This window comes from Kribbella sancticallisti (assembly GCF_039530625.1).
In the GTDB taxonomy this organism is placed as follows: Bacteria; Actinomycetota; Actinomycetes; order Propionibacteriales; family Kribbellaceae; genus Kribbella; species Kribbella sancticallisti.
Genome location: NZ_BAAAOS010000033.1, coordinates 109,021 through 224,363 on the forward strand (window position 1 = coordinate 109,021; position 115,343 = coordinate 224,363).

Annotated in this window: 99 protein-coding genes and 1 pseudogene (1 of these 100 running past the window's edge); 44 read left to right on the top strand and 56 right to left on the bottom strand. The window is 68.5% G+C overall.

Going from position 1 to position 115,343, the window contains the following annotated elements:
* Nucleotides 1-212: 212 nt before the first annotated feature.
* Nucleotides 213-2,129 (bottom strand): Na+/H+ antiporter NhaA, encoded by a 1,917-nt coding sequence (gene nhaA / locus ABD255_RS24065; RefSeq protein ID WP_344217654.1) that lies wholly within the window; start codon nt 2,127-2,129, stop codon nt 213-215.
* A 1-nt stretch (nt 2,130) separates the two neighbouring features.
* Complete coding sequence (locus ABD255_RS24070; protein ID WP_344217656.1) at nt 2,131-2,757, bottom strand: TetR/AcrR family transcriptional regulator; 627 nt, start codon at nt 2,755-2,757, stop codon at nt 2,131-2,133.
* Between the two features lie 208 nt (nt 2,758-2,965).
* Between ABD255_RS24070 and ABD255_RS24075 the strand changes: the two genes are divergently transcribed.
* The 3 genes and pseudogenes from ABD255_RS24075 to ABD255_RS24085 form a co-directional block, all read left to right on the top strand.
* Nucleotides 2,966-3,670, top strand: a complete 705-nt coding sequence (locus ABD255_RS24075; RefSeq protein WP_344217658.1) for a GAF and ANTAR domain-containing protein — start codon at nt 2,966-2,968, stop codon at nt 3,668-3,670.
* Nucleotides 3,671-3,859: 189 nt separating this feature from the next.
* A complete protein-coding gene (locus ABD255_RS24080) occupies nt 3,860-4,999 on the top strand; it encodes an ROK family protein (protein ID WP_344217660.1) in 1,140 nt (379 codons plus the stop codon).
* A gap of 333 nt (nt 5,000-5,332) precedes the next feature.
* Nucleotides 5,333-5,581: pseudogene (locus ABD255_RS24085) on the top strand (GNAT family N-acetyltransferase); the annotation flags it as partial.
* A 94-nt stretch (nt 5,582-5,675) separates the two neighbouring features.
* Here ABD255_RS24085 and ABD255_RS24090 read toward each other — a convergent pair.
* Nucleotides 5,676-6,239: a CGNR zinc finger domain-containing protein gene (locus tag ABD255_RS24090; protein ID WP_344217662.1), complete on the bottom strand. Its 564-nt coding sequence runs from the start codon at nt 6,237-6,239 to the stop codon at nt 5,676-5,678.
* 248 nt (nt 6,240-6,487) lie between these two features.
* Here ABD255_RS24090 and alr point away from each other — a divergent pair, with 248 nt between their 5' ends.
* The 3 genes from alr to ABD255_RS24105 are packed head-to-tail and all read left to right on the top strand — an operon-like array spanning nt 6,488 to nt 9,356.
* The gene (alr, locus tag ABD255_RS24095; RefSeq protein ID WP_344217664.1) at nt 6,488-7,696 is read left to right on the top strand and encodes an alanine racemase; all 1,209 of its coding nucleotides are present in this window, start codon (nt 6,488-6,490) and stop codon (nt 7,694-7,696) included.
* On the top strand, nt 7,693-8,655 hold the full coding sequence (locus ABD255_RS24100) for a D-alanine--D-alanine ligase family protein (protein ID WP_344217666.1): 963 nt from the start codon (nt 7,693-7,695) through the stop codon (nt 8,653-8,655). Before alr ends, ABD255_RS24100 begins: the two co-directional genes overlap by 4 nt.
* Nucleotides 8,652-9,356: a M15 family metallopeptidase gene (locus ABD255_RS24105; RefSeq protein ID WP_344217668.1), complete on the top strand. Its 705-nt coding sequence runs from the start codon at nt 8,652-8,654 to the stop codon at nt 9,354-9,356. Before ABD255_RS24100 ends, ABD255_RS24105 begins: the two co-directional genes overlap by 4 nt.
* On the opposite strand, the gene ABD255_RS24110 is transcribed toward ABD255_RS24105, so the two are convergent.
* The 4 genes from ABD255_RS24110 to ABD255_RS24125 form a co-directional block, all read right to left on the bottom strand.
* A complete protein-coding gene (locus tag ABD255_RS24110; RefSeq protein WP_344217670.1) occupies nt 9,313-9,561 on the bottom strand; it encodes a response regulator transcription factor in 249 nt (82 codons plus the stop codon). The genes ABD255_RS24105 and ABD255_RS24110 overlap by 44 nt on opposite strands.
* Nucleotides 9,551-9,871, bottom strand: coding sequence for a response regulator (locus tag ABD255_RS24115; protein ID WP_344217672.1), 321 nt, complete (start codon nt 9,869-9,871; stop codon nt 9,551-9,553). The genes ABD255_RS24110 and ABD255_RS24115 overlap by 11 nt, the downstream gene beginning before the upstream one ends.
* A 95-nt stretch (nt 9,872-9,966) precedes the next feature.
* A complete protein-coding gene (locus tag ABD255_RS24120; protein ID WP_344217674.1) occupies nt 9,967-10,410 on the bottom strand; it encodes a MerR family transcriptional regulator in 444 nt (147 codons plus the stop codon).
* A gap of 33 nt (nt 10,411-10,443) precedes the next feature.
* Nucleotides 10,444-11,499, bottom strand: a complete 1,056-nt coding sequence (locus ABD255_RS24125; RefSeq protein ID WP_344217676.1) for an aminotransferase class V-fold PLP-dependent enzyme — start codon at nt 11,497-11,499, stop codon at nt 10,444-10,446.
* A 59-nt stretch (nt 11,500-11,558) separates the two neighbouring features.
* Between ABD255_RS24125 and ABD255_RS24130 the strand changes: the two genes are divergently transcribed.
* Entirely contained in the window at nt 11,559-12,317 is a 759-nt protein-coding gene (locus tag ABD255_RS24130; RefSeq protein ID WP_344217677.1) for an SAM-dependent methyltransferase, read from the top strand.
* Between the two features lie 45 nt (nt 12,318-12,362).
* A complete protein-coding gene (locus ABD255_RS24135) occupies nt 12,363-13,472 on the top strand; it encodes a GNAT family N-acetyltransferase (RefSeq protein ID WP_344217678.1) in 1,110 nt (369 codons plus the stop codon).
* A gap of 103 nt (nt 13,473-13,575) precedes the next feature.
* On the opposite strand, the gene ABD255_RS24140 is transcribed toward ABD255_RS24135, so the two are convergent.
* The 3 genes from ABD255_RS24140 to ABD255_RS24150 are packed head-to-tail and all read right to left on the bottom strand — an operon-like array spanning nt 13,576 to nt 15,203.
* A complete protein-coding gene (locus ABD255_RS24140) occupies nt 13,576-14,118 on the bottom strand; it encodes a COG4315 family predicted lipoprotein (protein ID WP_344217680.1) in 543 nt (180 codons plus the stop codon).
* Nucleotides 14,119-14,128: 10 nt separating this feature from the next.
* Entirely contained in the window at nt 14,129-14,587 is a 459-nt protein-coding gene (locus ABD255_RS24145; RefSeq protein ID WP_344217682.1) for a Rieske (2Fe-2S) protein, read from the bottom strand.
* 19 nt (nt 14,588-14,606) lie between these two features.
* Nucleotides 14,607-15,203 carry a DUF6529 family protein gene (locus ABD255_RS24150; RefSeq protein WP_344217684.1) on the bottom strand — a complete coding sequence of 199 codons (597 nt, stop codon included), beginning with the start codon at nt 15,201-15,203 and terminating at the stop codon, nt 14,607-14,609.
* A gap of 155 nt (nt 15,204-15,358) precedes the next feature.
* On the opposite strand from ABD255_RS24150, the gene ABD255_RS24155 reads away from it, so the two are divergent.
* Nucleotides 15,359-16,408, top strand: coding sequence for an aldo/keto reductase (locus ABD255_RS24155; protein ID WP_344217686.1), 1,050 nt, complete (start codon nt 15,359-15,361; stop codon nt 16,406-16,408).
* Here the strand turns inward: ABD255_RS24155 and ABD255_RS24160 are convergent.
* Entirely contained in the window at nt 16,385-17,095 is a 711-nt protein-coding gene (locus ABD255_RS24160) for a GAF and ANTAR domain-containing protein (protein ID WP_344217687.1), read from the bottom strand. The two genes, ABD255_RS24155 and ABD255_RS24160, sit on opposite strands and share 24 nt — an antisense overlap.
* Before the next feature lie 187 nt (nt 17,096-17,282).
* Between ABD255_RS24160 and ABD255_RS24165 the strand changes: the two genes are divergently transcribed.
* From ABD255_RS24165 to arfA, 6 genes are all read left to right on the top strand, one after another.
* Complete coding sequence (locus ABD255_RS24165; RefSeq protein ID WP_344217689.1) at nt 17,283-17,486, top strand: hypothetical protein; 204 nt, start codon at nt 17,283-17,285, stop codon at nt 17,484-17,486.
* A gap of 338 nt (nt 17,487-17,824) precedes the next feature.
* Nucleotides 17,825-18,823, top strand: coding sequence for a LacI family DNA-binding transcriptional regulator (locus ABD255_RS24170; RefSeq protein WP_344217889.1), 999 nt, complete (start codon nt 17,825-17,827; stop codon nt 18,821-18,823).
* Nucleotides 18,824-18,992: 169 nt separating this feature from the next.
* A complete protein-coding gene (locus ABD255_RS24175; RefSeq protein WP_344217691.1) occupies nt 18,993-20,279 on the top strand; it encodes an extracellular solute-binding protein in 1,287 nt (428 codons plus the stop codon).
* 17 nt (nt 20,280-20,296) lie between these two features.
* Nucleotides 20,297-21,250 carry a carbohydrate ABC transporter permease gene (locus ABD255_RS24180; protein ID WP_344217693.1) on the top strand — a complete coding sequence of 318 codons (954 nt, stop codon included), beginning with the start codon at nt 20,297-20,299 and terminating at the stop codon, nt 21,248-21,250.
* Entirely contained in the window at nt 21,247-22,140 is an 894-nt protein-coding gene (locus tag ABD255_RS24185) for a carbohydrate ABC transporter permease (RefSeq protein WP_344217695.1), read from the top strand. Before ABD255_RS24180 ends, ABD255_RS24185 begins: the two co-directional genes overlap by 4 nt.
* Nucleotides 22,141-22,205: 65 nt before the next feature.
* Entirely contained in the window at nt 22,206-23,705 is a 1,500-nt protein-coding gene (gene arfA, locus ABD255_RS24190; protein ID WP_344217697.1) for an arabinosylfuranosidase ArfA, read from the top strand.
* Here arfA and ABD255_RS24195 read toward each other — a convergent pair.
* Together ABD255_RS24195 and ABD255_RS24200 are read right to left on the bottom strand one after the other, a co-directional pair.
* On the bottom strand, nt 23,702-24,157 hold the full coding sequence (locus ABD255_RS24195; RefSeq protein WP_344217699.1) for a GNAT family N-acetyltransferase: 456 nt from the start codon (nt 24,155-24,157) through the stop codon (nt 23,702-23,704). The two genes, arfA and ABD255_RS24195, sit on opposite strands and share 4 nt — an antisense overlap.
* Nucleotides 24,158-24,181: 24 nt before the next feature.
* Nucleotides 24,182-24,901 carry a siderophore-interacting protein gene (locus ABD255_RS24200; protein ID WP_344217700.1) on the bottom strand — a complete coding sequence of 240 codons (720 nt, stop codon included), beginning with the start codon at nt 24,899-24,901 and terminating at the stop codon, nt 24,182-24,184.
* Nucleotides 24,902-25,000: 99 nt separating this feature from the next.
* Between ABD255_RS24200 and ABD255_RS24205 the strand changes: the two genes are divergently transcribed.
* Nucleotides 25,001-27,601, top strand: a complete 2,601-nt coding sequence (locus ABD255_RS24205) for a GNAT family N-acetyltransferase (RefSeq protein WP_344217702.1) — start codon at nt 25,001-25,003, stop codon at nt 27,599-27,601.
* A 179-nt stretch (nt 27,602-27,780) separates the two neighbouring features.
* Here ABD255_RS24205 and ABD255_RS24210 read toward each other — a convergent pair whose 3' ends face one another.
* From ABD255_RS24210 to ABD255_RS24250, 9 genes are all read right to left on the bottom strand, one after another.
* Nucleotides 27,781-28,122, bottom strand: a complete 342-nt coding sequence (locus tag ABD255_RS24210) for an Hsp20/alpha crystallin family protein (RefSeq protein ID WP_344217704.1) — start codon at nt 28,120-28,122, stop codon at nt 27,781-27,783.
* A 357-nt stretch (nt 28,123-28,479) separates the two neighbouring features.
* Nucleotides 28,480-28,674, bottom strand: coding sequence for a hypothetical protein (locus ABD255_RS24215; RefSeq protein ID WP_344217706.1), 195 nt, complete (start codon nt 28,672-28,674; stop codon nt 28,480-28,482).
* A gap of 207 nt (nt 28,675-28,881) precedes the next feature.
* Nucleotides 28,882-30,609: a malto-oligosyltrehalose trehalohydrolase gene (gene treZ / locus ABD255_RS24220; RefSeq protein ID WP_344217708.1), complete on the bottom strand. Its 1,728-nt coding sequence runs from the start codon at nt 30,607-30,609 to the stop codon at nt 28,882-28,884.
* A gap of 2 nt (nt 30,610-30,611) precedes the next feature.
* Nucleotides 30,612-33,017 (bottom strand): malto-oligosyltrehalose synthase, encoded by a 2,406-nt coding sequence (treY, locus tag ABD255_RS24225; protein WP_344217710.1) that lies wholly within the window; start codon nt 33,015-33,017, stop codon nt 30,612-30,614.
* Nucleotides 33,014-35,131 (bottom strand): glycogen debranching protein GlgX, encoded by a 2,118-nt coding sequence (glgX, locus tag ABD255_RS24230; RefSeq protein ID WP_344217712.1) that lies wholly within the window; start codon nt 35,129-35,131, stop codon nt 33,014-33,016. Before glgX ends, treY begins: the two co-directional genes overlap by 4 nt.
* A gap of 110 nt (nt 35,132-35,241) precedes the next feature.
* Entirely contained in the window at nt 35,242-44,673 is a 9,432-nt protein-coding gene (locus ABD255_RS24235; protein ID WP_344217891.1) for a calcium-binding protein, read from the bottom strand.
* A gap of 353 nt (nt 44,674-45,026) precedes the next feature.
* Nucleotides 45,027-45,629 carry a hypothetical protein gene (locus ABD255_RS24240; RefSeq protein ID WP_344217713.1) on the bottom strand — a complete coding sequence of 201 codons (603 nt, stop codon included), beginning with the start codon at nt 45,627-45,629 and terminating at the stop codon, nt 45,027-45,029.
* Between the two features lie 396 nt (nt 45,630-46,025).
* Nucleotides 46,026-46,463 carry a hypothetical protein gene (locus tag ABD255_RS24245; RefSeq protein ID WP_344217715.1) on the bottom strand — a complete coding sequence of 146 codons (438 nt, stop codon included), beginning with the start codon at nt 46,461-46,463 and terminating at the stop codon, nt 46,026-46,028.
* Nucleotides 46,464-46,515: 52 nt separating this feature from the next.
* On the bottom strand, nt 46,516-55,089 hold the full coding sequence (locus ABD255_RS24250; RefSeq protein WP_344217717.1) for a golvesin C-terminal-like domain-containing protein: 8,574 nt from the start codon (nt 55,087-55,089) through the stop codon (nt 46,516-46,518).
* Nucleotides 55,090-55,442: 353 nt separating this feature from the next.
* On the opposite strand from ABD255_RS24250, the gene ABD255_RS24255 reads away from it, so the two are divergent.
* The 3 genes from ABD255_RS24255 (at nt 55,443) to ABD255_RS24265 (ending at nt 59,137) form a co-directional block, all read left to right on the top strand.
* The gene (locus ABD255_RS24255) at nt 55,443-55,934 is read left to right on the top strand and encodes a hypothetical protein (protein WP_344217719.1); all 492 of its coding nucleotides are present in this window, start codon (nt 55,443-55,445) and stop codon (nt 55,932-55,934) included.
* Entirely contained in the window at nt 55,931-58,060 is a 2,130-nt protein-coding gene (locus ABD255_RS24260; protein ID WP_344217721.1) for a bifunctional polysaccharide deacetylase/glycosyltransferase family 2 protein, read from the top strand. The genes ABD255_RS24255 and ABD255_RS24260 overlap by 4 nt, the downstream gene beginning before the upstream one ends.
* 138 nt (nt 58,061-58,198) lie before the next feature.
* The gene (locus tag ABD255_RS24265) at nt 58,199-59,137 is read left to right on the top strand and encodes a zinc metalloprotease (RefSeq protein WP_344217723.1); all 939 of its coding nucleotides are present in this window, start codon (nt 58,199-58,201) and stop codon (nt 59,135-59,137) included.
* 52 nt (nt 59,138-59,189) lie between these two features.
* Here the strand turns inward: ABD255_RS24265 and ABD255_RS24270 are convergent, their stop codons facing one another.
* Nucleotides 59,190-60,863, bottom strand: a complete 1,674-nt coding sequence (locus ABD255_RS24270) for an alpha-amylase family protein (RefSeq protein WP_344217725.1) — start codon at nt 60,861-60,863, stop codon at nt 59,190-59,192.
* Nucleotides 60,860-61,828 (bottom strand): TIGR03885 family FMN-dependent LLM class oxidoreductase, encoded by a 969-nt coding sequence (locus ABD255_RS24275; protein WP_344217727.1) that lies wholly within the window; start codon nt 61,826-61,828, stop codon nt 60,860-60,862. Before ABD255_RS24275 ends, ABD255_RS24270 begins: the two co-directional genes overlap by 4 nt.
* 89 nt (nt 61,829-61,917) lie before the next feature.
* Here ABD255_RS24275 and ABD255_RS24280 point away from each other — a divergent pair, with 89 nt between their 5' ends.
* Nucleotides 61,918-62,946, top strand: coding sequence for a hypothetical protein (locus ABD255_RS24280; RefSeq protein WP_344217729.1), 1,029 nt, complete (start codon nt 61,918-61,920; stop codon nt 62,944-62,946).
* A gap of 7 nt (nt 62,947-62,953) precedes the next feature.
* Here the strand turns inward: ABD255_RS24280 and ABD255_RS24285 are convergent, their stop codons facing one another.
* Nucleotides 62,954-63,655 carry a GAF and ANTAR domain-containing protein gene (locus ABD255_RS24285; RefSeq protein ID WP_344217731.1) on the bottom strand — a complete coding sequence of 234 codons (702 nt, stop codon included), beginning with the start codon at nt 63,653-63,655 and terminating at the stop codon, nt 62,954-62,956.
* 186 nt (nt 63,656-63,841) lie between these two features.
* A complete protein-coding gene (locus tag ABD255_RS24290; protein WP_344217733.1) occupies nt 63,842-64,054 on the bottom strand; it encodes a CDGSH iron-sulfur domain-containing protein in 213 nt (70 codons plus the stop codon).
* Between the two features lie 80 nt (nt 64,055-64,134).
* On the opposite strand from ABD255_RS24290, the gene ABD255_RS24295 reads away from it, so the two are divergent.
* The 6 genes from ABD255_RS24295 (at nt 64,135) to ABD255_RS24320 (ending at nt 70,635) form a co-directional block, all read left to right on the top strand.
* The gene (locus tag ABD255_RS24295; protein WP_344217735.1) at nt 64,135-65,109 is read left to right on the top strand and encodes an iron-containing redox enzyme family protein; all 975 of its coding nucleotides are present in this window, start codon (nt 64,135-64,137) and stop codon (nt 65,107-65,109) included.
* A gap of 43 nt (nt 65,110-65,152) precedes the next feature.
* Nucleotides 65,153-65,947 (top strand): S1 family peptidase, encoded by a 795-nt coding sequence (locus tag ABD255_RS24300; protein WP_344217737.1) that lies wholly within the window; start codon nt 65,153-65,155, stop codon nt 65,945-65,947.
* Between the two features lie 66 nt (nt 65,948-66,013).
* The gene (locus tag ABD255_RS24305) at nt 66,014-66,916 is read left to right on the top strand and encodes a zinc metalloprotease (RefSeq protein ID WP_344217739.1); all 903 of its coding nucleotides are present in this window, start codon (nt 66,014-66,016) and stop codon (nt 66,914-66,916) included.
* A 160-nt stretch (nt 66,917-67,076) separates the two neighbouring features.
* Nucleotides 67,077-67,748, top strand: a complete 672-nt coding sequence (locus ABD255_RS24310; RefSeq protein WP_344217741.1) for a MerR family transcriptional regulator — start codon at nt 67,077-67,079, stop codon at nt 67,746-67,748.
* Nucleotides 67,745-70,201, top strand: coding sequence for a VIT domain-containing protein (locus ABD255_RS24315; protein WP_344217743.1), 2,457 nt, complete (start codon nt 67,745-67,747; stop codon nt 70,199-70,201). Before ABD255_RS24310 ends, ABD255_RS24315 begins: the two co-directional genes overlap by 4 nt.
* A gap of 56 nt (nt 70,202-70,257) precedes the next feature.
* Nucleotides 70,258-70,635 (top strand): cupin domain-containing protein, encoded by a 378-nt coding sequence (locus ABD255_RS24320; RefSeq protein WP_344217745.1) that lies wholly within the window; start codon nt 70,258-70,260, stop codon nt 70,633-70,635.
* On the opposite strand, the gene aceB is transcribed toward ABD255_RS24320, so the two are convergent.
* Genes aceB through ABD255_RS24335 form a run of 3 tightly spaced genes read right to left on the bottom strand, consistent with a single transcriptional unit; the run spans nt 70,636 to nt 73,666 of the window.
* Nucleotides 70,636-72,207, bottom strand: coding sequence for a malate synthase A (gene aceB, locus ABD255_RS24325; protein ID WP_344217747.1), 1,572 nt, complete (start codon nt 72,205-72,207; stop codon nt 70,636-70,638).
* A 2-nt stretch (nt 72,208-72,209) separates the two neighbouring features.
* The gene (locus tag ABD255_RS24330) at nt 72,210-73,106 is read right to left on the bottom strand and encodes an LLM class F420-dependent oxidoreductase (protein WP_344217750.1); all 897 of its coding nucleotides are present in this window, start codon (nt 73,104-73,106) and stop codon (nt 72,210-72,212) included.
* Nucleotides 73,103-73,666, bottom strand: coding sequence for a TetR/AcrR family transcriptional regulator (locus tag ABD255_RS24335; RefSeq protein ID WP_344217752.1), 564 nt, complete (start codon nt 73,664-73,666; stop codon nt 73,103-73,105). The genes ABD255_RS24330 and ABD255_RS24335 overlap by 4 nt, the downstream gene beginning before the upstream one ends.
* Nucleotides 73,667-73,757: 91 nt before the next feature.
* On the opposite strand from ABD255_RS24335, the gene ABD255_RS24340 reads away from it, so the two are divergent.
* Both ABD255_RS24340 and ABD255_RS24345 read left to right on the top strand, forming a co-directional pair.
* The gene (locus ABD255_RS24340) at nt 73,758-74,807 is read left to right on the top strand and encodes a glycosyltransferase family 2 protein (protein ID WP_344217753.1); all 1,050 of its coding nucleotides are present in this window, start codon (nt 73,758-73,760) and stop codon (nt 74,805-74,807) included.
* Nucleotides 74,791-75,975, top strand: a complete 1,185-nt coding sequence (locus ABD255_RS24345) for a hypothetical protein (RefSeq protein WP_344217893.1) — start codon at nt 74,791-74,793, stop codon at nt 75,973-75,975. The genes ABD255_RS24340 and ABD255_RS24345 overlap by 17 nt, the downstream gene beginning before the upstream one ends.
* Here ABD255_RS24345 and ABD255_RS24350 read toward each other — a convergent pair.
* A complete protein-coding gene (locus tag ABD255_RS24350) occupies nt 75,945-76,556 on the bottom strand; it encodes a TIGR03086 family metal-binding protein (protein ID WP_344217755.1) in 612 nt (203 codons plus the stop codon). The genes ABD255_RS24345 and ABD255_RS24350 overlap by 31 nt on opposite strands.
* A gap of 178 nt (nt 76,557-76,734) precedes the next feature.
* On the opposite strand from ABD255_RS24350, the gene ABD255_RS24355 reads away from it, so the two are divergent.
* Both ABD255_RS24355 and ABD255_RS24360 read left to right on the top strand, forming a co-directional pair.
* Nucleotides 76,735-77,712 (top strand): aldo/keto reductase, encoded by a 978-nt coding sequence (locus tag ABD255_RS24355; RefSeq protein ID WP_344217757.1) that lies wholly within the window; start codon nt 76,735-76,737, stop codon nt 77,710-77,712.
* A gap of 76 nt (nt 77,713-77,788) precedes the next feature.
* Nucleotides 77,789-78,133, top strand: coding sequence for a YciI family protein (locus ABD255_RS24360; RefSeq protein WP_344217759.1), 345 nt, complete (start codon nt 77,789-77,791; stop codon nt 78,131-78,133).
* On the opposite strand, the gene ABD255_RS24365 is transcribed toward ABD255_RS24360, so the two are convergent.
* The 13 genes from ABD255_RS24365 to ABD255_RS24425 all read right to left on the bottom strand — a co-directional run bounded on the left by ABD255_RS24365 (nt 78,114) and on the right by ABD255_RS24425 (nt 91,382).
* Nucleotides 78,114-78,449, bottom strand: coding sequence for a hypothetical protein (locus tag ABD255_RS24365; protein WP_344217761.1), 336 nt, complete (start codon nt 78,447-78,449; stop codon nt 78,114-78,116). The genes ABD255_RS24360 and ABD255_RS24365 overlap by 20 nt on opposite strands.
* Before the next feature lie 103 nt (nt 78,450-78,552).
* Nucleotides 78,553-79,716: a VWA domain-containing protein gene (locus tag ABD255_RS24370; RefSeq protein ID WP_344217763.1), complete on the bottom strand. Its 1,164-nt coding sequence runs from the start codon at nt 79,714-79,716 to the stop codon at nt 78,553-78,555.
* Entirely contained in the window at nt 79,713-81,890 is a 2,178-nt protein-coding gene (locus tag ABD255_RS24375) for a DUF5682 family protein (protein ID WP_344217764.1), read from the bottom strand. Before ABD255_RS24375 ends, ABD255_RS24370 begins: the two co-directional genes overlap by 4 nt.
* Complete coding sequence (locus ABD255_RS24380) at nt 81,887-82,975, bottom strand: ATP-binding protein (protein ID WP_344217766.1); 1,089 nt, start codon at nt 82,973-82,975, stop codon at nt 81,887-81,889. The genes ABD255_RS24375 and ABD255_RS24380 overlap by 4 nt, the downstream gene beginning before the upstream one ends.
* Nucleotides 82,972-84,372, bottom strand: coding sequence for a DUF5691 domain-containing protein (locus ABD255_RS24385; RefSeq protein ID WP_344217767.1), 1,401 nt, complete (start codon nt 84,370-84,372; stop codon nt 82,972-82,974). The genes ABD255_RS24380 and ABD255_RS24385 overlap by 4 nt, the downstream gene beginning before the upstream one ends.
* A 22-nt stretch (nt 84,373-84,394) precedes the next feature.
* Nucleotides 84,395-85,708: an SWIM zinc finger family protein gene (locus ABD255_RS24390; protein WP_344217768.1), complete on the bottom strand. Its 1,314-nt coding sequence runs from the start codon at nt 85,706-85,708 to the stop codon at nt 84,395-84,397.
* Between the two features lie 144 nt (nt 85,709-85,852).
* Entirely contained in the window at nt 85,853-86,071 is a 219-nt protein-coding gene (locus ABD255_RS24395; RefSeq protein WP_344217770.1) for a DUF3072 domain-containing protein, read from the bottom strand.
* Between the two features lie 74 nt (nt 86,072-86,145).
* Nucleotides 86,146-87,054 (bottom strand): amidohydrolase family protein, encoded by a 909-nt coding sequence (locus tag ABD255_RS24400; protein WP_344217772.1) that lies wholly within the window; start codon nt 87,052-87,054, stop codon nt 86,146-86,148.
* A gap of 2 nt (nt 87,055-87,056) precedes the next feature.
* On the bottom strand, nt 87,057-87,947 hold the full coding sequence (locus tag ABD255_RS24405; RefSeq protein ID WP_344217774.1) for an SDR family oxidoreductase: 891 nt from the start codon (nt 87,945-87,947) through the stop codon (nt 87,057-87,059).
* 105 nt (nt 87,948-88,052) lie between these two features.
* Entirely contained in the window at nt 88,053-88,802 is a 750-nt protein-coding gene (locus tag ABD255_RS24410; RefSeq protein WP_344217776.1) for an SDR family oxidoreductase, read from the bottom strand.
* 96 nt (nt 88,803-88,898) lie between these two features.
* Nucleotides 88,899-89,834, bottom strand: coding sequence for a LysR family transcriptional regulator (locus tag ABD255_RS24415; protein WP_344217778.1), 936 nt, complete (start codon nt 89,832-89,834; stop codon nt 88,899-88,901).
* A 16-nt stretch (nt 89,835-89,850) separates the two neighbouring features.
* Nucleotides 89,851-90,471 carry a class I SAM-dependent methyltransferase gene (locus ABD255_RS24420; protein ID WP_344217780.1) on the bottom strand — a complete coding sequence of 207 codons (621 nt, stop codon included), beginning with the start codon at nt 90,469-90,471 and terminating at the stop codon, nt 89,851-89,853.
* Nucleotides 90,472-90,488: 17 nt separating this feature from the next.
* Complete coding sequence (locus ABD255_RS24425) at nt 90,489-91,382, bottom strand: alpha/beta fold hydrolase (RefSeq protein ID WP_344217782.1); 894 nt, start codon at nt 91,380-91,382, stop codon at nt 90,489-90,491.
* 60 nt (nt 91,383-91,442) lie between these two features.
* Here ABD255_RS24425 and ABD255_RS24430 point away from each other — a divergent pair, with 60 nt between their 5' ends.
* The gene (locus ABD255_RS24430; RefSeq protein ID WP_344217784.1) at nt 91,443-93,320 is read left to right on the top strand and encodes an AfsR/SARP family transcriptional regulator; all 1,878 of its coding nucleotides are present in this window, start codon (nt 91,443-91,445) and stop codon (nt 93,318-93,320) included.
* 143 nt (nt 93,321-93,463) lie between these two features.
* On the opposite strand, the gene ABD255_RS24435 is transcribed toward ABD255_RS24430, so the two are convergent.
* Entirely contained in the window at nt 93,464-93,637 is a 174-nt protein-coding gene (locus ABD255_RS24435; RefSeq protein ID WP_344217786.1) for a hypothetical protein, read from the bottom strand.
* A gap of 414 nt (nt 93,638-94,051) precedes the next feature.
* Between ABD255_RS24435 and ABD255_RS24440 the strand changes: the two genes are divergently transcribed.
* A complete protein-coding gene (locus ABD255_RS24440; protein ID WP_344217788.1) occupies nt 94,052-94,255 on the top strand; it encodes a hypothetical protein in 204 nt (67 codons plus the stop codon).
* 81 nt (nt 94,256-94,336) lie between these two features.
* Here ABD255_RS24440 and ABD255_RS24445 read toward each other — a convergent pair whose 3' ends face one another.
* Nucleotides 94,337-94,708, bottom strand: a complete 372-nt coding sequence (locus ABD255_RS24445) for a glyoxalase superfamily protein (protein WP_344217790.1) — start codon at nt 94,706-94,708, stop codon at nt 94,337-94,339.
* A gap of 148 nt (nt 94,709-94,856) precedes the next feature.
* Between ABD255_RS24445 and ABD255_RS24450 the strand changes: the two genes are divergently transcribed.
* From ABD255_RS24450 to ABD255_RS24460, 3 genes are read left to right on the top strand one after another with little or no spacing between them, the layout of a single operon-like run.
* Nucleotides 94,857-95,306: a phage holin family protein gene (locus ABD255_RS24450; protein WP_344217792.1), complete on the top strand. Its 450-nt coding sequence runs from the start codon at nt 94,857-94,859 to the stop codon at nt 95,304-95,306.
* Nucleotides 95,303-95,905 carry a DUF3618 domain-containing protein gene (locus ABD255_RS24455; protein WP_344217794.1) on the top strand — a complete coding sequence of 201 codons (603 nt, stop codon included), beginning with the start codon at nt 95,303-95,305 and terminating at the stop codon, nt 95,903-95,905. Before ABD255_RS24450 ends, ABD255_RS24455 begins: the two co-directional genes overlap by 4 nt.
* Nucleotides 95,902-96,174, top strand: a complete 273-nt coding sequence (locus tag ABD255_RS24460) for a DUF4235 domain-containing protein (RefSeq protein ID WP_344217796.1) — start codon at nt 95,902-95,904, stop codon at nt 96,172-96,174. Before ABD255_RS24455 ends, ABD255_RS24460 begins: the two co-directional genes overlap by 4 nt.
* Nucleotides 96,175-96,389: 215 nt before the next feature.
* On the opposite strand, the gene ABD255_RS24465 is transcribed toward ABD255_RS24460, so the two are convergent.
* Entirely contained in the window at nt 96,390-96,539 is a 150-nt protein-coding gene (locus tag ABD255_RS24465; protein WP_344217797.1) for a hypothetical protein, read from the bottom strand.
* A gap of 166 nt (nt 96,540-96,705) precedes the next feature.
* Between ABD255_RS24465 and ABD255_RS24470 the strand changes: the two genes are divergently transcribed.
* The 3 genes from ABD255_RS24470 to ABD255_RS24480 all read left to right on the top strand — a co-directional run bounded on the left by ABD255_RS24470 (nt 96,706) and on the right by ABD255_RS24480 (nt 99,249).
* Complete coding sequence (locus ABD255_RS24470; protein WP_344217799.1) at nt 96,706-97,593, top strand: LysR family transcriptional regulator; 888 nt, start codon at nt 96,706-96,708, stop codon at nt 97,591-97,593.
* Between the two features lie 263 nt (nt 97,594-97,856).
* Nucleotides 97,857-98,654 (top strand): SigB/SigF/SigG family RNA polymerase sigma factor, encoded by a 798-nt coding sequence (locus ABD255_RS24475; protein ID WP_344217801.1) that lies wholly within the window; start codon nt 97,857-97,859, stop codon nt 98,652-98,654.
* An 88-nt stretch (nt 98,655-98,742) separates the two neighbouring features.
* Nucleotides 98,743-99,249, top strand: coding sequence for a DNA polymerase ligase N-terminal domain-containing protein (locus ABD255_RS24480; RefSeq protein ID WP_344217803.1), 507 nt, complete (start codon nt 98,743-98,745; stop codon nt 99,247-99,249).
* On the opposite strand, the gene ABD255_RS24485 is transcribed toward ABD255_RS24480, so the two are convergent.
* Genes ABD255_RS24485 through ABD255_RS24495 form a run of 3 tightly spaced genes read right to left on the bottom strand, consistent with a single transcriptional unit; the run spans nt 99,236 to nt 100,748 of the window.
* Nucleotides 99,236-99,544 carry an AzlD domain-containing protein gene (locus ABD255_RS24485; protein WP_344217805.1) on the bottom strand — a complete coding sequence of 103 codons (309 nt, stop codon included), beginning with the start codon at nt 99,542-99,544 and terminating at the stop codon, nt 99,236-99,238. The genes ABD255_RS24480 and ABD255_RS24485 overlap by 14 nt on opposite strands.
* Nucleotides 99,541-100,212, bottom strand: a complete 672-nt coding sequence (locus ABD255_RS24490; RefSeq protein WP_344217807.1) for an AzlC family ABC transporter permease — start codon at nt 100,210-100,212, stop codon at nt 99,541-99,543. Before ABD255_RS24490 ends, ABD255_RS24485 begins: the two co-directional genes overlap by 4 nt.
* The gene (locus tag ABD255_RS24495; RefSeq protein ID WP_344217809.1) at nt 100,209-100,748 is read right to left on the bottom strand and encodes a CGNR zinc finger domain-containing protein; all 540 of its coding nucleotides are present in this window, start codon (nt 100,746-100,748) and stop codon (nt 100,209-100,211) included. Before ABD255_RS24495 ends, ABD255_RS24490 begins: the two co-directional genes overlap by 4 nt.
* A 172-nt stretch (nt 100,749-100,920) precedes the next feature.
* Between ABD255_RS24495 and ABD255_RS24500 the strand changes: the two genes are divergently transcribed.
* Complete coding sequence (locus ABD255_RS24500; RefSeq protein ID WP_344217811.1) at nt 100,921-104,088, top strand: discoidin domain-containing protein; 3,168 nt, start codon at nt 100,921-100,923, stop codon at nt 104,086-104,088.
* A 1-nt stretch (nt 104,089) separates the two neighbouring features.
* Here the strand turns inward: ABD255_RS24500 and ABD255_RS24505 are convergent, their stop codons facing one another.
* Together ABD255_RS24505 and ABD255_RS24510 are read right to left on the bottom strand one after the other, a co-directional pair.
* A complete protein-coding gene (locus tag ABD255_RS24505; RefSeq protein WP_344217813.1) occupies nt 104,090-104,734 on the bottom strand; it encodes a nitroreductase family protein in 645 nt (214 codons plus the stop codon).
* 13 nt (nt 104,735-104,747) lie between these two features.
* Nucleotides 104,748-105,719 carry a penicillin-insensitive murein endopeptidase gene (locus ABD255_RS24510; RefSeq protein ID WP_344217815.1) on the bottom strand — a complete coding sequence of 324 codons (972 nt, stop codon included), beginning with the start codon at nt 105,717-105,719 and terminating at the stop codon, nt 104,748-104,750.
* A 256-nt stretch (nt 105,720-105,975) separates the two neighbouring features.
* Between ABD255_RS24510 and ABD255_RS24515 the strand changes: the two genes are divergently transcribed.
* Together ABD255_RS24515 and ABD255_RS24520 are read left to right on the top strand one after the other, a co-directional pair.
* Nucleotides 105,976-106,467 carry a nuclear transport factor 2 family protein gene (locus ABD255_RS24515; protein WP_344217817.1) on the top strand — a complete coding sequence of 164 codons (492 nt, stop codon included), beginning with the start codon at nt 105,976-105,978 and terminating at the stop codon, nt 106,465-106,467.
* 19 nt (nt 106,468-106,486) lie between these two features.
* Entirely contained in the window at nt 106,487-108,520 is a 2,034-nt protein-coding gene (locus ABD255_RS24520; protein WP_344217819.1) for a winged helix-turn-helix domain-containing protein, read from the top strand.
* Between the two features lie 6 nt (nt 108,521-108,526).
* On the opposite strand, the gene ABD255_RS24525 is transcribed toward ABD255_RS24520, so the two are convergent.
* Entirely contained in the window at nt 108,527-109,147 is a 621-nt protein-coding gene (locus tag ABD255_RS24525; protein WP_344217821.1) for an L-threonylcarbamoyladenylate synthase, read from the bottom strand.
* 205 nt (nt 109,148-109,352) lie between these two features.
* Here ABD255_RS24525 and ABD255_RS24530 point away from each other — a divergent pair, with 205 nt between their 5' ends.
* A complete protein-coding gene (locus tag ABD255_RS24530) occupies nt 109,353-109,631 on the top strand; it encodes an SRPBCC family protein (protein ID WP_344217823.1) in 279 nt (92 codons plus the stop codon).
* A gap of 248 nt (nt 109,632-109,879) precedes the next feature.
* Here the strand turns inward: ABD255_RS24530 and ABD255_RS24535 are convergent, their stop codons facing one another.
* The 3 genes from ABD255_RS24535 to ABD255_RS24545 form a co-directional block, all read right to left on the bottom strand.
* Entirely contained in the window at nt 109,880-111,265 is a 1,386-nt protein-coding gene (locus tag ABD255_RS24535; protein ID WP_344217825.1) for a S41 family peptidase, read from the bottom strand.
* Between the two features lie 69 nt (nt 111,266-111,334).
* Complete coding sequence (locus ABD255_RS24540; RefSeq protein ID WP_344217827.1) at nt 111,335-111,910, bottom strand: class F sortase; 576 nt, start codon at nt 111,908-111,910, stop codon at nt 111,335-111,337.
* A 59-nt stretch (nt 111,911-111,969) separates the two neighbouring features.
* Nucleotides 111,970-112,782 carry a DUF4397 domain-containing protein gene (locus ABD255_RS24545; protein WP_344217829.1) on the bottom strand — a complete coding sequence of 271 codons (813 nt, stop codon included), beginning with the start codon at nt 112,780-112,782 and terminating at the stop codon, nt 111,970-111,972.
* A gap of 213 nt (nt 112,783-112,995) precedes the next feature.
* Here ABD255_RS24545 and ABD255_RS24550 point away from each other — a divergent pair, with 213 nt between their 5' ends.
* Together ABD255_RS24550 and ABD255_RS24555 are read left to right on the top strand one after the other, a co-directional pair.
* The gene (locus tag ABD255_RS24550) at nt 112,996-113,724 is read left to right on the top strand and encodes a hypothetical protein (protein WP_344217831.1); all 729 of its coding nucleotides are present in this window, start codon (nt 112,996-112,998) and stop codon (nt 113,722-113,724) included.
* Between the two features lie 80 nt (nt 113,725-113,804).
* A complete protein-coding gene (locus ABD255_RS24555) occupies nt 113,805-115,313 on the top strand; it encodes a DHA2 family efflux MFS transporter permease subunit (RefSeq protein ID WP_344217832.1) in 1,509 nt (502 codons plus the stop codon).
* On the opposite strand, the gene ABD255_RS24560 is transcribed toward ABD255_RS24555, so the two are convergent.
* Nucleotides 115,300-115,343: the 3' portion of a neutral/alkaline ceramidase gene (locus tag ABD255_RS24560; RefSeq protein ID WP_344217834.1), read on the bottom strand. The gene runs 1,990 nt beyond the window's last position; the window shows 44 of its 2,034 coding nt (coding positions 1,991-2,034); its start codon lies beyond the right edge, outside the window; it ends in the stop codon at nt 115,300-115,302. The two genes, ABD255_RS24555 and ABD255_RS24560, sit on opposite strands and share 14 nt — an antisense overlap.

Here is a 115,343-nt window from a genome sequence, read left to right on the forward strand (position 1 = left end):
AGCGTGGCGGAGCCGGCGCGAGCGGAACAGTGGCAGAAATGACCCGCTACAACAAGATTCAGCCAAGGCTGAATCGAACGGGCGGAGCGGGTGAGCCGGAGCGGGACGCGGAGGCGGGAGGCGGAGGCGGGAGGCGGAGGCGGAGGCGGAGGCGGAGGCGGAGGCGGGAGCGGGATGGGTCTGGTGTGTGGGCAGGCGGTAGGGGCAGGGGCTTAGGAGCGAGATCGGCGCTGGACGAGGGGACCTAGGTTCGCGCGGTCTATTTTGGCTCGGGCTCGGGCTGTTTTGATGGCTGTGGTGAGGGTGGCTACGTCGTAGGCGCCGTAGTGGCGTTGGCCGTTGATGAAGAAGGTCGGTGTGCCGGAGACGCCGCTGAGGTCTGCTGATTCGACGTCCTGGGCGACGCGGGCGGCGGCGACGTGGCGTTTCACCTCGTCGTGTAAGCGCGGAACATCCAGGCCTAGCTCCTCCGCATAGCGCATCAGGTCCGTCGGCTGAAGGTTCTCCTGGTTGGCGAGCAGAAGGTCATGCATCTCCCAGAACGAATCCTGTGCGGCCGCCGCTTCGGCGACCTCCGCGGCGATCTGGGCGCGCGGATGCACGTCCGTCAGCGGAAGATGCCGCCACACGTAGCGAAGGTCGTCGTCCTTGAGCAGATCCCGTACTACGGGCTCGGCCAGCCCGCAGTACGGGCATTCGAAGTCGCCGTACTCGACCAGGGTCACCGAGGCTTCGGCTGGTCCGCGGATGTGGTCGCACTCGGGGTCGACGGGATCGGCCAGATCGACGAGTTCCTCCGAGTCGCCGAGCATCGCAATCGCCTTGCGGGCGGGTGAGAGCAGCCGGGCGGCGCGGAAGACGAGCCAGGTCAGCACCGTGGCGGCGATCACCGCCGACAGCAGCCCGAGTTTCGCCTCGACCAGCGCCGGACCCTCGAACGCCAACGTTGCTATCAGCAACGACACGGTGAAGCCCATACCGGCGATCGTGCCGCTGCCGGCCACCGCGGCCCAGCCGACCTGGGGGCGGAACCGCCCGCCGGTGAACCGCGCCAGCGCCCAGGACGCCGTCATCACCGCGACGGGCTTGCCGATGACGTAGCCGAGCAGGATGCCGAGCGTGATCGGAGCGCTGTAGGCCTCGGCCAGGAAGCCCGCGTCGATGGTGATGCCGGCGTTGGCCAGACCGAAGATCGGCACGATCAGGTAGCTGGTCCAGGGGTGGTAGAAGTGCTGCAGGCGCGCGTTCGGCGAGAGGGTCGAGGTCAGCCCCAGCGACGCCGTCCGGGCCAGTTCCGGAGTCGGCTGCTCGCGGAACAACCGGAAGAGCCCGGTCGCCTGCTCGAGCTCGTCACGCCCCGGTGAATAGGCCGTGGCGGTCAGCCCGATCGCCAGGCCCGCGACCACGGGATCGACTCCACTGGTCAGCAGCGCCGCCCAGGTGAGGATGCCGAGGGCAACGTAGACGGCGGCCTGGCGGACTCGCAATATCGCGGCGGCGACCAGCCCACCGAAGGCCACGATCGCCACCGTCAACGGCATGAACTCGATGTTCTCGCTGTAGACGACCGCGATCACGAGCAGCGCGATCACATCGTCGACGACGAAGACCGTCAGCAGGAAGACCCGCACCCGGTCCGGTACGCCGCGGCCGACGAGCGCGAGGAGTCCGAGCGCCAGGGCGGTGTCGGTGGACATCGCGACACCCCAGCCGTGCGCGCCCTCGCCGCCGTAGTTGAAAGCCAGGTAGATCAGCACCGGCGCGGCCATCCCGGCGACTCCGGCCACCACCGGCAGCACGAACCGGCTCCGGTCACGCAGGTCCCCGAGGTCGAACTCGCGCCGCGCCTCCAACCCGACCACCAGGAAGAACAACGTCATCAGCCCGCTGTTGACCCACTCCTGCAGGTCCATGCTGAGCTCACGGTGGCCCAGCCCGATGGACAGGTCGGTGTGCCAGAACCCGGAGTACGAGTCGGGGGCGACGTTCGCCCAGATCAGGGCGAGCACGATCGCGGCCGCGAGCACACCCGAACTGCCCGACTCGGTCCGCAGGAAGTCGCGGATCGGTGCCGCGAACTCGCGGGTCCAGGCGGTCCGGTCGCTCAACCGGCCCGAGAGGTCAGCCATCTCAGGCCCGCGCCACGGACGCCGGGTCGGCCGCGAACGACTCGACGTACTCGATCACCGAGTCCAGCACGGCTTCCAGCGGGTCGGTCGACCGCATCGTCTGGGTGAGCAGCGTCCCGCCTTGCAGCGCCGCCAGCAGCGTCATCGCCAGCTTGTCCGGATCGGCCTCCGGGCGCAGGTCGCCCCGGTCGTACATCAACTGCAGCCCGTCCCGCAGCACGCTCTCCCAGCGATCGAACCCCCTTGCCAACTGCCGACGGGTGTCACGGTCGGCCTCGACCAACTCGCCGGCCAGCGAACCGAACCGGCAACCGCCCTCGCAGTTGCGCTCGCGTTGCTGCTCGACGTTGATCGCGGCCCAGCGCCGGAGATCGGAAAAGGTCTCCAGCCTCGGCGACCGCTGCACTCCCAGCACCAGGTCGGCCTGGTAGTCGACCACCTCCTGCACCAGGTGCCGCTTGTCCTGGAAGTAGTGCGCCATCTGCGACCCGCTCACACTGGCCGCCTTCCGGACGTCCTCGATGCTGGTGCCGGCCACCCCGTGCTCGAAGATCAGGTCGGCCGCCGTGCTGACGATCCGCTCCTTGGTGGCCTGCCCCTTCTTCGTCAGCCGCGCTGTCGGACTCATGCGCTCAGAGTACTCGAAAAACTGGGACGAGCAACCCAGAACCGACCTCAGAGGACTGCCAGGCCGTCACGAATTGTGGTTCTCTGGATACATTCGCGAGTTTCCGCGGGACGGACTAACCAAACTGGGCGGAGAGGCTGCATGATGTGCCTCGAAGGATCACTCCAGCCACGGGGTGCCCTGACGCTGAAACATGTCTGGAGCCCAGATGGCTGACTTCGATGTGGTCGCGCCGACGTCCGCGGACGCGTTCGCGCGGCTGGCCGTCGAACTGCACGACGCACCAAGCGTCGAGGAGACGGTCGACGCCGTCGTCCAGTTCGCGCTGCAGGCTCTCAACTGCACCTACGCCGGGATCGCGCTCTACGCGCGAGGCTCGCAGGCGGAGATCGCGGCGGTCACGGATCCGGTCGTCGCCGACGTCTACAACCTGCAACTCGACTCCGACAGCGGACCGCTGGTGACCGCGCTGCGCGACCGGAGAGCGGTGCTGATCCGCGACACCACCACCGACGACCGCTGGCCGCAGTGGGCCGCCAAGGTGGCGGAGCTCGGCGTCCGCAGCGTTCTGGACGTCCCGCTGGCGACTGGCAGCGACACCCGCTCCACCGTCGGCGTGCTCGGTCTGTACAGCCCCGATCCGGACGCCTTCGCCGTGGACGACGAGGCGATCGCGCACATCCTCGCCCGGCACGCCTCGGTCGCCGTCGCCTCGGCGCGGCACGAGGAGACGATGGCGCAGGCGGTCGACGCCCGCAAGCTGGTCGGGCAGGCGATGGGCATCCTGATGGAGCGCTTCGACGTTGACGACGACCGCGCCTTCGCCATCCTCAAGCGCTACTCCCAAGACACCAACACCAAGCTCCGCGACGTGGCACAGCAGTTGATCGACACCCGCAGACTCCCCCACTAGCCCATACTCCACCCCCGCCCGCAGGACGACCCCAGGAGCCGCAGAGCGCGCCGGTACCGGTCGGTGCGTGAGGAGACGGGGTGAGATGGAGGCAGCGGTGGAGCGACTGATGGGCGGGGCCGGTTAATTGCCGCGAGTGGCTGAGCCGGCGGAGGTAAGCTCGGCGGCGGCTGGTGGAAGGAGATACGGGTGGGCGCAGGTGCCTGGCAGCCTCTGACCGGGCCTTCGCACCAGCTTGCCCTGGAGATACTGCTCGACGGGCCGCTCTCCCGGGCCGAGCTGGCCCGCCGGGTCGACCTGTCGGCCGGCAGCCTGACCCGCCTGACCAAGCCGATGCTTGAATCCGGCCTGCTGGTCGAGGTCTCCGCCGGGCCCAGCGACCCGCGCGTCGGACGTCCCTCGCAGCCGCTCGACATCGTCCCGACCTCGCACTACTTCGTCGGCGTGAAGGTCACCGGCGACGTGGCCCTCGGTGTGCTGACCACGCTGCGGGCCGAGGTGATCGCAACGGAGGAACGCCCGCTCCCCGACCACAAGCCCGAGGCCGTCGCCGACCTGATCGTCGATCTCGCCCGCTCACTGGCCGGCGGGCAGTTCAACATCAGCGGCATCGGCATCAGCCTCGGCGGGCACATCAACCGCGCCGGCGACGTACTCCGGGGCGACTTCCTCGCCTGGACCGACGTACCGTTCCGGCAACTCGTCGCCGACCGCACCGAGGCCCAGGTGGTGGTCGCGAACGACGTCACCGCGGTCACCGAGGCGATCCACTGGTTCGGCACCGGGCGCGGCGTCAGCCGCTTCTGCCTGATCACCATCGGCGCCGGCATCGGCTACGGCCTGGTGATGAACGACAAACTGGTCGACACCACGGACACCGGCCTCGGCCTGGTCGGCCACTTCGAACTCGACCCGGAGGGCCCGCTCTGCCATGCCGGCCACCGGGGCTGCGCCAGCGCCATCCTGACCACCGACGCCATCACCGGCCAAGTCAGTACTGCGCTCGGCCGCCGCGTCGAGTACGACGAATGCCTCGCCCTCGCCGAGCAGGGCGACCCTGAGGCCAGCCGGGTGGTCGGGAAGGCCGGTCACGCCCTGGGCCGGCTGATCGCGGCAGCGTCAGACTTCACCATGCCGGAGGCGGTGATGCTCGGCGGTGAGGGGGTCCGGCTCGCAGAAGTCGCGCAGGCCGATCTACAGACAGCCCTCCGAACTCATCGGCACCCCGACGCCTCACCGCCACCCCTCCTGCTCCAGGACCCCAGCTTCACCCAGTGGGCTCGCGGCGCCGCGGTGATCGCCATTCAGACCTTCGTCCTTGGCAGCTAACAGACCCCGTAACTGATTAAAGCAAGATAAGCAGTTACCATCGTCCGTATGGATGAGTTGGTGAGGCGGTGGGAGCGCGGGTGGGGGCTGTGTCGTGGACTCAAGTCCCCGGCGGATCGCGGGTCAGCGCTGGAGGTCGTACTCGGTCTCCCCGATCGGGACCGGGAGTTGTTCGCGCTCGACGACCGGACCGCCGTCGTCGAGCGCCTGGCGAACGAGGTGGCAACGGCCACGAGGCCGGTCTGGCTGACAGTGACCACGCACCAGCCCGACGAGACGGCCGCGCTGCTGGAGCACGCCGGGCTCGACCTCTTCGCCGAGCGGAAACTGCTGATGTCGATCCCGCTGCGCGATCACCCGAGCGCGACGGTTGCCCCGGAGTACCGGCTGGAAAGCAGCAGCGACGGCCCACTGGAGTACGCGCGGATCCTCGATGCCGACGGCACACTCGCCGCTCGCGGGATGATGGCACTGGTCGGGAGCGATGCGGTCATGCATGACATCCACACCGATCCGGCGCACCGTCGACGCGGGCTCGGCCGTGTCGTGATGGGGATGCTCAGCCGGCGGGGGATCCAGGGTGGAGCGACCACCGGCTTGCTGATGGCGACCGCCGACGGCTCCGCTTTGTACGGCGTACTGGGCTGGGCGGCGGAGGCGACGATGCTGACAGCAACTACTCCTGCGACCCCCGGGCGCGGAACGCGGCGACCTTCGTCCGGTTCTGGCAGGACGTCGAGCAGAACCGCTGAGTGTGGTTGCGAGTGCCGTCCAGGAACAGGTTGTCGCACCGATCAGCGCCGCATCGCCTGAGGAGTTCCAGGTCGTCACTGCCCAGCAGCATCGCGGCAGCGGTGGCGAACTCGGCCAGCCAGCCGGTCGCCGTCGAGACCTCCGGTACGGCGAAGTGCAGGTGCCACGGGGATCCCTTGTGCCGCGATAGCTGCGGCGCGGCTTGGGTGGCTTTGAGCAACTCGTTGAGTTCAGCCGCGCTCGCGTCGACTTCGCCGTCTGCCAGGTGACTCAGCGCGCCGTACAAGTGGACGGCCCCCTCGGTGAACTCCGCCAAACCCCCGGCATCGACGTGCGGCACCTGGTTCGTCGTCAACCGCAGGGCGGCCTCGGCTGCGGTGGAATCACCTGCAGGTTGCGGTCGGCCCTGGCTCCACTCGGCGCCGAAGCTGTTCGCCAACGCGATCGCGGCCTCCAGCGAGGCCTTCAAGTGCTCGGTCGCGTCCATCCGCCCAGTATCTCCGACGCTCGCGTGCGAACCTCTGGCGGCCAATGAACGGTCCGATCGGCGCTGCCCAGCCGTATCCACCGGGTGACATGCGGGCGTGCTCGAAGGGGAGGACGGCAGGTGGTCGGCTCGATCGAAAGGACCAGAGGCGACGACGGCGAGTGCTACCAGAGTCGTAGGCCGAGGTGGGGCAACATCCGACCCCGAACCGATGTGCGCTGTCGTTGCCGGAAACAACAATGACGGACATGAACCTGGTCCAGAGTCCGGCCCGGAGCCGCTGCGTGGGGTTGGCGGAGGCTGTCGTCGATCTGTCCGTTGTCAGGGACAACGTACAAACCTTGCACAAACGGCTGCGGCCGGGCACCGGGATCATGGCCGTGGTCAAGGCCGATGCCTTCGGCCACGGCGCCGTTCAGGTAGCCCGTGCCGCCGTCGAGGCGGGCGCGACCTGGCTGGGTGTCGCCCGGGCCGACGAGGCGCTGCAACTGCGGGCCGCCGGATTGACCACTCCGCTTCTGATCTGGCTGTACGACGCGTCCGAGCTGCTCCTGCTCGCCGACATCGACGTGAGCGTGTCCACCGTCGCGGAGCTGCATCAGGTGGTCTCCGCGCCGAACGTTCGGAACGTTCATCTCAAGCTCGATACCGGGCTGCATCGCGGTGGTAGTGCGCCTGATCAGTGGATCGAGCTCACTCGCGCGGCGGCGCACTATGAGGCGCTCGGGGCGGTGAGGGTGCGTGGTATCTGGTCGCATCTCTCGCATGGCGATGAGCTGGATGCTTCGCACAGCAAGAAGCAGTTGGACGTACTCCGGACTGGGGTGAGGTTGGCGCGCAGGGCCGGGCTGAATCCGGAGGTCGTGCACTTGGCGAACTCCTCCGGCGCAGTCACCCTGGACGCACCGGACTGCAACCTGGTCCGGATCGGGGCGGGGCTGTACGGCATCGACGAGGTGGGCGCCGGTCTGAGGCCGCCGATGCGGCTGGTCAGCAAGGTCGCCCAGGTACGCCGGATCCGCGCCGGCGAAGGCGTCTCGTACGGCCACGACCACGTCGCGTCGAAAGACACCACGATCGCGCTCATCCCCCTCGGCTACGCCGACGGAATCCCCCGCATCGCGGGAACCGCCGCTGGCGCCGAAGGCGCAGCCGGCGCAGCCGGCGCAGCGGGCGCAGGCGGAACAGCCGGCGCAGGAGGAACAAGCGGACCGGCTGTCCTTGTTCGCGGCGTTCGGGTGCCGATCATCGGGCGGATCACGATGGATCAGTTTGTGGTCGACCTCGGTGAGCTGATGGTCGAGCCCGGTGAACCCGTGGTCGTGTTCGGCGACGGTGAGGCCGGTGAGCCGACGGCCGCCGAGTGGGCGGAATGGGCCCAGACCATTCCACACGAGATCTACTGCGGCCTCGGTTCACGGGTGTCGCGTCGTTACGTCGAGGGGACTCTGCGGTGAAGGTGGTCGTGATCAGTGGCGGGGCGAGCCCAGAACACCAAGTCTCCCTGGCCAGCGGGCGCGGGATCGTCAAAGCGGCGGAGCTGAGCGGGCACAGCGTCGTACCGCTCCAACTCGATCCGCGAGGCGACTGGCAGGACGGCAACCACGAGGCGATCGGGATATTGCAGGACGCGGACGTGGTCGTCCCCGCGCTACACGGCGAGGGCGGCGAGGACGGCGTCATCCAGGGCTTCCTCGAGCAACTGAAGATCCCGTACGTCGGAAGCGGGGTGGCGGCGAGTGCCGTCGGGCTGGACAAGCACCTGACCAAGGCGGTCCTGACGGCGCACGGCATCCCGGTCACGCCGGGCATCACCGTGCGCGGCGAGGACCTGAAGGACACCGAGTCCGTGGTACAGCGGCTGAAGGCGGCCGGGATCGAGTTCCCGGTGTTCGTGAAGCCCGGCAACGGTGGTTCGAGCTTCGGCGTCGCCCGGGCCACGGATCTGCCGAGCCTGGCGGCTGCCCTGGCGGTCGCGGCCGGGCTCGATCCACAGGTCCTGGTGGAGCAGGAAATCCAGGGGCGCGAGATCGACCTGGCGGTGATGGAGTTCCCCGACGGCAGAGTCGACGTGGCGCCCGCGCTGGAGATCCACGCCGACCCCGAGCAACCCTTCTTCAACGCGGCTGCCAAGTACGACAGCGGCGCCACCCGCTTCGTCGTACCGGCTCCGCTGAGTTCCGCGCTGGCCGGCCGGCTTCGCAGTACGGCGATCGAGGTGTTCGCGGCGCTCGGGTGTTCCGGGTTGGCCCGGGTGGACTTCTTCGTTCCGGCCGACGGGGTTCCGCTGGTCAACGAGATCAACACGTTCCCCGGCTTCACCCCCGCCTCGCAGTTCCCGCGGATGTGGGCCGCGGCGGGGATGTCGTACGCCGAGGTCGTCGACAATCTTCTCCAGACGGCTGCGGCCAGATGACCGTGCTGCTGAGCGACGAGCGGATCACCCGGATCCCGGCGATCGACAGCGGAGAACCGCTCGTCGAGCTCTACACCCGCGGCATCTCCACCCAGGGCCGGCAGTTCGTCCGCGAGGGTCTGGCGGATCGCCTGGCTGTGGCCGACAGCTTCCTCCCGACCGGAGTACGGCTGCACGTGGTCGAAGGCTTGCGCTCGACCGAGAGCCAGCGGGAGATCTACGACCGCTACAAAGCGGAACTGCTCAACCTGAACCCGGGCATCTCCGACGCTGAGGTGCACATCCTGGCGAGCCGGTTCGTCTCCCCGGTCGAGGTCGCCCCGCACGTCGCGGGCGCCGCGGTCGACGTGACGCTGATCGGCGAGCACGGGCCGTTCGACCTGGGCACGCCGATCGACGCGACCCCCGAGCAGAGCAACGGCGCCTGCTTCTTCGCGGCCGCCAACATCAGCCGCGAAGCGCGGACGAATCGCGCGCTGCTGGCGGACGTCCTGTCTTCCTGCGGGCTGGTGAACTACCCGACGGAATGGTGGCACTGGTCCTTCGGCGACCGGTACTGGGCCTTCGCCGAAGGCCGGGAACAGGCCCTCTACGGCCCGGCCGAAGCACCCGTGCTGTCAAGCATTTCGACGTCGCCGACCGATACGGCTGTTGCTGTCAGCCACTACTCAACCGTGGAAGGCGCCGCCGGGCATCGGTAGGCACTACCTGCATCGATCGTCGGAAACCCCTAAGACGGCGGGGAATCAGCTGCCCAGACCGGTGCTGCGGGCCCGGGACGATGGCTTCGGCGCGGGTGGTCACCTGGAGCTTGGCGAAGATGCTGGTGATGTGGTTGCCGATCGTGGCGGCGGCCAGGTTGAGCCGGCCGGCAATGGCCGCGTTCCCCAGCCCGTCAGCAATCAAAGCCAGTACTTCGCGCTCCCGCGGGGTCAGCTCGGGGAAAGAGTGTCTCGTCGGTGCGCGGGCGGGACAGGTAGGCCAGGGTCCGCCGAGCGATCCCCGGACCGAAGATCGCCTCCCCCTCGGCGACGGCCGCGATCGCCCGGATCACGTTGTCCCCGGCGGCCCCCTTCAGCACATACCCGCGGGCGCCGGCCCGCATCGCGGCGAAGACCGACTCGTCGTCGTCGAACATCGTCAGCATCAGTACGGCGACGTCCGGCGCGACCCGGGTGATTTCCCGGGTCGCCTCGATGCCGCTGAGGTCAGGCATCTGGATGTCCATCACGAGGACGTCGGGATGCAACGTGACCGCCGGTACTACGAGCCAGTACTACGGGTTGGTGCGCGAGGTCCTCGCGCACCAACTCATCCTGCGTCTGCCTGGGCCTGCTGCACTGACGACGGCGCCACCCACAGGCAGTCGGCCGTGCCCTGGTCGAGGTGCTGCTGGTAGATGTCGACCTTGTGGCTGATGACGTTCAGGCACTCGTTGAGCGCCTCGATCTGGGCGGTCACATGGTCCTGGTGGCTCCGAAGCAGCGCCAGCCGGTCCTGCTCGTTGCCCGGGCCCTGGCGGATCAGCTCGGTGTAGCGGCGGATGGTGTCCAGCGGCATCCCGGACGAGCGGAACTTGATGCACATCTCCAGCCAGTCCACGTCGTCCTCGCTGTACACGCGGCGCCCGTTCGACTCCCGGCGCACCTGGTCCGCGAGGATCCCCTCCCGCTCGTAGAAGCGCAGCGCGTGCACGCTCAGCCCGGTCCGCTCCGCGACCTGTCCGATGCTCAATCCCACGTTCAGCTCTGACATGCCGGACACTCTAACCACGACCTAGAGTCAACTCTAGGAATTTTCCACCGCCAGCCCGTCCAAAGCGTCGAGAGCCGACTGGACGTCCGCGCTGGTCGAGTAGACGTGGAACGACGCCCGCAGGTTGCCGCCGCGGACGGCAGCCCGGATCCCCGCCGCCGCGAACGCTTCTTCGGCCCCGGGAATCGCGGCACTGACGATCGCCGAGTCACCCGGTGGAAGCCCGAGCCCGGCCCGGAACTCGTTCGCCAGTGAGAGGTTGTGCTCGTGGATGGCCTCGACGCCGATCTGCTCGATCAACTCGAGCGCAGGTGCCGCGCCGACGAAGCTGAACCAGGCCGGCGACTGGTCGAACCTGCTCGCATCCGAGGCCAGTTCCAGCTGCGTCCCGTAGTACGAGGTGTGGACGTTCTGGCCGGCGTACCAGCCCGCGTGAAGCGGACGGCAGCGCTCCTGCAGGCGGGGGGACAGGTAGCCGAGGGTCGCTCCGCGGGGCGACATCAACCACTTGTACGTGTGCGTGATCAGCGCATCGACCCCCGCCACGTCGAGCGGCAGCCAACCCGCCGCCTGGCTCGCGTCGATCACCACCAGCGCACCGATCTCCTTGCTGGCGGCAACCACCTGGGCAAGGTCGAGCACCGTCCCGGTGAGCGACTGCACCGCGCTGACCGCGACCAGGTCGACCCCGGGCCGGATCGCCTCGATCAACTTGTCCGTGCCCGCCGAGACCACCTCGACGCCGCGATCGGCGTGCACCATCCACGGGTAGACGTTCGAGGTGAACTCGATGTCGTCGACCAGCACCTTGGACCCGCCCGGCAGGGCTGCGGCAATCGGCGCGACCGCAGCCGAGACGGTGCTGCCCACGAACACGTCCGCCAGGTCGGCCCCGACCAGCCGGGCGAACGACGCCCGCGCCCGCGTGGTCGACTCGTCCCACGGCTCCCAACTGGTCGCCCCGACTCGCCAGTCCCCCAGCGCCGCCTGCAGCGCATCCCACCCGGGCCGCGGCGGCAACCCGTACGAGGCAGTGTTCAACCACCCCGGCTGCGGGTCCCACAGGTGAGCGAATTCGGCGACCGTCATCTGATCAGGCTCCTCCGTGCGTACTGTCGGACCCAGCCATTCGATCACGGAGTGCCGCGTTGTCTTTCACCATCTCGTCCACCTGGTACCAGGACTTCTTCACCGAACTACCGAACGAGTTCTGGCGGCAGGCGATGCCGCCGGAAGCCACCGGCGCCGACATCGACTTCACCGAGCGTCACCTCGAACTGCGGCCGGACGCGCGCGTGCTCGACGTGCCGTGCGGGAGCGGGCGGCACGCGCTCGAGCTCGCCGCGCGTGGCCACCGGGTCACGGGACTCGACATCTCGGACGAGGCGGTCGCCCACGGCCGCCGCGCTGCCGAGGCCGCCGGACTCGACGTCGACCTGCGAGTGGCCGACCTGCGCGACCTCCCGCAAGACAGCTCGTACGACGCCGCGGTCTGCCTGGGCAACAGCTTCGGCTACCTGGACCTCGCCGGCACCCGCGCCTTCGTCGAGGCGCTGGCGGGATCCCTGCGGCCCGGAGGCGGTCTCGTGATCGACTCCAGCACCGCCGCCGAGACGATGCTGCCGCACTACCAAGGCGGATCGCAGACGATGTCCGTCGGGGACATCACGATGGAGGCGCGCCGCGAGTACGACGTACTGCGGAGCCGGGCGTTCAGCCACTACCGGTTCAGCCGCGGGGACGAGGCGGTCGACGTGACCGCCGTGCACTACGTCCTCACCTGCGCGCAGATCGCGGCGCTGCTCACCGAAGCGGGATTCGTCGAACTGGAGTTCTTCGGCGGTCCCGACGATACGCAGTACGAGGTCGGGTCGGGTCGTCTGCTCGTCACTGCCCGCCGGAGTTGACGCCGCGGGCCGGATAGCTTGGTCCCGACCGACCTGGGAGGGGCGATGCGGTTTCCGGACGACGTGCCTGTGCTCACCGACGGGGTGGTGCGTTTGCGGGCGCCGCACACCGACGACATCCGGGCGATGCTCGAGATGAACGCCGACCCCGAGACGCAGCGCTGGACCGACTTTCCTCCCGAGCGCGATCCCGAGCGGCAGGTGCTCGAGCGGATCCCGGCCGGTTGGCGCGACGGCGGACTGTGGAGTTGGGCGATCGAGTCCGACGGCCGGTACTGCGGTGCCGTGATGCTGAGCGGCGGGGAGGGCGGCGTCGGCGCGATCGGCTTCACCCTGCACCCCGCCGTCCGCGGCCGCGGACTGACGACCCGGGCCGTGCGGCTGGCCGTCGCCCACGCGTTCGACGTACTCGGCTGGGACCGGGTGACCTGGAGCGCCTTCGTAGGCAACTGGGCGTCCCGCCGGATCGCCTGGCGGACGGGATTCCGGCACCTGACCACGGCGTACGGCGCTGGGCTGGCTCGCGGCGTGCGGTACGACGAGTGGATCGCCTCGATCGGCCGCCAGGACGACCGCGAACCCGAGGACCCGTGGTGGACGGTTCCCGTGATCGAGCACGGCGGGCTCAGGCTCCGGCCGTTCCGCGATGACGACGTGGACCGCCTGGTCGAGACCACTCTCGACGAGCGGACCCTGCACTGGCTCGCGAACATCCCCGTCCCGTTCGGCCGCGAGCAGGCCGAGCAGTATGTGGCCAAGTGCCGCGAAGGACTCGCGGCCGGCGATCGAGTCACGTGGGTGATCGCCGATGCCGGCAGCGACGAGATGCTCGGCGATGTAAGCGTCTTCCGGATGCAGAACGGGTCCAACCCGGTCGGGGAGATCGGCTACAGCGCACATCCCGCGGCGCGTGGTCGCGGGATGATGACGACGGCGGTCGGCCTGGTGGCCAAGCAGGCCTTCCTGCCGATCGAGCAGGGCGGACTCGGCCGGCGCCGGCTCGAAATCGTTGCCGCCAAGGGGAATCGCTCCTCGATCAGGGTCGCCCTGGCCAACGGCTTCACCCAGACCGGGATCAAGCGAGCCGCCGACCGCCGTCGGGACGGCAGCTACGAAGACCTGGTGATGTTCGACCTGCTGAGCGACGAGCACTGAGCTTCGACCCGTCGCTCGAGGTCAGCGGGCTCCTCCGCCCAGACCTCGTCCAGGCGAAGCAACTCCTCGAGGGTCAGCGGTTCGTCCTCGAATCCGTGCCCGCTCATCGCAGGCGGCGGCCTTCAGGGCTGAGCACGTGCCAGGTGCCCTTTAGGCCTTCGCCGAGGACGTCACCGGGCTTCTGGTCCTTGGCATACCGGTACAGCGGCCAGCCGTTCAGCGTGGCCTGGATGTCCTTGTCCGGCCGGACCACACTCCCGACCTTGGCCTGGCTCACCGCGGCTCCGGCGACTACTCCGGCCTTCTTCACGTAGACCGGCTTCCACGCGGCCAAGCAGGTCTTGCTCACGCAGACGGACTTCGACGGGTCGTTGCCGTCTAGGACCGACATGTAGAGGGTGAGACCGTCGGCATCGACGGCGACCGGCCCGAGCTTCGTAGTACCGGCTTTGATCACTACCGGGGCTTCTACAACTGCTGATGGTTTGGCCGCAGGTGGTTTAGCTGCGCTCGGCGCAGCAGGAGGCGGTACTGCGGCGGGCGCCGCCGGCGCGGTCGTCGCGATGTTGCCGACAGCCGGGCTCAGTGCCGCTACCGCAACCGTCGCCCCGATCACCCAGAGCATCGTGGGCAGGCTCTTGAACATGGCCATCGCCCTAGGCCTGGAAGATCGCGCCGTCGCGCTGCTGAACGGACACCGGCGGCAACGGCTTCTTCGCCGGCCCCGCCACCCGCTCACCACTCGCGGCATCGAACTTGCTGCCGTGGCACGGGCAGTTGATCGTGCCGTCGGCGACATCCGTCACCACGCAGCCCTGGTGCGTGCAGATCGCCGAGAACGCAGAGACCTTGCCACTCGCGTCCTTGCAGAGCACGACGTTCTGCTCCTTGAGGATCACCCCGCCACCGGCCGGAATGTCCGCCACCTGGGCGAGCGCGGCCGGGCCGGGCGCAGTACCAGTCGTCCCCTGTGAGACTGGCGCCTTGCTCGTGGGCTGGGTCGTCGCGGGTGGCGGTGCCGCCTGCTGCACGATGCACCCGCTCAGTACTGCGGTCGTGGCCGCGGCGCCTCCCGCAAGGAGGACGGTCCGGCGTTCCACCTCTGATTTGCTCATGGTCATAGCTCCTGTTCGATCAACGCAGCGGAACGCCGGATTGGGTGAAGTACCAAAGAGACGCGGTGGCCCAGGCTCCGACCAGCAGGGCGAACAACAGCCCGCCCGAGATCGGCAGAGCCCAGCCCGGCATCTTGTTGGCCCGCAGCGCGAGCATCTTGGTCGTGAAGGCGCCGTAGAAGGCGCAGCCGAACAGCGAATGCAGCGCGGTCCTGGTGTCGAAGGTGCTGTACCCGAGACTCCACAAGCAGTGGTAGGCCACGGGAAGCGTTGCGACAAAGGCGATCGCGCCACTCCACCGATGCAACTGCGACAACACCGCAGGCGCCTCGCGCTTGACCGGCAGCCGTCCATACATCCACAGCGCCGACACCACCTGAAACACCGCCAGTACTACGGCCGCCGTCCCGAGCCACGCCTTCATCGGAGTAAGCCCGGTGAAGCCCACCAACAGCGCCAGCGGACGCCCGGTCGGCGTATGCACCTTCCCGTAGAACCCCAGCGACACCGCCACCAAGGCCCCCACCACCGCAAACCCCAATAAAACAAAAGCCCCCGGCACACCCCGTCTGGGCTCTGCCGCCACTTCCCCAGGCGATTCCACGTCCGTCTCCATGGCACTCCCACCCTCCCGGCAACACCTCGTATGAGCGCTATACGTGCAGATCCACCGACCGGTTCAGATGGTTCTGCTCGGACACCAGGCTTGACCTAGACAGCGCTCTAGCTCCTAGGTTCGGGTTCACCACGACTTGAACTAGGAGCCAGCACATGCGCTACCGCACTCTCGGCGGGACCGGTATCGAGGTGAGCGTGCACTGCCTCGGCACGATGATGTTCGGCGCGGTCGGCAACCCCGACCACGAGGACAGCGTCCGGATCATCCACGCCGCGCTCGACCAGGGCATCAACTTCGTCGACACCGCCGACATGTACTCCACCGGCGAGTCCGAGGAGATCGTCGGCAAGGCCCTGAAGGGCCGCCGCGACGACGTCGTGCTCGCCACCAAGGTGCACTTCCCGATGGGCGAGGGCCGCAACCGCGGCGGCAACTCGCGGCGCTGGATCACCCACGAGGTCGAGCAGAGCCTGCGCCGGCTCGACACCGACTGGATCGACCTCTACCAGGTGCACCGGCCCGACCCGAGCACGGACATCGAGGAGACCCTCTCGGTCCTCACCGACCTGGTCAGCCAGGGCAAGATCCGCGCCTTCGGCTGCTCGACCTTCCCGGCCGAGGAGATCGTCGAGGCGTACCACGTCTCCGAGCGCCGCGGCTTCGGCAAGTTCCGGACCGAGCAGCCGCCGTACTCGCTGATCGCCCGGGGCATCGAGCGGTCCCTGCTCCCGACCGCCCAGCGACTGAACATGGGCGTACTGACCTGGAGTCCGCTGGCCTCGGGATTCCTGTCCGGCAAGGTGCGCAAGAACCAGCCGGTCGACCTGACCACCGGCCGGGCCGCGCTGACGCCGTTCCGGTTCGACCCGTCGATCCCCTCCAACGCAGCCAAGTTCGATGCCCTCGAACAACTGGTGGAGCTTGCCGACAGCATCGGTTGTACGCTGCCCGAGCTCGCGCTGGCGTTCGTCGTCGCGCACCCGGCGGTCACCTCGGTGATCAGCGGACCGCGCACGATGGAGCACCTGGACGGCCTGCTCAAGGGCACCACCCTCACCCTCGACGACGAGACCCTGGACCGGATCGACGAGATCGTCCCGCCCGGCACCGACCTCTACCCGGCCGACGGTGCCTGGAAGCCCATCTCCCTGACCACCCCGGCGCTGCGCCGCCGCCCGTCAGGCGACCGTTCCGCCGCGTGACTCCGGTGTCCGCCGGCGCCTGCTGAGTTGGTGGGCCACGTCGCGGAGTTGGACGTGGTTCTCGTCGGAGTAGAGCCGCAGGATCTCGGCCGCGCGCGGGGCATCGATACCGAAGCGTTCCATCAAGATGCCCTGCGCCTGGCCGAGCTGTTTGCGGTCAGCGGCCTCCCGCCACAGGGACGCCTCCCGCAAAGCGCTCGCCACCGCGATCGAGGCGTGCCGGGCGAGGACGCTCGCGATCCGCTGGTCCTCCGGCCCGAAGGCGTACGGCCCGAGATCGAACAACTGGAGTACGCCGAGCATCGCGCCTGGCCGTCCGAGTCCGACCACCAGCGCGCTGCGCAGGCCGAGCTCGGCGATCCCGGTCGACCAGGCCGCCCAGCGCTTCTCGGCCAGGCTGTCGGCCACCACCAGCGAATCATGGCCCTTGGCAACGATCGAGAACGCCGGCCCGGTACCGCTCGCCAGCTGCAACTGATCCACCAGCTCGATCATCGGATCCGTCACCGTGACGGTCCACAACGATCTGTTCGAGCCGGTCAGCAGTACGCCGGCCGACTCACACCCGATCACCTGCAGGGCGAACCGCACCACGGCCTCGACCGTCTCGGTGACCCCGTGCTCGCCATGCAGTTCCTGCGCCAGCCGGGCGAACGCCCCGGCCGTCACACCGACCTCGTCCGACAACTCCGATCCGCCTTTCCACCCTCGTGGCCGGCCACCATGATGGGCCGGGAGGCCGGTGAGTGCACAACTTCTGCGAGCCTCGAAACTTATGCATCACGCTCGGTAACGCCTCGGCTGCCGACTTTTCGATCGCGATCGACTGGGCACCGGAAGGGGCGACGAACCGAACCGAGAAGAAGTGAGATCGATGGCCTTACCGCAGTCCATCCGGAACGCCGGCGAACCGTGGACCGATCAGGAGGTGGCACAACTGAAGGCGCTCGCCGCCGACAACATCCCGCCACCGGTGATCAGCGTCCGGCTCGGCCGCCCGGAAACGGCGATCGAGGGTAAGGCCGCCCAGGCGGGGATCACGCTCAACCCGCAGCACAAGCCGCCGTACGGCGGTTGACGCGGGACGCTGGAAGGAGACCGAGATGAGTTTCGACCGACCTGATCTGCCGTACTCCAGCCACAGGTCCGACGGACCGCACGTCAAGGGAGACCTGCGCGAGGAAGGCGTCGAAGTCGACGACGAGGGCAACCTCCAGGGCCTCGACCACCCGGGGGCTCCGGTCCGCAGCCGCCACTGTCCAAGCACCCCGCCGACGAAGAGTCGCCCAGCGACCCTGACACCGGCCCTGACACCGGCCCTGACACCGGCCGCTGAGTTAATCAGGCCCCGGAGCGGCTCCTGTGCACTACCGTGGGCAGACCGGCCCGCGGACGAGAGGTGACACTGGTTTGGCTGTGACGATGCGGGATGTCGCGCTGCACGCCGGGGTGTCGCCGAAGACGGTCTCGAACGTGATGAACGGCTATCCGTACATCCGCGAGGCCACCCGGCTGAAGGTGCTCGCCTCGATCGACGCGCTCGGCTACCAGATGAACCTGTCCGCCCGGAATCTGAAGTCCGGCCGGACCGGGATCATCGGCTTGGCCGTGCCCGAACTCAGCCTGCCGTACTTCGCGGAACTGGCCGACGCCGTCATCGATGCCGCGGAGGAGCACGGGCTGACGGTGATGATCGAGCAGACCGGCGCCGTTCGCGAACGGGAACTCGCCGCCCTCGCCCGGCCCCGCGGTCACCTGGTCGACGGGCTGCTCTTCAGCCCGCTCGGCCTCGGCCACAACGACGCGGAGCACCTAAGGATCTCCACCCCGATGGTGCTGCTCGGCGAGCGGATCTTCCACGGACCGGTGGACCACGTGATGATCGACAACGTCACCGGCACCCGCGCCGCGGTCCAGCACCTGCTCGAGGTCGGCCGCCGCCGGATCGCCGTCATCGGCACCCACCCCGGCGAACTGGTGGGCACCGCCGCCATCCGGTACGACGCCTACGCGGCCACGCTCGACGAAGCGGGCGTGCAACCGGTGCGGCGACTCGCGGTCCAGGCCGGCCCCTGGCACCGGGCGAACGGCGCCGAGGCGATGGAGAATCTGCTCGCCTCGGGAGAGAAGTTCGACGCCGTACTCGGCCTGAACGACACCCTCGCCCTCGGCGCGATCCGGGTGCTGACCAAGCACGGGATCCGAATCCCGGACGATGTCGCGGTGGCCGGATTCGACGACATCGACGAGGCCCGGTACAGCACGCCCACCCTCACCACGGTCGACCCGGGCCGCGGCCGGATCGCGACCACCGCGATCGAACTCCTGGTCGCCCGGATGAACGGCGACGAGTCCGACCACCGCGAGATCGTCGCCCCGTACGCACTCCACCGCCGCGAGTCCACCCTCGGCTGACCGGCCCCGGACACCCCCGACCGCCTGGGTCTTGACGGTCCCGGAGGTGCCGGGCATCATCCTTCTACACCGATGTAGAAACGCACGCCGGAGCTCCTGACCAGGGAGTCGGTGCGGCGCTGAAGCCTGCTCTGATCCGTGCTCCACCCCCGCCAGGAGGAGACGAGAAATGACTCCCTTCACCCCTAGCCGCCGCACCCTGCTGGCCGGCGCGCTGGGCCTGACCGGCGGCCTGGCACTGTCCGGCTGCGGCACCTTCAGCCCGGACGCCCGGGTCCGCGAGTGGAACCTGTTCGGCGGCGGCGACGGCGCCCGGCTGCTGCAGATCCACGACAAGTTCGTTGCCGAGCACAAGGACATCGCCTTCGAGGCGCACACCCTCGCCTGGGGTGCGCCGTTCTACACCAAGCTGGCGATGTCGGCCGCCGGCGGCCGGGCCCCGGAGGTCGCCACCCTGCACCTGTCCCGGCTGAAGGGATTCAGCCCGACCACGATGCTCGACCCGATCCCGGTCGACCTGCTCGCGAAGGCCGGGATCACCGAGCAGGACTTCCTGCCCGAGACCTGGCAGCGCTGCGTCGTCGAGGACCGCCTGTACGCCGTACCGCTGGATCTGCATCCGTTCGTCATGTACTACAACACCGAGATCTGCCAGAAGGCCGGGCTGCTCGGTCCGGACGGCAAGATCAAGCAGATCAAGGGCGTCGACGGGTTCGTCGACGCGCTCACCGCCGTGAAGGACGTCACCGGCAAGTTGGGCGCGTCGGTCGACACAGTCGGGCCGTGGCGCCTGTGGTGGACGCTGTACGGCCAACTCGACGGCCCGTTCCTCGACGAGTCCGGCACCAGGCTGGTGATCGACGACGCCAAGGCCCTGGAAGCCCTGCAGTACCTGGTGAAACTGGCCACGGACGGCCTGATCCCGAAGTCCAGCAACTATCCCGCGGCGGTCGCCCTGTTCAGCAGCGGTGACGCCGGGCTGAGCTTCAACGGCGAGTGGGAGGTGACCACCTACCAGACGGCGAAGATGAAGTTCAGCATGGCGCCGTTCCCGACCGTGTACGACAAGCCGGCCTACGCCGGTGACGCGCACACGTTCGTGATGCCGCACCAGACCGGGCGTCGTCAGGCCGACACCGAGGCGACGATCGAGTACATCGCCTGGATGCTCAAGAACAGCGCCGACTGGGCCGCCGGCGGGCACATCCCGGCGTACCAGCCGGTGGTGAGCAGTCCGGAGTACCTGAACCTGAAGCCGCAGGCGGAGTACCGGTCGGTGGCGCCGGACGTGTTCTTCGATCCGGACGCGTGGTTCAGCGGTTCGGGCGCGCAACTGCAGAGCGAAGCGGCCGCGGCGTTCTCCGGCATCTTCAACGGGCGGTCGGCGCCGAAGCAGGCGCTCGACCAGTTCAAGACCGCCGTCCAGAAGCTTCTCGACACCCCCTCCCCCGTCTAGGTCTCCGGGAGCCCGCCATGGCAGTGAACACTCCCACCCGCCGTGACCCGGTCACGCCGGCACCACCTCCGACGTCGTCCGCCCCGCGCGGCGGTCCACCCCTGTCCGAACGCTGGGGCGGCCTGCTCTTCGTCGCGCCGTTCCTGGTGCTGTTCGCGTTCTTCCTGCTCTGGCCGACGTTCTCCGGCCTGTGGAACAGCTTCTTCAACACCAGCCTGGCCGGGGTGAAGAGCGAGTTCCTCGGCCTGCAGAACTGGCGGGAGATGTTCGGCGATCCCGCCGTCTGGGACTCGCTGAAGAACACCCTGGTCTTCACCGCGATGAGTACGCCGCCGCTGGTGATCATCGCCCTGGTGATGGCGTTACTGGCCAACCGCAAAGGCCTGCTCGGCTGGTTCCTGCGGTTCTCGTACTTCGCACCGTTCGTGCTGCCGGCGACCGTCGTCACCCTGATCTGGGTGTGGATCTACCAGCCCGGCTTCGGCCTGGTGAACGGACTGCTGACCGCGGGCGGTTTCGCCGAGATCGACTGGCTGACCTCCGAGAACCGGGCGATGCTCGCGGTGGTGCTCACCACGGTCTGGTGGACCGTGGGGTTCAACTTCCTGCTCTATCTCGCCGCCCTGCAGGGGATTCCGGACCAGGTCTACGAGGCGGCCGCGATCGACGGCGCCAACGCCCGGCAGCAACTCTTCCGGATCACGCTGCCGCTGCTGAGCCGGACCACCGGGCTGATCGTCGTCCTGCAACTGGTCGCCTCGCTGAAGATCTTCGACCAGATCTACCTGATGACGGTCGGCGGACCGAACTTCGCCACCCGGCCGATCATCCAGTACATCTACGAGACCGGCTTCACCAGTTACCGGATCGGCTACGCCTCGGCCGTCTCCTACATGTTCTTCGTCGTCATCGTGCTCGTCTCGGTGGCGCAGTTCAAGCTGTTCTCCGGCCGGAAGGCGGCGGATCGATGAGCACCCTCACCGAAGCGGAACGGCCGGTCCGCCGGGCGGTCCCGAGCGCCCCGAGCGGGCCGGTCCAGCCGCGCTTCACCTTCGGCAAAGTCGCCGTCATCGTCGGCTCCGTGCTGCTGGCGATCGTCTGGCTGGTCCCGCTGATCTGGGCGATCGACACCTCGCTGAAGCCCGAGGCCGAGACCACCCGGATCCCGATCACCTGGTGGCCGACCGACGCGACCTCCGACGCCTACCGCAGCGTGCTCGACCAGGGATCGATCCTGCGCTGGTTCCTGAACAGCACCATCGTCGCGGTCCTGGTGACCGCGTTGACGCTGATCGTCTCGGTGCTGGCGGCCTACGGCTTCTCCCGTACGACGTTCCCCGGCCGGCGGGTGCTCTTCGGCCTGCTGATCGCCGGCATCCTGGTCCCGCCGCAGGTGCTGATCGTTCCGCTGTTCCAGGAGATGACCAGCCTCGGCCTGGTCGACACCTACTGGGGCGTGGTGCTGCCCCAGGTGGTCGCCCCGGTGATGGTGTTCGTGCTGAAGAAGTTCTTCGACGGCGTCTCCCGCGACTACGAGGACGCCGCCCGGGTCGACGGCGCCAGCCGGTGGCGGATCGTCTGGTCGGTGATGGTGCCGATGTCCCGCCCGATTCTCGTTGCCGTCGGCATCTTCACCTTCATCGGCGCCTGGAACAACTTCCTCTGGCCGTTCATCGTGACCACCGACCCGTCGATGATGACGATCCCGGTCGGCCTGGCCAACGTGCAGGGCTCCTACGGCCTGCGCTACGCCCAGATCATGGCCTCGGCCGTGCTCGGCGGACTCCCCCTGCTGGTCGTCTTCGCCCTCTTCCAGCGGCACGTCGTCCGCGGCGTCGGCGACGCCGGAATCAAGGGCTGAGGCACAGCGTCGTCCTCACCTGACCCGTCCGCTCAGCTTCACACCCTCATGACAGGAGCCACCTCGTGACCTCTGCCTCACTCGTCCTCGATCCCGCCTTCACCGTCGCGCCGGTCAACCGGCGGACCTTCGGCACCTTCGTCGAACACATGGGCCGCTGCGTCTACACCGGGATCTACGAGCCCACCCACGCCACCGCCGACGAGGACGGCTTCCGCAAGGACGTCCTGGAGTTGACGAGGGAACTGGGCGTCTCCCTGGTCCGGTATCCCGGCGGCAACTTCGTCTCCGGCTACCGCTGGGAGGACGGCGTCGGGCCGCGGGAGGAGCGGCCCCGGCGACTGGAACTCGCCTGGCACAGCATCGAGACGAACCAGTTCGGCCTGGACGAGTTCATCCGCTGGTGCGCCAAGGCGGGCGTCGAGCCGATGATGGCGCTCAACCTGGGCACGCGCGGGGTGCAGGAGGCGCTCGACCTGCAGGAGTACACCAACCATCCGGGCGGGACGGCGCTGTCCGACCTTCGCGCGGAGCACGGCGCCGCGTCGCCGTACGGGGTGAAGGTGTGGTGCCTGGGCAACGAACTGGACGGGCCCTGGCAGATCGGGCACAAGACGGCGTCGGAGTACGGGCGGCTCGCGGCGGAGACCGCGCGGGCGATGCGGATGGTCGAGCCCGACCTGGAACTGGTCGCCTGTGGTTCATCCGGCTCCGGGATGCCGACCTTCGGCAGTTGGGAGCGGGAGGTACTGCGGGAGTGCTACGACCTGGTCGACCACATCTCGTGCCACGCGTACTACGGCGACGACGGCGGCGACGTGGCGTCGTTCCTGGCCAGCGCGGTGGACATGGATCGCTTCATCGACTCGGTGGTGGCCAGCGCGGACCACGTCGGCGCGGAACTGAAGAGCCGCAAGCGGATCGACATCTCCTTCGACGAGTGGAACGTCTGGTACGGCGAGCGGTCCCGGCGTACCGACGGCCCCGGCGACCAGTGGGAGGTGGCGCCGCGGCGGATCGAGGACGAGTACAACCTCACCGATGCCGTTGTCGTCGGCAACCTGCTGATCTCGTTGCTCCGGCACAGCGACCGGGTCGCGGTCGCTTGCCTCGCGCAACTGGCGAACGTGATCGCGCCGATCATGACCGAGCCCGACGGACCGGCCTGGCGGCAGCCCACCTTCCACCCGTTCGCGATCACCTCACGCCTGGCGGCAGGCACCGTACTGCGGGTCGAGACGTCCTCGCCGACCGTGGTGACGGAGAAGTTCGGGGAGGTCCCCACGGTCGACGCCGTCGCCACCTACGACGCGGGCAAGCTCGCGGTGTTCCTGGTGAACCGGTCGGTGGACCAGGCGATCGACGTCACGGTGGACACCAGCCGCACGCCGGTCAGCGAAGTACTGGAGGCTCTGACCATGTTCGATGACGACCGGCTCGCTGTGAACTCCGCGACTCAGCCTGATCGAGTTATCCCGAAGCCCGCGGCGGTGCGGCTGAATGACGGCAGCGTCACGATCACGCTGCCGCCGATCTCTTGGACTGCGCTCAGCCTCGGGGCCTAGTTCTTGCGCCGCTGGAAGTGGGTGAGCTGTACTCCGGGGGCGATCGTGATGCGGGTGGTTTCCGTGTAGCCGTGGGAAAGGTAGAGGTTTACCGCGGGGGTGTTCAGGGAGCCGGTGGATACCAGGCTGATCGGGCGTGGTTCGGCGGCGTCCAAGTGGTTCAGGAGGGCTCGGGCGTGGCCGCGGCGGGCGTGGGTGGGGTCGATGACCAGGCGGCTGATCTCGACGGTGTCGGCGTCCGGGAGTTCATAGGCGATCGCCCCGACCAGTACGTCGCCGTCGTACCGGCCGAACCAGTATTCCGTGGACGCCATCAGCCCGGCCAGATCCTCCTGCAGTGGCGGGATGCCGTCGAAGCCGATCAACTCGGCCTCCACCGCGTAGGCAAGGTGCTGAATCACCAGTAGCCGCTTGGCGGTCTCGGGGTCAGCCAGGTCGAGCGCACGGATCATCCCGCCACGCTACCGGCGTACCGGTCAGGCCGCCCGCCAATATCCGAGGGCCCTGACCCGGTGCTTCGGCAAGGACAACTCCTTGAGCAGGTACGACGTCAGCCTGCGGGTGGTCGTCGTGTCGCAGGCGACCCAGACGAACGTGTTGGCCGGGTCGTCGATCAGGTCCGGCAGGCTCGCCTTGACCTCGGCGAACAACTGGTCGCCCTCGCGTGGGACGGTCCGCAGTTCGTGCCGCTCGGGGTCGAGCCGCAGCGGGAGTCCGTGGTCGGAGTCATGGCTGGTCTCGAACCAGATCGTCGCCGGCACCTCCGGCGCCACCTCCAGCAGCGAGTTGATCGCCGGCAGCGAGGCGGGGTCACCGATCACCAGCAGCCGCGGCGGCAGCGGGTCCGGTACCTCGAACTCGGTGCCCTGGAGGGTCGCCTCGATCGTGTCGCCGGGCTCCGCCTTGCGGGACCAGTCACTCGCGCAGCCGTCGTGCAAGGCGAACTCCAGGCTGAAGGTGCCGGTCTCGACGTCCGGATCGACCAGCGTGTACGCCCGCTGGTGCGGCTTGCCCGCGTTGTCGAACCACAGCCGCACCCACATCGTCGGGTGCACCCCGATCGCCTGCAGCAACCCGCCGTCGGTGAAGTGCACCCGCCGGTAGCGCTCGGTGACCTGCTCCGCACCTGTCACGGTGAAGACGAAGTCCTTGCCCCGGAACAGCTTGAGGACGACACCCTCCCAGCCATGTCCCACGACGTTCTCCTCCCGATCAAGGTCAGAATGGCCGTTGCGGCCAGAGGAAGCTGACTTGTAAGTTAGCGCAGCCTAACCTAACTGAAGCGAGGATGACGAGTGAACGCCAAGGTCTACCGGGATGCCCTGGGAGTACCGCACCTGCAGGCCGGTGATCCGCTGGCACTCGCTTACCTCCAAGGGCTCAACGCGGCGACCGATCGGGCTTGGCAGATCGAACTCGAACGGCGCCGGTTCCTCGGCACCAGCGCCGCGTTCCTCGGGTCCGAGGCGCTCGGCTGGGACGTGTTCGCCCGCCAGGCCCGCCTCGACGACACCGCCCAGCGGTGCTACCAGAACCTCGAGGAAGACACCCGCGAGTGGATCTCGGCGTACGTGGCCGGGGTGAACCACGGCCTGGCCGGTGGTGCGCGGCGTGCTCCCGAGTTCGCGGCGACGGGCCTGGTGCCGCAGGAGTGGGAGCCGTGGGCGCCGGTCGGCATCTGGATGGCCGTGCACATCCTGTTCGCCGGATTCCCCACCAAACTCTGGCGCGAGCAGGTCGCACAGCACCTCGGCGACGCCGCGATCGGCCTCTTCACCTCCGAAGGCCCCCGTACTGCGGGCAGCAACGGCTGGCTCATCCCCGGGGATAAGACGGCGACTGGTTCCCCGATCATCGCGGGCGACCCGCATCGCTACATCGAGAGCCCGGGCGTCTACCAGCAGATCCGGCTGACCTGCCCCGAGTACGACGTGGTTGGGCTCGCCGTACCGGGGATTCCGGGGATCGCGCACTTCGGGCACGCGGGGGATGTCGCCTGGGCGATCACCAACGCGATGGCGGACTACCAGGACCTCTTCGCCGAACAACTTCGCCGCACTCCCACCGGCGTCGAGGCCCTCGGCCCAGACGGCTGGACCGAGGCCTCCCGGCACACCGAGGTGGTCGAGGTCGCCAACGCCGAACCTGTCGAGATCGAGGTGATCGAGACCGACCGAGGTCCGGTGATCATCGACGGCGCACAAACGATCAGCTTGCGGTATCCGCCTCGCGTCACCGGGCGGATCGGCTTCGACACACTTCCAGCGTTGCTCAAGGCAACTACTGTGAAGGACATCGACGCGGCGTTCGAGGGCTGGGTTGAGCCGGTCAACGTGGTGATGGCAGCGGACACGGCGGGCGACTTGCTCCACCGAACGGCCGGCCTGGTCCCGCGGCGCCACCCGGACAACCGGCTGCGCGTAGTACCGGCCTGGGAGGCCGATCACCAGTGGCAGGACGGGCTCGAGCCGATGCCACGGGCAACCGTCGACGACTTCGCCGTGATGGCGAACGCCCGCGAGCTCGCGGCGCCTCTGGGTGTCGAGTTCGCCGCACCCCACCGCTCCAGCCGGATCAGGCACCTGCTGGAGGAGCGAGACGACTGGACCGCGGCGGACATGCCGTCCATCCACACCGATACCTGGCTCGGATCCGCCGGACAACTCCTCGATCTCCTGGCCGGCTTGGAAGACCTGTCACCCGAGGCAACCAGCCTGCGCGAGCAGCTGCTGCCATGGGATCGCCGAATGGATGCCGCCAGCAACCTCGCCTCGAGCTTCGCCGCCGTCCGCAAGGCCCTCGCCCGGCGACTCGCGGAGCACCCGATGATCGCGGTCCTCGACCAGGACACTGACTACCCCGAGCTGTTCGTCCCCTGGATCGACACGCTCGCGCACACCTACTTCGCGCTCGAGAACCTGATCGCCACCGACCTGTTGCCCGACGTGAACGTCAGCTGGCTGGCCAAGGAGGCTCTCGAAGAAGTAGCGGCCCGCAAGCCCAGCGGCCCTTGGGGCCACACCCACCAACTCACTCCGCTGCACGCACTCCGCAGTCCGATCTTCACCCCAGCCGAGGACCACTACGAGCTGGCACTGTCGGGTGACCACCACTGCGTCATGTCCACCTCACCCCTGCCCGGCCTCGCCGACGTCTGCATCAGAGCCTCCGCCGCCCGCTACGCCTGGGATCTGGCCGACCGCTCGGCCAGCCGCTGGATCGTCCCTCTCGGCGCGTCCGGAGTACTTGGCGATCCCCACCACCACGACCAGCTTCCGCTCTGGCTGCAAGGCGAACTCGCACCGATCGAAGGTGAACTCGTCGCGGAAGACCCGACCTTCGAGGTCCGCGTCGACGGACTCGGGCTGGTCCGGATGGAGCCCGTCGTACCAGCTCGCGACCTCGACCTCGTCCACGGCTGGGTTTCGGCCGAGCGCGCCCGCTTCTGGGGGATGGTCGACAAAACTCGCGACGAGGTTCTGGGGATCTACGAGTTCCTGGATTCGGTGCCGACCCACCACGCGTACCTGGTGCGCCTGGACGGCGTACCGGTCGCGCTGTTCCAGACGTACGACCCGCAGGCGGATCCCGTCGGTACGGCGTACCGGATCGAGGCCGGCGACATCGGCATCCACTTCCTGATCGCCCCCGGCGAGAGCCGCCCGGGCTTCACCGGCCGGCTGATCTGGGCGCTGGGCCAGTTTCTCCTGATCGAGCGCGGTCACTCTCGCCTGGTCGCCGATCCCGACGCCGACAACGACAAAGCGATCGACCGGATGCAACGCACCGGCTTCACCCTCGGCCCCGAGGTCACCTTCACCCAGCACGACGGCACCCCCAAGACCGCCCAACTGGCCTTCCTCACCCGCGAGGCCTTCAAAGCCTCCGCGGAGTGACCAACGAGCCGCGGCTACCGGTCGAAGGGCGTGGTCGCCCGGTCCGGTCCATCGTCTGGAGGAGACTGCGGTGTCACCGCACCGCCACTGCCAGGACCGGGCGACCGACGTGGGAACGAAGAGATCGTGTGTCTGTCAGTCCATCACCACCTTTCCCGCCGAGGTGAAGGAGGGGAAGCTCAGTTGCTGAGTTGTTTCTGGTTGTGATCCGCGGTGCTGATCGCGATCTTGCGGGGCTTGGCCTGTTCGGCGATCGGGATCCGCAGGGTCAGGACGCCGGCGTCGAAGCGGGCCTCGATCCGGTCGGCGTCGAGAGTGTCGCCGAGGAACAACTGGCGGGAGAAGACGCCGAGCGGCCGCTCGGCCACCTGCATCTCGACGCCTTCGGGCAGTTCGGCCGGCCGGCGTTCGGCCTTGATCGTGAGGACGTTGCGTTCGACGCCCAGTTCGATCGCGTCCTCCGGGACGCCGGGCAGATCGAAGGCGACCACGTAGTCGTCACCGGCGCGGTAGGCGTCCATCGGCATCGGTTCGGCCGGGTCCAGGTGCCGGCCGTCGAACCGCCGAGCAACTGCTGGGTCAGCCGGTCCAGCTCACGGAAGGGATCGGTGCGCATCAACATCGTCATCCACCTCCTGTTTCGACAGTCATCGGTGTCAACACGCACTTCTGTTATAGCGCGTCATCGAAACGATGACAAGGGCCGTTGTCATCTATCAAGTGACAGCAGCGCGGGCCGGTCGAAGAACTGCAGACGTCAGCGCGCCCGGGGGCTGGGTCCCACTGGCAGCACCCGGGCGCGAGGTCGGTCGGTGAGGGAAAGCGGGGCCGGCATGGCCTGGCGGTACTGGCCGACGTCCCGCGAACTCACCCGCCGATCAACTGAGGACCTTGTCGTCCTTCGTGGTGGAAAGGTGGTCTCGGCCGGCAGCACGCCGCTCGGCCGGTTGATGCTCTACCGTGCGTGGTGCTGGGCAGACCGGGTCGCGACGGATCGGGCCGCCCCCCAGTCTCCTGCTCTTCCACTGCTTCTCTTCGTAGTCGTAGTAGGTGTCGACGCCTCCGACTGTCATCGTGTCCTCCCGGTGATCCCCCCGGTTGCACCCCTGCTGGCTTCCTCCACAGTCCGTCACCAGGGGCTATCAATTCAAGCGATTCTTGAAGTACCCACCGACAAACGGACTGATGCGCCCGAAAATCGCCGGTTTGTCCAGACTTATCCACCGGCACAGGCGTTTCGGCCCGATACCGGTACGACTTATTTCACCCTTGGGAGGAACTCAGGCGGCGAAAACGCCGACCCCGTGACCGGCCAGCCGGACACCGTCGGTGACGATTTCGGCCGACCCGAAGGCCATCACCTCGTACGGCGGTACGCCGTCCACCGGCACCACCGCCTCTTCAGCGGCAAGGTTCACCACCACCCACAGAGCCCCGCGGCGGACTACCAGCCACGAGCCCTCAGGGTCGTAGGAGATATCGAGTGACCCCAGCCGATCGTCGCGCAGGTCCTCACTGCGGGCACGCAAGGCCAGCAGATCCCGGTACCAGCGCAGCAAGTCGCGATGCGGCGGCTCGTCCAGTTCGGTCCAGTCGAGCACCGAACTCCGCCAGGTCTCCGGGTCCTGCGGGTCCGGAATCTCCTCGGCATCCCACCCGTACGCCGCGAACTCCTTCCGCCGCCCGGTCCGTACGGCGTCGGCCAACTCCGGCTCGGCGTGGTCGGTGAAGTACCGCCAGGGCGTCGACGCTCCCCATTCCTCACCCATGAACAACATCGGCGTGTAGGGCGAGGTGAGGACCAGCGCCGCGCCGATCGCCAACTGCCCGGGAGTCAGCGCGGGCCGGTCGCCGAGGGCGCGGTTGCCGACCTGGTCATGGTTCGAGGTGTAGGCGAGGAACTCCCAGCCCCGGTGCCGCTCCGGATCCACTGGCACGCCCCAGTCCTTGCCGCGGAAGGTCGAGTAGGACCCGTCGTGCAGGAACACCTGGGTGAGCGTCTTGGCGAACACGGCCGGGTCGCCGAAGTCGACGTAGTACCCGGCTCGTTCCCCGGTCAGCAGGGTGTGCAGCGCGTGGTGGAAGTCGTCGCTCCACTGCGCGGTCATGCCGAGCCCGCCCTCGCTCACCGGCTCGACCATCCGCGGATCGTTGAGATCCGACTCGGCCACCAATCCCAACGGCCGCCCCACCGTGGCCGACAGCGCGGCGGTCTCCTCCGACATCTGCGCCAGCAGGTGCAGCGGACTGTCGTCAGCCAAAGCGTGTACCGCGTCCAGCCGCAAGGCGTCGATGTGGAACTCCCGGAACCAGCGCAACGCGTTGTCGCAGATCCACCGGCGAACCTCGTCGCTGCCGGCGTCATCCAAATTGACCGCCGGACCCCACGGAGTGGTGTGCTTCGAGGTGAAGTACGGCCCGAAGGCATCCAAGTAGTTGCCGCTCGGCCCGAGGTGGTTGTAGACCACGTCGAGGCACACTGCCAGGCCCACAGCGTGGCAGCGATCCACAAAGCGCTGCAGCGCTTCCGGCCCGCCGTACGGCTCGTGGACCGCGTAGAGGTCGACACCGTCGTAACCCCAGCCGTGGCGTCCGGGGAAGGCTGCGACCGGCATTAGCGACACCATCTCGACGCCGAGCGCCACCAGGTAGTCCAGGTGACCTGCTGCGGCCTCCAGCGTCCCCTCAGGCGTGAAGGTTCCTAGATGCAGCTCGTAGAAGACAGAACCACGCGCATCTCGGCCGGCCCAGTCACCATCGCTCCAGTCGAACCGCGAGGTGTCGAAGACCTTGCTGAACCCGTGAACGCCGTCAGGCTGCCAGGGACTCCGCGGATCGGGCATCGGCTCGCTGCCGTCGACCGAGAAGGCATACGACGTCCCGTGCCCGGCGTCGGCCACCTCGAGCTCCCACCAGCCGCCCTCAGCCTGCTGCATCTCCAGCGATGCGTCAGTGAGCACCAAGGAGACAGCAGAGGCGGCCGGAGCCCAGACGGTGAACGTGTGCAAGCTCAGCTCCTTGCGAGTAGTGCCACCGGAAGCTCTGCCAGCAGCTCTTGGATGCGAGCCGCTCCACTACCCACCAACTGCCCGGTCAACACGTTCTCCCAGTTTCCTTCGGGCAGGACGACCGTGCTGTCGCCCCAGCCACCCAGGCGGTGCAGAGCCACTGGCAACCGGGTCGCGATCGTCACAGCCTCGCCGCCACGAGCGAACGCGATCGCATGCCCACTCGACGTCGGCAACGGCGTATAGCTGCCGGCGAAAGCCTCCGGGTGCTGCCGACGCAAGCGCAGCGCCCGCGACGTCACCAGCAGCTTCTCGTCGGAGAGCCCGTCCGGCTTGGCTCCGTCGTCCAGTCGGTCGAGCCGCGCGATCCGCTCCCGGTAGTTCACCGGCCGCCGGTTGTCCGGGTCCACCAGGGACAGGTCGACGAACTCGGTGCCCTGGTACACGTCCGGAACACCCGGCATCGTGAGCTGAACCAGCTTCTGCCCCAGCGTCGCGGCCCGGACGTACCCGGCCTGCGCGTCGGCGAACCGGCGTACGGACTCCAGTAGGGCTGTGTCGGCCAGGACCGCGCTCGCGAAGGATGCGACCGCGTGCTCGTACTCCTCGGCCGGGGAGGTCCAGCTGGTGTGCCGCTTGCCCTCGCGGATCGCCTTCTGCAGATAGGCTTGCAGGCGTTCCTCGGCCAGTGGACCGTCGTCCCAGCTTCCGTACAGCGTCTGCCAGACCAGGTACTCCGTCGATCCGTCGAGCGCCGAGTCGCGATAGTCCGCCGACATCGACCGCCACGACCGCACCGCCTCGGTCCAGGCCGCGGTTTGCTCCGACAGCACGCCCAACCGGGCCCGGACGTCCTCGGACCGCTTGGTGTCGTGGGTGGACAAGGTGGTCATCGTCCGCGGCCAGCGATCGTTCAGCCGGGCCGCGAAGGCGTGGAACTCCTCCGGCGACACCCCGAAGTGCTCCGGGTTCCCGCCGACCTCGTTGAGCGAGGTGAGCCGGAACCACCGGTAGAACGCGGTGTCCTCGATCCCCTTCGCCATCACCGGGCCACAGGTCTGCTGGAACCGCACGATGAGTTCGTGCCGGGCGTCCTCGTCGATCCGGCTCGCAGTACCGGCTTCGCGGCCGAGCAAGAGGTCCCGGACCAGGTCGAGCGTCTCCTGCTGGTCCTCGTCCAGGTTGCGCCGGGCCAGCTCGGTTGCGTGGTTCATGGCGTGGATGGCGGTGGGATCAGGCTGCTCACCCGGTACTACGTACGCCCGGTACCGGTCGAAGTTCACCAGCAGCTCGACGACTACCTCGTGGAAGGCCCGGCGAGTGTGGTCGCGCAGGCGCACGTCGTCCTGGCAGATCCGGGCCAGGAGCTCCACGAGCCGGTGCACCTCGGCGTACTGGCCGTGTTTGACCACCTCTCGCTTGGCCTGCTCCACGACGGGCCCGAAGTCGGCAGGCTCGCCGGTGAGCTCGGAGTGGAACGCCGCCAGCGGTGCGGCTCCAGCCGGATCCACGAAGAGCCCACCGACGCGCAGCAGAGCGTCGTACCCGGTAGTGCCGGCACAAGGCCAGTCGCCGGGAAGCTCCTCATCGCCTTCCAGGATCTTCTCGACCACTACCCAGGCACCGCCCGTGCGCTCGGCCAGGCGGCGCAGGTAGCCACGTGGATCGGCCAGCCCGTCCGGGTGATCGATCCGGAAGCCGGTGAGCTTCCCCTCGTGCAGCAGCGAGAACAGCAACTCGTGCGTGGCCTCGAAGACCTCCTGGTTCTCCACCCGCACCGCGGCCAGGGTGTCGACGTCGAAGAAGCGCCGGTAGTTCAACTCCTCGTCAGCGACCCGCCAGTGCGCCAGGCGATACCACTGCTCGGTGACGAGCTCCGCGATCGGCAGGGACTCGGTGCCAGGCCGCAGGGGGAACTCGTGGTCGTAGTACCGCAGTACGTCGCCGTCCACCGACAGCTCGCCGTCCGCGAGGACCTTGCCGATCCGCTGGCCGAGCACGGCCATCAGCAGCGGCTGGTTACCCGACCCCCAGTCGACGTCGAACCACTCCGCGTACGGCGAACCCGGGCCGTCACGCAGTACGGACCACAGGGCGGTGTTGAGCCGCGCAGGCGTCGGCACCGCCACGTGATTCGGTACTACGTCCGCGATCGCGCCCATCCGGTGGTCCGCCAGCCTGGCGGCGAGCCGGTCGAACGCAGGACGCCCGCCGGCGGCTTCGGACAACCTGCTGTGGTCCACCACGTCGTACCCGTGGGTGGAACCGGGTGCGGCCTGCAGGATCGGCGACAGGTAGGCGTGGGACGCCCCGAGGTTGTGCAGGTACGAAACGACCTCAGCCGCGTCGTCGAAACCGAACTCTCCATGCACCTGGAGGCGATAGGTCGCCTGCGGTACTGCTGTCATTGCGTCGCCTGCCGGGCGCGGGTCAGGACCAGCGTGCCGCGAGCCTCGATCCGGATCATCCTGCCCGCCGGGTGCTCCTGGTCGCCGTCCGCGCCGGTCGGCGTGGTGGTGTCCACGACTACCGTCCAGGACTCGCCGTAGTCCTTGGCCGGCAGCAGGAAGTCCAGCGGCTGGTAGTTGCTGTTCAGCAGGATCAGGAACGAGTCGTCCACCACCGGCTCACCGCGCGGGTCCGGCTCGGAGATCGCGTCGCCGTTGAGGAACACCGCGACCGCCCGGGCATCATCCCGGCCCCAGTCGCCATCCTGCATCTCCTTGCCGGCCGGGGTGAACCAGACCAGGTCGCCGAGGCCGTCGACCCCGGTGTCGCCGTGGAAGAACCGGCGGCGGCGCAGTACGGGGTGCTCGTGGCGGAGCCGGACCACCCGGCGGGTGAAGTCCAGCAGGTCCTTCTGGGCGTCGGTGAGGTTCCAGTCGACCCAGGCGAGCTCGTTGTCCTGGCAGTAGACGTTGTTGTTGCCGCTCTGGGTCCGGCCCAGTTCGTCGCCGTGCGCCAGCATCGGCACGCCCTGCGAGATCAGCAGCGTGGTCAGGAAGTTCCGCTGCTGCCGGGCCCGCAGCGCCAGCACGGCCGGATCGTCGGTCGACCCCTCGGCCCCGCAGTTCCAGGACCGGTTGTGGCCCTCGCCGTCCTTGCCGCCCTCGCCGTTGGCCTCGTTGTGCTTGTCGTTGTACGAGACCAGGTCGCGCAGCGTGAAGCCGTCGTGCGCGGTGACGAAGTTGATACTGGCGATCGGGCGCCGGCTGTCGTCCTGGTAGAGGTCCGACGAGCCGGTCAGCCGGGACGCGAACTCGGCCAGCGTGTACTTCTCGCCGCGCCAGAAGTCCCGCACGGTGTCGCGGTACTTGCCGTTCCACTCGGTCCACAGCGGCGGGAAGTTGCCCACCTGGTAGCCGCCGTCGCCGACGTCCCACGGCTCGGCGATCAGCTTCACCTGGCTCACCACCGGGTCCTGCTGGACCAGGTCGAAGAACGCCGACAGCCGGTCCACCTCGTGGAACTGCCGGGCCAGCGTGGCCGCCAGGTCGAACCGGAACCCGTCGACGTGCATCTCGGTGACCCAGTAGCGCAGCGAGTCCATGATCAGCTGCAGCACGTGCGGGTGCCGCATCAGCAGGCTGTTGCCGGTGCCGGTGGTGTCGTAGTAGTGCGACCTGTCCTCGTCCACCAGCCGGTAGTACGCCGCGTTGTCGATGCCCTTGAACGACAGCGTCGGGCCGAACTCGTTGCCCTCGGCGGTGTGGTTGTAGACGACGTCGAGGATCACCTCGATGTCGGCCTCGTGCAGGGCCTGCACCATCGTCTTGAACTCGGTCACCTGCTGCCCGCGGGTGCCGATGGAGGAGTAGGCGTTGTGCGGCGCGAAGAAGCCGATCGTGTTGTAGCCCCAGTAGTTGGACAGGCCCCGCTCCTGCAGGTGGCCGTCCTGGGCGAACTGGTGCACCGGCATCAACTCGATCGCGGTCACCCCGAGCTCCTTGAGGTGCTCGATGATCGCCGGGTGCCCGATCCCGGCATACGTGCCGCGGATCTCCTCCGGCAGCGCCGGATGGGTCTTCGTCAGGCCCTTGACGTGCGCCTCGTAGATCACCGTCTCGTGGTACGCGTGCCCCGGCGGCCGGTCGTTGCCCCAGTCGAAGAACGGGTTGGTGACCACCGACAGCATGGTGTGCTCACGGTTGTCCATCGTGTTCAGCTCGTCCGGCTTGGCGAACCGGTAGCTGAACAGCGACTCGTCGGCGTCGACCTGGCCGTCGATGGCCTTCGCGTACGGATCCAGCAGCAGCTTGGACGGGTTGCACCGGTGCCCGGCGTCCGGCTCGTACGGCCCGTGCACCCGGTACCCGTACCGCTGGCCCGGCTGGACCGCCGGCAGGTACGCGTGCCAGACGAACCCGTCGACCTCGGTGAGCTGGACCAGTTGTTCCGACCCGTCGTCACCGATCAGTGCCAGGTCAACTTGCTGGGCAACCTCCGAGAACAGCGCGAAGTTCGTACCGGAGCCGTCGTACGTGGCTCCGAGGGGATAGGGACGACCAGGCCATTTCTGCACTCGACGAAGGTACCCACCACTATCCCCCGACGAAGAACGCCGGGGTGTTTCCACCCTGTGAATTCACCTCGGCCGGGCCGGGCCGCCCGCTCGGACGGCCCGGCCGCGGGTCAGTCGGTGCAGGCCACCGGCTCGTCGAAGTGCCCGGGCGTACCCGGGAACGCCGGGCCCACCGCGTGCGTGTTGAAGTCCGGGTTGTACGCGTACGCGAGCTCCCGGTACGCCGACGTACCGGCGGTGGTGACGTCCGAGGCGGCCCGGCCGGCGCCCGATCCCCAGGCCACGGAGGTCAGGAAGTCGTGCATCGCCGGAGAGTGCTGCCGGATGTCGTTGAACCCGCCGTACGCCGCGTTGCAGTGGGTGTAGAGGTTGAACGCGCCGTTCCAGTCGATCAGCCGGTCACCCGGGTTCGGGCCGTTCTGCGCCACATCAGCCTGCATCACGTCGCGGTCCCAGCCGCCGTAGATCCAGTCGGTGCCCTGGTGGTGCTGGTTGTTCGCCAGGGTCTCCGGCGCGGCCGTGTCGTCGGCCTTGCCGGTCAACTGGAACCACTCGCACGGGTCGACGGTGACGTCGGCCGTGGTGACCGGCCAGTCACCCGGCGCGCAGTTGCCCGGGAAGGCGCCGCGCGGGTTGAAGTCGAGCAGGTCCGAGCCGAGCACGTCCTGCTTGGCCGGGTCCGACTCGCCGACGCCGCCGAAGAGGTGGTCCACGAACCGGTCGTTCGTCCCGCGCGAGTCCGGGTCGAAGGCGCCGCCGGTGAGACAGTCCGCCGTGGCCGCGTCCAGGACCGGATCGCAGCCCTTGCCGCCCCACAGGACGTCCTCGCCGTCGCCACCGAAGACCTGGTCGCCGCCGCTCTCGCCGTTGGCCAGGTCGTCGCCGAAGCCGGCGTGCACGTTGTCGCCGCCCGAACCACCCCGAAGCCGGTCCCGGCCGCCCTCGGTGATCCCGTCGTGCGGCATCGCGCCCGCCGTCGACGCGCCGATCCACTGGTCGCCGTCGACGTCGTGCTCGAGGTCCACCCGCCGGTCGTAGAGCCCGCGCCGGAGGCCGACGTAGGTCTCGGCCGGTGGCGAGTTCAGCGAGATGCTGAACTGCGCCGGGGCGTCCCCGGTGTCGAGGTACTGGTTCACCACGCCGCCGCGGTCGCCGAGGATCGCGTCCTCGCCGGCCTCGCCGGACACGGTGTCGTCGCCGAGTTCGCCGTACAGGTCGTCGTCGTCCGTGCCGCCGAAGACGGTGTCGTCACCGTCCTGGCCCCAGATCCCGTCGTCACCCGCCTCGCCGTACAGGGTGTCGTTGCCGAAGGCCCCGGTCACCTCGCAGGTGGCCTGTGCCTCGGTGCAGAACCGGGTACTCGGGTCACCGAGGTCCGGGTCGTGCGTCCGGGCCACCGTGGCCCCGGCCGGCGGAGTGCCGTTCGGGTACCGGTCGGCGTACACGCGCTCGATCGATCCGGTGATGGTGCGCACGAGCGAGCCGTTGTCACCCAGGACCACGTCGTCGGCGCCGTCGGCCTCGATCGTGTCCCCGGTGTCCCGGAAGCCCTTGGCCGCACTACCGCCGATCAGGTCGTCCTGACCGTCCGGCGTGGTCGCACCTTCCAGCAGCGCGGCCGCGCTCGGCGTACCGGGCCAGCCGGGATCGGCTAGCGGAGCCACCGTCGTGAACGGCGAGTCACCGGCCAGGGACAGGTCGCCCCGCAGTACGTCGGCGCCGCCGTTGCCCTCGACGTAGTCGGCGTGGGCACCGCCGGAGACGAAGTCGCCGCCGTCCTGGCCCCAGATCGTGTCCACACCCTCGCCGCCAGAGAGCCGGTCGGCTCCGAACCGGTCGGCCGGGCCTGGCACGAGCTTGTTCGCTCCCTGGTCGTACAGGTCGACGATGCGAGCCGCCATCGCCACTCCAGGCTCGGTGCCGAGGCGGACCGTCGCCCTGGTCGGGGTCTGACCCGCCGCCGGACGCCGTACCTGCCCGTTGTCGCCGGTGACCACGTCGTCGCCGGGACCACCGAAGATGGCATCCGCGGTGTCGGGCTGACCCGTACCCGCTGCCAGCTGGGTCGAGCTGCCGCCGACCAGGTCGTCGTCGGCCAGGTCACCCTCGACCCAGTCGCTCGCCTGACCACCCTCGACGTAGTCGTCGTCGCCGTCGCCCTTGGCGCGGTCCTCGCCCCCCTGGCCGTACAGCACGTCCTGACCGTCTCCACCGAACATCTGGTCGTTGCCGGACGTGTTGGCCGCCGGTGTCAGACCGAGGTCGAGCAGCGCAACCGTGTGTCCCGCCGCGAACCCGCGCTGCCTTGTCATCGGTGTCGTCGCGGCCGGGTCGGTGGTGAGACCGAGGACCGCGTTGTCACCCGTCATCAGGTCCGGACCGGCGTCTCCGAAGAGCAGGTCGCCGGTGTCCGGTCGGCCAACTCCAGCGGCGGCCTGTTCGAACGAGCCACCCGCGATCGCGTCCTCGCCGTCGTTGCCGTGCACGACGTCTCCGGCGTTGTTGCCTTCCAGGTGGTCGTTGTCGCCGTTGCCGTTCACCTGGTCCGCACCGAGACCGCCGTACGCCGTGTCGTCGCCGTCGCCGCCGTGGATCCGGTCACCCGCTCCGGCCGCCGCGGTGGTTCCGTCCAGGTCGAGCGGAATCGCCGGTGGGTCGGCCGGGTTCGCCGGGTCGTCCACGGTGCCGTTGTCGCCGATCAGCCGGTCGTTGCCGAGGTCGCCGTACAGGTCGTCCTCGCCGTTGTCCGTCCGGCCCTCGGCCCGGGTGCCGCCGTAGAGCAGGTCGTTGCCGGCTCCACCGGTCGCCCAGTCCTTGCCGTTGTTGCCCTCGACCACGTCGGCCTCGGTACCGCCGTACGCGACGTCGTCACCGGCGTTGCCGAAGGCCTGGTCCAGCCCGGCGTCGCCGTACAGGACGTCGGTCTCGGTGCCGCCCCAGAGGCGGTCGTCGTCGCCGCCGCCGCGCAGCGTGTCCTTGCCCTGCTGGCCACAGGCAAGATCGTTGCCTCCGGCCAGCTCGGCCAGGTCGTTCGCGCCACCGGCGGAGACGGTGTCGATTCCGGCGCCGCCCGCGATGCGGTCGTTGCCGTCCCCGGTACCGGCGCTGGTGCTCTCGTCCACCGGGTCGGAGCCGACCGGCGCACCCGGCTTGCAGAGCTCGGCGTCGATCCGCTTGTCGCCGAACATCTTCGCGGGTCCGTCGCCGCCGACCAGGTGGTCGTTGCCGAGGCCACCGACCAGGGTCTTGGCGTTCGACGGAACCCCCGCCGGCAGCGGCAGTTTGGTCACGTCCCTGGTCGCGCCGAAACCGTCGTCCGGTCCGTCGACACCGCTGACCTCGGCCGGCTCGGCGATGACGTAGTCGTCACCCGGACCGCCGTAGACCTCGTCCGTGCCGTAGCCGCCGAGCAGGATGTCCCGGTTGCCGCCGCCGATGAGCTTCGCGGTCTGGTCACCCTGGGAATGGCTGGTGATGTTGTCGAAGCCCTGGCTGCCCCAGACCTGGTCGCTGCCGGTGCCGGTGTCGACGGTGTTGGTCGCGCCCACATCCGGCGGACCGGCCTCGTCGACACCGAACTCGCCCTCGGCCGCGGTGAAGATCCGGTCCGCGTTCGAGCCACCGGTGATCCGGTCGTTGCCGTTGTCGCCGACGATCGTGTTGATCCCGGCCTTCAGCGCTCCGTCCGGCTGGTCGGCCGCGACACCGATCTTGTCGTCACCGCCGTTGCCCTCGGCCTTGTTGGTGCCCAGGCCGAGCCCGATCGTGTCGGCACCCGCCGGCGCGACCTCGGTCTGGCCGGTCGGGTCCGCGATCGACTCCCAGTCGAACACCTCGGCCAGGTCGGAGGTTCCGCCGCCGTCCTGGGCGTTGTGAGTCACCTTGCGGTTCTTGCGAGCGGTTCCCAGCGAGGCGTCACCGCTGACCCGGTCGTCGCCGTTGCCGACGGTGATGGTGTCGTCGCCCGAGCCACCCGCCACCATCGCCTTCGAGGTGGCGCCGCCGGTGTCACCGGTGACAATGATGTCGTTGCCGCCGCGCCCGTCGACGTACGACAGGCCGCGGCCGGTGGTGATCACGTCGTCCTTGCTGCCACCGATGACCACGGCGTCCTTGTCGTAGACCGCCGGCGTCTTGCCCGCGCTGTCGCCGGTCTGCTTCTTGCCGTCGCCGATGAAGGTGATGTTCATCGGTTTGGCGTAGCCCTCACCGTCGACCACCACCCGCTTCAGGTTCGGGTCGAGGTACTCGCGCCGCTCGCCGAGCATCTCCACCGAGAAGCCGTCGAAGTCGCCGTTGTCGCCGGCCGCGTCGCCCTCCTTCTGGGCGTAGTGCAGCGAGACGACCTTGACCGTGTCCTTCTCCACCGCCGCGGCCTCGTTGCCCCACGGAGCACCTCGTTGGGTGTTCTTGCCGAACTGACCGGCGAAGACCACCACGGTGTCGCCGACGGTACCGGCGAGCTTGGGCGGCGGCGGTTCGCAGTCGGGTTTCACCGAGAAGTCGAGCAGTGTCACGTCGGCCAGGGTGAAGCTGAAGGAGACCGAGAAGATGCTGACGCCGATGGTGATGTAGACCCGCAGGAACAGCGACAGCTTGCCGCTCATGGTGAACAGACAGAGCGGATTGTTGAGGGCCGCGTGCAGGAACTCGCTGACCCGGAACTTGCCGTCGTCGTTCGGGTCGTTCCAGTAGAAGCCGATGGTCAGCCGGAGGCCGCCCTCGATGCCGACGGTGATGATCACCGCGCTCACCGCGGCGCCCGCCGCGATCTCACCCGTCAACTGGACGACCGGGATCGGAGTACCGGCGTCGTCGACGGTCTTGAAGAACAGGCCGTCCAGCACGTCGACGGCCTCCACCGGCGCTCCGTTCTGCGCGGCCTCGACCGCCTTGCGGATGCCGTAGGTGTCCAGCCCCGCGACGATCCGCAGGCTGACACTGGCCGAGCCGGCCAGCGTGACGAACACCGGCGGCGGCGCGTACACCGGACCGAACGCCTGCCGCCAACTGAAGCCGAGCGTCAGCGGGCCGGAGTCGAACTCGACCAACGTGACGTCGCCACCCATCAGCAGGTTGAACGCCTTGGCCGGCTGCTCGAGGATCGGGAAGCTGAAGCCCGACTTCTCCGCGTCGCCCTCGTCCGCGGCCAGCCCGGTGCCGCCGAAGATCGGCTTGCCGGCCGCCTGCGGGTTCTCGTTCTTGCCGTTCAGGTTCGACTTCACCTCGGCGCCCGGCTTCGCGTTCACCGTCTTGTACAGCTTGTCCGCCGTGGTCGGCGAGTTGCTGGTGTCCAGCGCCTTGTCGCCGGCGATCTCGAAGTCGCCGAGTGGCACGTAGCAGTCGTTCTCCGCGTCCGGACTGCAACTGGGCAGCCGGTTGATGAACTCGATCACCGACTTGATCGTGTCGACGAAGTCGAGCTTCGGTCCGCCGGCCAGGGTGCTGAACGACTTGGCCAGCGTCATCAAGGTGACGTCGTCACCACCGGCCATCCGACTCAGGTCGGACAGCACCGGGATCGGCGCGTACAAGGTGTCCATCACCGGCTGCAGCGGCCCGGTGACCCGCTTCATCTCCTTGACGACGTCGCCGAGCAGATTCTCGAAGAAGGTGCCGGCGCTGATCCCGACATCCTTGAAGGCGATGTACGGCGCGCCGGCGTCTTGCGGCGCCTTGTTGTCGAAGCCCCAGGTGAGCTGGAAGTTCGCCCGGACGCCGGGGAAGGCGGAGTCCACCTGCGCTTCCACGATCCAGTCGATCGTGAAGGCGCCGGCCAGCGAGACGCCGAACAACTCACCGCCCTTGCCGAGGTCCGCGAACTTGATCTTCGCGTTCTCGTCGGCCGTGCAGGCGTCCTCGGTGCCCTTGAAGCAACTGTCCTCGCCCGGCGCCTTCAGGTCGATCTGGAACGCGCCCGCGAACAGCGGCTTGGTGGCGTCGTGCCCCTCACCCGTCGCCTTGTCGACGTTGATCTTGATGAACGCCAGCTCGGCGACCATCGTGTCCGGCAGGTCGAAGGCGAGGCCGACCTGCAGCTCGGGCAGCGCCTTGTTCTCCGCGCCCCAGCCGTCATGGGTGTTGATGAAGAAGCCGTCGGTCTTGGTCAGCCCGAGCTTGAAGTGCAGCGCGAAGCCGGCGTCGACGGTGATGCCGTCGGTGCCGTCCTTGCCCTGCCGAAGGGCCAGCCCCGGGATGCCGATGTCCAACGGCAGCGAGGTGTGGAAGCACGGCTTCGGCGCACCGGTGTTCTCGCAGCCCTTGGCCGAGCTCACCTTGCCGCGCTGGGCGGTGAACTCGAGGAAGACACCGTTGATGTCGTTGATGCCGCAGAGCGCGAGGTCGGGTTCCTGGGTCGCCGCGGTGTAGTCCGCGCCGGTGTCCCCGTGGTCGTCGTAGACCAGCACGTTGCCGAGCTTCTTGACCAGCTTGAAGGCGGAGTCACCCGGCGCCTTCCGCAAGATCTTGTAGCCGGTGGCGTTCGGAACCGCCGTCCAGGTCACGTGGTTGCTGTTGGTGCCGTTGAGCTCGGCCGCACCCTTGGTGGTCTGACCGGGATCGCTCGGGACGGTGTCGTCCGCAGTACCGTCGCCTGTTCCTTGGTAGGCGACCACCTTGTACTCGTATGTCGTAGTACCGGCGTCTGCTGGGTCTTCCTTCACCGTCGGCGCGGCGGCCTTCGCGAGCGTCGCAGTACAGTCGAAGTCGACGGTCACCTCGGTCGCGGCGATCTGTACTTCGGCCAGCGCGGCTGCCAGCTTGGTGTTGATGAAGTTCTTGAACTCCTGGGAGTTCGCCGGCCGGCCACCACCCGGCAACTCGTTCCAGATGGAGCTGCGCAGCTTGGTCCGCAGATCACCGATGAAGTCCGCGCCCTGCTGCAGGTCCTCGCCGATCAGCGGCAACTTGCCCTGGAAGCTGGCCGTCCGGAACGCCTGCTCCACCGCGGCCAGATAGCCTTCCAGGCCGTCGCCGAAGTTCTTGAAGTCGAGCAACGCGTCAGCGAGCCGCTGGCCGAGATCTGCCGGGATGTCCAGCTCCTTCTTGGCTGCGTCTGAGCCAGGCAGGTTGTCGTCAAGGTCGACCAGGTCTGCCGGGTTCGTCGAGTCGGGGACCCGCAGGGCGATCTGGCCGATCGGCACCCAGCCGTCAGGTGCACCCGAGTTGTTCAGGTAGATGGGCAGGCTGCCGCACACCATCAACGGAGTGTCGAGAGTCTCCCCGCAGCCGACGGTGCCGTTGGTGGCGTTGAAGTTCACGCCGACCGCGCCGATGAAGTCGATGAACGAGACGGGCGTGTCCGCCGCTGCCCCGGTCTTGGCCAGAGCGATGCTCAGATCCGCCCTGGCCTGCGCCTTCTCGGCGTCCGGCGCACCCGCGGTCGGGTTGCCCAGCGCGATGCTGAGCGGACCGACCACGCCCTGGACGATGCCGTTCTTCAGCTCCGCCTTGGCGCCGACGCTGATCGACGAGTCCTCCAGTACCTTCAGGTTCGCACCGTCCGCCGGGCCTTCACCCGCGGCCAGCGGAATGACCAGGCCGACCTTGACCCGGCCGTCCACCTGGACCTGCGCCAGACCGGACGCCTGGGCAGCGGCGAACGACTGGTCGCCTCCGTTGAGGTTGCCCAGCGCAAGCTTGATCGGCGAGGCCGCCCGGTAGCCGCGCTTCCAGTCGACGTCGAGCACCAGGTTCGGCTTGCCGTCCTTCTCCAGATAGCGGAACTTCACGCTGTCCGTGCCGAGGCCCTTGTTGAGCAGCTCGACCGCGTCCTGGATGTTGTCCGGGGTGTTCGCCAGCAACTGGTCGGTGACGTCGTCCAGTGCCGACCGCATCATGTACGGCGTACCGGCGGCGGGCGCGGACTCCCACGCCTTGGTCAGCGTCAGGGTCTTCCCGTCCGCCGACACCGCTTGGACGATGCCGACCTGGGTGCCGACCACGATCGACCGGCCGACCAGCGCCGGGGTGAACAGGTTTCCCTCGATGCGGGTGCCGTCGACCACGGTGTTCGTGCCGTAGCTGACACCGGTGCCGGCGTTCGACTCGTCACTGACGAGCAGGTCGCGCAGGGACTTGCCGAGGCCGGGGATGTCCTTGTCGAAGACACCGCCGCCGGCCGACGGGTTGGACTCGGCGAGCTGCTTCGACAGCGTCTGCAGGGTCTTGATCAGCGCGGTGAACAGCGCCTTCGGGTCATCGGCGTCGAAGTCCAGCTTGAAGATCTCCGCCAGGTCGCTGGTGTCGAGCTCGACCGACGTCGGGTCGGTCAGATCGGCCCACTTGGCGGTGAACTTCGTCGTCGCACCGGCCGGGAGGAACTGCTCCGCCTCGGGCACGACCACGGTGAGGTCGCCGTACGCGCGGACGTTCGCGTCGATGTCGAGCAGGTTCTGGGGCGCGTCCACGAGTTGCTTGAACAATTCGGACAGGCGCAGGTCGTGCTGCTCGTCGCCCTGTTGTTTCAACCCGACGGACAACATGTGGCCGGTCGGCGTACCGGCTGGGCAGGTGTCGCCCAGCGAGGAGTTGCAGACCTTCAGCTGGCCGGTCAGGTGGACCTTGAAGAAGCCGGCGTTCGCGGTCAGGTCGACGGCGGTCTCGATCGGGAAGTCCGCCGTGAAGAGCGAGCCGCCGGTGCGGATCATCACCCGGTCGGTGTTCAGCGGCAGGGCCGGGACGACGATGTCGAGCGGGCCGTTGTGCTGGGTGAACGGGCAGGCCTGGGTGGAGCCGAGGAATCCGTTGCAGTCGGCACCGGTCTTCGGGTCCTGCAGATCCAGTACCAGGGTGACGTTCGCGCTGTAGGACGGCTTCACCTTGGCGAACGTCTGGTCCGCGTTGGCGTTGAGAATTCCGTGGCCGTCGGCATCGATCTTGTTGGCGAACGTCACCGCGCCGACGTGCGGCTCGGCCCCGGCGATCACGTACGGCGAGTTGGTGTTCGGCTGGCCACCTGCCCAGTCGGCCTTCAAGGTGATCGTGCCGGCGTCGTTGCTCGCCACCTCACCGGCGGACGTGCCGGCCACCACCCGGCGGCCGATCCACTGGTTCACGGCCCAGCCGGCGCCGGCCACCGTCAACGTCTTCGGGCCGTACGTCGCCGTCTTGCCGGACGCCTCCACACTCACCGGGTCGAGCTCGACGGCGGTGTCCGGCGCGGTCTTGGACATGCCCAGGGTCAACGCGAGCTTGCTGTCGGCGGCGCTCCAGACCAGGTTGCTCAGGTCGATGTCGGACGCCTCGTCGAGCTTCTTCAGCAGATCCTGCAGCGAGGTGAAGGTCGGCTTGCCCGCCTGCGCCGGGTCCTGGCCCGCGTAGGTGGGATCAGTCGGGCCGGGCACGGTGTTCTTGGCCAGGAAGTCCTTGAGTACCTGGTTGATCTGGATCGCGTCGGCCAGCGTGCCCTTCATGAACGGCAGGTCCAGGTCGCCGGTCGTCGGCAGCGGCCCTTCCTTGTCCGGGTCGTACTTCGCCTTCTGGATCGCGGTCAGGGTGGCAACCACCTGCGCCAGTCCCTCGGCGAGGTCCTGCAGGCTCATGTTCTGGAACTTGCCGACGGTGCCGGCGAGATCGGGCGCGCTGACGACCGGAGTACCGGTGCCGATGTCGTCCCAGTCGACCTTCACGGTGGCGCTGATCTCGCTCGGCAACGCCGCCGGGATACCGGCCGCGGCCGCGCCGAGCTGGAAGGTCGCGTGCACGGAGCCGCGGGAGCCGGCGTCACTCGCGTCGATCGGCTGGGAACCTTCCGGGTCCAGGCCGACGGTGACCAGACCGTCGAGCGACCCGGCCTGGGCCAATTCGCCGTTGCCGCTGAAGAAGAGCTTGCCGTCGTTGTCCGGGTCGCTGACCGTGCCGACGAAGTGCGCGTCGAGGTCAAGGGACGAGCCGGTCAGAAGACGCCGAGGATGCCGATCGCTGCCTTCGCGCTGGCGTTGTCGATCGCGGCGTGGACATCGACGTCGAGCCGCGGGGTGCCGGTGGAGCGGACCAGGTAGACCTTGTCGTCTGCGCCACCGGTCCATACGACGCTGAGCGCCAGCCGCGACTTCAAGCTGACGGTGACACCGTCGGAGACCGACAGCTCGACCTTCGGCGAGGCGCTGCTGAGCCGCAGGTCCTGCCCCGTCGCCGCCTTGTCGACAGTAGCGACAATGTCGAGCTTCTTGCCCGCGCCGAGGTCGCTCACCGAAGTCTTGAGGTGGCCCGCCCGGCCGCCGTCGATGGTGATGTCCTTGTCGACCTCGAGATCCCCGAAGTCCACTGCCGACTGCAGTTCGTCCGTCACCGCCTTGCCGAACAGGTCGTTCAGCCCGAGCAACCCGCCCGGACTGGCCCCGACCAACGGCAACGGTTCCTTCAACTTGTCAACAGCCGCGAGCCCCGACGTCCATGCCGCCAAGCTGTCTGGCGCGCCCCCGACCCCCAACATCCCGAGGAGATCGTCCACCCCATCCTCAGCCGCGCGGGCCGGCTGAGCGGTATAAACCAGCATCCCGACCAACAGACTGATGGCCACAGCAACCGAAACAAGACGCGACGAAGCAACCCGCAACAACCCCATAGGACACCCCCGCGGCCCCGGGCCCGCGCTCCCCCCACGGTCGCGCGACGGGCGACCCCCCAGCCGCTGCCGAGAAAGGTAAGCCACACAGAGTAGCGACGCAATACCTCACGTAAACATCAACGCCGCCCACCGCTCGATCCGACCTCGCGCCACCGGCACCAAATCAGCGCCCTGCGAGTAAAATCCACCTCGACTTCGCACCGTGCGCGCACAGCTGACTCGACGTCCGCGCCGAGAATCTGCGGCGCACTCGACGCCAGAAATGGATTGTCGCTCACCCGCCGTACCGCATCGCCACGATCGTTTCGGGATGAATCCCCGGTCTTACCTGATCGCCGAAACAAACACCTTGCAAGAATTTCCCTCGGACTTCGCGACTATAACGCTCCGATTGACTGCCCCCAAGCGGTCGTCCTCAATACCGCGAGGTTCGCGATGGCTCTCGATATTCCAACCATGCTCCCGCCCCGCGGTCTCAACAAGAGACGGAAGCAACACAGAACTCTTGAGCGAACCCTCTATCGAGCTTTCCTTCAGGAACTGTGGGACCGTGTCGCAGTCAGTGTCGAACGTGAGATCGAAGCTCTCATCGGCACCGATGTACACAGCAAACCGAACTCCGCCTGCATCTTCCGGCAGCTTGATTCCATTGTCGACCAGCGCCTTCTCCAGCGTGACGTCCGCCGCGGATCCGGCATAGGCCCGGGGATCCGGGTTCGGCTGCTCCTTCAACGAGCAGCCGACCAGCATCGCACCAGTCACACACGCCACCAAGAAAGCTCGGACAACCGGTCGACCGAAGCCTGAACGGCGGCTACCCACCGAAGAAAGCAGAGCCGGAAGTGTCATAGTCCCTTGCCAATCCAACCGTATGCAGTCGGGCCCAGTCCGCTTGCCGCAGGTGGATCGCAGGCAAGGACTTCTTGGGCCAGTACACGTCGTCGCGGGGTTCCGTCTCCGTCCCCCAGTTGTACCGCTTGTAGACCTGGACCCAATACTCCGTCTTCGAACCAGTCCCAGAACCTACAGTCGAGCCAGTAACTCGGTACTGAAAGCCGTTCAAGGCGAGGAACCAGTTGGCGTCCGCGCTTCCGGTCCGTGCAGTCCTCCAACCCGTGGTGAATGTGGCATTTCCCTTCAGACGTTTCACATCGGCGTCGACCTGTTGTTTGAAGCCTGGCAGGTCAGTCAACATCCGACTCACATCCAACTCGTAGTGGTCACCGGTGTTACTGATCCAGTGATCGAGCATCCGAGCGGCGTCCTCGAGTCCACGAAGGTGGAGGCCTTGGGAGACCAGCTTTGCCTTCTCGAGCTCACTGAATTCTTTCGATCCGGTGATTCTCGTCCACCACGGTACCTTCTCGGCGCCATACGGACGCTCAGGATCCTTCGCGTATCCCGTCGTGCTGGGGTCGATCTCTGGCGGCACAGTCCGGTCGACCTGGCCATCGTCTACCGGTGGCTGCGACGATTGGATCGGGCCGTCGTAGCCGGCGCCTGTGTCGCAGCCGCCTTCTTCGGCCATCGGGCAATGGCCGTCGAATTCAATGCCGGAGATCGGGTTGCCGCCGGCGAAGGCGTAGCGGTTGCTAGTCCAGAGGTCCAGGCCGAGGCTCATGTCGGCCAGGGCGCCGTTGTAGGAGTCTCGGGAGAGGAAGCGGTTCAGGCCTGGGGAGTAGTCGCGGAAGCCCATGTCGTAGGACTCCGATGACTGGTCCCAGCGCTTCGCGTTGAAGCGGTAGACGTTGTAGGGCTCTTTGCCTGGGTTTTGGGCCTCGGGCTTGTCTACGCCGGTGAAGCGTTCCTCGTCATTGCTGCCGTAGGCCGTGTAGCCGTATGTCGAGCGGGTGTCGCCGGCGTCGGAGGTCAGGGTTTCCACGTCGGTGTGGGGGTTGTAGCCGTAGTACGAATCTTCCGAGGTGCCGTCGGGCTTGAACTTCACCTGGGAGAGACGAGAGCCCCATGGGGAGTACTGGTAGGAGGCGGTGATCTCGCCGGCTACCTCTTCGGAGAGGACCTCGCCGGAGAGGCCGAGGTAGGAGTAGCTGGTGGTCTTGGTGCCTTCCACCTTGGAGCTGGTGCGGTCCAGGGCGTCGTAGCTGGTATCGGTGGTCTTGGTGGTGCCGTCCGACTCGAGCTGGCGGTGCTTGATGATGCGGTCGTAGCCGTCGTAGGTGTTGCGTTCGATGACCTTGCCGGCCGAGGACACCTGCGACAGACGTCCGAACGGGTCGTAGGTGTACGACGCCGTCGTCCCATCCGTGGTCGAAGTCAGCAGACGATTGCGGTCGTACGAGTACGAAGTCGAGACACCCTTCACCGTCTGAGCGACCACGTTGCTCGCCGGGTCGTGGGTGTAGGTCTCGGTCGACTGGACCGTCGCACCGGCCGCGTCCTTTTTCTCGACCTTGGCGACGCGGTCGAGGGGGTCGAAGGTGTAGGCGAAGACGTTCTCCAGGTACGCCGAGTGGTTGTCGGCGTTCTGGATCTTCGCGGTGTCCTTGATGCGGTGGCCGTTGGCGGAGTACTCCATCGCGTGCTGGGAGACCAGCGTGCCATTGGACTTCTTCTCGATCTGGGACGAGACCAGGCCGTCGAGGTAGTAGCCGAAGTCGACGGTGTTGCCGTTCGCCTTGGTTTCGACGTCGGTCTCGCCGCGGGCGGTGTAGGTGTAGCCCGCGATCTTCGGGGACGTGTCGGTGGCCGACTTGCCGTTCTTGACCTGGTCGACCAGGTCGCGGGCGTCGTAGGTGTACGACGAGAACTGGTCGTCCTTGTTCGCCGCATCGTCGAACGTCCGGGTGACCGGGGCGCCGTTCTCGTTGTAGGTGTACGTGGTGGTCTTGAGGAGCGCGGTGCCCTTCTTTTCCTCGACCTTCGCCACCTGGTTCAACCCGTTGTAGCTGACCAGGTAGTCGCTGACCTTCGCGCCCGGCTGAGTGTCGGTGATCTTCAGCAGGTTGCCGTTGGTGTCGTAGGTGTAGGTGAAGTCCTTCTTCTCCGCGTCGGCCTCACCGGTGTTGTCGCGCACTACCTTCACCGCGTCGGCGGAGACCGTGCCGGTAGTGGCCGGAGCCAGGGACACCGAACCCGTGGTCGCCTCCGCGAAGGTGAACTCACCCAGGCTCACCCACGTACCGGCGCCCGTCGTCTGGTTGACCGGCTTGCTCACAGGAGCGCCGCCGGTGCTGACCGAGTACGGCGCCGCGGTCGACGCGCCCGTCACGGACGGGTAGCGAACATAGACGGTGTACTTCCCGTCCGCCGGGACGTTCAGCTTCCAAGTGTGCTTATCGGTGCTACCGGTCGCCGCCGCATGGGTCCGGTAGCTCGTGCCCTGGAAGCCGGTGCCGGCAGAAGACGTCGCCCAGGTGCCGGCAACATCCACGTCACCGGTGTCGGAGTTGTCCACCAGCGATACATGCAGACCGACCGGCACACCATCGTCCGCGCGGGACTTGAGCTTGCCGTCGGGGAAGAAGTCCCACGACATCGTGCGGGACGACGAACCACCCGCACTGGTCAGCGTCCGCGCCGTCTGCTGACCGAGATCGTTGTAGCCGTACGTCGCTACGATGTCCCACGGATCCGTACTCGACTTCACCCAGCCGTTGTCGAAGTAGCTGTACGACGTGTCGTTGCGAACCGCCTGGCCCTCCGAGGCCGGCGCACTGACCTTCGTCACGTTGCCGATCTCGTCGTACGTCATGACGGTCTTGTCCGGCGTGTTGTAGCGTGCGTCGTCCTTGTCGTACGGCGCCACCTTCTCCTTCGGGCGGTTCAACGCGTCGTACACGGTGACCTGGGCGAAGTCGTCCGGGTCGTCGGCGGTCTCGACGCCCCGCGGCGTGATCACCTTCGTCTGGTTGCCGACCTGGTCGTACTCCACCTGCGTGGTCCGGTAGAGCACGGTGCCGGCGCCGTCCTTGCTGTGCGGCACCTTCGCCTGCACGGTCTTGCCCCGCTCGTCCAACGTCAGCAACGTCTTGTTGCCATCGGCATCCGTCGAGCTGATGACGTTGCCGTCGCGGTCGTACTCTGTCGAGGTCGACTTGCCCGCGGCATCAGTCGCCGTCCTCGGCCGGTGCGCCTTGTCGTAGGTCGTCTTCGAGGTGAAGTCGGCCGGATCCGTCGTCTTCGACTTCCGCGGGTCGACGACCGTCACCACGTTGCCGACGTTGTCGTACTCGTAGCTGATCTTGTCGCTGTCGGCATTGGTGACCGACAGCAACTGGTAGACGGGGTCATAGGAGTACGACGTCACGAAGTCCGTCGTCTCCGGGGTGAGCACACCCTTCGGCTCGGTCTGCTTCAGCAGGTTGCCGACCACGTCGTACTCGTACTTCGTCTCCCGGTCCGGGTCCGTCGCGAGATCCTTCGGAGCCTTCGAGGAGATCAGCTGGTCGGCGTCGTCGTAGGCGTTGGTGGAGACCGCGCCGTTGGGCGCCGTGGCCTGGACGACGTTGTCGTTGGGGTCGTACACCGGCGCCGGCGTGTTGACGAAGAGGTTGGCGCTCTGATCCTTCGGCACCTTGCTGGTCAGCGGTCGTCCGAAGACGTCGTACGTGTAGGTGCTCGTCTTCAGCCTGGCGTCGGTGACAGCGAGCACGTTGCCCCGGACGTCATAGGTGAAGTCGCTCGACTTCGTCAGCGCATCGGTGATCCTCGTCGGGTAGCCGGTGTCGTGGTAGACGGAGTACGTCGTGGTGTTGTTGTTGGCGTCCGTCGACGTCTTCAGCTGCCCGAGGGTGTCGTAGGCGTACTTCGTCGTGTAGTCGTCGGCCGTAGCTGTCGCGTTGCCCTTCGGGTCCGTGACGGAGGTCAGGTTCCCGAGCGGGTCGTAGCCGAAGGTCCACGTGCGCCCCTCCGGGCTGACCTTGCGGATGAGTTCGCCGTAGAAGCCGTTGCCGCCGACGTTGTAGCTCAGCACGGTCGCAGGAGTCCCGTTGGCGTTGGCTTCGGCGTCCTTGATGGTCAGCGGGAAGCCGGTCTTGGGGTCGTAGGTCCAGGTACTGCGCGCCCCGTTGGGCTCCTCGACTTGGGTGACGTTGTGGTCGGTGTCCCAGCTGAGCAAGGTGGTCTCGTTCTTCGCGTTGGTGGTCTGGACCGGCCTGCCGAAGCTGTCGGTCACGTACTTCGTGGTGCGCGGCGTCGCATCGGTGACGGTCGTCTCCACCGATCCCGTACCGGGGACGTAGCCGAAGGTGGTCGTCTTGCCCAACCGGTCCGTCAGCTTCTCGAGCTTCCACTTGTCCTTGGGGTCGGTGGTCGCCTCGAAGTACGACAGGTTCGTCGCCTTGCCCCGCGGATCGGTGACACGCACCAGCTTGGTGTTCTTGTTGGTGTTGGTCGCGTCATAGACGAACTTGAACGTCTTCGCCGCAGTGGAGCCGGCACCGTCCACCATCTCGGCCATCAGGCCCTTGTCGGAGTAGGTGAACGTCACCTTCCGGCCGGAGATGTCGGTGATGGACTCGACCTGGTCGATGATCTTCGGGTTGGTCAGGTTCGTCGCGGCCGTCTTGACGCCGGCGTCGTTGATGTAGCTGTACGCCTGACCCTTCTCGAAGTAGTCGAGCGTCAGCGTCCGGCGACCGGCATCGTCGGTGATGTAGTCCAGGAACTTGACCGGCTTGTTGGCACTCTTGCGCTCCTCATAGGTGAAGAGCGTCTCGTTGCCGTTCTTGTCCCGGATGACCGACTGGAAACCCTGGTCGTCGAAGAAGAACTGGGTCCGGTCCGGGCGGGTCAGCATCCAAGCACGGTTGACCGAGGTCTTGTTGTCCGGCGGGTCGGCGATCTTCTGCAGGTAGAGGTGGACGCCCTTCGGGTGGTCGTAGTCCCACATGGTCTCGTCCGTCGTGCCGTGCTTGTTCAGCGCGAAGGTGTGACTTGTGCCGTCTCCGTCGGTCAGCGTGATCGTGGTCGGCCACTTCTGGCCCCGCGGATGGAAGTCGAGCGCCGTGCCGAGCCGGTTCAAGGTGGAGGTCGACAACGACCACCCGTAGCCCATGGACGAAGCGGAGGTGTCCAGGCTGTTGTAGGTCATCCGCACGAAGGTGGACGCACCACGGCTGGGGTTCGAGAGCGCGTTGTAGCCGAAGGCGACGTTCCCGGTGGCGAGGTTCACCATCGCGGACGAGCCGGCCCCGGTGTTCTTCCCGGCGTACTGGTAGAACTTCTCCAGCCCGAGCTGATCGGACGTCGGGTCCTCGACCGCGGCGTTCTGGTTCAGGGTCCCGACACCGCCGGTGGTCTTGGACAGCCAGGCGCCGGTCACCTTGTTGCGCAGATCCCACTGGAGAACGAAGTCCTCCCGCTTGTTGCTGGGATCGGCGGCGACCGGGCTCTTCACCTGCGCACTCACCTTGACCGCCGCACCCGGCGCGAGATCCGCCGGCAGAGCAGTGTCGAGCCGGTTGGCCGCCGAGGTCACCTCGGTGCCGTCGGGCAGTGTCCAGTGGTAGGAGAGCGCGTAGTCCGAGGTCTTCAGGGCGAAGGCCTGGGTGTTGGTGATCGTCACGTCGACCGGGTACTGCGCCGCAGGCGTCTGCCGCTGCGGGGTCTTCGGCGCGTGGTACGCGTTCTCCGGTGTCTTGCTGAGATAGGTGACCTTCAGCAGCGGACGCAGCAGCGGCTCAGCCGCTTCCGCGCTGAGGAACAGCCCGTGACCGGTAACTGTCTCTGTCGACTGTTTGAGCAGGAAGCCGTGCTCGGTCGCAGGAGTGTTCACCCAACCCTGGACAGCCGTTTTGGCTTGCCACCAATGCCAGGTCGGGTCAGGCACGCCGATGTTGCCCGCCGGCACGTAGTCCAGAGCCGCTCCGAAGTCACCGCCCGCCGTGGTCCACGACGTGGTCGAGTTGGCCTTCTGCCAAGTTGTCGCCGCCTCCACGAACGTCTTGCTCAACGCATGGGCATTGACCTGGGCGGCACCACCCTCGTAATGGGCCTTCCACAGCCCGAGCTTGGCATCCAGGACCGTCGAGCCCGCCGGGATGGAGCCGGTGACGGTTCCGAAGTTCACCACGGCGCGGGTCTTGCCGTAGGTGGCGTTGTTGCCGACCTCGAGCCACGCCTTGCCCTCCACCTTGTCGAGATTTGTCGCGTACTGCACGCTCGACAACGTCGAGTCGGCCGCGGCCTGGAAGTACTTGACCACCTGACCCGCCTTCGGCAGACGCGCGAGCTGCGTCGCCGACGGCGTCAGTCCGCCGTCCTTCGTCTTGACCGCAACCATGTAGTAGTAGCCGTCGCCCTCGTCCGAGGTGTCCGCGGCCGGCGTCGGCTCGGCGCTCGTGTCGACGAAGGTCGTCGTTCCGGTGGCGACCGGGGCGACCAGCGTGTCCGCGGTCGGGTTGAAGTTCTGGAAGATGCTGCGGTGCACCTGGTACTCGACGATGTCGTCGGCCGTGCTGGTGCTCGGATCGGCGTACGCACTCCAGTTCAGCGTCGCGCCGGTGGCGGCGATCGTCGTCGGCGTGCTGACGACGACGCCCGGCCGGCCGTACGTGACGATCAGCTTGGGCCGATTGGCGTGCCGGTGCACGTCCGAGCCGTTGTACGCGTACTCGCTGGCCTGGTAGACGGGTCCACCGCGGCCGAGGGTCTCGTCGGTCGCCTTGACGATCATCCCGTTGTTCGGGGAGCCGCCGAGCCAGCTCTGCAGCATCGAGCGGACGCTGAACGTGTGCCAGACGCTGCTCTCGTTGGCGTCCTTCGTGTCGTACGCCCGCTTGATCAGCCGCATGGTGTCCGCGGTGGTCACCTTGCCCGCGACGTCCCCCATGGTGATCCGGTAGCCGCCACCCACGTTGAACGGGAGCGAGCCGAGGGCCTTCAGGACGTTGCCGGTGCCGAGCGTCTGGTTCACCGTGTAGTTGGCGGTGCCGCCACCGTGCAAGACGCTGTACGGCGTATTGGTGGCGCGGTCGGCGCCTTGGATGTAGCCGGCCGAGACGTCGTAGTAGCCGGTCTCGGTGATGTCTGGCATCCAGGTGAACGTCGACCCGGTCGCGGCGTCGTTCTGGTACTTGTAGCCACCACCATCAGCCACCGCCGACGTACCCGGCAGCCAGGCGCCGACCATGGACGTGTTGTGAGTGTGGCTGTCGTCGACGTACGACATGTTGTAGGCGAGGCTGCCCAGCGTGGTGTTGACCGTCGAGTTCCAGTTGACCGTCGACTCGGTCCAGGCCGAGGCCGCCTGACGCGCCTCCAACTGGACCGCGTTCGCGTTGGTCTCGAACGACTGGTCGAAGTAGAGCTTCAACTGGGCGGCGTCGACCGTCGCTCCCGCGGGAATGCTGGAGATGTCGAACTTCAGCAGGCTCCGGCGCTTGGCCGCGGCGGTCGTACCGGCGTACAGGCCGGTGATGCCGCCGTAGTTGGTGGTCGGCGCGCCGGAGTCCACCATCGCGTCCTGGGCCTGGTCCGGAGCGGGCTCCACAGCGATCGTCGGGTCGATCACCACCGGATACTGACGATCGGCGCTGTTCAGCCACTCCGCGTCCGCCCGCACCGTGATGTCGATGTCGGCTCCGCGCTGTGTGACCGTCTGGGTCACGTTGTCGCTGAAGGCCTTCCCGTACGGCGACGCCGCGTCGTCGCGGGCGTCCGTCATGAACGGCCGCGGCATCGTGAACAGCGGGCGGCCGACCCCGCTCCGCGGGTGGAAGGCGATCGAGCCGTCAGACTGCTCCACAGCCTTCACACCGGCCAGCTTCAGGCTGAATCGGTACGTCGGATCGGCCGGCGCCGACTCCAAGACGATGCTCTCCTTCAGCTGATCCGGTCCGACCTGGTAGACCAGATCCGCATCACCGAACACATCCGGGTAGGTGACCGTGTCCCCGGCGGCCGTCGGCGCCAGCGCCTTCGTGGCCGCGGTTCCGAGCGTCAGCCCCTGGCCGCCGAGGTCGAACGTGACGAGCTCGTCGGCGCGGGTGCCGAAGGTGCTGCGGAAGCTGTTGGTCGCGTTGACGAAGGCGGCGTCCTTCGTCTTGCCGGCCTTCACCGAGGTGTCGATCGGCTGGAGGGTGCCGTCCGGTGCCTGGAAGTGAACCGGCTCACTGGACAGCTCGCTCTGCGTTCGCCCGTCCGCCAACTGGAACACCTTGCCGGTGGGCGTCCGTCGGCCGGCAAGCTCCTTCACCCGCCGGTCGTCCCGCTTGACGAACGCGGGCGGCTTCTCGTTGCGGGCGACGCCGGCGGGAAGCACCTGGTTCAGCTCGGGCTCGGGCTCGGCGGACTGGCTCTGCCAGCCCTTCAGCTCGGCGATCGAGCCGGCGGCGGAGCTCGAGGCGAAGGCCTGGGTCTGCAGGCCGGACGCGAGCAAGGCGACGGTGACGGAGAGGGGGACGAGCACACGGCGGACGCGGGACATGGGCGAGGGCTCCTTCGTCTGCCCGGGGCGCCTCACGGTGAGTCACCGAACCCCGGATGCCAGGCGTGTTCAGCCCGGCTGTGGCCGGGCCGGAGAAGAGTCCCTGAGGCTGGGCGGCTGCGCCAGAGCTACTCCGCGGTCATGGCACAACCTGCAGATCTGTAACGTTCCGCCGGATTTCCCGATCGCGCGCGACGGTGTTTTCCATCGATGGAGACTCGGCTGGGGTGCTCCAGGTCGGGAGGCCGGGCGGTGGTGGGCAGGGGTGAGGTGGACTACCGGCGGTGGGGGTCGGTTCACTGGGTGTGAGGGACTGAGCAGTACGGGAGAAATCCGAGTAGGATCCCGCGCTTGTGAAGTCGCTTCCGGCCCGGAAGCCCGTTTTTGTGGACTCGTCCGGGCATCGCCATCGGGCTATCCGTCGTCTCGGGGTACTGCTGGCTGTGCCGGTGGTGGGGTATGTGGTGTTGCTGGTGAGCAGCGTGGTCGGTGGGCCGCGGGTGGATACGCCGTTGATCCCGTTGCCGGAGGCCGGGAAGCAACAGCCTGCTCGGGTGACGCCGGCGCCGGGCAAGGGGGGACAGACGCCGAAGCCCAGTGAGCCCAGCCGTACTCCGGAAAGCTCGCTGCGGCCGGTTGCCGAAGTGCAAAGTACGCCGACGCCGGGTGAGTCCGCGACGCCGAGCACCAAGCCGACGACCCCGACTCCTTCGGACACCCCGACCGGCACCCCGACGCCCACGAGCACGCCGTCCCAGTCCACGACGCCGACCGGGACCCCGACGCCGGGGCATGGGAAGCCCTCAACGCCTCCTGGGCGCACCAAGTCGCCTAGCAAGCCGTGAGTCGCGCCAGGCGGGCTCGCCAGGTCCCGCTGCGGACTCACTGGTTCGTGCTGACCATGCTGCTGGTCTGCTTGTCCGGCGCTCTCCTCCTGCACGGGTACACCAACCACCTCTTCGGTACGACGCCCGACGGCGCCGTGGCCGCGACGGGTGCGCACGACGCGGTACCGGCCGCGGTGGTCAACGGTGGTCCGCTGATCGACGCCGGGAGCGCCTCACCCAGGTCCGCGAAACCGAAGGTGAAGACGATCGCGATCACCTTCGACGACGGGCCGGATCCCGTCTGGACCCCCAAGGTGCTCGACCTGCTCCGGGCTCAGGGCGTCAAGGCGACCTTCTTCGTCGTCGGTACCGAGGTCGCCGCGCACCCGGACCTCGCCCGCCGGATCGTCGCCGAAGGTCACCAGATCGGCGTGCACACGTTCACCCACGCGAACCTGAGCGCGGTGCCGGGTTGGCGGCGGTCCCTCGAGTTGCGGCAGAGCCAGTTGATCCTGGCCGGCGCCACCGGAGTCAGTACGCCGCTGCTGCGGCCGCCGTACTCGTCCGAGCCCTCGGCGCTGACCAACGCCGACTGGGAGGCCGTCAAGCACGCCAGAGACGCCGGCTACCTCACCGTGCTCACCACCCAGGACAGCGAGGACTGGCGCCGCCCGGGAACCACCCAGGTGATCGCGAACTCGATGCCGAAGAGCACGGCAGGCCAAGTGCTGCTGATGCACGACGCGGGTGGCGACCGGACCGAGACCCTTGCCGCGCTGCAGAAACTCATCCCGGCACTGAAGGCCCGCAACTTCCAGTTCGCCACGGTCAGCGACACCGTCGGCATCCCCCTGCCGATCCGCGAGGCGAGCTTGGTGGAACGTGGCCGCGGACTGGCCGCCATCTGGGCGATCCGGCTCAGCGACGGCGCGCTGACCATCATCACCTGGCTCCTGTACGCCGCCGGGGCGCTGAGCGTGCTCCGGGCGCTGACCACGATCATCGCCGCCAGGCGGCACGCGCGGGAGCGGTACTGGTCCTGGGGTGATCCCGTCACCGAACCCGTCACGGTGATCGTCCCGGCGTACAACGAGTCGGCCGGGATCGAGGCGGCGGTCCGGTCGCTGGTCGCCTCGGACCATCCGGTCGAGGTGATCGTCGTCGACGACGGCTCGACCGACGGCACCGCCGACCTGGTGGAGTCGCTGAACCTGCCGGGCGTCCGGGTGATCCGGCAGCTCAACGCGGGCAAGCCGGCCGCGCTGAACACCGGCCTGCAGGCGTCCTCCTACGAACTCGTGGTGATGGTCGACGGCGACACCGTCTTCGAGCCGGACGCGGTCCGGATGCTGGTGCAGCCGTTCGCCGATCCGTCCGTCGGAGCGGTGTCGGGCAACGCGAAGGTCGGCAACCGCAAGGGCCTGCTCGGCCGCTGGCAGCACATCGAGTACGTCGTCGGCTTCAACCTGGACCGCCGGTTGTTCGACCTCGCCGAGTGCATGCCGACGGTGCCCGGCGCGGTCGGCGGGTTCCGCCGGAGTGCGCTCGAGCGCATCGGCGGCCTGAGCGACGTCACGCTCGCCGAGGACACCGACCTGACGATGGCGCTGTGCCGGGACGGCTGGCGGGTTGTGTACGAGGAGCGGGCGCGCGCCTGGACCGAGGCACCGGCCAGCCTGGGCGCCCTCTGGCGACAGCGGTACCGCTGGTGCTACGGAACGCTGCAGGCGATGTGGAAGCACCGCGGCGCCTGGGTGCAGCGGGGGCAGTCGGGCAAGCTCGGCCGCCGCGGTCTCACCTACCTGCTGCTCTTCCAGGTCCTGCTGCCGCTGCTGGCGCCGGTGGTGGACGTGTTCGCCGTCTACGGTCTGATCTTCCTGGACCCGCTTCGGGTGGTCCTGGTCTGGGCAGGCTTCCTCGCCGTGCAGTTCGGGATGGGCGTTTACGCCTTCCGGCTGGACGGCGAGAGCGCGGGCCCGCTGTGGAGCCTGCCGCTGCAGCAGTTCGTCTATCGGCAGCTGATGTATCTCGTGGTCATCCAGTCGGTCTTCACGGCCCTTGCCGGCTCCCGCCTCCGCTGGCAGCGGATGGAGCGCTACGGCAGCCTCGACGTCCCGCCGTCCCCGGCCGACGCACGGCCCTGACGTCACGCTGAGCAACCGAAGGATTTCCCTGATTTCCGGCTGTTTTCCTCCTGATCGCTTCCGGATCGGGAACCAACCTCGCATTATTCCGGCAACCGCCGCCCGCCCAAGCGGCCCTGATCCGGAGGAACGCGCCCTATGCGATCTCTCATCACCCGTCCCCGCGCCCTGGCTGTCATGCTGGCCGGTGCAGCGCTCACCTTCAGCCCCTTGGGTGGCCAGGCAACCGCCCAGCTCCCGGTGGACCAACTCGACGACTGTTTCGTCCCGCCGGCGAGCGCGGCCGCCAAGGGCGGTCACGGTCCCGACACCCGCGACGTCTCGGCGACCGAGCAGAAGGCGATCGAGGCCCGGACCGCTCAGATCCTGAAGGCCAAGGCGGCCCGTGGTATCGGCGTACCGCAGGGTGCGCTGGCCGCGGCGAACGTCCCCGTCTACTTCCACGTGATGCGCGACGCGGCCGGCAACGGCGACGTCACCGACTCCCAGATCACCCAGCAGATGGCCGTTCTCAACAAGACCTTCGCCGGCCAGGAGTCGTCCGCGGCCTCGAACACCGGCTTCACCTTCTCGCTGGCCGGCACGTTCCGGTACAACAACAACAACTGGCACAAGGACAAGCAGAGCTCGACCTACCGCAAGCAGACCCGCAAGGGCGGCGCGAACGCGCTGAACATCTGGCTGGTCGACTTCTCCTACCTCGGCATCGCGACCTTCCCGTGGGACTACCCGCGCAACCCGGGCATCGACGGCATCCGGGTCCACTTCGACTCGCTGCCCGGCGGCTCGATCGCCAACTACAACCTGGGTGAGACCGCCACCCACGAGGCCGGGCACTGGTTCGGGCTCTACCACACGTTCCAGGGCGGCTGTACGTCCACGAACGACGGGGTAGGCGACACCCCGGCGCAGAGCAGTTCCACCAACGGCTGCCCCGAAGGCCGCGACTCGTGCTCGCTGCCTGGTCTGGACCCGATCCACAACTACATGGACTACTCGTACGACTCCTGCTACAACCAGTTCACCCCGGGCCAGAGCACCCGGATCAGCGACATGTGGACGGCGTACCGCGCCTGACCCACGCGAACCAGGGACCGCCCCAGCCCGTGGGGCGGTCCCTGTTCCAGGTTCAGATGATGTAGCGATCGTCAGGGCGCAGGACCCGCAACCAGCAGCACCCGTAGGGACCGACCGGATGCCGCAGCGTGCCGTCGTTGTCCACCTCGGACGTCTTCCCGGTCAGCAGATCGGCAACCCGTACTCCGACCCCGGTGCCCGCCAGCGCGAGGGTGACCTCGGCCGGCTCGTCCGAGAAGTTGTGTAGGGCAACAACCGCCCCACCCTCGTACTCCGACAGCTGCGCGTACACCGTCGGCGACTCGTGCTCCAGGATCGTGTACTTGCCCCAGGACAGCTCGGGGCACTCGCGATACCGCTGGATCAGCAGCTTGATCCAGTTCAGCAGGGAGTCCGGATCACGCCGCTGGTCGGCCACGTTCACGTGCTCCGGCGACAGCTCCCCCTCGACCACGAGCCCGGCCAGCTGGTCCGGATCAGCCGTCGAGAACCCGCCGTTGGGATCCCGCGTCCACTGCATCGGACTCCGTACCGCGTTACGCCCGTCCGCCGCCAGGTTCTCGCCCATGCCGATCTCCTCGCCGTAGAACAGCACCGGCGTACCGGGCAGGGTGAAGAGCATGCTGTAGACCATCCGGAGCCGGGCCTGGTCGTTGCCGAGCATCGGTGGCAGCCGGCGGCGCAGGCCCCGGCCGTAAAGCTGCATGTCCTCCTCGGGACCGAAAGCGGCGAAGACCTCCTTCTTCTCGTCCTCGGTCAGCTTGTCCAGCGTCAGCTCGTCGTGGTTACGGACGAACGTGCCCCACTGCGCCTCCTCCGGCGGGTCCGGCCGTTCCCGCAGCGCCTTGACCAGCTCGGCCGGCTCGGAGCGCGCCAGCGACAGGTACAGCTTCTGCATGCCGATGAAGTCGAAGCACATCGTCAGCTCGTCGCCGTCCTCGTCGCCGAAGAACGTCCGGGTGTCCTTGTAGGGCAGGTTGACCTCGCCCAGCAGCACCGCCTGCCCGTTGCGCCGGTTCAGGAACGCCCGCAGGTCGCGCAGGTAGTCGTGCGGATCCGGCAGGTCCGCCGCGTCCAGCGATCCCTTGGTCTCGAGCAGGAACGGCACCGCGTCGACCCGGAACCCGGACAGCCCGAGCTGCAGCCAGAACCCGAGGATCCGGGTGATCTCCTCCCGCACCTCCGGGTTGGCGATGTCCAGGTCGGGCTGGTGCTTGTAGAACTGGTGCAGGTAGTACTGGCCGGCCTGCTCGTCGTACTGCCAGAGGCTGTCCTCCTGGTCGGGGAACACGATCCCCTTGTCCGCGTCCTCCGGCGGCTCGTCACGCCAGACGTACCAGTCCCGGTACGGCGACTCGCGCGACGCCCGCGCGCTCTGGAACCAGGGATGCTGGTCCGAGGTGTGGTTCACCACCAGGTCCGCGATCACCCGCATCCCGCGGTCCTGCGCCAGCGTGATCAGCTCGACCAGGTCGCCGTGCGTGCCGAGCCGGGAGTCGACGCCGTAGAAGTCGGTGATGTCGTAGCCGTCGTCACGATCCGGCGTCGGGTAGAACGGCATCAGCCACAGGCAGGTGACGCCGAGCTCGGCCAGGTGGTCGATCCGCTGGGACAGGCCGCGGATGTCACCTCGGCCGTCCCCGTCGGTGTCGAAGAAGGTCTCGATGTCCAGGCAATAGACGACGGCGTTCTTCCACCAGACGTCCGCGGTCTCGGTCAGCCTCACGGCGTGGTCACCTCCAGTTGGGGCAGTACTTTCTCGCCGAACACGTCGATGAACTCCGACTGCTCCCGGCCGACGTGGTGCAGGTAGATCGCGTCGAACCCCAGCGCGGCGTACGAGTTCAGCCAGTCGGCGTGCCGGGACGGGTCGGACGAGATGCGGACGCCCTCGTGCATCGCCTCGGGCCGGACATGCTCGGCGGCCTGGTCGAACGCCTCCGCCGTGTCGGTGTCCCAGCAGAACGGCGGCGAGAACACGTTGCTCCGCCACTGCTCGTGCGCGATCCGCAGGGCCTGGTCGTCGTCCGCGGCGTAACTTAGATGCACCTGCAGGTTGACCTTGCCGCGGCCCCCGTTGTCCTTGTACGCCGAGATCATGTCGCGCAGGTGGTTCTCATCGGCGGCGATCGTGATCAGGCCGTCCGCCCAGCCGGCCACCCATTCGGCGGTCTTGGTGGAGACGGCGGCGCCCAGCAACAGCGGCGGTTCCTCGGGCCGGGTCCAGAGCCGGGCCCGATCGACGGTGACGAGGCCGTCGTGGCTGACCTCCTCGCCCTGCAGGAGCTTGCGCATCACCTGGACCGATTCCTCGAGTCGCTGGTTGCGCACCTCCTTGCGCGGCCAGGCGTCGCCGGTGATGTGCTCGTTGCTCGCCTCGCCGGTGCCGAGCGCGGCCCAGAACCGGCCCGGGTACATCGAGCCGAGCGTCCCGATCGCCTGCGCGATGATCGCCGGGTGGTAGCGCTGGCCGGGGGCGTTGACCACCCCGAAGGGCAGCGTGGTCGCCTGCAGCGCGGCACCGAGCCAGGACCAGGCGAACCCGGACTCACCCTGCCGGGCGCTCCAGGGGCTGAAGTGGTCGGAGCACATCGCCGCGGTGAAGCCTGCTTGTTCGGCCCGCACCACCGCCGCCAGCAGGTCGGCGGGCGGGACCTGTTCGTGTGAGGCGTGGAAGCCGTAGACAGTCATCTCTCCTGGGTGCCCCTCCCCACCGAGTGCTACACGGTTCACTCTCCGGAGGGAGCCGATCCGGCGCAGCCGAGTCGACTCTTGGTGACATGAGCTCACTCCTTGGGTTTTGCCGCCGCTGGCCCGACTGGGCACCCCGCGCGGCGCAGTACTGGACGGTTCTGTACGGCGCTGTGGCGTTGCATTGGCTGCTGGGCGGGCGAGCCAGTTTCCCCATCGCCAACGTCGAGGACGAACCACCCGGCGGCGCGGTCACGGCGATCGTGGTCTCGGCCGTGCTGCTCGCCGGTGCCGTCGCCGGGTTGCTGTCGGCGCGGTCGTCATCACGCAGGGCGCCGATCGGCCTGGTCGTGGCGACGTCGACGGCCGCACTGGGCACGTTCGGGCTGGCGATGAGCGGGGTGGGGATCATCGCGACGGGCTCCGTCGAGCGCCCGTTCGCGCTGCTTGCCCAACTCTTCGCACTGGTGGGGGCGTTGCTGCTCTTCGGCACGACTCAGGTGCAGTTGCGTCGGCGGAGGAGCCGCTGCCCGCGGTGCGGCGGGTGCCACCCGGTCGCCCTGAGGCCCGACGCTCCACTGGTCCGCGGTACCGCCCGGCAGGCCTCCACACGGACCCGGCGTACGGCGTACCTGGTCCTGCTCGGGTTGTTGCCTTGGGCGAGCGTGAAGGTGGTCTGGGGGTTCGGCGGAAGCGCGCTCGGCGTGACCCCGGACGAGTGGCGGGTGGCGATGGACGACACCGACGTCTCCACGCTGGGCCGCCTGCTGGAACACTTCGGCATCGACATCACTGTGGTCGCCTCGCTGGTCGGCGTGCTCCTCGTGCTCGCGTTGTTGCAGCGCTGGGGCTTGTACGTCCCGCGCTGGCTCGTCCTGCTACCCGCCTGGATCGGCGGCGTCAGCCTGCCCCTGTACGGCGTTCCGCTGGCTGTCTGGGGATCCCTCACGCTGGCCGGTGTGACTCCCGCGTCTAGCGACTCCGAACCCTTCACCCCCACCGGGCTCGCCTGGATGGTCCTGTTCGGGGGCGCGGCCTTCGCCGGGCTGGGGACAGCCCTGGCGATCGGAGCCCGCTCGTACCAGCGACGCAGCCAACCTCTCTGCGCGCTGCCGTAGCACTCGACTAGTGCTCGGACAGGTCGTTCGTCTGGTTGACCAGAGCGGTGGCGATGGTGTGGAGCTTGGTGTTGCTGGTCTGGGACAGCCGGGTGAGGAAGGCGAAGGCCCGGTCGGAGTCGAGCTTGTAGCGCTCCATCACGATGCCGACGGCCTGGCCGATCACGTTGCGGGTGGCCAGCGCGTCCGACATCGTCTGGTCCTGGCGAGCCCAGCCCATCGCCACCGCGACCTGGGCGGCGAACATGCTGCCCAGGTAGATCGAGTCCTGGTCGATCTCGTTCGGCTCGCGCGCGTAGAGGTTGAGGGCGCCGCGGGCGTGCGGTTCGGCGCGGAACTGGAAGGCGACCTGGGAACCGAAGCCGAGCGCCGCCGCCTTCGGGCCGTAGTACGGCCAGCGCGGATCCCCCGCCAGGTCGTTCACCGCGACGACCGGCTCCTCGAGCGCCGCCTCCAGGCATGGCCCCTCACCCAGTTCGTACTGCAGGTGGTCGGCGCGGATGATGGTCGGACTCGTCGGCGCCAGCGTCCGGATCTCGCCGTTCTTCGTGGTGAGCGAGATGCTCGCCTCGACGATGCCCGGGATCGTGTCCGCCGCGCACCGGGTGATCACCTCGAGGGTGTCGTCGAGGTCCATCGGCACCTTGAGCGCCGCGGCGACCTCAGACATCGCCTCGGCGATCTCCAGGTGCAGTTTCGTTTCCGTCATCACATCAGCTCCTCGCGAGGAAGCCGATTCCCCCCGGGTCCTCGGCGTCTTGACCCCAGTGTGCCCCACCGGGGCCAGGACAGGGGTCGACCCCGGCGCTGGATTCCTCAACGCCGGGGTCTGGAGATTTGCGGGCCCTCGAGTGCCGACAACCTCCTGCCTCCCTGGTGCCCTTCCCGCCGCGACCTATTCGCGGGTTTCCCGGGCCAGCCGGCCGCGGCGTGACAGGGTGTGGCTTCCGTCACAGAAAGGCTTGCGGGCGGACTTGTCACAGCGGCACAGGGCGATCGTGCCGCGGCGGGGGTCGACCTCCTCGCCGTTCTCGTCCTCCAGCCGGAAGTCACCGCGGACCAGCAGAGGACCGTCCGGATAGGCCCGGATCACCGTCGGATCTGTCATGCCGGCCCCGGTACCCAGGCCCAAAAGGCCGAGTTTTGGTCCGGGTACCGGACGGCGCGACGAACGAAGGAGCACGCACGATGGAACTACCCGTACCCCGGGGTCCGCTCAGCGCCTGGCTGATCGACCGGCTGAGCGGCCGGCTCGCCCCGCTCCCGGAGCAGGTCATCTCGCCCGAGCCCTGGGCTGATGAAGACCTGCAACTGGCCTTGTGGTGCTGCTACGAGTTGAGCTACCGAGGCTTCGACACGAGCCCGCCCGACGCGGAGTGGGACCCCCGGATCCTGGAGTTCCGCGCCCTGCTCGAGGACCCCTGGACCCGCTGGCTGCAGGCGACCTGCACTCCTGAGGTGACCGATGCCCCGGTGTCCCGGCAACTGCGCGCACTGATCGACGCCGACACCGGCCCCGGGCTGGCGCAGTACCTGCAGCGCAAGGCCGACGTCGACCAGTTCCGGGAGTTCGTCCTCAACCGCTCGGTCTACCAGCTCAAGGAGGCCGATCCGCACAGCTTCGGCATCCCCCGGCTCGACGGCGCGGCCAAGGCGGCCCTGGTCGAGATCCAGGCGGACGAGTACGGCGGCGGCAGGCCCGAGCGGATGCACGCCGAACTCTTCCGTACGACGATGCGCTGGCTGGGGCTCGACGACAGCTACGGCCGCTACGTCAGCGACGTACCGGCGGTGACGCTGGCGATCTCGAACGTGATGTCGCTCTTCGCCCTGCACAGCCGCTGGACGGGAGCCCTGCTCGGCCACCTGGCCGCGCTGGAGATGACCTCGACCCTGCCGAACCGCCGGTACGCCTCCGGCGCGACCCGCCTCGGCGCCACCGAGGAGCAAGCCGGGTACTTCACCGAGCACATCGAGGCAGACGCGGTCCATGAGCAGATCGCCGCCCACGACCTGTGCGACACCTACGCGGCGGACCACCCCAGGGCGGAGGCTGACATCCTCTTCGGCGCGAGCTGCTCGTTGACCCTCGACAACCTCTTCGCCGATCACCTGCTCACCCGCTGGGGCGTGGCCGAGAACCAGCACCAGGCCGCTTCCTGATCACTTACCGGGGTTGAGTGCGCACGTGGAGTAGGTTCTTCGCATGTTCAGACGCGCTGCTGTGCTTGCCGGAGTACTGGTGCTTGTCTCGGCAGGCGCCGCGACTGCCTCGATGGACCGGGGAGCAGGCGAGGACCGCGAACTGATCGTGGGCGGCACGCTGTCCAGTACGACGGAGGCTCCGTGGGCGATCGCGTTGATCAACTCGGGCTCCGCGCAGTCGACCGGCCGGTGGTGTGGAGCCACCCTGGTCAAAGCGGACAAGATCATCACCGCGGCGCACTGCATGATCAGGCCGATCTCCAGCTATCGCGCGATCCAGGGCCGCCCGGACCTGACGAAGCCCAGGACGGGACGAAGCTCGGCGATCAAGTCGATCTGGATCCACCCGGGCTACAACCGGACGGACAACCGGTACGACTTCGCCGTACTGACGCTGGCGCGGCCGTTCACCGGAGTACCGACGATCCAGCTGGAGACGAACCCGAAGGCCGACCGGCGCGGCGCCGTACCGACGGTGTTCGGCTGGGGCGACACGAGCAACACCGGCCCGGACGACGTGCTGCAGAAGCTCGCCGTGCCCGACCTCGGCGACGCTGCCTGCCTGGCGAACAAGGAGTACGTCGGCAACGGGTACGCCGCGAGCACCAACGTCTGCGCGGGTTATCTCGACGGCCGGGGCGACGCCTGCCAGGGCGACTCCGGCGGTCCGCTCGTCCTCAACGGCAGGCTCCTCGCCACCGTCTCCTGGGGCAAGGGCTGCGCCGAACGCGGCTACCCGGGGGTCTACGCCGAGATCGCGTCCTCCGCGAAGGCCCTGGCCGCGCAGCTTCGCTGATCCCTGGCGGCAGGGCAGCAACCGTCCTAAAGTCGGTGCTTGCTCGGGGTTAGCCATGGAGGGGACATGAAGCGGATCAAAATAGTCCAGACCACCGCCATCGCGTTGATGCTGATCACGACCATGGGCGCCGCACCTGCGGCCGGCTCGGCGGCCTCACAACCGGCGGACGAGGAGTGCGGCTCGGCGACGCACCTCGGCCGCGGGGACCACCGCGAGCCGGACCTCGGCGAGGTCCACGAGGATCTCCCGGCCAGTGCCGTGGGCAAGGCTTCCCAGAAGTTCCAGGCGACCGTGCCGGTCTACGTGCACGTCGTCACCGACGGCGCGACCGGCTCGTTGACAGCCGAGCAGATCGCGGCGCAGATCGCAGTACTGAACAACACCTTCAGGGGCGGCGAAGGCGGGGCACGGACCGGCTTCAGCTTCACCCTGGCCGGCGTGACTCACACCGACAACGCCGACTGGTTCTACGCCAACCCGGGCGGTACCAACGAGCACAGCATGAAGCAAGCGCTGCGCCAAGGTGGCTCGAACGCCTTGAACTTCTACTCGACCACGGCCGGCGACTACCTCGGCTGGGCCTACCTGCCGGACATCGTGACGAAACCCGGCCAGGCCTACCTCGACGGCGTCGTCATCGACTGGGAGTCGATCCCGGGCACCTCGACCACCTACCAGGGCCGCTACGACCAGGGCGAGACCGCGACCCACGAGGTCGGCCACTGGTTGAACCTGGAGCACACCTTCTTCGGCGGCTGCAACGCCAAGGGCGACTTCGTCGCCGACACCCCGGCCCAGAAGGTCCCGACCAACGGCTGCCCCGAGGGCAAGGACACATGCCGCCAGCCGGGGCTCGACCCGATCCACAACTACATGGACTACTCCTACGACAGTTGCTACACCGAGTTCACCCCGGGCCAGAGTCAGCGCATGGCCGACTCCTGGCTGCTGTACCGCGCCGCCTGACCGGACCGGCGCCGAGACGGCGATCGGAACAGGAGCGTAAAGACGAGACATTCCTGGACCGATCGCCGTCAATTCCTCACCGCCCCGACCCAACGGCGACTTGCTGGAAGTTGTTGCCCGGTTGTTGACACTGTCAATATGACAGTGTCAGCATCGGCAGATGGAACTGTGGACGCTCGACGAGTTGGCGGACCGGGTAGAGGCGGCGTTGGCCGATCACCCGGGGCAGGTCAATGGCCGGGTGCGTGCCGTTCCGGACCGGCGGGCCATCCGCTGGTACACCACCATCGGCCTGGTCGACCGGCCGGCCGAGATGCGCGGGCGCACGGCGATGTACAGCCGCCGCCACCTGCTGCAACTGGTCGCGATCAAGCGACGGCAGGCGCAGGGACAGACGCTCGCGCAGATCCAGGCCGAGTTGGCCGGCGCCACCGACGAGTCCCTGCAACCCATCGCCACCCTCACCACCGACAAGCCCCCGCAACCGGCCCCCCTGTCGCGGGGGCTTCAAGCTGCCCGCCCCAACTTCTGGAGCGAAAGGCCACAACCACCCTCCACTCCCGCTTCGGCGGGGGCTGAGCCGGGAGTGGCGAGTGAAGCCGCGCCCGCTCGGACCACCCCAGGTCCGGCCGAGCCCGCTCCGACCACCTCCGGCTCTGCCGGGGCTGAGGTCGTCGTTGCTATTCGGCTGGCCGACGGCGTGACCGTGGTGCTTGATCAGGCGGCTGCAACCACCCCCGATCCCGGACGGCTAGCCGCTGCCGCTGCTCCGTTGCTTGCCGAACTGGCCCGGCAGCGGCTGCTTCCCCGACCGTCAGGAGACCAGACATGACCGTCCTACCAACCCTCGATCCGGACGACCTGCGGGACGCAACCGATGACACCGGTCTGGGCGCGATGCACACCGAGCGCGGCAACCTGCCCCTGGAGCGGATCGACGCTCACGCCACCATCACCGGCCTGGTCGCCCGCACAGTGCTGACCCAGGACTTCCACAACCCGCACGACGTCCCACTCGAGGCGACGTACATCTTCCCGCTGCCCGACCGAGCCGCGGTGACAGGCCTGCGGATGACAGCCGACGGCCGCACCATCGACGCCGAACTACGAGAGCGCGCCGAAGCACGTACGGCGTACGACGAAGCCCTGGCGGCGGGTCAGCGAGCATCGATCGCCGAGGAGGAGCGGCCGGACGTCTTCACCCTCCGGGTCGGCAACATCCTGCCCAACGAGCGAGTGACAGTGCGGCTCACCTTGGTCGGCCCACTCCCCTACGAGGACGGCGAAGCGACGTACCGGCTGCCGCTGGTGGTCGCGCCGCGCTACATCCCCGGTACTCCGCTGCCGGGCCGCAGCGTAGGCGACGGCGTCGAGCCGGACACAGACGCGGTCCCGGACGCCTCCCGGATCACCCCACCGATCCTGCTGCCGGGCTTCCCGAACCCCGTCCAACTGAGCATCCGCGCCGACGTGGACGCCGCCGGCCTCCCCTTGCACGGCATCCGCTCCAGCCTGCACGCGATCGGCACCGAGAACGGCGACCGCGTGACCAGCGTCGCGATCAACCCGGGCGAGCGGGTGGACCGGGACTTCATCCTGAGGCTGGCGTACGGCGAGGCTGAAGTGACCGCCACCTCGTTCACCGTCGAGCCGGACCAGGAGGGCGAGGGAACGTTCGAACTGACCGTGCTGCCACCGCTCGAGACCACGCCGCCGCGGCCGCGGGACGTCGTACTGGTGCTGGACCGTTCCGGCAGCATGAGCGGCTGGAAGATGGTCGCCGCCCGGCGGGCCGCCGCGCGGATCGTGGACACGCTGACGGCTGCCGACCGATTCGCCGTACTGACTTTCGACACGGTCGTCGAACGCCCCGACGGATTGCCGGAAGGGTTGTCCGCCGGCACCGACCGGCATCGGTTCCGTGCCGTCGAGCACCTGGCCAAGGTGACTGCCCGGGGCGGCACCGAACTGCTCAGACCGCTTCAGCAGGCGGCCGGGTTGCTCAGCCCGGACGGCGAGCGCGACCGCATCCTAATCCTGGTGACCGACGGACAGGTCGGCAACGAGGACCAGATCCTGGCGGAACTGTCGACGAGCTTGGGCGGCGTACGTGGCGGGGTACGGATCCACACCGTGGGCATCGACCGGGCCGTGAACGCGGGCTTCCTCGGGCGGCTGGCCGGTCTCGGCGGCGGACGCTGCGAACTGGTCGAGAGCGAGGAACGCCTGGACGAGGCGCTGGACCGGATCCACCGCCGGATCGGTACTCCGTTGCTCACCCACCTCGCGTTGTCGGTCGACGGGTTCGCCTTGCAGGACGACTCCATCAGCCCGGCGCGGATGCCTGACGCCTTCGCCGGCGTCCCGCTGGTACTCCGCGGCCGGTATCGCGGCTCGACCGAGAACGCCGCCGCCCGGCTGCACGGCCTCACTTCGTCAGGCGAGAAGTGGGAGGTGACGGTGCCGGCGGTCCAGGCGGAGGGAGCTCTCGCCGCTGTGTGGGCGCGCGGCCACCTGCGTGATCTCGAGGACCGCTACGTCGCCGCAGCCGACGGCTTTACGACCGCCGGCGGGGCCATGGTCGACACCAAGGCGCTGGAACACCGGATCGTCGCGGTGTCGTTGCGGCATCAGGTCCTGTGCCGGTTCACCGCTCTCGTGGCCGTGGACTCCCGCGTCGTCGCGGAAGGCGGTCCGAAACACCGCGTCGTTCAGCCCGTTGAGATGCCGTCAGGCTGGGAGTTCCCACAGTCCGCCGTCGTCAACGCCTCCAGGAAAGGCATGCCTCCGATGGCTGCCCCTGCGGGCCTGGCTCCGGAAGGCGTGCCCCTCAGCGGCGCAGCTCCGGAGGGCGTGTCCCTCAGCTTCACTGCCTCGGCGCCGGTGTCCCGCCCGATGAGCAGGCGCGCGCGGCTGTCCCGCGGAATGCAGGCGTCGCGGGACCTCGGCCACGATCCGCTGACCGAGGCACGCTCGCAGGCGGTCTTCGAGGCCCAACTGCTCCGGAACGCCGGTACGCCGACGAATCCGGAACGGCTGACCATCCTGGCCGACCTGGCCAGCCGCCTCGAAGCCCTGATCCAGCAACTCGGACCGGAGGCCGACCCGCTGCGCGAACTGATCACCGCACTCGCAGCCTGCGAAAGCCCCACCCCACCACGCGAAGCCGACCTGGACGCGTTGTGGCAACGCAGCCTTGACGTCCTGGACGCCTTCGCCGCCGCCCAACCGCCTGAGCCAGGCACCACCAAGCCCGACCGCCGCGCCTTCTGGAAACACTCCTAGCGCGGGCGGGCCGAGCGGTCGGGTGGGGGTGGGTTCTTCGGGTGGGAGACTGAGGGATGAGCGAACCTGTTCGGGTGATCCGAGAGGTCGAGTTGGTCGCCGCCGATCCGACCGCCGGGATGTTGCGGAAGCGCGCCTTCGAACTGCCGATCCTCTGGGCCGGCCGGGTCGGGACGGCGCCGGGGGCGATCTCAGGCTGGCACCACCACGACCGCAACGAGACCAGCCTGTACGTCGTCTCGGGGATGCTGCGGCTGGAGTTCGACGGCGGCGACGGCTACCTGGACGCCTTCGCCGGCGACTTCATCCACGTCCCTGCCTTCACCATCCACCGCGAGAGCAACCCCACCGACGAAACCTCCGTCGCCATCATCGCCCGAGCCGGCGGCGGCATCCCCACCGTCAACGTCGAGGACTTCGAACGGCCTGGGTGATCAGGGCATGCGTTCGTAGGCGGGGATGGTCAGGAAGTCGATGTAGTCGTCGGCGTTGGCGACCTCGAGGAAGGTTTCCCGGGCGGCCGTGTAGCGCGCGGGATCGCCTTCCAGCTTGGCGATTTCCTCGTCGGCCAGTTGGGTGACCAGGTCTGCGGTGATCTGGGCACCGGTGTCGAGGACCACCTCGTTGTGGCGCCACTGCCAGATCTGGGAGCGGGAGATCTCGGCGGTGGCGGCGTCTTCCATCAGGTTGAAGATGCCGACGGCGCCGGTGCCTTCGAGCCAGGCGGCCAGGTACTGGATGGCCACGCTGATGTTGTTGCGCAGGCCTTCTTCGGTGACCTCACCGGGAGTGGAGACGACGTCGAGCAACTCGTCGGCGGTCACGGAAACCTCGGGGCGGAGCTTGCCGAGCTGGTTCGGGTTCGACCCCAGGACCGCGGTGAAGACGGTCTTGCAGATGTCGACCATGCCGGGGTGCGCGACCCAGGATCCGTCGAACCCGTCGGCGGCCTCGCGTTGCTTGTCGGCCTCGACCTTCGCGAACGCCTGCTCGTTGACCGCGGGGTCCTTGCTCGGGATGAACGCCGCCATGCCGCCGATGGCGTGCGCGCCGCGCTTGTGGCACGTCTGGACCAGCAGTTCGGTGTAGGCGCGCATGAACGGCACCGTCATCGTCACCGAGTTCCGGTCCGGCAACTGGAAGTCCGTACCGCGGGTCCGGTAGGTCTTGATCACGCTGAACATGAAGTCCCAGCGCCCCGCGTTCAGCCCGGCGGAGTGCTCGCGCAGCTCGTAGAGGATCTCCTCCATCTCGAACGCCGCCGGATACGTCTCGATCAGCACCGTCGCCCTTATCGTGCCGCGCGGCATCCCGAGGAAGTCCTGGGCCAGCACGAACGCGTCGTTCCAGAGCCGCGCCTCGAGATGCGACTCCATCTTCGGCAGGTAGAAGTACGGTCCGGCGCCACGATCGAGCTGGAGTTGCCCGCAGGCGACGAGGTACAGCGCGAAGTCCACCAGCGAACCGGACGTCCGCTCCCCGTCGACGAGCAGGTGCTTCTCCGGCAGGTGCCAGCCGCGCGGCCGGACCACGATGGTCGCGAGCTCCTCGTCCGGCTTCAGCGCGTACGACTTGCCTGCCTCGGTGCTGAAGTCGATGTTCCGGGTCACCGCGTCGAGCAGGTTGAGCTGCCCGCCGACCACGTTCTCCCACAGCGGGGTGTTCGCGTCCTCGTGGTCTGCCAACCAGACCTTCGCGCCGGAGTTCAGCGCGTTGACGGTCATCTTCCGGTCGGTCGGACCGGTGATCTCCACCCGCCGGTCCACCAGCCCCGGCGCGGGCGGCGCGACCCGCCAGGACGGATCCTCCCGGATCGGCGCCGTCTCCGGCAGGAAGCCGAGCGAGCCACCCGCGGCGATCTCCGCGACCCGTTCCCGCCGCCGGTCGAGCAGTTCGAGCCGCCGCCCGTTCAGCTCCCGGTGCAGCAAACCGATCAGTTCCAGTGCACGCTCGCTCAGGATCTCGTCGTACCGCTCGTGCATCGGTCCGGTGATCTCGACTGCCACGACTACTCCTTCTCCTCGGTCAACGACTCGGTGGACGAGCCGCGCAGCAGCGGCAGGACGTCACGCAGTACGGCGGCGTGGTCCTCCGGCTTCGCCAGGCCCATGTTCATCGTGTTCACACACAGATGGGTGGCACCGAGCTCACGCCAGCCCTCGACGAATCCCTGCCAATCCTTCTCCGGTACCGCACCCAACGTCAGCCGCGGCTCGAACCCGATCTCCGCGGGATCCCTCCCGGCCTCGACCGCATAGGACCGTACCCGCTCGACCTCCGCGCGGGCCCGGTCGTCAGGTGCGCTCTGCGGCATCCACCCGTCCCCGATCCGCCCCGTACGCCGAAGCACGGCCTCGGCACGTCCCCCGAACCACACCGGGATGTCCGGCCGCGGCGGCAACGGGTTGAGCCCCGCCTCCTCGACCTCGTCGAACCGGCCCTGGTACGAGATCACCGGCTCAGCCCACAGCTTGCGCAGCAGGTCGACCTGCTCGGTCAGCCGGGCACCGCGCTGCTCGAACGGCACGCCGAGCGCCTGGTACTCGACAGCATTCCAGCCGATCCCGACGCCCAGCCGCAGCCGACCTCCACTGAGCACGTCCACCTCGGCGGCCTGCTTCGCGACCAGCGCGGTCTGCCGCTGCGGCAGCACCAACACTCCGGTGACGAGCTCCAGCGAGGTGGTGATGGCGGCCATGTAGCCGAAGAGCACGAAGACCTCGTGGAAGAGCGACTGGTCGGTGTACCCCGTCCAGCCCGGCCGGTTCGCCGGGTCGGCGCCGAGCACGTGGTCATAGGCGAGGGCGTGCGTATAGCCGACCTCTTCGACGGTCTCGGTCCAGGCGCGGACCACGGCCGGGTCGGCACCGATCTCCAGCTGCGGAAAGACAGCACCGATCTTCATGCAACAACTCCCTCCAGCAGCTGGATCAACCCTTGCACAGCCAGCTCGAACGGTTCCTCGGAATCGGCCGCACGCGCCAGCACGTACCCACCCTGCAGTACGGCGGCGATGGTGGCCGCCGTCCGTCCGGCATCCAGACCGGCCGGGTACTCGCCGGCTTGCTTGCCGTCAGCAATGATCTCGGCGAGCCGGGCGCGGAGCCAGTCGAACGTCTCCGCCACCGGCGCGCGCAGTACCGGGTCGGCCATCACGTCCGGGTCTGCGGTCAGGCGGCCCATCCGGCAGCCCTTGAGCACCTCGCGGTCGCGTTCGAGATAGCGGGCGACCCGCTCGGTCGCCGTACCGGAGTTGTCGAACTGCTCCTCGGCGGCGGCCCGCAGTTCCGCGCCCGAGCGCTCGATCGCTGCCCTGGCGAGCTCGGCCTTGCCGCTGAAGTGGTGGTACATGCTGCCCTGGCCGGCGTCCGCGGCGAGCTGGATCGCCTTCGGGCTGGTGCCGACGTAACCCCGCTCCCAGAGCAACTGCTGAGTACTCCGGATCAACCGCTCCGCTGTCTCCACCGGGCAACTGTACCCACCTGTAGGTACAGCAATCGGCGACGCACGGGCGACCTGAGCCCCGGGCCGGGCTCTACAGATAGTCTCGGTCGCCATGGGCACCAGGGTCGCGATCGCCGTCATCACCTTTCGGCGACCCGCGCTCCTCGAAGCCCTGCTCGAGAGCCTGCTCGGGCAGGAACTTCCCGGTGAGGAGGACTACCAGGTCCGGATCATCGTGGTCGACAACGACGACGAGGGCAGCGCGGCCTGCGTCATCGCGCGCGCGGCCGAGGACTCCCGGTTCCCGGTCGAGGCGGCCAAGGAGCCCGAGCCGGGCATCCCGTTCGCCCGGGAGAAGTCCGTCCAGCTCGCCTGGGACGACGACGCGCTGATCTTCGTCGACGACGACGAGGTGGCCCCACCCGGCTGGCTGGCCGAACTGCTCCGCGCCTGGCGGAGCACCGGCGCCGACGTGGTCACCGGACCGGTCCGCGGCATCCTGCCGCCGGGCGCGCCGGCCTGGAACCAGCACAGCGACGTGCACGACTCCACCGGGCGGCACGAGACCGGCGCCGTGCTGAACAAGGCGTACACGAACAACACCCTGGTCGCGCAGCACGTCTACCACTCGGTCACCCCGAGCTTCCACCCCGCCTTCCGCTACACCGGCTCGAGCGACCTGCACTTCTTCCTGCGGGTGCACCGGGCCGGGTTCCGGATCGTCTGGTGCGAGCAGGCCCAGATCCACGAGCATGTGCCGGCCTCGCGGACCACGCTGCACTGGCTGGTCCGCCGCGCCTTCCGGTCCGGCAGCGGCGACACCATCAGCCGGCTGCTGATCCGGCCGGGCCTGCGCGGATACCTGCTGGTACTGGCCTATTCTTTGGCCCGGATCGTGTCGGCCCTGGGGTTCGGGCTCGGCGGTCTGGTGCTCTTCCGGAAGACCTACCTGCTGAAGGCTGTTCGCCGGTTCTTCTCGGGCATCGGCAGCCTCGCGGGGATAGTAGGGATCAACCATGACGAATACCGGGAGCGGCACCATCCCGACGGTGACGACGCTGTGCCAGGCGGTCTGGAAGGCGGAGCGGCAACTGGACCTGCTGAGCTGGCAGATCGACGGCGTGCACCCGTGGCCGATCATCCGGATGCGCATCTTCCATGAACTGACCCGCCGCGCCAGCGTCCACGGCAACCCCCACCCAGTACGCCGTACGCGGTCCGACCAGGCCCGGCTGGTCGGGCGGCACGTGGCCGGCACGGTGACTCGCAACCCGTTCCTGGCCCGCGGCCCGTACGACGCCCTGGTGGTCCCGCACTACCGCAAGCCCGGTGGCGTCGAGATCTACACCGACTCCCTGCGGGCCGCGCTCGGCGAGTCCGCGCTGGTGATCGACTCCGGCATCAACGGGACACCGCTGGACGGCACGCACAATCTCGACTTCTTCACGTCCGCGTCGGGCGCGATCCACCGTCGCGGCGTCGATGCCCGGTGTGCCGAGATCGCGGAGGCTCTGGCAGCCGAGACCGGCGTGACGGTGCCGGTCGGGGCCCTCGTCGCCCGCGAGGTTCCCAAGCACCGGCGGCTCCGCTCGCTTTACCGCGCCCTGCTGAAACGCCAGGGCATCAAGACCGTGTACGTCGTGGTCGCGTACTTCCACCAGCACATCGTCGGCGCCGCGCGTGATCTGGGGATTCGGGTGGTCGAGTTGCAGCACGGCGCGATCAGCCCGTTCCACCTCGGCTACAGCTACCCCGGCCGCCCGGGCGTGCCCGGCCAGCCGGACGAACTGTGGTGCTTCGGTTCGTACTGGACCGACGTCGCCGAACTCCCCGCCGGGATGGACACCCAGGTCGTCGGGGCGTCGTTCATCTCGCCGCTGTCACCCGAGCAGCAGGCGGCCAAGGATCCGCGGCTGGTGGTGTTCCTGTCGCAGGGCACGATCGGTTCCGCGCTGGTCGAGTATGCCGGTGCGCTGGCTTCGGCCCGGCCCGATCTGGATGTCGCGTTCCACCTGCACCCGAGCGAGCGCAGTACGGAGTACGGGCTGCCTGAGGGGGTCCGGCTTTCCTCGGACAACACCCTCGCTCTCCTGGCGTCGGCGACGTATCAGGTGGGCGTAGCAACAACCGCCCTGTTCGAAGGCATGCTGCTGGGCTGCCGGACGGCCGTAGCCAACCTGCCCGGCAACGAATACCTGGCGCCGACCATCGCGCGCGGCGACTCAGTCCTTGTGCCCACCCCGACCGCCGTGGCCGACGCCCTGCCGACTCTGCCCCTCGCGACCAACCCCGAGACGTACTACGCGCCGCCCACCTTGCCGCCGCTCTGAGCCGGGTCTCGGCCGATGAAGCCGAGCAGCCGATCCTGAAGCGGTGCTTCCGCCGGCACCGGGACCTCCGGGCCGAAGACCTCGATGCCAGGGCCGAACGCTCCCGGGGTGCGGTACTGCTCGACCACCTCCGCCGGGATCGCGGACGTGCTCGCCCAGATCCGCTCGACGTCACTGGCATCCATCGTCTCGTCCTGCCCGGTCGCCCGGGCCAGATCCCAGCCGTGCAGCACCAGATCGTCGCTGACCACCTGATCGATGTGATCCGCGACCGTCATCTTCCCCGCAGGTGTGTCGCACTCGGCCTCCGCCAGCCCCGGATCGTCGAGCACCGCCTCCACCGCGGCCCTCGCACCCCGGAACGCCGCCAGCGGATCGTCCTGGACCGACAGCTCGGCATCCAGCGCTCGCCCGACCGGCCTCAGCATGACGCCGTGCATGTCGACGATGTGGCCCACCACGTCCCGCGCCTTCCACTCGGCACACGGCGACTGATTCCCCCACTGCTCAGCCCGTACCGCCGCGACCTTCTCCTCGAAGGCATCGGCCCGCCGCCGATACCGCTCCGCGATCTCACCCATCTGGTCCTCCCTGACCTCTCGGGTGCGACCGAGTATGCACCTCTCAGCCGACCTGGACAGTCCTGCGCCAGCCATCGAAGGCGTGGGGCTATTCCCGCGGTATAGGTCTTCCGACACATGGTCGCCCGGTTCGTAAAGGTTGCGTAAACTGTCGGCGGTCTTTCCTACGCTGCTGAGCGTGGAACGTGTGGAGCTGGGACGGACGGGGTTGCGGGTCAGCCGGCTGGGGCTGGGGTTGGCCTCGTTGGGTGGGATGTTCGCCGCGGTGCCGGAGGAGCAGGCCGTGGCGACGATCGACCGGGCCTGGGAGCTGGGGATTCGGCTCTTCGACACCGCCCCTGTTTACGGGTACGGGCTGTCCGAGCACCGCGCTGGGCTGGCGCTGCGGGGGCGGCCGCGGGATGAGTTCGTGCTCTGTACGAAGGTCGGGCGGCTGATCGAGCTCGGCGGACCGGACATCCAGCCGATCTGGGCGGAGCCGCCGGCGGGGCTCGGGCCGCGGCTGGACTACTCGTACTCCGCGGTGATGCGGTCGTTCGAGGACAGCCTCGGGCGGCTGGGGATCGATCGGATCGACATCCTGCACATCCACGATCCCGATCTGGACTTCGCCGCCGCTTCGACCGAGGCCCTCCGGGCGCTGGCTGAACTGCGCGGTCGCGGGACGATCCGGGCGATCTCGCTCGGGGTGAACCACGCGGATGTCGCTGCGCGGTTCCTCCGTGAGACCGGAGCGGCCGGACCTGACTGCATCCTCCTGGCCGGTCGCTACACGCTGCTCGACCAGTCGGGCGCCAACGAACTTCTTCCGCTCTGCCGCGACCTGGGCGTCGCAGTGCTGGGTGCTGGGGTGTTCCAGGGCGGTGTGCTCGCGGATTCGTCGGACGGGGCGCCGCATGGGTACGGGAAGGTGCCGCGGGATCTCGCTGCGCGGATCGAGGGACTACGCACGCTCAGCAACCAGTACGGCGTACCGCTGCTGGCCGCCGCTGTTCAGTTCCCGCTCGCTCACCCCGCGGTGCCGGCGGTGGTTGTCGGTGCCCGGAGTGGGCCGGAGATCGCCGAGATCGCCACGCTGCTCGATCATCCGATCCCGGAGAGCTTCTGGGCCGCACTGGAACGCGAAGGGCTCGCACCTGGAGTCCGCACCGGCTGACGCGAGCCCGGTCGGCGCGGAGGGTGGTCGTGGGGACGGGGACTGGTTACGGTCGGGGTGACTGAAGGGCGGACCGATGCGCTACATGCTGATGCACAAGACCAACGAGAATTTGGAGGCGGGGCAGGCACCTGATCCGGCGATGCTGGCGCGCGCCGACGAGGTGCTGGAGGAGATGCGCCAGGCCGGCGTGCTCTGCCTGGCGGAAGGGCTGATGCCGAGCTCGAGCGGAGCGCGCGTCACCTTCCCGGAGGGGAACAAGCCGCGGGTGATCGACGGTCCGTTCGCCGAAACCAAGGAACTCATCGCCGGCGTCTCGGTGATCCGGGTCGACTCCAAGCAGGAGGCAGTCAGCTGGGCCCTCCGCTTCGCCGAAGCCGACCCCGGCACCGAAATAGACATCATCGAACTGGCCGGCTGACCCCCACAGCTCTGTCAGAGGCAGCGGGTCGGTCGGCCAGGGTGCCTTCCTCGGCGCTGACCAACTGGTCGATCGCGGCGAAGAACCGAGCGATGCCCGGGAGATTGCCGCCCTTCTCGCGGGAGGCGGCGAAGTCCTCCGGTGTCGCCCACTCGACGATGTCCAGCCACTCCCCGGCCGGCAACCGCACCAACCGCGCCGCCACGAACCCGCTCCGGTCAGCCCGGAAGTCCGCCAGCATCCCGGGCCGCGCAGCGAGCAGCTCCGCGGTCTTCTCCTCCAGCACCGAAAACCGCGTCAGTTCGATCGTGCTCATCGCCACTCCATTAGTCATCAATCATGATAGTCACTGATCTTGACTATATCAATCGCGGCGTCAGATGCAGGATCGGGTACCGGTCTGATCGCCGAGACCTCCATCAGTCGCCTCCGAGGTTCGTGGCTGCCCAGGAGCCGATGTCGTCGCGGCGGATCGCGGCGGCCAGCAAGTCCGGGAAGAGATCAGGAGTACAAGCGAACGTCGGTACTCCGAGATCGGCGAGCGCGGCCGCGTTCTCGGCGTCGTAGGACGGTGTGCCCGAGTCCGACAACGCGAGCAGCGCGATCAACTGCACACCGGACTCCACCAAGGACCGAGCCCGCCGCAGCAACTCCTCCCGCACCCCGCCCTCGTACAGATCGCTGACCAGCACCATCACCGTCTCCCCCGGCCGGGTGATGAGCCCTTCGCAGTACGCGACCGCGCGGTTGATGTCGGTGCCGCCGCCGAGTTGCGTGCCGAACAGGACGTCCACCGGGTCGTCGAGTTCGTCGGTCAGATCCACCACTGACGTGTCGAAGACGACCAGGCTGGTTCGCAGCGCCCGCATCGAGGCCAGGACCGCGCCGAACAGGCCGGCATAGACGACGGATTCGGCCATCGAGCCCGACTGGTCGATCGCCAGCACGACATCGCGTTGCACGCTGTGGTTGCGTCGGGCGTAGCCGACCAGCCGGTCCGGCACGATCGTGCCGAGGGTGGGCGAGAAGTGCTTGAGGTTGGCCCGGATCGTGCGGTCCCAGTCGATGTCGGAGTGCCGCGGCCGCCCGGTCCGCCCGGCTCGGTCCAAGGCACCCGTGACGGCGGCGCGAGTCCGCTCGGCCAGCCGTTCCTCCAACTCGGCGACCACGCGGCGGACGACTTCGCGCGCGGTCTGCTTGGTCTCCTCGGGCATCACCTCGTTCAAGGCGAGCAGGGTGCTGACCAGGTGGACGTCGGGCTCGACCGCGTTGAGGAGTTCGGGCTCCATCAGCATCCGGGTGATGCCGAGCCGCTCGACCGCGTCCCGCTGCATCACCTGCACGACCGAACTGGGAAAGTACTGCCGGATGTCCCCGAGCCACCGCGCGACCCGTGGCGCCGACGAGCCCAGGCCGGCCGACCGCTTGGTCCCCGGCTCGCCCCGCTCCGCGTCGTACAAGGCGGACAACGCGGCGTCGACGGACCGGTCGGCGGCGGACAGCGTCGTACCGGTCTCGGGATCGGCCTCGCTGCCGAGCACCATCCGCCAGCGGCGCATGCGTTCCTCGTCGGACACGGTCATACCCCCAGCAGTCGGGCCACGACCGGCAGCACCGAGGCCGCCAGCTCGACGTCGAGCTCGTTGTCATCAGCAACAATCGCCGCGGCCGGATCGCCCAGCGCCCGGGCCCGATCCCCGATCGACCGGCGCTCCGGCGACGCGAAGGTCCCGAACGTACGGCGAAGCAACGGCAACGCCTCCAGGAACGCCTCGTCCGGGATCGCCCCGAGCCACGAGTCCACCAGAGCCAGCAGGCGTTCATCGTGCACCAGCAGCAGGCCGCCACCCGCGAGGAAGCCCTCCACGTACCCCGCGGCGTCGGCGGTCGGAGTACCGGGAGACAACGCTCGCCCCAACCGCAACGCGACCTCGGCAGCCTCGAGCCGGGAGGTGTCGAGCATCAACCGGGTCAACCGGCCGGCGATCAGCGGCGGCACCGACGTCCGGCCGCTGAGCCCTTCGAGCGTCGTCAACCACTCGAGCCGCACAGCCTCGTCCAGCAAGGCGGTCGCGTCCTGGACGCCGTCGATCAACTCCAGCACCGAGGTGGCCGCCTCCGGATCAAGCCCGTGCACGGTTCGCGCCAGGCCCGCGCACACCCGCGACACCATCCGCCCGGCGACCACGCCGAGCCCGGCCGTGGAAGACCCGCGAACGTCGCCATACCGCGCCGACCGTGCCAGCGCAGGCAAAGCCGCCATCAAGTGCCCGACATCGGCATCCTTCGCCGCCCGCGTGTCGACACCCTGCAGCAAGGTCGGCAAGGCGTCGCTGAGATCGGCGAGCAACGACCGCTCCAACGCGGACGTCACCTCGGCCAAGGTGGACGATTCGTCGGCGACCTTCAGCATCACGGTCGTCGCTGCTCCAAGCACCGTCGTGCCATGGGCGCCCGCCGCCACCAAATCCACCTCCAGCCCCGGATCCCAGCCGAGCGTCCAGGTCTCGCGGAACGTGCCCTGGTTCCGTCGCTCGTCCGCGGTCGGCACACCCCAGTCGATGCCGAGAATCCGCAGCCGGTGCAACAGCCGCGACTTCTCCAGATCGTTCGGCTTCCGCAGGTCCAGTTCCACCACCCGCTCGGCGGCATCCCGCTTCAACCGCAACCGCCGGGCCTGTGCCGCAAGATCAGCCGCTACGGGCGCTTGCGGCGTCTCCGCCGGTACTGCGCCCAACAACTCCCCGACGACGGCCTCCCGCGTCACCAGGTCGAGCAGTACGTCGTTGCCGCCGCACATCACCGCCCGGGTGGCCTCCGTGACCTCGCTAAGTCCGGCAAGAGGTCGGCCACGCAAGGCCGCCAGGGTCTCCGCCAGCCGGACCGCCTCGATCACGTGTGCGCTCGACACCGGGAGGTCCTCGGCGCGCAGGACATGCGCGACCTTGGTGAGCCAGCGAGTGGTGATCTGATCGGGTGCGGTGAACAGATGGTGGTACCAGCCGGGCGAGGTGACGCCGGCGCCGTACCCGCTGGCCGTGGCCAGCCGGCCGTGGGTCCAGGGCACCCAGGTGCAGGCGACCTTGCGCTTCGGCAGGCCTTTCAGGATCCGCTGGTCGTGTGTTGCCGGGGGCAACGGTGCTTGCAGGGCCGGGACATGCCAGGCGCCGCAGACCACCGCGATCCGTTCGAAGCCCTCGCGCAGAGCCTTGCGGAGCGTGGTCCGCATGTAGGCCTCGCGTTGCGCCTCCCGCCCGGTCGCCTCGTCGTCGCGGCGGAGTTCGGTCATCGCCTCGGCGATCACCGTGAACGGTTCGGCGCCGTCCCGCCGGTGCTCGATCACGTCGTCCCACCAGCGCTCGGGATCGTCGTATCCGCCGGCCGCGGCCAGTGTCGCCAGCGGATCGGCCGACGCCGCAGTACGGTGCGATCGCTCCGAGCTGCCGAACTGGTACGCCGCCGGCAGATCGCAGAACCGAACCGGTACTCCGGCCGCCAGCGCGTGCCGGATCGCCTGCCACTCCGGGCTGAACACCGCGAACGGCCAGAAGGCGGCCCGGGTCGAGTCGTCGGCCGCGTACGCCAGCAGCGCCACCGGCGGAACCATCTCCTCGGAGGCGGCCAACTCGATCACCTTGTCGGCCTCGGGTGGCCCCTCGATCAGCACGATGTCCGGTTGCAACTCCGTCAGGGCAGCTGCCAGCGCCCGGGCCGAACCCGGTCCGTGGTGCCTGATCCCGAAGAGGTGAACCGTCATCCGGAGATGTCCCTGCAGGCCCGGTAGAAGTCCGCCCAGCCGTCCCGCTCCCGCACCACGGTCTCCAGGTACTCCGACCAGACGACCCGGTCAGCCGACGGGTCCTTCACCACGGCGCCGAGGATTCCGCCCGCCACGTCGTTCGAGCGCAGTACGCCGTCGCCGAAGTGCGCGGCCAGGGAGAGTCCGCCGGTCACCACGCTGATCGCCTCCGCGGTGGACAGCGTGCCCGAGGGTGACTTCACCGCGGTGCGGCCGTCCTCGGTCCGCCCGGAGCGGAGCTCGCGGAAGACCGTCACCACGCGACGGATCTCGTCGAGCGCGTCGTCCTGCTGTGGCAGCTCGAGCGACGAACCGAGCTGCGCGACCCGGCGCGAGACGATCTCCACCTCGTCCTCGGCGGAGTCGGGCAGCGGCAGCACCACCGTGTTGAACCGCCGCCGCAACGCGCTGGACAGCTCGTTGACGCCCTTGTCCCGATCGTTGGCGGTGGCAATGACGTTGAACCCCTTGCGGGCCTGGACTTCCGTGCCCAGCTCCGAGATCGGCAGCGCCTTCTCGGACAGGATCGTGATCAACGCGTCCTGGACGTCGGACGGCATCCGGGTGAGCTCTTCGATCCGGGCGATCTTCGCGTCGGCCATCGCGCGGAAGACCGGGCTCGGCACCAGCGCCGCCTCGCTGGGGCCTTGGGCAATCAGCTGCGCGTAGTTCCAGCCGTAGCGGATCGCCTCCTCGGCCGTGCCCGCGGTGCCCTGCACCAGCAGCGTCGAGTCGCCGCTGATGGCCGCTGCCAGATGCTCGCTGACCCACGTCTTCGCCGTTCCCGGTACGCCGAGCAGCAGCAGCGCGCGATCCGTCGCCAACGTCGCGACGGCCACCTCCACCAGCCGGCGCGGCCCTACGTACTTCGGGCTGATCTCCACGTCGCCGGCCTTGCCACCCAGGAGATACGTGACCACCGCGGCCGGCGACATCCGCCAGGCGGGCGGCCGCGGCCGGTCGTCGGCGGCGATCAGCGCGGCCAACTCCGCGGCGTACTCGTCCTCGGCGTGCGGGCGCAGTACCTCAAGGGCAACGGTCATGACAGCTCCTCGTACATCTCACGACGGAAGATCAGGGTCTCGACAAGGCGCCGCCGCCAGGTGTCTTCCTCACCGGTCGGCTCGCGGGTGATCGGATGGTTCAGTACTGCGGCCGGCACCGCGCGGGCGGCGATACTGGCCAGCCGGGCCCACGCTCTGGCAGTGCCGGCTTTGGCCAGTTGGTCCAAGATCGCGACGGACAACTCCTCCGGCCAGGGCACCGGCAGGCCGCCGACCAGGTCCGCCACGTCTGTCCTTGCTCGCAGCAACTCGATGGCCGGAACCCATTCCTCGGGCGGTAGCACGCGCAACAACTCGGCCGTACGGTTGCCGGTCTCCGCATCCGCCAGCAGCAGAGCTCGAGCCCACTCGGCCGATCCCTCGCGCACAGCCGCCTGTGCCCAAGCGACCTGAAGGACCTCGGGCGCGCAGCCTTCGACCTCCATGTGGAGGTGTTCCGGCTCGGAGGCTCGGAGCGGCGCCGCGGCCAGAATCTGGCGGAACCACCAAGCCCGCTTGCCGATTCCCTCCTGCGGTTGTGGGTCGATGCCGTCGCGTTCCATCGACGCATCCAGCCTGGTCGGCAGGGTCACGGCGATGAGTCCGTCACTGATCAGGAGGTGGGACCAGACGCGCTGCGCCATGCGTTCGCCGTACTGCGAACCGGGGATCCGCGCGAGCAGGGCGGCCGCGGCACGTCGTACTTCCTTGGAGCGGTCGTCGAGTGCGGCCTCGCAGAACTCCTCGTCGGCCGGGGAGAGCCCTTCCGCCAGCAGGCCGAGGAAGTCGAGCCGGGTCGCGGCGGGTTCCGTCGGCCACACCTCGCGAAGGGCTTCCAGGGCGGCGGCCGGATCGCTGTGCCGCAGCGAACTCAGCCAACTGCGGCGTTGGGTGGCGTTGCCGTGCGTCCAGATCCGCAGATCGTTGCTCTCGACAACGGCCGCGTGGAGGAACCGCCACTCGGGATTGAGATCGGCCAGCCAGCTCGCGCGCCGTCCCGCCGCCTTCACCACCAACGGCCGGTACTGCACTCGCCCGCGCGCGTAATCAGCCAGGGCCGGGAGGTGTTCCGGCGGGACACCCCACCCACGTTCGTCGGCGGCCCGCAACCACTCGCCGAGGGCGGTGGTCTGGAAGCCGGTCAGCATCGCGTCGAGCCTGCGGATCGCGGCTGGTCGCGGCAGCGGCCGGTCCTCTCCCGCAGCGGCCGGTAGCGGCTCAAGCCCTTCCAGAGGTGTTCGGCCAGCTCGTTTGTAGAGGGTCGCCAACGCGGCAGCGTCGAGCAGCCCGCCCTCGCCGAGCTCCTCCTGGATCTTCGGCGGCAGCTCCTCGAAGCGCGCGGGCCGCCGCTCGGTCCCGAGCAACGCCGAACTCACCAGCCCGTCCCAGCCCCTCACGACAGCACCCTCCCCGCGCACTTCATGACAGCACCACCGGGCGGTCGCCGTCCCAGCACGTCATCGGCTTGAACCCCGCGCGGTTCCACTCGCCGGCGACCGTCACGGGATCGCCCGCCGACACCGCGAGCAGCTTCCACAGATCGACGCCGGGCAGCACCTCCAAGGCGTCGCCCGCCTCATCGACCAAGGCCCAGTTCTCGCCATTGCGGGCGGGTCGCACGTCCGCGAGCACGAGCGGCCAGCGCTCGTTCCAGGGATCAGCCGCCAACGATTCGACGTACGACGCCAACGCCTGCTTCGCGCTGAGGCCACCGGGGCGAGGGGACGGCAGGCGTGGTGCCGTCTGGGTGAGTAACGCTCGCATCGGCAGCACACCGGGGTAGTACGAGAGCACGGCCGGGACTAGTTCACCAGGGCGGGCCGGAAGTGGGTCGAGCCGTCTGCCCGCCGGCGCGAAGGTCAGGATGAGCGCGAGTCGTCCGGTAGTGGACCCGCGCAACCAGAGGCGCCGTACGGTCAGGCGGTCGTCGGGCTCGATGACTCGGCCGAGTACGAGCCAGTCGTCCTCGACCTTCTCCCCTTCGGCGAGCACACGGGCGGTTTCGACGGTCCAGCCGATCCGGGACTGCACGGTGTCGGCCAATGCCGGTGGGAGCTCGCCGAGCCGGGCGTGGGCGGAGACGACCAGGTGGATGAGAGACAGCTCTTCCAGGAGCTCGCCGGGCCACCCGTGTCCCCGGCCCACCACCCCGGCCGCTCGGCGTACTGCGCCTGCCACGCCTGGCGCCTGGGCGTCCACCGTGCGCGCAGCGAGGCGGCTCAACTCGGAGTATCCGCGCTGCTCGAAGCCGCCGAGCCCACGGCGTACCTGGTCGTCCAGCCAGCTCCGCAGTTCAGCGATCCCGGCCGACACCCGGTCAGCCCGCCGAGCCACTCGCTGCTGAGCCGCCAGCGGATCCGCGACCTCGCCCGGCTTCTTCTCAGCCCGCTCCGCCGCCCGCTCAACCCGCGCGGCTCGATCCTCCAGCCACTCGGAGACCCAGCCAGGCTCTGCCGCACCCGGCACTTCGTTGCCCACCCACAGCAACATCAGTCCCAACGCATGCTTGCAAGGGAACTTCCGGCTGGGACACGAGCACTTGAACGCAGGCCCCTCCACCTCGACCACGGTCTGGTACGGCTGCTTCCCGCTCCCCTGACACAGCCCCCAAACCGCCCGTCCGGACGCGCCCGCACCCGACCACTTCGCGACGCGGGCCAGCCCCTGGCCGGCCTTCACCGACGCGGGATCAGCGGCCAAGCCGAGCACCTGTTCGACATCCCAGCTCGCCACCACACCCCCAACCCAGTCGGCACCACTCTCTGCCCCGAGAGCATCCCATCCGCCGCCGACGGACCGCCGCCCACCATCACCCGAAGGGCTGTCTCTCAGAAGCCGGGCCCGATCCGCGTGAGTACTGGCCGAGGTGTTCTTCTGCTAACTGTCGGTGCCGCGGCCCGTGCGAGCCTGCAGTTCGTCGATCAGCTTGGAGGCCTCGGCCTTCGTGAGTTCGGCGCTCGGCATCTCCACGCCGGCCTCCTGCGCCAGCGTCCCGAGGTACGACGCCTGGGGCCCGGTCATCGGCTCGTCCCCGGTGGTCCAGTCCTCCGGATCCTTGTCGGGCACCGGCTGCACCTGGTCGACTCCGTCAGTCATGTCCCACACCTGCCTTATCGAACATTCGCTCGCTTGTAGGTCGACCGCCAGGTACCCGCGGATCCCATCCCCATTCACCTCGGCCGCGGTACCAGCTCACCGAGCAGCCGTACTGCGTTGAAAGTGGTCCGGGCCCGCCAGTCCTCAGCCGACTCGTCCAGCCGGGTCAACCGCCGAGCCACCGTCTCCAACGGGGTGAAGGGGTAGTCGCTGCCGTAGAGCAGGTGATCCACCCCCGCGAGCGGTTCGTCGTACCAGAGGTCCTTGAGCTGTGGCTTCACGCTGGGCATCTCGTAGGTGTCCCTGAAGAGGTCCAGGCGATCACCGAGCAGCCGCAGTACTCCGCCCGCGTGGGTGACGATGAACTGGATCCTCGGGTAGCGGTTGAAGATCCCCGTCAACGCCAGGTCCGTGACGGCCCGCGCATTGTCGAAGAGGAACTCGATCATCGGCCTCGGCCGGTCCAGCGCTACCTGTCGCCACTGCGGCGGCGAGGTGGGGTGCAGGAGGACCACCGCGGCCCTGTCGTCCAGCTCCCGCCACAGCTGGTCCCACGAGGGATCCCCCGGGTACTGCCCGCCCGCATTGCTCAGCAGTACTACGCCATCCGCGTGCAGCACGTCCAAGGCGTACCGCAGTTCCCCCAGCGCACCGTCCACGTCCGGAAGCGGCAGGCTGGCGAAGAAGCCGAAGCGGCCCGGGTGGTCCTTGCCGAACTCCGCCGCCGTGTCGTTCATCCTCCGGGCCAGCACCTGGGCCCGGAAGTCGTCCCCGAAGTGCACGCCCGGGGACGACACCGAGAGCACCGACCTGGCGATCCCGGTGTCATCCATCAGGTCGAGGTGACGCCGCAGGTTCCACGTCGGCCAGGCCGGCATCCCGTCGGGCCGCAGGTGCCCGGCCCGCTCCGCGGCGGCGACGTACTCCGGGAGCAGGAAGTGCGCGTGGATGTCGATCAGTTCGGGGGTGGGCGTGTTCTTCATGGTCAGGCCGTCGGGTGCAGCAGGTCGTCCAGCTCCACCCGGCGGAGGAACTCGGTCCGGACCCGGTCGGCCACCGCGTTCACCACGGCCGCGCCGTCGTCGGAGGGGTCGATGTGGACCCGGAACGGGCGCTTGCCCTTCTCCGTGCCGACCACCGTCACGATCGCCTTGGCCACGTCGGCCACGTCGGCCCACTCCGGCTCCAGCTCACGCAGTTTCTGCGCGACTTGGTCCATCAGACCGGCGTACTTCGTCTCGTAGGCGGCGACGATGTCGGCGTCGGCCGGTTTGCCGCTGTGCGCGAAGTGGTTCGTGCCGTGGGTGAAGGACCCCGGCACGACGATCGTGCTCTCGATGCCGAACCGCGAGACCTCCAGCGCGTAGCTGACCGCCAGGGCGTCCATGGCCGCCTTCGCGGCGAAGTACGGAGCCAGGTACGGCGGGGTGCCGCCGCGGGTGCTCGAACTGCCGACCCAGAGCAGCAGGCCGTCTCCCTGCTCGCGGAGGTGAGGCAGCGCCGCACGGTTGAGCCGTTGGGTGCCGAGCACGTTCGTGTCGTACATGTCGGCCAGTTGCTCGGGGGTGAAAGCCTCGGCCGGCCCGGTGACCATGTGGCCCGCGTTGTGGATCAGGACGTCGAGCTTGCCCTGCTCCGCGAGCACGGTCCGGACTGCCTGCTGGGCGGACTCGTCGTTGCTGATGTCGAGCTCCACGGTGCGAAGGTCGACCTTGTGTTCGTCGGAGTACTGCTTGGCCTGCGTCACGGCGGCCGCGTTCCGGCCGGCGACGTCGCGCATCCCGGCGTACACGATGTGGCCGGCGTCGGCCAGGGCGCGAGCAGTCAGGGCCCCGAAGCCGCTGGACGCACCGCTGATCAGAATCGTCTTGCTCATCTCGGTTCTCCTTCGAAAAGTGGCATGGAGGTACCCGGCGGTGGACGCCGCCAAGTCACAACAGGTGGGTGGTTCGAGGCCGCGGCCGAGCGGCCGCGGGGTGGATCAGGCGGCCGAGCCGCCGTTGGCGTAGATGACCTGGCCGTTGATCCAGCGGGCCGGTCCGGCCAGAAAGGCGACGATCTCGCTGATGTCCTCGGGCCGGCCCAGACGCTCCAGCGGCGGCTCGGCGGCGATCCGGTCGATCAGTTCCTGCGGCTTGCCGTCGAAGAACATCGCGGTCGCGGTCGGCCCGGGGGCGACGGCGTTGACGGTGATGTCGCGGCCGCGCAGTTCGCGGGCGAGGATCAGCGTGACCGCCTCGACGCCGCCCTTGGTCGCGGCGTAGGCGGAGTAGTTCGGCCGGGCGAGCTTGGTCAGGGAGCTGGAGAAGTTGATGATCGCGCCGCCGGCGCGCACCCGGCGGGCAGCCTGCTGGTCGACCACGAAGGTGCCGCGCAGGTTGGTCCGGACGACGCTGTCGAAGACCGTCAGGTCGAGATCGGCCAGCGGCGACAGCGGCATGATGCCGGCCGCGTTCACCACCACGTCCACCCCGCCGAAGGCCTCCTCGGCCCGGTCGAACAGCGCGCTCACCGCGGTCTCGTCGGCGACGTCGGCCTGGACCGCGATGGCCCGGCCACCCGCCTGCTCGACCTCCTTGACGGCTTCCTCGGCCTCGGCCTGGTTGCCGCCGTACGTCACGACCACCGCGTAGCCGTCCCGCCCGAGCCGCGTCGCGGTCTCCCGGCCGATACCGCGCGAGCCGCCGGTCACGATCGCGACCCGTTCGGTGCTGGTGGTGTTCTCTGTCATCGTCCTGGCTCCTTCAGATCTTGGTGTTTCCTGCTGACAACCAAGATCCTGCTCCGGTCGATGCATCAAGTCCAACGAATCAAACCGATGGATGGATCAATTCTGTTGATTCACCAGATCGGCGCCCAGCTCGGTCCCGTCGGGGTGGCGGAGGTGGGTGCTGACCAGGCCGAGCAGGGCCCGCAGCGCGGCCGACGGCTTCCGCTTGCGCAGGGTGGCCATGTAGAGCGACCACTGGAAGGTCTGGTCCGAGATCGGGATCGCCCGGATCTGCTCGTCACCGGCCACCGCGTAGCCGGGCAGGATGCCCAGCCCGACGCCGTGCCGGACGAACTGGACGCCGTTGTCGATGCCGAGCGCCTCCACCACGACGCGCCGCTCGATCCCGGCCGCCTCGAAGGTCTGGTCGATCAGCGTCCGGGTGCCGAAGCCCGGCGGGAAATCGACGAACGCCTCGTCGGCGAGCTCGGCCAGCGCGATCGAGCGGCGCCGGGCCAGCCGGTGGCCGACCGGAACCGCCAGCACCTGCGGCACCCTGAGCAGCTCCCACGCGGTCAGCTCCCGCGGCACACTTCCCGCGCCGACGCCGAGGAACCCGACGTCGATGTCGCCGTGGCGCAGCCCGACGATGACGCCGGCCGATCCCTCGGGCTCGACCCGCAGTTGCAGCTCGACGTTCTGGTACCGCCGGCGGAACTCGCCCGCCGCCGCGGGCAGATCGACCAGCCCGAGGCCCGGCAGCAACCCGACCCGGACCTTGCCGCGCATCCCGGCGCCCAGTTCGTCGACGACGTCCCGCGCGCCCTGCACGGCATCCATCACCGCCAGCGCTTCGGGCAGCAGCGCAGTACCGGCTTCGGTCAGTACCACCCGCTGCGCGCTCCGCTCGAACAGCGTGACCTTGAGATCCCGCTCGAGCGACGCGATCGCCGCACTGACCGCACTCTGCACGACATGCAGCCGCCGCGCCGCCAGCGTAAAGCTCCGCTCGTGCGCCACCGCCACGAAGTACTCCAGTTGCCGCAACTCCACCCCCAGAGTCTGGCACTCACTCCCGGCGAGCCCGGAACAGCGTGTGTCCGCTGTCCCCTTCCGGCACGAACTCCTCCCGCTCCACCACCAGACCGCTCCGCTCCAGCCATTTCCGGTACGTCGCCGCGTCCGCGTGGCTCCACCACATGGGCACCTCGCCACCGAGCCAGTTCTCCTCGGCCCCGGTCCAGGCGTCGTGCCCGGTGGTCCCCACGAAGCGACCACCGGGCCGCAGCCAGCCCGCTATCCGTTGGAGCAGCGGCGCCTGCTCGTTTAGTGGGATGTGGATCAGCGCGTAGAACGAGACGACGGCATCGAAGCTTGCGGACGGCAGCTCCAGCTTCGTCGCGTCTGCCCGCACGAACTCACCTTGCGGAACCAGCTCCCGCGCCCGCCGAACCTGGACCTCGCTGATGTCGACCCCGAGCACCCGATGGCCGGCCGACACCAGCGCCCGAGCTACCGGCAGCCCGGAACCACAGCCCAGATCCAGCACCCGACTCCCCTCGCCCAGGTCTTCGAGCAGTTCCTGGATCCACGCCTCGTACTTCGTCTCGCCCTGGTAGCTGTCGTCGTACCGGGCGGAGAGCGCGTCGTACCCGCGTCGTACCAGGTCCTTTGCCGATTCAGCATCCATACAGCGGAGGCTAACCGTCAGCGGGTGAGCAGGTCGCGCAGGATTTTGCCGATCTCCGCCGGGGACTCCTCGGCCATGAAGTGGCCGGCGTCGGTGGTGACGTGGTGGAGATCCGGAGCCCAGGCGCTCCACAGCGCCTGCGCGTCGAAGCCGAGGGCCGAGCCCCAGTCCTGCTGGACGACCGTGACCGGCATGCCGAGTTGGTTGCCGGCGGCAAGGTCGACCCGGTCCTGGGCGATGTCGATGCCGGCGCTGGCGCGGTAGTCCGCGACGATCGACGGAATCGCCGCCGCCGACGCGGCCAGGTAGGCGGCGCGGACGTCGGCGGGGATCGCCGCCGGGTCCTTGGCCCACTGGTCGAGGAACGAGCCGAAGAACGCGTCCGGGCTGCCCGCGATCAACTGCTCGGGCAGGCCGGGCGGCTGGGCCATCAGGTAGAGGTGGAAGGCGACTGCCGCGTTGACTCCGTGCATCGCGTTCCACATGTCCAGCGTCGGCAGAACGTCGAGGCAGGCCAGGTGGGTGATCACGTCCGGGTGGTCGAGCCCGGCCCGGAAGGCGACGAGAGCGCCGCGGTCGTGCCCGGCCAGCGCGAACCGGTCGTGGCCGAGAGCCGCGGCCAGGGCGACGATGTCGGCCGCCATCGTGCGCTTGGAGTACATGCTGCCGTCCGTCTCGGCGGGCTTGTCGCTGGCGCCGTAGCCGCGCAGGTCGGGGCAGATCACGGTGTGGTCGACCGCGAGCCCGGCGGCGACGTGCCGCCAGATCAGGTGGGTCTGCGGGAAGCCGTGCAACAGCACGATCGGGCTGCCGGTGCCGGCCACGGCCGCGGTCAGGGTGACTCCCTCGGCAACCTGGATCCGCTGGTAGTCGAAGTCGGGGATGGTCATCAGTTCGTTCGTCTCGTTCACACTGACGAGGGTGCCGCGCGCCGATGAGCATCCGATGAGCAGCGCTATACCGTGGGCGGCGTGCAGGTTGTCTTCGGGGTGCTCGGGCCGGTGACGGCGTGGAGCGACGGGGTCCCGATCGCGCTCAAGGGTCCGCAGCATCGGGCGGTGCTGGCCCGGCTGATCGTCGCCCGCGGCCGCGTCGTGCCGGTCGGCTTGCTGGTGGACGACCTGTGGACAGTCCCACCGCCCGGTGCGGTCGGAGCGGTCCGGACCTTCGTCGCCGCGCTCCGGCGAGCCTTGGAGCCAGACCGGCCCGCTCGCACCCCGGCCTCGCTCCTGGTCACCGAAGGTCCCGGGTATGCCTTGCGGGCGTTGGAGGTGGACGCCTGGCGTTTCGAGCGAGCAATGTCCAGTACTGCGACGCTCCCGCCGCAGGAGGTGCTCGCCCGGCTCGAGGAGGCCCTGGACTGGTGGCGTGGCCCGGCGTACGCCGACTTCGCCGATGCGCCCTGGGCTACTGCGGAGCGCTCCCGGCTGGCGGAGCTCCGCCTGCACGCTGTCGAGCGACAGGCTGAGGCTCGGCTGGCTCTGGGCCTGGCGGCCGAGGCAGTACCCGGACTGGACGCGCACGTGACGGAGCACCCTTGGCGCGAGGACGCCTGGCGCCTCCTGGCACTCGCCCTGTATCGCTCAGGCCGCCAAGGCGACGCGCTCGCAGTACTGCGGAACGCGCGCACGCGGCTCGTCGAGCAGCTAGGGGTCGACCCGAGCCCGGCCCTGCGTCAACTCGAGACGGACATCCTCAACCAGGCGTCCCACCTCGAGCCAGGTGGTGCGGCCGGACAGGTGTGGGCGCAGGCCACTGCCGCCTACGACCGCGCGGTGGCATCCGGAGCCCGGGCGCGACTGGAGTCCACAGTTGGGCTGCTCCGGAATCTCGCTGTCACGGGTGCCGGCGGACTGGAGGCCGCTCGGGAGCACCGCCTGGCCGCGGTGAAAGCCGCAGAGGAACTCGGCGATTCTGAGCTGACCGCCCGGGTGATCGGGGCGTACGACGTACCGGCGATCTGGACGCGCTCGGACGACCAGGAGCAGGCGGACCAGCTGGTGGCAGCTGCCGAACGGGCGTTGACCGCACTCCAACCCGACCAGCGCGCCGCCAAGGCCCGATTGCTGGCCACGATCGCGCTCGAGTCCCGCGGGACCACCAGGGAGCGTGGGCCTGAGGCTGCCCGGGAGGCGGTGCGGCTGGCTCGGCAGTTGGAGGACCCGGCGCTCTTGGCGTTCGCCCTCAACGGTCTGTTCATGCAGACCTTCCATCGCGCGGGCCTGGCACCTGAGCGGGACCAGATCGGCGCCCAGCTGATCACGTTGTCTGCTCGGCACGGCCTGACCACGTACGAGGTGCTCGGACGGTTGATCCGGCTGCAGGCCCGCAGTGCGCTGGCAGATTGGGCCAGGGCGGACGAGCACGCCGCTGCCGCTGACCAGCTGGCCGAGCGGCATGAGCTTCCTCTGGTTGGAGTGTTCACCCAGTGGTACCAGGCACTCCGGCTGGCTGCTGCTGACGAGCCCGGTGCCGAGGCGGCGTACCGGCAGGCCGCAGTACGGCTTGAGGGTGCCGGTATGCCGGGCCTCTCGAACGGACTGCTTTCGCTCGCCCTGCTGTCGTTGGGCTCGAAGGAGGGTCAGGACTGGGGACCGTACGAACCCTGGGTCAAGCTGGACCTCAGGAAGGTGCCCGACCCGCCACGCGACCTCATGTTCGAGGCGATGTGGTCCCTGATCGCCCGAGCAGCCATAGCCGCCGACGACCAGGCCGTCATGCGGCGAGCCAAGGCAGCGCTCAGACCAGCCGCCGCGGAACTGGCCGGCGCGGGAAGCGGCCTGCTCACCTTCGGCCCGGTCGCCGATCTCATCCAAAGCCTCGACCACCACATGTCAAGAAACCCCTAGGCCCTCCGACCTAGCTGCGCGGTACAGATCGGCAACCTCGTTGCGAAATCCCTTGCGCAGTAGGGATTACCGCGCCACCTGACGGAACTGGCAGGCAGGCTCGCGGGGCCGCCGGTGGTTCGGCGCGAACTACCGCGGTGTGGTTACGGCGTACGGACGGACTGCTGGTCGACCCAGACCAAGTGGCCGTGGTGGCTGACCAGCACCTCGCCGCTCCGCCGGGCCAGCACCTGACCGGCGATCCAGCGGCCGCCGAGGTGAACCTGAACGGATTCCGGCCGCGTGCTCGCGGGCCGGGCGGGGGTGGCAACAGGCATGGCACCAGACTTCTGAACAGGGGCGGTAACGGATTGACGGCGTCGTACAGCGGAAACGGTGTGGTGATGCAGATCGGTCATAGTCGCCCTCGCAGGGACCTCAGTCGTCGACGCATCCAACGCCGGCTGGCTGCTCAACCAAGAGCCACCTTACAGCGGGTCATCAGCCGAGCCCAGACCTGTCTCGAACTGTTCACAGCCTGGAAACACAACGGGCCCTTCGGGACCCACTAACCGGTCGAATCCTCAACCAGACAAGGACTTTCGGCTCTTGACCGAGCGACTGCGGTGGGGGTGGGTCCACTCCGGTCAGCAACCGCTTGCCCGGAGCGGCGAGCGCTTGCCCTCCCCGGCCAACGGGTACCGGACGGCGGAACGGTCCGCAGGCGCGGATCGTCGGTGAAGGAGGCAGTGATGAGCACCAATCCCATCCCCCCGGTACCGCCGATGGGTCCCGGCAGCGACCCCGACAGCAACCCCGATCTGGTCGACCCCGGCCTGGACAACCCGGACATCGGCACCCGCCCCGGTGACGACAGCCCGCTGTCCGTTCCCGAACCGGACAACCCCGACAACCCCGACGAGGAAGACCCCAACGAACAACTCCCGCGGCACTGATCTCAGCGATCCGATCGCTGAGATCAGCACCGCCCGGCCGAACCCGCGGTACCGCGGGTTCGGCGGACGGGTCGGCCGAGGTCAGCTGTAGACGGGGAGTTGCTGGAGCGCCCAGCCGTTGCCGTCGGGGTCGTCGAAGAAGACGAAGCTCCCCCAGGGGAAGTCCTGCACCTCGCTGACCTCGACGCCGCGGCCGACCAGTTCGGCCCGCGCGGACGCGACGTCGGCGACGACGACCTGCAGGCCACGGACGGAGCCCGGCTCGGCCTGCGGCATTCCGGTGCCGATGGCAATCGAACAGGCCGAGCCCGGCGGGGTCAGCTGGACGAAACGCAGGTCGTCGGTGACCTGGTGGTCGTGGTCGGCGACGAAGCCGAGTTTCTCGGTGTAGAACTCCTTCGCCCGGTCCACGTCCGCCACCGGCACGGAGACCAGTTCGAGCTTCCAGTCCATCGTTGTCCCTTCCGATCCATGAGCCCGCAACGTACCGCGCGACAGGCGCACCGAACGGGTGCGGTGGTCGGTGGTTGCTTGCCGTGACCGGCCTTGGGTACCGGACTCCTCAGACGGCAGGAACAAGCCAGCAACTCCGGGAGACACCATGACGACCAATCCACAGCCGCTTCGAGAGGACGACCACCGCTCAGCCGGCCAGGACCAGCCTGTCGGCGTACTGGTGGCTCAGCTCAGCAGCGACGTGAGCCGACTGGTCCGCGACGAGTTGGCGCTGGCCAAGGCAGAGCTGAAGGACAAGGGCAAGGAAGCCGGCATCGGCATCGGGTTGTTCGGTGGCGCCGGGACGGTCGCCGTGTACGGCGTGGGCGCGCTGGTCGCCGCGGCCATCCTCGGGCTGGCGGCCGCCGTACCGGCGTGGTTGTCGGCGTTGCTGGTCGCGCTGGTGCTGTTCGCGATCGCGGGCGTTGCCGCCCTGCTCGGCAAGCGCCACGTCTCGCACGCGACGCCGCCGGTGCCGCAGGCTGCCGTCGAAGGAGTGCACGAGGATCTCGAAGCTCTCAAGGGGCATCAGCCGGAAAGGAAGATCAGCGCATGACCACGACGCGCTCGAACACCAAGATGAGCGAGGCCGAAGCGCTCCGGGCCGACCTGGAGTTCACCCGACAGCACCTGGCGGACACGGTGCAGGAGCTCACTCGGCAGCTGAACGTGCCGCGCAGGATCAAGGACTCCGCCGCGAGCGCCGGCCACCGCGCGGTGCAGGCCGCCGGGCAGGCGGCCCAGCGCGCGAAGGTGACAGCCGGTGGCGTCGGCCACCGGGCCAAGGAAACAGCAGGTGGCGTCGGCCATCGGGCCAAGGAGACGGCTGGGGTCGTCGGGCACCGCGCCAAGGAGACCGCTGGGGTCGTCGGGCACCGCGCCAAGGAGACCGCTGAGGTCGTCGGGCACCGCGCCAAGGAGACCGCAGGCGGTGTCGGGCAGCGCGCCAAGGATGCCACGGGCGGCGCCGGAGAGGCCAAGCATCTGCCGGAGGGTTCCCAGGGCGGTGCGCTGGCCAGGGTGAAGCAGGTTCCCGAGCTCGCTAAGCGCGTGCCGGAGATGAGCCGTAGGCACCCGCGGGCGGCGGCAGCCGTCGGCGGCGCCGTGGTGCTCGGCGCCGGCGCGACCGCGTGGATTGTGGGTCGCGGCAAATGACCAAGGCAGCCAAGATCGCCTATCGTCCGTTCGGCCTGATCTCCGGTATCGCCGGCGGTCTGGTCGCCAGCGCCATCTTCAAGCAGGTCTGGCGCCGCATCAGCGACGAGGACGACGCGCCTGACGCACTCCAGTCCGAGTATCCCTGGCGCCAGATCCTGCTGGCCGCCGCGCTCCAGGGCGCCGTGTACGCCGTGGTCAAGGCCGCCGTCGACCGTGGCGGCGCCAAGGCGTTCGAGCGCTGGACGGGCGAGTGGCCCGGCAGCTGACCACCTCTGGAACCGACGGAACCACTTGAGCTACTGATCCCCGACCTGGCAGCCCTGGCCGGGGATCAGTACTGTCCGCGGGTGAACCGAGCCGGATGTGATCGAAACCTCCCGGCACGGTGCATGAAAGGTGCCCTCCCGGGCACCGGAAGGATGCAAGTACTGGTTGCCCAAGGCCCCGGCGTTGAGCAGACAGCGCCGGGGCGTCACCGGCTTCAGTCAGGCGGCTCGGGGGTCTCGGGCAGATCCTGAGGATCGGGTTGAGGGTGATCCGCGTCCGGCCTGCGGGTCTCGTCGATCAGGTCGTCGACCAGCGGCTCGTCCGGATCGCCGCCGGTGAACTCCTCACCTGGATGCTCGGTCACGATGCCTCCTTTCCAGACTTCTTTCCCAGCCTTCCGCCGGTACCCCGGCCCGGCCGGCTCAAGCCCGCCGATCACGTTCTGTGTGCCGAGGTCTCGACGTCCGTAACCGAAGCCCACTACGGTCACACCTTCCGGTAGTCGCAGGTGGGGAAGGTTCTCGTTCGTCATGGACGTCGATTTACGGCTGGTGCGGTATTTCCTGGTGATGGCGGAGGAGCTGCATTTCACCGCGGCCGCCCGTCGCCTCTACGTGTCACAGCCCGCGCTGAGCAATCAGATCCGCAGGCTGGAGACGCAACTCGGCGCCCAACTCTTCGACCGCTCGCCGCGTGGTGTTCGGCTGACCGCCGCAGGCGGTGCCTTCCTCCCGCACGCGCAGGGTGCGCTGGCCGCGATCGAGTCGGGCGTGGCCGATGCCACCGCCGCCGCCGAGCGCGACCAGGTCCTGCGAATCGACGTACCGCAGCCACACCTCGTTACTCCCCGCGCGGTTCTGGCCCGTCTGCGTGACCGGCTGCCATCATTGCGCCTCGAGATCAGCGGTCGCGGAACCCGCGAGCAGGGTCGCCGGCTGCTGGCAGGTGAGATCGACCTTGCTCTGTGCGGTGCCACGGCACCCTGCCCCGACGGCGTCATGCAGCGGATCATCCGGCGGGAAGCCCTCGGCGTCGCGCTGCCGGCGAACCACCCGTTGGCCGCGGCGGACGCGGTCGCAGTACGGGAGTTGACCGACGAGAGGCACTACCTGCCCGGTGACGACTCCGCGCCCGAGTGGAAAGAGTTCCTGCTGGCCTGCTGCCGTACTGCGGGGTTCACGCCGCGTCGGCATCCCGCGAGCGCGGTCGCGCCCTCGTCGACCAGGCAGGCGTCGGCGCTGGAACTCGTGCGCGCGGGGGAATGTGTCGCCCTCGGCCTGCTCTCCACGCCCTCTCCCGCCGGCGTGGTGGTCAAACCACTCGCGGCCGGGGTTCCGCCGTACGGATGGTCACTGCGCTGGCGTGACTCTGCGCGTACGCCCACCGCCGCTCTGGCAGTACTGCGGACTCTCGACTGACCCGCGACCCTGTGTCACGACCGGCACACCGGCTGGCTTCAAGTCCGCTTCACCTTTGGATCAGACCGATTAACGGACGAGCTTCGGGCGAACGCTTTCCTCAAGCAGGGCAGGTGTTTCCGTGCTGTCTCGATGCTGCAAGTTCGTCTCGACCAGGGGTCGAATGTATAACTTCGCAATCGGTGGGGTAGGAATGACTGCAGATATTGACCGCGGTCCAGACATGTGCCGCGCCGTGACTCACCGTCGCGAGGTCAAGAATCATGGTTACCGTACTTGCCGAACCGAAGCACCAGCGTGATCTCACCACCCGGTCCCTGCTGGACCAACGAGCCCGATCCACTGACGAAGAAGTCCGGCAGTCTCTGCTGGACCAAGCGATCGAGCTGAACCTCGGTATCGCCCACAGCATCGCCGGCCGTTTCCGCGGCCGCGGCGTCGAGTCCGACGACCTGGACCAGGTGGCCTACCTGGGTCTGGTCAAGGCCGCCCGCAGCTATCGTCCCGACACCGAGACACCGTTTCTGGCGTACGCCGTACCGACCATCCGGGGCGAGGTGAAACGCTACTTCCGCGACTGCTCGTGGACCGTGCGGATCCCCCGCCGCCTGCAGGAACTGCAAGGCTCGATCGCCTCCGTGCGACCGCAGTTGGTGCAGGACCTGCAACGTGATCCGACCCTGGAGGAACTGGCCGAGGCGCTCGACGCCACGGTCAGCGAGGTGGAGTCCGCGCTGGCCGCGGACGGTTGCTTCTCCGTGCTGTCGCTGGACCGCCCGATCGACGGCGAGTCCACCGCGAGCCTGGCCGACACCATCGCGGACGAGGAGGACAGTGCCTTCGAGCGGACCGAAGCGGTCGCCATGCTCGAGCCGGTGCTGAACGAGCTCAACCCGCGGGAACGCAAGATCCTCGAACTGCGCTTCGTCGAGGGTCACACCCAGGCCGACATCGGCGCCGAGATCGGTGTCAGCCAGATGCAGGTCTCCCGGCTCCTGCGCGGCATTCTCGACCGCTTGCGCGACCAGATCGAGCCCCCCACCACCGCTGCCGCGGCCTGACCCCTCCCGGTCGGCCCGGCAGCACCCCCCTGCGGTGGTCCGCCGTAAGCTTGTCTTGCGGCGGACCACCAGCAGAGGACGCATCTAGATGCCTAAGGCACCCATCTTCGTCGTCCAGTTGCATGACGCGCGCCGGTTGCACTACGACGTCCGGCTCGAAGTCGGCGGAGTGCTCAAGTCCTGGGCGGTGCCTCGCGGCCCCTCTCTCGATCCCACAGTCAAGCGGTTGGCGGTTCCGACCGACGACCACTCGATCGAGTACGCCGGCTACGAAGGCGTCATCGCCGGCAGCAAGTACGGCACGGGCGCGGTGATCGTCTGGGACGCGGGTGTCTACCAGAACCAGACCCGCGACAAGCAGCGTCGCCTGGTCGACCCGGCGACGGCGATCGACAACGGGCACTTCAGGCTTCACTTGCAGGGCGTGAAGCTGACCGGGTCCTGGGCCTTCACCCGGACCGGTCGAAACGGCGACTGGTTGATGGTGAAGGTCCGCGACGACGCCGCGAATCCGCAGGTGGACCTCACCACCGCCGAACCGCAGTCCGTGCTCAGCGGCCTGACCATCGAGGAGATGGCCGCTACCCAAAGCTGAGCCGCACCACCGCGGTCACCACGATGCCGCCCCCGACGGCCGGCAGCATCGGCACCTTCGCGAGGCACAGACCACCCGCGGTACCGACTCCGGCCAGTTGGGTCCAGTCGACCTCGCGCCAACCCTCGCCACCGATCTCGGTGACGATCAGTCCGGCGAGCAGTACCGGCGCGGTCAACGCGGTCATCCGCACCGCGGCGGGAGGCAGTTTGCGCCCGCCGATGATCAGCGGCGCGCTGGCTTTCATCAGCCAACTGACCACGGTCACGGCCAGAACGGACAGCCAGATCCTCACGCCTCCCCACCCTCCTCAGGCAGTACTCCGAGCAGCGCCGCGGCGGTCGCGCCCAGCAATGCATAAGCAGGGCTCGTGACGAAGAGCAGCGCCGCGGCGACCGTCGCGCCCAGCAGCCCGGCCACCAGCGCACGGGAGGATCGCCGCAACTCGTCCAGCGCCAGGATCAAGAAGAACGCCGGGAAGGCCACATCCAGACCGAGGCGGTGCATCAGGTCGGGCGAGGGTGAGGTCAGCACTCCGACGGCGGTACCACCGACCCAGGAAAACCATTGCGGCACGCTCGCGCCGATCAACCGAGCCACGTCGTAGCCGCCATTGTTGCGGTGAGCAACGACAAACGAGGCGTCGACCAGAGCCTGGGCCTGCAGTGCGCGGGACAACCGGCTTCCTTGCAGGCTGTTGTTCAGCGCGACGCTCATCACCAGGTAGCGCGCATTGATCAGCACCGCGGACACCACCGCCGCGGCCGCCGATCCACCGGCGAGCGCGGCGAGCAAGGTGAATTGCGCTGAGCCCGAGAACGCGAACATCGAGAACAGCACCGGCAGTCCCGAGCCCCAGTCGCGAGCCTTCGCCTCGGCACCGAAACTCAACGCCAGCACGAATCCCGCCGCGGCGGGCCCGACACCCAGCCGCATCCCGTCCAGGAACCCGTCCCTGGTCAAGCGCCCATCCCATGTGTCCGCTGGTAGTGCCTTCTGGCTCGGGCCCGGTTACCGCAGTCCCCCGAACTGCACCAGCGGCGGGAGCCGTTCTTGCTCCGGTCGAGGAACAGCCAGCCACAGTCGCCGTCCTGACACTCGTGCAATCTGCCGAGATCCTCATGCTCCAGCAACCGCGCGGCCGCCAGCGCCAGAGCGGCCGGCAAGTCGGCGGCCTCCCAGTCAAGCGGCTGGATGCCCTTCGGGCGAGCCTCGGCCAGTGCCCCCGCCACCAAACCCCGCAGAGCGGACAAGTCGGCCTTCGCCGGTTCGTTACCACGAGCGAGCGGCAGCAGTACCCCGTAGACGACCTCACGCACCGTTCTCACTTGCTGGAGCGTCCCCGGGCGGTACACCAACCCGACCGCGGTGCACCAGTCCGCGAGCGCCGACGTGGAGGTGATCCGATCGATCCATCGGGCGTCGTCGAGCCGCCACGAGACCGTGTTCACCAGGTCGAGCGCCACGTGCCCACCGATCAGTTCCGGCTGGTAGCCCATCCGCGCATCACCTCAACTAACAAGCTAAAGCGATTTGACTCGTTAGGCAATTCGACCAGGCTGGAATGACCGATTCCGGACCGGCGAGTCACGCACCGCGACCTTGACCCGCGGTGAGGCCAGCCAGACAATCGTGCGAACTTCTGATCCTTTCGCCGCCCGGAGGACACAAATGCGCATACTCGCCGGTCTCGCCTCCGGGGTGCTGGTGGCGACGCTGATCCCCCTTCCGGCTCACGCGGCCCCACCACCGGTGTGGACGCACAGCGCCGCCGACCGCCTGTTCGCCGGCACCACCAAACCCGCGAACGCGCCCGCCGCGATCGCCCTCTACGCCGCGCGCAACGAGACCGAGGCGGCACAGATCGCGGTGCGTCCGACGGCCGCGATCACCGGAGTGTCCGTCGCCGCGAGCGCTCTGACCGGACCGGGCGGCGCCACCATCCCGGCATCGCAGATCACCGTGCGGCGCGAGTACCTGCATCCCAACGTCGCCCTGCTGGGCGACGCCGAGGTGGAGCCCGCGCCCGGCGGCGGTACGCAGTACTACGACGCCCTGGTCGAGAACACTCCGCGGTCCCTGGCGGCGAACGTCACCCAGCCGTACCACTACAGCGTGCACGTCCCGACCACGCAGGCGCCCGGCGTCTACACGGGCAGCGCGATCGTCCAGAGCAGCGCGGGCAATGTCACCGTGCCCGTCCGGCTGACCGTCTATCCGACGACGCTGCCGCCGACCGACCAGTCGACCTTCAAGCTGAACAACTGGACCACCTCCGCCGGCTGGGACTACGACGGCACGATCAAGTCCATCCCGATCCAGTACGGCGTCCAGATGTACGACGCCAACTGGTGGCGCGTGATCGAGAGCATGGCCAGGAACCACGCGAAGCACCGCAACAACGTGGTGTTCGCGGACTTCCAAGCGCTGCTGATCCCGGACACCACGATCGATGCTGCGGGCAACTACACGTTCGGCTGGAACACCTTCGACCGGTTCCTGCAGATCTACGTCGACGCCGGGGCGCTGCAGTGGATCCACACCCCCCACCTGCTGATCGGCAGCAACGCGACCAACCCGGCCCGGCTGGAGATGCTGAAGCGTGGCGCGGACGGCAAGCCGCAGATGGTGCCGGTGCTGACCAACACGGCCGAGTCGAACGCCTATCTGGACAAGCTGTTCCCGGCCCTGAAGCAGCACCTGGACGCCAACGGCTGGACGAACAAGTTCTACATGAGCGCGAACGACGAGTCCGGCCGGCCGGAGGACACCACCGCAGCGAACTGGCTCTACGCGAAGTACCGGCAGTTCTTCCCGAACCCGCTGCTGAACGAGGCCGAACTGCACATCCTCACCCCGGCCGCGACCACCACGGCGAACACGCCGATCCTCGACCTGTACGAGAACAACGTCGGCTACTACCAGTCCAAGCGGCTCGGCGGGAACGAACTCTGGCTCTACAACTGCATCGGCCCCCGCGGCCCGTACCTCAACCGCTTCATCGGGTCGCACCTCGACAAGACCCGGCTGACCCCGCTGCTCGCCTGGAAGACGAACTCGGTCGGCTATCTGCACTGGGGCTGGAACTACTGGTTCCAGCACGTCGGCGGACCCTACGTCCAGTTCGACACCTTCGACGGCCCGCAGAACGGCGACAACTTCCTGGTCCGGCCGAACCGCGCGGCGTACGACCTCTACGACAGCATCCGCAGCGAGACCCAACTCGACGGCGTCGAGGACTACGAACTGTTCACCAGGCTCGCCGCGACCAAGCCGGTACTGGCGAAGGCGCTGGCCAACTCGCTGATCACCAACTCCTACACGATCGACCACTCCGGTACGGCGGTCGACAACGTCCACCGCCAGGTCCTCGACGCCCTCGCCACAGGCGGACCCGACCAGACCTACCCGTACTCCGACGACTTCACCGCCGGCGCCGCCTCCTGGCATGCAGGCAAGGGCACCTGGTCCGCCGCCGGCGGCGTGCTCAGCCAGACCGACACCTCCCGCTGGGATTTCGTCAACAGCCTCGAGGCCCGCGCTTACTCCGAGGTGGTGGCGAGCGTCGATCTGCGGATCACCGGCGTCAACAGCAACGACGGCAACAACAACTGGGCCGGCCTGGTCGTGCGGAACCTCAACGGCACGGACTTCGAGAGCGGCTACCTCGTGGCCCAGCGCAACAACGGCGAGGTGTTCGTCTACCGCAGCGGCGCCAATCTCGGCCGCGCGATGGTGCCGGGCTACGCGCCGGGCCAGTTCAACCGGCTCCGGGTGGTTGCGCGCGGCAACACGATCACCATTTATGCCGGCTCGGGGCACGCACCGGTGCTGACCGTGACCGACAACGCGTTCAGCGCGGGCGGGATCGGGCTGGCCAGCGGTGGAGTGAGCGTCCAGTTCGACAACGTCCGGCTCAACCCCGAGACGAACCCCGCGGAGGCGCGGCCGGTCACCGTCAGCTCGACGTACGAAGGTGACGGGTGGAATCAGCGGGCGGCGGTCGATGGACGCCGCACCTCGGTCGCCGGGGCGATGGGCTGGACGAGTGGCGCGGCGGCGAGTGCGACCGACGTTCAGTCCATCCAGCTCGATCTGGGGTCTGTCCGCCCTGTCAGCCGCGTCGATCTCTATCCGCGCACCGATGGCGCCAATGCCGGGACAGGATTCCCGGTCGACTTCACCGTGCAGGTTTCGGCGGACGGCACCTCCTGGTCGACCGTCGCGAGTCGGCAGAACTACGGGAAACCCGTCGCCGCTGCTCAGACCATCCCGTTCGCCACGCAGAACGCGCGGTACGTGAAGGTTGTCGGGAGCAAGCTCAGCCAGGACAACTTCGGTACCTACCGGATGCAGTTCGCCGAGGTGGAGGTTGCTGGAGGCAACCTTGCCGCCGGACGAGCTGTCACCACGTCGTCTTCGTCGGAGTTCACCGCCGAAGGATGGTTGCGGTCCAACCTGACCGACGGATCACGTCAGTCGCGGCTGTGGAACACAATGGGCTGGACCAGCGACTCGGTCGCCGCCGGGAGTACGCAGTACGCGCGGGTTGACCTCGGCGGGCCGAGTCTGGTCAGTCGCGTCGACCTCTCTGCACGCTCCGACGGCTCGAACACCGGGAACGGGTTCCCGGTCGACTTCACCATCGAGACGTCGCTGGACGGGACCACCTGGACTCCGGTGGCCTCAGCCGCGGACCGGCCGCAGCCCGGCGCCGACGTACAGGGCTTCACCTTCCCGGCGACCACGGCCCGCTTCGTGCAGGTCCGCGGGACCGAGCTCCGTCCCGACGGAGAGGGCGGCTACCGGATGCAACTCGCCGAGGTTGAGGTCAGGTGAGTCACCAGCCGTTGAGGTGGAGAACCTCGTCGACCGGCTGGCGGGCGGCCGGCTTGAAGGTGTCGCCGGTGAAGTAGGCAGTGGGTAGGAGGACCGACTGGTGGGTGTCCGCCGGGATGCCCAGCAGTTCGTCAATCTCCTTCTCGTAGGTGAGGTGGAGGGTCGTCCAGGCGGTGCCGAGCCCACGAGCCCGAGCCGCCAGGCAGTAGCTCCACGCGGCCGGCAGGATCGAGCCCCACAGGCCGGCCTGGTTGCCCGCAGGCAGCGATCTCGTCTGCAGGCACGGGATCACCAGGACGGGGACCTGGCCCATCCGCTCGCCCAGGTAGGCGACACTCGACCCGACCCGCTGCTGGATCGGCGCCCGCTCGGGGTCGTCGGCGTACAGGCGGCCGGCCGCACCCGAGGACTCGAGGTACGCCGCGACCGAGCGGCGGTAGTACTCGCCGATCGCCGCCCGCTTCTCCTCGTCCGTGATCACCAGCCAGTGCCACATCTGCCGATTGCTGCCGGACGGAGCCTGCAGCGCGATCTCGATGCACTCACGCACCAACTCAGCAGGCACCGGCCGCTCGAGATCAAGCCGCTTGCGGACCGTACGGGTGGTGGTGAGCAATTCGTCGGGAGTCAGGTCGAGTGTCGTCACAACCTTCAGTCTGTCAGCAGTCGTAGGTGCTGTTGGGGTGGACTGCCTCGCAGTAGCGGATGTGGAGGTGGTTGTCGTGGGCAGGCCACTCGGCGGTCAGACCCTCGTTGATCAGGGTCGGGTCGTTGAACCAGATGAACATCACGTGACCGGGTGCGGCCGCGCGGATCGCCTGGACCAACTGCCGGGTCGCGGCACGGTCGTACGTGGTGGACTGCCAGGTGATCCGGCCCGCGGTGCACTGGCCGTTGTCGGTGCGGATCGGCCAGATGTCGATGTCCAGGCCGTTCTCGTGACTGCCGTGGCCGGGGATGTCACCGCCGTGCTCGAAACCGGCGTCGCCGTACGGGACCTTGCCCTGGCCGGTGCCGGCGAAGTTCCGCGCGGCCTGCTCCAGTTGGGCCACGGCGGCTGAGGCGGCCCAGTTGGCGGCGGTTCCGTTGCCGTCGGGGTCCTGGTCGCACAGGTTGGCGTTGAAGTCGGGGTAGTCGTAGTGCCAGGCGAGGTTGCGCCAGGTGATCGGCCCGACGATGCCGTCCGCGCCGATGCCCGCGTGCGACTGGAAGGACACGACCGCGTCGCGGACCGCAGTACTGAAGACGCCGTCGACCGGAAGGCTGAGGCGGCGCTTGGCGTTCAACTCGACCTGGAGCGCCTTCACTGCCGCGTTGTTGTCGCCGGAGCGGATCGTGGGGACCAGCGCACCCCAGGTCTGCGGCCCGACGATGCCGTCGGAGCCGAGCCCCTTGGCTGTCTGGAAAGCCTTCGCTGCGGTCACCGTGGACGCGCCGAAGATACCGTCGGCGCCGACGGACTGGCCGTGGTGCTGCAGCAGATACTGGATCGCCTGGACGTCGGCGCCGCGGTTGCCGCTGCTCTGCGTCGGGAAGAACGCGTTCGCGTACGCCTGCGCGGTACTCGGCGCGAGGCCGACCAGAACGATCGCGGCCAGCAACGCAGGACCTATTCGCTTGAGGGAGGGCACGGTTGTCTCCATTCGGGGCGGTCGAGCTTCCGTGAGTAACTAACCTCTCGTCGCCACTTTCAGCCACAAACTACCCATCCGCAAGTGCTTGGCGCACCGAACCTCGCCACAGCTGCGAGCTCACGCCCCCGACCCGGCATCCACGATCAGCCGACAACTCACCCCTCCAACCAGCCTTTTCACCCCCTCCACCCGTCGCACTCACCCTCCAGCACCTGGCTGACTGGTTCAGCAAGCAACCAGTTGGAGGATTCGGATGTACGTCACCAGAGACAGCGCCTTCGGGAAGGGCGACCTGCCGCGGCAACTGATCGACCGCGAGGAGGTGATCGACGCCCTCTACCGCTTCGGCCTCGGTCAGGACCTGCGCGACCGGGAACTCTTCACCTCAGCGTTCGCCGCGGACGCAGTACTCGACTTCCGCCCGGCAGCAATCAAATGCGGCCTCGACATCCCACTGATGGAAGGCCGCGACACGATCGTCGACCTCATCCTCAATCCCGAAATTCGCATCGACACCACCCACGTCGTCACCAACGCCCGAGTCACACTCGACGGCGACACCGCCCGGTTGACCGCGATCGTCGAGGCACAACATCTCCCCAAGGACGACCACACCCGCCACGCCCTGCTGAAGAACCTGTACTCCGTGGACGCCGTGCGGGACGGATCGCGCTGGGTGATGCGACGCGTGCACATCGACAACGTCTGGTACACCGGCGACCCGTGGGTGATCACCGGCAAGTGACCGGCTCTACCGTGGGGGTGTGGAGACAGCGGATCTGGTAGCGGCGAAACTGCGTCCGCCGGCCTGGCTGGCTCCGCTCCTGCCCCGGCCGCGGCTCTCCGCGCAACTGGAGAAGGCTGCTGGTTCGTCCTCGGTCATCCTGCTTCTCGGTCCGAGCGGATCGGGCAAGACCGCCGCACTGTCGCAGTGGTCGCCCGGCGCCTGGGTGACTTTGGATGCACAGGACAACGACCCCGTCCTGTTCTGGCGGTACGTCGCTCGCGCGCTCGGCGTGGCGGGAGATCCGCATCCGCCGGGCAGCGATGCCTTCGTCGCCGCGATCGCCTCTCGGGTCGAGCCTGGAAGTGTGCTCGTGCTCGACGAGTACGAGCATGTGGTTGCTGCCGGCATTCATCGGCAACTGGATCTCTTGATCGGCGCCAGTCCGCTGACGCTGGTGATCAGCAGCCGGACGCGCCCGCCGCTGCGGCTCGACCGGCTGCTGCTGAGTGGCCGGTTGACCGTGCTGAGTTGGACCGATCTGCGGTTCTCGGCCGAGGAGGCGGAGTTGCTGGGTCCTCGGGTCGTCGACTCCGAGGGTTGGCCGGCGTCTGTCGCGCTGGAGGGCCGGGAGACGGAGTACCTGGTCGAGCACGTCTGGGGTTCGTTGGCCGCGGACCTGAAGGACTTCTTGCTCGTCGCCGCCGTTCCGGCCCGCTTCGACGTGGCGCTGATGGATTCGCTCACGGGCGCGTCCGACTCGGCCGAACTGCTCGACCGGTTGCGGCGGGACGCGGTCTTCCTGGTCTCGGACGACGGCCGGGGCCGCTGGTATCGCCTCCAACGCTCCTTCCGGGAAGCTCTGCTGCACCGCCTGGAGACCACCGCCCCCGACCACCTGACCGCCGTACGCCGTGGCGCCGCGCGCTGGCACGCGCGCTCCGGTGACAAAGAGGAGGCGATCGGTCTCGCCTTGTCCGCCGGTGATTTCGCCTTTGCCGTGCGTCTACTCGACGAACAACTCGACGGTCTGTATCAGGACGGCCGCCTGGTCTCCTTGGAGCGGTGGTTGCTCGCACTCCCCGATTCGGCTTTGGCAGCCAGCCGTCTAGGCCGCCGAGCCCTGAACCTCTGGTGCGAACTAGGCCGCTTCTCAGAACGCGACCGCTGGATCACCGCCACGTCAGCCGACCACCGCTCAGCCCGCTCGTCCCCGCGCAGTGGGGACGAGCGGGCTGTCGGGGCGGACGAAGTGTGGCGGCTTTGCTTGCCACGGGAGCGTGGTGACCTCACCTCAGCTCTTCGCCAAGGTCGAGAGCTTCTTGCGAGCCGTCTACTGACAACTCCGCAAGCCGCCTCCCAGGCCCGCATCAGCGTCGCCCGGAGCCTCCTCCTCGCCGGCCGCCTCGCCGATTCACAGGCGTTGGCTTCAGAGATCCCCGCCCTCTGGCCCGGCGAACCACCAGCACCTGTCCGCGTCGCCATGCACGGCCTCCTCGGCCTGGCGGCCTACCTACAGCGGGAGGTGGAAGCGGCGGCCGTTCAAGGGGTGCGCGCGGCAGTGCGGGAGTGCCAGGTGCGACCGTCGGCACGAATGATGCCTGAGGCAATGATTTTGCTTGCTTTGTCCTCCCAGCACCCCGGGGCCGAACTGGCGCACCTGCTGGACGAGCCGGGCTACGGCAACGACCTGACCATGGGCGCCTTCGCCAATCTCCTGCTCGCCCAGCACCTCGACGCCCCGGAAGCCCGCGGACGCCTGGCCGCGGCGGACGCGCTGCTGGCGACCTGCCCCAATCCCCTCGGCCTCGTGGAGTTCCGCAACCAAGTAGCAGCCGCGGTCGGCGACCCGATCCCGCCGACCGCGGTATCCACCGAATCCCTCAGCGACCGCGAACTCCTCGTCCTGCACTACCTGCGCAGCGACCTGACCCTCCGCGAGATCGCCGAAGACCTGTTCCTCTCGATCAACACGATCAAGACCCACGCCCGCACGATCTACCGCAAGCTGAACGTGCACGGCCGCGACGAACTGCGGCCGTCGAGATCCGGCGACGCCGAGCCGCAGACGTAGTACCGGCTATTCGAAGGGCTTCGGGTCACCGGCGCCGACGCGGACCACCTCGGGGACGTCCTCGGAGAAGTCGATCACCGTGGTCGGCTCGGTGCCGCAGTCGCCGGAGTCGATCACGGCGTCGATCTGGTGGTCGAGCGCCTCCATGATCTCCCAGCCCTGCGTCATCGGCTCTTCCTCGTCGGGCATCAGCAGCGTGCTCGACAGCAGTGGCTCGCCCAGTTCGGCGAGCAGGGCCTGGGTGACGACGTGGTCGGGGATCCGGACACCGACCGTTTTCTTCTTCGGGTGCAGCAGCCGCCGCGGCACTTCCTTGGTCGCCGGCAGGATGAACGTGTAACTGCCCGGCGTCGCGGCCTTGATCGACCGGAACACCGCGTTGCTGATGTGCACGAACTGCCCGAGTTGGGCGAAGTCCTGGCAGACGAGCGTGAAGTGGTGCCGGTCGTCGAGGTGCCGGATCGCCTTGATCCGGTCAATCCCGTCCTTGTTCCCCAACTGCACCCCGAGCGCGAAGCAGGAGTCCGTCGGGTACGCGACCAGGCCGTCGTCGCGGATCAGATCGACGACCTGACCGATCGCGCGCTTCTGCGGATTCTCCGGATGCACATCGAAATACCTCGCCATACCCCGACCCTAGCGCTCCCGAGCCGTCCGGGCCGCCGCTCGAGACTTGCAACGCCTCATCGCTTTAGTTACTATCTCTAACGATTGCTACTCATAAGAACGATTCAAGGAGACGCGATGCCCCTCGGACGCAGCAGCACCATCGGTCGCGCGACCGAGGTGGAATGCCGACATCACGATGGCCTCGCTGTCAGAACCTTTGCAGGTGGGCGCCACCTTCGACTGGCACACCCATGGGTTGGCGATCACGTCGACTGTCTACGAGATCGTCCCTGGGTCCCGCATCGTCTGGGGTGAGCTGGCGCAGGCCATCGACGGTATCCACGTCTGGACCTTCAAAGCAGTTGCCGACGGCACCTTGATCACCACCGAGGAAAGCTGGTCCGGGCCGCCCGTGGATGCCAACCAACCCACCCTGCAGTCCGCGCTGGACGCCTCACTGACCTCCTGGCTCGAGCACTTGAAGACAACGGTCGAGTCTTGAGGGCCTACTCGCCCCGGACCGGCTCGTAGAGGCTGCCAGCTGAAACCCTGCCAGGCGGCCGGCGTCGCCTGAGCCGCGGGGTCAGGGCGCGAGCAGGATCGTCAGCGCGAGAGTCGTGAGCGCGAGGGTGACGGTGAGCACCCCTCGCGCACTGATGCTGGTCATACAGCAAATGGTCCGAGCCATCTCTGCCGAAGGGAATGGCTCGGACCGTAGACCAGGGGCCGATCCGGGGCGGCCTCGGTGATCTACCTGAGCAGGTTGAGGGCTGTGCTGAAGGCGGTGTCCTTCTTGGCGGCGAACTCCGCGGGAGTGAAGACCGGAGTACGGACGTCCGGCGGGATGCCGGGGCCGTCGTAGGACTTCCAACTGAGGGTGCGGAACTCCTCGTTGGGGACGATGAAGTCCCAGCCGTTCGGGAGCTTGCGGACCAGGACGTCGGAGAAGACGCCTTGGGTGTTCTCGCCGATGCGTACCGGCTTCGGGGTGCGGTTCATCAGGGCCTGGGTGAAGGTTTCACCGGCGCTCATCTGGGATCCGCCGGTGAGGACAGCGATCGGCCCCGTGTACTTCGTGCGCTCCGTGGGCTGGACGAAAAGAGGTTGGGGCGTGGTGAAGGCGGCCGGGTCGGACGGGTCGTTCCGGGCGCGCTTGTAGTAGGCGAAGTACGGGCGGTTGGTCAGGCGCGAGGCCAGGTCCAGGCCGAGTTGGTCGGAGCCGCCGCCGTTGAGGCGGAGGTCGAGGATGAGGCCGCGGAGCTTGCCGGATCCGGTGGTCCGTTGCTTGCTGAGGATCTGGTCCAGCGCCCTGTTCAGCGTGTCCCGCTCGGCCCGGTAGTCGGGGATGTTGCCGAAGCCGAGGAACGCGATCACTCGGAGGTAGCCGATCCCGCCCGGCAGGTCGGCGTACCCGATTCTGTCGTTCGCGTAGGTGGTGAACGGGATGCCCTTCAGTGCGGTCTGCTCGACGTACGGGCGGACCATCGCCTCGAGTTCCTCGGAAGGCAGGACCGTCCCCGGCCGCGAGCCGGTGAACCTCCGCTCGTCGGGAGTCCGGAGCGCCGTGTGGGCATCACCCAGCGGCTTGATCATCGAGGTGAGCAGGCCGAACAGGGCGTCGTCGGACATCCCCGGCGTCACCCGCGGCCGATAGGTGGCTCGCACGGCAGACCAGTCGATCCCCTTGGCCTGGAAGAACGGGTAGTTCTCCGCGTACGTGGTCCAGAACTGGTCGAAGACCGCGAGCGGACCCGTTGCTCCGGGCACCGTGCAGAGCTGAGGCAGTTTCGCCAGCCGGCGCAGGTGCTTGTCGCCAACGTTGCCCTCGACCTGCATCACCGCGCGATCCCGGCGGACCCGGAAGGTGAACGCCTGCTGCTCCTCGGCGGTGAACCGGGCGCCGTCCTGCACATACTCAGCAGCCGGCGTGCAACTGATGCTCGTGGTCGAGTACAACGAGGCCTTGCCGTCGGAGATGGCAAGGGTGGTGCCGTAGCCGTCCATCTGCCAGACGCCGTCGAGCGACGTGGCGGCAGTGGCGGCGAGCGGAGCGGACAGCGGAGCGGCTACGAGCCCGGCGGCGACCCCCACGGCCAGCAGCAGGCGGCGGCGAGGGCGGAACGTCTTGAAGTCCATGCGACCACTCTTGTTCCAGCCCGCTCACCCAGACAGGGAGCGAACACCCCACCCGGGGTAGACCTACCTCTACTGCGCCAACCCGAGAGGAACCGCAGTCACCACGAGGTTCTTCTCGTAGCCGCCGCGCGCCCGGTCGTATGCCCCCGTGCAGGTGATCAGCACCAGCCGATGATCACTCGACTGATCGAAAGCCCCACTCTCCGTCGCCAACGCGTTCTTCGGCACCGAGACCACCGAGGTCACCCGGTACGACGCGCTGTGGCCGGCGCCGCGGAGTACGACGACCTCGCCGGCCTTCGCCTTGAGCAGCCGCACGAAGAATCCGATGCCCTCCTCTGCCGAGTCGACGTGGCCCGCGATCACCACCGAGCCGAACGGGTCCCCCGCCTCGGCGCCGCCGTCCCACCAGCCCACTCGCTGGACCTGCTCGGGCACCACCAGTTGGCCGCCCACCGTCGAGGCGGGAAGAACGGCCGCGCGAGCACCACCCGGCATGACGAGTTCGGTCGGCACAAAGCGGATCCGCTGGCTCGCGGCCGGCGTACCGACTCTTCCGGGCAGCGCGGACGACGGCGGCTCCGATTGCACTATCGCCGGAGTTCCGCCGCCGCCCGCATCGGCACTCGGGACTGCTTCATCCACTTGCGCGGCACACCCCTCCAGGGCCACGCAGGACAAGATCAGTCCGAGCAGGATCCGCCTCAGCGACGTACCGCCCTTCGCGCGGTCATCGCCATCGCTGTCGCCAGTCCGAGCGCGGCGAACAGAGCCACCAGCGGCCACGGTGTGCCCTGGTCCTCCGTCAGCCCCGCGGCCTGACCGCCGGTCCCGGTGTTCACCAGACCCGGCTTGTCGCTGCCGCTGCCCGGCAGTTTGAGCGTCGCCACCGCCACATTCATCGTCTTCGACGCCGGTTCCCCGACCGCGAAAACCCGGGTCAGATAACCAGCCCGAACCGGTAATGGCAACGGTCCGAGAACAACAGGTGAAGTCGCTCCGGTGGGCACGATGTCGACCGTGTACGTTCCGGCCGGAACGACTACGTCGAGTGATTCACCGTTCGCCACGTTCGCGAACAAAACCTTCCCGTTCACCCGGATATCGGCCGGTCCGACCGCCGCCGTGTGGGCCACCCGGACGGCCGCCTTGTCCCGCGGTACGGCGGTCAACTTGTTGGTGTAGGTGGTCATCACCGGCGCCGCCGTCGGCGCGGCCGGACGGTGGATCACGACGTCGAGGTTGCTTCCGGCCCCTACCGACACCCGCCGCTGGAGCACCACTTTCCCGCCCTCCCGGGCGGTGATCATGCGCTGCCCGGAGCCGACCTTCACTGGTCCGACCACCTCGGTCGCCTTCACCGCGGTGGCTACCGTCCTGCCGTCGACGGCGATGTCGACGGTCCGCCCCGGCAGTCCCTGCACGACGTGCAGAACGGCGTTCTCCGCCGCCCGCGCCGGTACCGCGACCAGTGCGCCGAGGCCGGCGACGGTCACCGCCAGCATCAGGGAAATCACCCTCCGACAATGCGGACCTGATATTCTCGAAATCACCGCCCCAACCCGCGCGATAACCGTTCGAGATTGTCCGGATACCCTCTGTCCCCCCATTTTCCACCCCTTTTGGAAATGACCCCCGAATAGTCGTGCATGACTAATTCCGGCGTATCGTATGCGGAAGTCGATCCGGCCACCAGAGGAAGTGGCCGGATCCCTTGGGGGCGATGGCGCATGTCCGCACGCAACGCGAACTGGGGAACGGTGCCGGCGGTGGTCGCACTGGCACTGGGGCTCGGCGCGGCCGCCGCCTGCTCTTCGGACCAGGCCGGCGCCCCGACCGCACCCAGTCCCGGCACGCTGACCAGCGGTGGCGGCGCCGCGCCGGTCCAGCCGCCACCGACCGCGGAGGGTCCGGGCCTGAACGCGCCGGGGATCCGGCTGGCCGCGGTACCGCGAGGCGACGGCAGTTTCGACATCACCGAAGAAGTGATGCTGCGCGGCGAAACCAGCACCATCCATCTGCAGTTGCCGCGGTCCGGCGAAGGGCTGACCGGGATCATGCGGAAGACGACGCCGGTCGCGACCAGCCTGAGGATCATCGCGGACGACGATCCGGTGCCGCTGGAGAACCCGCAACTGACCGGCGCCCGGGACGTGCCGTTGCTGTCCGCCGCCACCAGGCTGAAGTTGACCTATCGACTGACCGGCTCGAGCGTTCGCAGCCTCCAGTCCGAGACCGGCCGGGCGTCCGCCGCGATCCGGCCCTTGACCGCCGACGTGGACAGCACCCTGCCGACGAACCTGGTCGTCTCCGGCGGCGGCCTGCTCAACGCGGTCTGCCCGGAACTGCCCGAGACCCGCTGCGCGGTCGGAGAACCACCCGGCCTCGGCATCCAGCAGGGCATCCCGGCCGGCCGGGCGCTCGCAGTACTGCAACTGAACCTGCCGATGCAGCCCTAGCGTCCTGAGTCGGACTCAGGACACCAGTTTCGCTTACGGACACTGGCCCTGGGCTGCTTTGAAGCGCTTAGGCTGTGCGCATGGTCGACGCGCAGTCTGAGGAGCGGATCGCTTTCGGTACGGCCCGGGCGCGGTGGGTGCTGGCCGCCACGGCGCTGGGGTCCGGGATGGCCTTCCTGGACGGCACGGTGGTCAACGTCGCGCTGCCCTCGATGGGCCAGGACCTGAACGCCGACATCGCCGGTCTCCAGTGGATCATCAACGGCTACATGCTGATGCTGGCCTCGCTGATCCTGCTCAGCGGATCGCTCGGTGACCGGCTCGGCCGGCGGCGGACCTTCGTGGCCGGGGTGATCTGGTTCGCGATCGCCTCGCTCGTCTGCGCGGTGGCGCCGAACCTCGAGGTGATGATCGCGGGCCGCGTCCTGCAAGGCATCGGCGGCGCGCTGCTGACACCGGGCAGTCTGGCGATCCTGCAGACCAGCTTCCGGCACTCCGACCGGGGCAAAGCGGTCGGCGCCTGGTCAGGACTCACCTCGGTCGCCGCGGCGATCGGCCCGTTCGTCGGGGGCTGGCTGGTGGACAGCGGCTCCTGGCGGTGGATCTTCCTGCTCAACCTGCCGCTCGCGGCCGTCACCGTGCTCGTCACCCTGAGGCACGTCCCGGAGAGCCGCGACGAGACCTCGACCGGCAAGCTCGACGTCGCCGGCGCCGCGCTGGCCACGATCGGCCTGGCCGGTCTGACCTTCGGCCTGATCCACGCCGGCGAACGCGGTTTCGGCGATGCCGTCGTACTGACCGCGCTGGCCATCGGAGTGATCGGGCTGGCCGCCTTCGTGGAGATCGAGCGCCGCAGTTCGCACCCGATGCTGCCGCCCGGGATCTTCGCCAACCTGCGCTTCACCGGCGCCAACCTGGTCACCGTCGTCGTGTACGGCGCACTGGGCACCGCCACCTTCCTGCTGGTCGTCTACCTGCAGACCGCGCTCGGCTACGAAGCCCTCACCGCGGGCGCCGCGCTGCTGCCGATGACGATCCTGATGCTGACCCTGTCCGGCTACGCGGGCAGCCTGTCCGAGCGGATCGGCGCGCGCATCCCGATGACGATCGGTCCGCTGTTCATGGCGGGCGGCTTCCTGCTGATGATGATGGTCAAGCCGGGCGCCGGCTACTTCACCGCCGTCCTGCCGTCGGTCGTGGTGCTGGGGATCGGGCTGGTGTGCACGGTCGCACCCCTTACGGCCACCGTGCTCTCCTCCGTCGAGGATCACCACGCGGGTGTCGCTTCCGGCGTGAACAACGCCATCGCCCGGTCCGCCCAGTTGATGGCGGTCGCCGCGATCCCGCTCGCCGCGGGGATCACCGGCGATTCCTACCGGGACCCGGACGCCTTCAGCGACGGCTTCCAGATGGCCATGTGGATCTCGGCCGCTCTGGCCGCGGCTGGTGCGGTCATTGCCTGGTTCACGCTCGCCGAGCGCAAGCCCGTCGAGCAAGAGCCCGTCGAGCGTGAACCGCAACTGCATCACCGGCACTGCTCGCTGGAGGCGCCGCCGCTGGCGAACACCCCCAGTACTACGCCACGGTGAAGGTCCGCGACGTCCCGGTGAACGGTGTGA

Bases quoted from the DNA above. Each gene is read 5' to 3' on its own strand.
- ABD255_RS24350 (WP_344217755.1), bottom strand. From the start codon at position 76,556: ATGGGTGAGATCGCGGAGCGGTATCGGCGGCGGGCCGATGCCTTCGAG.
- alr (WP_344217664.1), top strand. From the start codon at position 6,488: ATGAACCTGGTCCAGAGTCCGGCCCGGAGCCGCTGCGTGGGGTTGGCG.
- ABD255_RS24525 (WP_344217821.1), bottom strand. From the start codon at position 109,147: ATGGCGAGGTATTTCGATGTGCATCCGGAGAATCCGCAGAAGCGCGCG.
- ABD255_RS24370 (WP_344217763.1), bottom strand. From the start codon at position 79,716: ATGACCGTGTCCGACGAGGAACGCATGCGCCGCTGGCGGATGGTGCTC.
- ABD255_RS24475 (WP_344217801.1), top strand. From the start codon at position 97,857: ATGGTTACCGTACTTGCCGAACCGAAGCACCAGCGTGATCTCACCACC.
- ABD255_RS24380 (WP_344217766.1), bottom strand. From the start codon at position 82,975: ATGACCGTTGCCCTTGAGGTACTGCGCCCGCACGCCGAGGACGAGTAC.
- ABD255_RS24420 (WP_344217780.1), bottom strand. From the start codon at position 90,471: ATGGATGCTGAATCGGCAAAGGACCTGGTACGACGCGGGTACGACGCG.
- ABD255_RS24075 (WP_344217658.1), top strand. From the start codon at position 2,966: ATGGCTGACTTCGATGTGGTCGCGCCGACGTCCGCGGACGCGTTCGCG.
- ABD255_RS24310 (WP_344217741.1), top strand. From the start codon at position 67,077: ATGGAACTGTGGACGCTCGACGAGTTGGCGGACCGGGTAGAGGCGGCG.
- ABD255_RS24405 (WP_344217774.1), bottom strand. From the start codon at position 87,947: ATGAGCAAGACGATTCTGATCAGCGGTGCGTCCAGCGGCTTCGGGGCC.
- ABD255_RS24215 (WP_344217706.1), bottom strand. From the start codon at position 28,674: ATGACAGTCGGAGGCGTCGACACCTACTACGACTACGAAGAGAAGCAG.
- ABD255_RS24175 (WP_344217691.1), top strand. From the start codon at position 18,993: ATGACTCCCTTCACCCCTAGCCGCCGCACCCTGCTGGCCGGCGCGCTG.
- ABD255_RS24185 (WP_344217695.1), top strand. From the start codon at position 21,247: ATGAGCACCCTCACCGAAGCGGAACGGCCGGTCCGCCGGGCGGTCCCG.
- ABD255_RS24115 (WP_344217672.1), bottom strand. From the start codon at position 9,871: ATGCCTGACCTCAGCGGCATCGAGGCGACCCGGGAAATCACCCGGGTC.
- ABD255_RS24410 (WP_344217776.1), bottom strand. From the start codon at position 88,802: ATGACAGAGAACACCACCAGCACCGAACGGGTCGCGATCGTGACCGGC.
- ABD255_RS24320 (WP_344217745.1), top strand. From the start codon at position 70,258: ATGAGCGAACCTGTTCGGGTGATCCGAGAGGTCGAGTTGGTCGCCGCC.
- ABD255_RS24495 (WP_344217809.1), bottom strand. From the start codon at position 100,748: ATGGGCTACCAGCCGGAACTGATCGGTGGGCACGTGGCGCTCGACCTG.
- ABD255_RS24375 (WP_344217764.1), bottom strand. From the start codon at position 81,890: ATGACGGTTCACCTCTTCGGGATCAGGCACCACGGACCGGGTTCGGCC.
- ABD255_RS24210 (WP_344217704.1), bottom strand. From the start codon at position 28,122: ATGGACGCCTACCGCGCCGGTGACGACTACGTGGTCGCCTTCGATCTG.
- ABD255_RS24105 (WP_344217668.1), top strand. From the start codon at position 8,652: ATGACCGTGCTGCTGAGCGACGAGCGGATCACCCGGATCCCGGCGATC.
- ABD255_RS24550 (WP_344217831.1), top strand. From the start codon at position 112,996: ATGTCCGCACGCAACGCGAACTGGGGAACGGTGCCGGCGGTGGTCGCA.
- ABD255_RS24460 (WP_344217796.1), top strand. From the start codon at position 95,902: ATGACCAAGGCAGCCAAGATCGCCTATCGTCCGTTCGGCCTGATCTCC.
- ABD255_RS24125 (WP_344217676.1), bottom strand. From the start codon at position 11,499: ATGACGGTCGCCGAATTCGCTCACCTGTGGGACCCGCAGCCGGGGTGG.
- ABD255_RS24455 (WP_344217794.1), top strand. From the start codon at position 95,303: ATGACCACGACGCGCTCGAACACCAAGATGAGCGAGGCCGAAGCGCTC.
- ABD255_RS24345 (WP_344217893.1), top strand. From the start codon at position 74,791: ATGCGCATCTTCCATGAACTGACCCGCCGCGCCAGCGTCCACGGCAAC.
- ABD255_RS24395 (WP_344217770.1), bottom strand. From the start codon at position 86,071: ATGACTGACGGAGTCGACCAGGTGCAGCCGGTGCCCGACAAGGATCCG.
- ABD255_RS24450 (WP_344217792.1), top strand. From the start codon at position 94,857: ATGACGACCAATCCACAGCCGCTTCGAGAGGACGACCACCGCTCAGCC.
- ABD255_RS24535 (WP_344217825.1), bottom strand. From the start codon at position 111,265: ATGGACTTCAAGACGTTCCGCCCTCGCCGCCGCCTGCTGCTGGCCGTG.
- ABD255_RS24440 (WP_344217788.1), top strand. From the start codon at position 94,052: ATGAGCACCAATCCCATCCCCCCGGTACCGCCGATGGGTCCCGGCAGC.
- ABD255_RS24090 (WP_344217662.1), bottom strand. From the start codon at position 6,239: ATGGACGCGACCGAGCACTTGAAGGCCTCGCTGGAGGCCGCGATCGCG.
- ABD255_RS24135 (WP_344217678.1), top strand. From the start codon at position 12,363: ATGCGGTTTCCGGACGACGTGCCTGTGCTCACCGACGGGGTGGTGCGT.
- ABD255_RS24240 (WP_344217713.1), bottom strand. From the start codon at position 45,629: ATGCTGGTTTATACCGCTCAGCCGGCCCGCGCGGCTGAGGATGGGGTG.
- ABD255_RS24555 (WP_344217832.1), top strand. From the start codon at position 113,805: ATGGTCGACGCGCAGTCTGAGGAGCGGATCGCTTTCGGTACGGCCCGG.
- ABD255_RS24250 (WP_344217717.1), bottom strand. From the start codon at position 55,089: ATGTCCCGCGTCCGCCGTGTGCTCGTCCCCCTCTCCGTCACCGTCGCC.
- ABD255_RS24195 (WP_344217699.1), bottom strand. From the start codon at position 24,157: ATGATCCGTGCGCTCGACCTGGCTGACCCCGAGACCGCCAAGCGGCTA.
- ABD255_RS24315 (WP_344217743.1), top strand. From the start codon at position 67,745: ATGACCGTCCTACCAACCCTCGATCCGGACGACCTGCGGGACGCAACC.
- ABD255_RS24290 (WP_344217733.1), bottom strand. From the start codon at position 64,054: ATGACAGATCCGACGGTGATCCGGGCCTATCCGGACGGTCCTCTGCTG.
- ABD255_RS24280 (WP_344217729.1), top strand. From the start codon at position 61,918: ATGAGCTCACTCCTTGGGTTTTGCCGCCGCTGGCCCGACTGGGCACCC.
- ABD255_RS24145 (WP_344217682.1), bottom strand. From the start codon at position 14,587: ATGAGCAAATCAGAGGTGGAACGCCGGACCGTCCTCCTTGCGGGAGGC.
- ABD255_RS24435 (WP_344217786.1), bottom strand. From the start codon at position 93,637: ATGCCTGTTGCCACCCCCGCCCGGCCCGCGAGCACGCGGCCGGAATCC.
- ABD255_RS24360 (WP_344217759.1), top strand. From the start codon at position 77,789: ATGCGCTACATGCTGATGCACAAGACCAACGAGAATTTGGAGGCGGGG.
- ABD255_RS24285 (WP_344217731.1), bottom strand. From the start codon at position 63,655: ATGACGGAAACGAAACTGCACCTGGAGATCGCCGAGGCGATGTCTGAG.
- treY (WP_344217710.1), bottom strand. From the start codon at position 33,017: ATGACAGCAGTACCGCAGGCGACCTATCGCCTCCAGGTGCATGGAGAG.
- ABD255_RS24500 (WP_344217811.1), top strand. From the start codon at position 100,921: ATGCGCATACTCGCCGGTCTCGCCTCCGGGGTGCTGGTGGCGACGCTG.
- nhaA (WP_344217654.1), bottom strand. From the start codon at position 2,129: ATGGCTGACCTCTCGGGCCGGTTGAGCGACCGGACCGCCTGGACCCGC.
- ABD255_RS24365 (WP_344217761.1), bottom strand. From the start codon at position 78,449: ATGAGCACGATCGAACTGACGCGGTTTTCGGTGCTGGAGGAGAAGACC.
- ABD255_RS24330 (WP_344217750.1), bottom strand. From the start codon at position 73,106: ATGAAGATCGGTGCTGTCTTTCCGCAGCTGGAGATCGGTGCCGACCCG.
- ABD255_RS24305 (WP_344217739.1), top strand. From the start codon at position 66,014: ATGAAGCGGATCAAAATAGTCCAGACCACCGCCATCGCGTTGATGCTG.
- ABD255_RS24165 (WP_344217689.1), top strand. From the start codon at position 17,283: ATGGCCTTACCGCAGTCCATCCGGAACGCCGGCGAACCGTGGACCGAT.
- ABD255_RS24180 (WP_344217693.1), top strand. From the start codon at position 20,297: ATGGCAGTGAACACTCCCACCCGCCGTGACCCGGTCACGCCGGCACCA.
- ABD255_RS24275 (WP_344217727.1), bottom strand. From the start codon at position 61,828: ATGACTGTCTACGGCTTCCACGCCTCACACGAACAGGTCCCGCCCGCC.
- ABD255_RS24140 (WP_344217680.1), bottom strand. From the start codon at position 14,118: ATGTTCAAGAGCCTGCCCACGATGCTCTGGGTGATCGGGGCGACGGTT.
- ABD255_RS24295 (WP_344217735.1), top strand. From the start codon at position 64,135: ATGGAACTACCCGTACCCCGGGGTCCGCTCAGCGCCTGGCTGATCGAC.
- ABD255_RS24265 (WP_344217723.1), top strand. From the start codon at position 58,199: ATGCGATCTCTCATCACCCGTCCCCGCGCCCTGGCTGTCATGCTGGCC.
- ABD255_RS24155 (WP_344217686.1), top strand. From the start codon at position 15,359: ATGCGCTACCGCACTCTCGGCGGGACCGGTATCGAGGTGAGCGTGCAC.
- ABD255_RS24515 (WP_344217817.1), top strand. From the start codon at position 105,976: ATGTACGTCACCAGAGACAGCGCCTTCGGGAAGGGCGACCTGCCGCGG.
- ABD255_RS24150 (WP_344217684.1), bottom strand. From the start codon at position 15,203: ATGGAGACGGACGTGGAATCGCCTGGGGAAGTGGCGGCAGAGCCCAGA.
- ABD255_RS24445 (WP_344217790.1), bottom strand. From the start codon at position 94,708: ATGGACTGGAAGCTCGAACTGGTCTCCGTGCCGGTGGCGGACGTGGAC.
- ABD255_RS24120 (WP_344217674.1), bottom strand. From the start codon at position 10,410: ATGTCAGAGCTGAACGTGGGATTGAGCATCGGACAGGTCGCGGAGCGG.
- ABD255_RS24340 (WP_344217753.1), top strand. From the start codon at position 73,758: ATGGGCACCAGGGTCGCGATCGCCGTCATCACCTTTCGGCGACCCGCG.
- ABD255_RS24235 (WP_344217891.1), bottom strand. From the start codon at position 44,673: ATGAGCCTGCAGGACCTCGCCGAGGGACTGGCGCAGGTGGTTGCCACC.
- ABD255_RS24480 (WP_344217803.1), top strand. From the start codon at position 98,743: ATGCCTAAGGCACCCATCTTCGTCGTCCAGTTGCATGACGCGCGCCGG.
- ABD255_RS24400 (WP_344217772.1), bottom strand. From the start codon at position 87,054: ATGAAGAACACGCCCACCCCCGAACTGATCGACATCCACGCGCACTTC.
- ABD255_RS24070 (WP_344217656.1), bottom strand. From the start codon at position 2,757: ATGAGTCCGACAGCGCGGCTGACGAAGAAGGGGCAGGCCACCAAGGAG.
- ABD255_RS24470 (WP_344217799.1), top strand. From the start codon at position 96,706: ATGGACGTCGATTTACGGCTGGTGCGGTATTTCCTGGTGATGGCGGAG.
- ABD255_RS24300 (WP_344217737.1), top strand. From the start codon at position 65,153: ATGTTCAGACGCGCTGCTGTGCTTGCCGGAGTACTGGTGCTTGTCTCG.